The organism is Bacillus sp. FJAT-49736, from assembly GCF_018343615.1.
GTDB lineage: Bacteria > Bacillota > Bacilli > Bacillales > Bacillaceae_C > Margalitia.
Window position 1 is genome coordinate 285,759 of sequence record NZ_JAGYPI010000001.1, and the last position, 115,343, is coordinate 401,101.

The 115,343-nt window shown below is 36.6% G+C and carries 114 protein-coding genes and 1 pseudogene (2 of these 115 cut by a window edge); 83 read left to right on the plus strand and 32 right to left on the minus strand.

The features are described from left to right. On the minus strand, positions 1 to 28 hold the beginning of the coding sequence (locus tag KHA87_RS01605) for a helix-turn-helix transcriptional regulator (protein WP_213092368.1). 179 nt of this gene lie to the left of the window's left edge; only the first 28 of its 207 coding nucleotides appear in the window; the start codon lies at positions 26 to 28; its stop codon lies off the left edge, out of view. A 262-nt stretch (positions 29 to 290) separates the two neighbouring features. Here KHA87_RS01605 and KHA87_RS01610 point away from each other — a divergent pair, with 262 nt between their 5' ends. Genes KHA87_RS01610 through KHA87_RS01620 form a run of 3 tightly spaced genes read left to right on the plus strand, consistent with a single transcriptional unit; the run spans position 291 to position 2,620 of the window. Next, positions 291 to 1,655 carry an FtsK/SpoIIIE domain-containing protein gene (locus KHA87_RS01610; protein WP_249310278.1) on the plus strand — a complete coding sequence of 455 codons (1,365 nt, stop codon included), beginning with the start codon at positions 291 to 293 and terminating at the stop codon, positions 1,653 to 1,655. Then, complete coding sequence (locus tag KHA87_RS01615; RefSeq protein ID WP_249310279.1) at positions 1,588 to 2,115, plus strand: replication-relaxation family protein; 528 nt, start codon at positions 1,588 to 1,590, stop codon at positions 2,113 to 2,115. Before KHA87_RS01610 ends, KHA87_RS01615 begins: the two co-directional genes overlap by 68 nt. Before the next feature lie 13 nt (positions 2,116 to 2,128). After that, positions 2,129 to 2,620 (plus strand): hypothetical protein, encoded by a 492-nt coding sequence (locus KHA87_RS01620; RefSeq protein WP_213092371.1) that lies wholly within the window; start codon positions 2,129 to 2,131, stop codon positions 2,618 to 2,620. On the opposite strand, the gene KHA87_RS01625 is transcribed toward KHA87_RS01620, so the two are convergent. Beyond that, positions 2,621 to 3,412: a helix-turn-helix domain-containing protein gene (locus KHA87_RS01625; RefSeq protein WP_213092372.1), complete on the minus strand. Its 792-nt coding sequence runs from the start codon at positions 3,410 to 3,412 to the stop codon at positions 2,621 to 2,623. 182 nt (positions 3,413 to 3,594) lie between these two features. Beyond that, the gene (locus tag KHA87_RS01630) at positions 3,595 to 4,899 is read right to left on the minus strand and encodes a hypothetical protein (RefSeq protein ID WP_213092373.1); all 1,305 of its coding nucleotides are present in this window, start codon (positions 4,897 to 4,899) and stop codon (positions 3,595 to 3,597) included. Positions 4,900 to 5,194: 295 nt separating this feature from the next. On the opposite strand from KHA87_RS01630, the gene liaF reads away from it, so the two are divergent. The 3 genes from liaF (at position 5,195) to KHA87_RS01645 (ending at position 7,791) form a co-directional block, all read left to right on the plus strand. Continuing rightward, positions 5,195 to 5,965 carry a cell wall-active antibiotics response protein LiaF gene (gene liaF, locus KHA87_RS01635; protein WP_213092374.1) on the plus strand — a complete coding sequence of 257 codons (771 nt, stop codon included), beginning with the start codon at positions 5,195 to 5,197 and terminating at the stop codon, positions 5,963 to 5,965. 12 nt (positions 5,966 to 5,977) lie between these two features. Beyond that, on the plus strand, positions 5,978 to 7,006 hold the full coding sequence (locus KHA87_RS01640; protein ID WP_349305546.1) for a sensor histidine kinase: 1,029 nt from the start codon (positions 5,978 to 5,980) through the stop codon (positions 7,004 to 7,006). Positions 7,007 to 7,146: 140 nt separating this feature from the next. Further along, positions 7,147 to 7,791 carry a response regulator transcription factor gene (locus KHA87_RS01645; RefSeq protein ID WP_213092375.1) on the plus strand — a complete coding sequence of 215 codons (645 nt, stop codon included), beginning with the start codon at positions 7,147 to 7,149 and terminating at the stop codon, positions 7,789 to 7,791. 19 nt (positions 7,792 to 7,810) lie between these two features. On the opposite strand, the gene KHA87_RS01650 is transcribed toward KHA87_RS01645, so the two are convergent. Then, a complete protein-coding gene (locus KHA87_RS01650; protein ID WP_213092376.1) occupies positions 7,811 to 8,308 on the minus strand; it encodes an antibiotic biosynthesis monooxygenase family protein in 498 nt (165 codons plus the stop codon). A 526-nt stretch (positions 8,309 to 8,834) separates the two neighbouring features. Here KHA87_RS01650 and hemE point away from each other — a divergent pair. From hemE to KHA87_RS01670, 4 genes are all read left to right on the plus strand, one after another. Next, positions 8,835 to 9,887, plus strand: coding sequence for a uroporphyrinogen decarboxylase (gene hemE, locus KHA87_RS01655; protein WP_213092377.1), 1,053 nt, complete (start codon positions 8,835 to 8,837; stop codon positions 9,885 to 9,887). 5 nt (positions 9,888 to 9,892) lie between these two features. After that, positions 9,893 to 10,825, plus strand: coding sequence for a ferrochelatase (gene hemH / locus KHA87_RS01660; protein ID WP_213092378.1), 933 nt, complete (start codon positions 9,893 to 9,895; stop codon positions 10,823 to 10,825). Positions 10,826 to 11,000: 175 nt separating this feature from the next. Further along, on the plus strand, positions 11,001 to 11,573 hold the full coding sequence (locus tag KHA87_RS01665; protein WP_213092379.1) for a TetR/AcrR family transcriptional regulator: 573 nt from the start codon (positions 11,001 to 11,003) through the stop codon (positions 11,571 to 11,573). A gap of 72 nt (positions 11,574 to 11,645) precedes the next feature. Continuing rightward, positions 11,646 to 13,853 carry a YhgE/Pip domain-containing protein gene (locus KHA87_RS01670; RefSeq protein ID WP_213092380.1) on the plus strand — a complete coding sequence of 736 codons (2,208 nt, stop codon included), beginning with the start codon at positions 11,646 to 11,648 and terminating at the stop codon, positions 13,851 to 13,853. Between the two features lie 195 nt (positions 13,854 to 14,048). On the opposite strand, the gene KHA87_RS01675 is transcribed toward KHA87_RS01670, so the two are convergent. Continuing rightward, complete coding sequence (locus tag KHA87_RS01675) at positions 14,049 to 14,630, minus strand: SCO family protein (RefSeq protein ID WP_213092381.1); 582 nt, start codon at positions 14,628 to 14,630, stop codon at positions 14,049 to 14,051. Between the two features lie 211 nt (positions 14,631 to 14,841). Between KHA87_RS01675 and KHA87_RS01680 the strand changes: the two genes are divergently transcribed. The 8 genes from KHA87_RS01680 to KHA87_RS01715 all read left to right on the plus strand — a co-directional run bounded on the left by KHA87_RS01680 (position 14,842) and on the right by KHA87_RS01715 (position 24,490). After that, positions 14,842 to 15,246, plus strand: a complete 405-nt coding sequence (locus KHA87_RS01680; RefSeq protein WP_213092382.1) for a FixH family protein — start codon at positions 14,842 to 14,844, stop codon at positions 15,244 to 15,246. A gap of 141 nt (positions 15,247 to 15,387) precedes the next feature. Beyond that, positions 15,388 to 16,122: an MBL fold metallo-hydrolase gene (locus tag KHA87_RS01685; protein WP_213092383.1), complete on the plus strand. Its 735-nt coding sequence runs from the start codon at positions 15,388 to 15,390 to the stop codon at positions 16,120 to 16,122. Between the two features lie 33 nt (positions 16,123 to 16,155). Next, a complete protein-coding gene (lplA, locus tag KHA87_RS01690) occupies positions 16,156 to 17,145 on the plus strand; it encodes a lipoate--protein ligase (protein WP_213092384.1) in 990 nt (329 codons plus the stop codon). 964 nt (positions 17,146 to 18,109) lie between these two features. After that, positions 18,110 to 18,811, plus strand: coding sequence for a response regulator transcription factor (locus tag KHA87_RS01695; RefSeq protein WP_213092385.1), 702 nt, complete (start codon positions 18,110 to 18,112; stop codon positions 18,809 to 18,811). Beyond that, positions 18,808 to 19,779, plus strand: coding sequence for a sensor histidine kinase (locus KHA87_RS01700; protein ID WP_213092386.1), 972 nt, complete (start codon positions 18,808 to 18,810; stop codon positions 19,777 to 19,779). Before KHA87_RS01695 ends, KHA87_RS01700 begins: the two co-directional genes overlap by 4 nt. Positions 19,780 to 20,157: 378 nt before the next feature. Next, positions 20,158 to 20,928 carry an ABC transporter ATP-binding protein gene (locus KHA87_RS01705; RefSeq protein WP_213094206.1) on the plus strand — a complete coding sequence of 257 codons (771 nt, stop codon included), beginning with the start codon at positions 20,158 to 20,160 and terminating at the stop codon, positions 20,926 to 20,928. Beyond that, positions 20,903 to 22,804 (plus strand): ABC transporter permease, encoded by a 1,902-nt coding sequence (locus tag KHA87_RS01710; protein WP_213092387.1) that lies wholly within the window; start codon positions 20,903 to 20,905, stop codon positions 22,802 to 22,804. Before KHA87_RS01705 ends, KHA87_RS01710 begins: the two co-directional genes overlap by 26 nt. 147 nt (positions 22,805 to 22,951) lie before the next feature. Beyond that, positions 22,952 to 24,490: a fatty acid--CoA ligase family protein gene (locus KHA87_RS01715; RefSeq protein WP_213092388.1), complete on the plus strand. Its 1,539-nt coding sequence runs from the start codon at positions 22,952 to 22,954 to the stop codon at positions 24,488 to 24,490. Positions 24,491 to 24,576: 86 nt separating this feature from the next. Here KHA87_RS01715 and KHA87_RS01720 read toward each other — a convergent pair whose 3' ends face one another. Further along, positions 24,577 to 24,876, minus strand: a complete 300-nt coding sequence (locus KHA87_RS01720; protein WP_249310056.1) for a hypothetical protein — start codon at positions 24,874 to 24,876, stop codon at positions 24,577 to 24,579. Positions 24,877 to 25,072: 196 nt separating this feature from the next. Between KHA87_RS01720 and KHA87_RS01725 the strand changes: the two genes are divergently transcribed. From KHA87_RS01725 to KHA87_RS01745, 5 genes are all read left to right on the plus strand, one after another. Next, positions 25,073 to 25,849: an enoyl-CoA hydratase-related protein gene (locus tag KHA87_RS01725; protein ID WP_213092389.1), complete on the plus strand. Its 777-nt coding sequence runs from the start codon at positions 25,073 to 25,075 to the stop codon at positions 25,847 to 25,849. Positions 25,850 to 25,988: 139 nt separating this feature from the next. Beyond that, positions 25,989 to 26,711, plus strand: a complete 723-nt coding sequence (locus KHA87_RS01730) for an AzlC family ABC transporter permease (protein ID WP_481748347.1) — start codon at positions 25,989 to 25,991, stop codon at positions 26,709 to 26,711. Then, a complete protein-coding gene (locus KHA87_RS01735) occupies positions 26,708 to 27,013 on the plus strand; it encodes an AzlD domain-containing protein (protein WP_213092391.1) in 306 nt (101 codons plus the stop codon). The genes KHA87_RS01730 and KHA87_RS01735 overlap by 4 nt, the downstream gene beginning before the upstream one ends. 69 nt (positions 27,014 to 27,082) lie before the next feature. Next, a complete protein-coding gene (locus KHA87_RS01740; RefSeq protein ID WP_213092392.1) occupies positions 27,083 to 27,745 on the plus strand; it encodes a GDSL-type esterase/lipase family protein in 663 nt (220 codons plus the stop codon). A gap of 161 nt (positions 27,746 to 27,906) precedes the next feature. After that, the gene (locus KHA87_RS01745; protein ID WP_213092393.1) at positions 27,907 to 29,178 is read left to right on the plus strand and encodes a M48 family metallopeptidase; all 1,272 of its coding nucleotides are present in this window, start codon (positions 27,907 to 27,909) and stop codon (positions 29,176 to 29,178) included. A gap of 59 nt (positions 29,179 to 29,237) precedes the next feature. Here the strand turns inward: KHA87_RS01745 and KHA87_RS01750 are convergent, their stop codons facing one another. Then, entirely contained in the window at positions 29,238 to 29,474 is a 237-nt protein-coding gene (locus KHA87_RS01750) for an IDEAL domain-containing protein (RefSeq protein ID WP_213092394.1), read from the minus strand. Between the two features lie 240 nt (positions 29,475 to 29,714). Between KHA87_RS01750 and KHA87_RS01755 the strand changes: the two genes are divergently transcribed. Then, positions 29,715 to 30,290, plus strand: coding sequence for a competence protein ComK (locus KHA87_RS01755; protein WP_249310057.1), 576 nt, complete (start codon positions 29,715 to 29,717; stop codon positions 30,288 to 30,290). A gap of 34 nt (positions 30,291 to 30,324) precedes the next feature. On the opposite strand, the gene KHA87_RS01760 is transcribed toward KHA87_RS01755, so the two are convergent. Next, positions 30,325 to 30,714 (minus strand): YhjD family protein, encoded by a 390-nt coding sequence (locus tag KHA87_RS01760; RefSeq protein WP_213092395.1) that lies wholly within the window; start codon positions 30,712 to 30,714, stop codon positions 30,325 to 30,327. Between the two features lie 388 nt (positions 30,715 to 31,102). On the opposite strand from KHA87_RS01760, the gene KHA87_RS01765 reads away from it, so the two are divergent. The 12 genes and pseudogenes from KHA87_RS01765 to fabG all read left to right on the plus strand — a co-directional run bounded on the left by KHA87_RS01765 (position 31,103) and on the right by fabG (position 46,633). Next, positions 31,103 to 33,088: a S9 family peptidase gene (locus tag KHA87_RS01765; protein WP_213092396.1), complete on the plus strand. Its 1,986-nt coding sequence runs from the start codon at positions 31,103 to 31,105 to the stop codon at positions 33,086 to 33,088. A gap of 144 nt (positions 33,089 to 33,232) precedes the next feature. Beyond that, positions 33,233 to 33,850, plus strand: a complete 618-nt coding sequence (locus tag KHA87_RS01770; protein WP_213092397.1) for a TVP38/TMEM64 family protein — start codon at positions 33,233 to 33,235, stop codon at positions 33,848 to 33,850. A 171-nt stretch (positions 33,851 to 34,021) separates the two neighbouring features. Further along, positions 34,022 to 37,171, plus strand: a complete 3,150-nt coding sequence (locus KHA87_RS01775) for an AfsR/SARP family transcriptional regulator (RefSeq protein ID WP_249310059.1) — start codon at positions 34,022 to 34,024, stop codon at positions 37,169 to 37,171. Between the two features lie 340 nt (positions 37,172 to 37,511). Next, positions 37,512 to 38,696: a substrate-binding domain-containing protein gene (locus tag KHA87_RS01780; RefSeq protein ID WP_481748348.1), complete on the plus strand. Its 1,185-nt coding sequence runs from the start codon at positions 37,512 to 37,514 to the stop codon at positions 38,694 to 38,696. 67 nt (positions 38,697 to 38,763) lie between these two features. Next, positions 38,764 to 39,531: an ABC transporter ATP-binding protein gene (locus tag KHA87_RS01785; protein ID WP_213092399.1), complete on the plus strand. Its 768-nt coding sequence runs from the start codon at positions 38,764 to 38,766 to the stop codon at positions 39,529 to 39,531. Further along, positions 39,515 to 40,222, plus strand: coding sequence for an ABC transporter ATP-binding protein (locus KHA87_RS01790; protein WP_213092400.1), 708 nt, complete (start codon positions 39,515 to 39,517; stop codon positions 40,220 to 40,222). The genes KHA87_RS01785 and KHA87_RS01790 overlap by 17 nt, the downstream gene beginning before the upstream one ends. Positions 40,223 to 40,242: 20 nt before the next feature. After that, positions 40,243 to 41,103 (plus strand): branched-chain amino acid ABC transporter permease, encoded by an 861-nt coding sequence (locus tag KHA87_RS01795; protein ID WP_213092401.1) that lies wholly within the window; start codon positions 40,243 to 40,245, stop codon positions 41,101 to 41,103. Between the two features lie 63 nt (positions 41,104 to 41,166). Further along, a pseudogene (locus tag KHA87_RS01800) lies at positions 41,167 to 41,910 on the plus strand (branched-chain amino acid ABC transporter permease); the annotation flags it as partial. Between the two features lie 111 nt (positions 41,911 to 42,021). Continuing rightward, on the plus strand, positions 42,022 to 43,317 hold the full coding sequence (locus tag KHA87_RS01805; protein WP_213092402.1) for an IS110 family RNA-guided transposase: 1,296 nt from the start codon (positions 42,022 to 42,024) through the stop codon (positions 43,315 to 43,317). Between the two features lie 644 nt (positions 43,318 to 43,961). Further along, a complete protein-coding gene (locus tag KHA87_RS01810) occupies positions 43,962 to 44,987 on the plus strand; it encodes a 3-oxoacyl-ACP synthase (protein WP_213092403.1) in 1,026 nt (341 codons plus the stop codon). Positions 44,988 to 44,990: 3 nt separating this feature from the next. Continuing rightward, entirely contained in the window at positions 44,991 to 45,881 is an 891-nt protein-coding gene (phaZ, locus tag KHA87_RS01815) for an intracellular short-chain-length polyhydroxyalkanoate depolymerase (RefSeq protein ID WP_213092404.1), read from the plus strand. Between the two features lie 11 nt (positions 45,882 to 45,892). Then, positions 45,893 to 46,633 carry a 3-oxoacyl-ACP reductase FabG gene (gene fabG / locus KHA87_RS01820; RefSeq protein ID WP_213092405.1) on the plus strand — a complete coding sequence of 247 codons (741 nt, stop codon included), beginning with the start codon at positions 45,893 to 45,895 and terminating at the stop codon, positions 46,631 to 46,633. Positions 46,634 to 46,816: 183 nt separating this feature from the next. Here the strand turns inward: fabG and KHA87_RS01825 are convergent, their stop codons facing one another. Continuing rightward, positions 46,817 to 47,281 (minus strand): NUDIX hydrolase, encoded by a 465-nt coding sequence (locus tag KHA87_RS01825; RefSeq protein WP_213092406.1) that lies wholly within the window; start codon positions 47,279 to 47,281, stop codon positions 46,817 to 46,819. Between the two features lie 116 nt (positions 47,282 to 47,397). Here KHA87_RS01825 and KHA87_RS01830 point away from each other — a divergent pair, with 116 nt between their 5' ends. The 6 genes from KHA87_RS01830 to addA all read left to right on the plus strand — a co-directional run bounded on the left by KHA87_RS01830 (position 47,398) and on the right by addA (position 60,390). After that, positions 47,398 to 48,885, plus strand: a complete 1,488-nt coding sequence (locus KHA87_RS01830; RefSeq protein WP_213092407.1) for an acyl-CoA synthetase — start codon at positions 47,398 to 47,400, stop codon at positions 48,883 to 48,885. A gap of 302 nt (positions 48,886 to 49,187) precedes the next feature. Next, a complete protein-coding gene (locus tag KHA87_RS01835) occupies positions 49,188 to 50,636 on the plus strand; it encodes a GntP family permease (RefSeq protein ID WP_213092408.1) in 1,449 nt (482 codons plus the stop codon). Positions 50,637 to 50,675: 39 nt separating this feature from the next. Further along, positions 50,676 to 51,461, plus strand: a complete 786-nt coding sequence (locus KHA87_RS01840; RefSeq protein WP_213092409.1) for a 3-hydroxybutyrate dehydrogenase — start codon at positions 50,676 to 50,678, stop codon at positions 51,459 to 51,461. A gap of 80 nt (positions 51,462 to 51,541) precedes the next feature. Then, a complete protein-coding gene (locus KHA87_RS01845; protein ID WP_213092410.1) occupies positions 51,542 to 52,960 on the plus strand; it encodes a sigma-54 interaction domain-containing protein in 1,419 nt (472 codons plus the stop codon). A gap of 211 nt (positions 52,961 to 53,171) precedes the next feature. Beyond that, positions 53,172 to 56,663 carry a helicase-exonuclease AddAB subunit AddB gene (gene addB / locus KHA87_RS01850; protein ID WP_213092411.1) on the plus strand — a complete coding sequence of 1,164 codons (3,492 nt, stop codon included), beginning with the start codon at positions 53,172 to 53,174 and terminating at the stop codon, positions 56,661 to 56,663. Beyond that, on the plus strand, positions 56,641 to 60,390 hold the full coding sequence (gene addA, locus KHA87_RS01855; protein WP_213092412.1) for a helicase-exonuclease AddAB subunit AddA: 3,750 nt from the start codon (positions 56,641 to 56,643) through the stop codon (positions 60,388 to 60,390). Before addB ends, addA begins: the two co-directional genes overlap by 23 nt. A gap of 41 nt (positions 60,391 to 60,431) precedes the next feature. On the opposite strand, the gene KHA87_RS01860 is transcribed toward addA, so the two are convergent. The 6 genes from KHA87_RS01860 to KHA87_RS01885 all read right to left on the minus strand — a co-directional run bounded on the left by KHA87_RS01860 (position 60,432) and on the right by KHA87_RS01885 (position 62,491). Beyond that, positions 60,432 to 60,650, minus strand: coding sequence for a spore germination protein (locus tag KHA87_RS01860; protein WP_213092413.1), 219 nt, complete (start codon positions 60,648 to 60,650; stop codon positions 60,432 to 60,434). Positions 60,651 to 60,731: 81 nt separating this feature from the next. Further along, positions 60,732 to 61,112: a spore germination protein GerPE gene (locus KHA87_RS01865; RefSeq protein WP_213092414.1), complete on the minus strand. Its 381-nt coding sequence runs from the start codon at positions 61,110 to 61,112 to the stop codon at positions 60,732 to 60,734. 3 nt (positions 61,113 to 61,115) lie between these two features. Continuing rightward, positions 61,116 to 61,295, minus strand: a complete 180-nt coding sequence (locus tag KHA87_RS01870; RefSeq protein WP_213092415.1) for a spore gernimation protein GerPD — start codon at positions 61,293 to 61,295, stop codon at positions 61,116 to 61,118. Further along, positions 61,285 to 61,905 (minus strand): spore germination protein GerPC, encoded by a 621-nt coding sequence (gerPC, locus tag KHA87_RS01875; RefSeq protein WP_213092416.1) that lies wholly within the window; start codon positions 61,903 to 61,905, stop codon positions 61,285 to 61,287. Before gerPC ends, KHA87_RS01870 begins: the two co-directional genes overlap by 11 nt. Positions 61,906 to 62,006: 101 nt before the next feature. Continuing rightward, positions 62,007 to 62,240, minus strand: a complete 234-nt coding sequence (locus KHA87_RS01880) for a spore germination protein GerPB (protein ID WP_213092417.1) — start codon at positions 62,238 to 62,240, stop codon at positions 62,007 to 62,009. A gap of 29 nt (positions 62,241 to 62,269) precedes the next feature. After that, entirely contained in the window at positions 62,270 to 62,491 is a 222-nt protein-coding gene (locus KHA87_RS01885) for a spore germination protein (RefSeq protein WP_213092418.1), read from the minus strand. 156 nt (positions 62,492 to 62,647) lie between these two features. On the opposite strand from KHA87_RS01885, the gene KHA87_RS01890 reads away from it, so the two are divergent. The 4 genes from KHA87_RS01890 to KHA87_RS01905 all read left to right on the plus strand — a co-directional run bounded on the left by KHA87_RS01890 (position 62,648) and on the right by KHA87_RS01905 (position 68,271). Then, positions 62,648 to 63,808, plus strand: a complete 1,161-nt coding sequence (locus KHA87_RS01890; protein ID WP_213092419.1) for a DUF418 domain-containing protein — start codon at positions 62,648 to 62,650, stop codon at positions 63,806 to 63,808. A gap of 72 nt (positions 63,809 to 63,880) precedes the next feature. After that, positions 63,881 to 64,768: a fumarylacetoacetate hydrolase family protein gene (locus KHA87_RS01895; RefSeq protein ID WP_213092420.1), complete on the plus strand. Its 888-nt coding sequence runs from the start codon at positions 63,881 to 63,883 to the stop codon at positions 64,766 to 64,768. Between the two features lie 94 nt (positions 64,769 to 64,862). After that, entirely contained in the window at positions 64,863 to 65,237 is a 375-nt protein-coding gene (locus tag KHA87_RS01900; RefSeq protein ID WP_213092421.1) for a YisL family protein, read from the plus strand. A 127-nt stretch (positions 65,238 to 65,364) separates the two neighbouring features. Further along, positions 65,365 to 68,271, plus strand: coding sequence for a bifunctional diguanylate cyclase/phosphodiesterase (locus KHA87_RS01905; protein WP_213092422.1), 2,907 nt, complete (start codon positions 65,365 to 65,367; stop codon positions 68,269 to 68,271). A 37-nt stretch (positions 68,272 to 68,308) separates the two neighbouring features. On the opposite strand, the gene KHA87_RS01910 is transcribed toward KHA87_RS01905, so the two are convergent. After that, a complete protein-coding gene (locus tag KHA87_RS01910; protein WP_213092423.1) occupies positions 68,309 to 68,875 on the minus strand; it encodes a DUF2777 domain-containing protein in 567 nt (188 codons plus the stop codon). Positions 68,876 to 69,277: 402 nt separating this feature from the next. Between KHA87_RS01910 and KHA87_RS01915 the strand changes: the two genes are divergently transcribed. After that, the gene (locus KHA87_RS01915; protein WP_213092424.1) at positions 69,278 to 70,762 is read left to right on the plus strand and encodes an alpha-amylase family glycosyl hydrolase; all 1,485 of its coding nucleotides are present in this window, start codon (positions 69,278 to 69,280) and stop codon (positions 70,760 to 70,762) included. 51 nt (positions 70,763 to 70,813) lie between these two features. Here the strand turns inward: KHA87_RS01915 and KHA87_RS01920 are convergent, their stop codons facing one another. The 4 genes from KHA87_RS01920 to KHA87_RS01935 all read right to left on the minus strand — a co-directional run bounded on the left by KHA87_RS01920 (position 70,814) and on the right by KHA87_RS01935 (position 73,575). Continuing rightward, the gene (locus tag KHA87_RS01920) at positions 70,814 to 71,686 is read right to left on the minus strand and encodes an SDR family oxidoreductase (protein WP_213094211.1); all 873 of its coding nucleotides are present in this window, start codon (positions 71,684 to 71,686) and stop codon (positions 70,814 to 70,816) included. A 102-nt stretch (positions 71,687 to 71,788) separates the two neighbouring features. Then, the gene (locus tag KHA87_RS01925) at positions 71,789 to 72,280 is read right to left on the minus strand and encodes a YajQ family cyclic di-GMP-binding protein (protein WP_213092425.1); all 492 of its coding nucleotides are present in this window, start codon (positions 72,278 to 72,280) and stop codon (positions 71,789 to 71,791) included. Positions 72,281 to 72,385: 105 nt separating this feature from the next. Next, positions 72,386 to 72,517, minus strand: a complete 132-nt coding sequence (locus KHA87_RS01930; RefSeq protein WP_075981472.1) for a DUF3941 domain-containing protein — start codon at positions 72,515 to 72,517, stop codon at positions 72,386 to 72,388. A gap of 197 nt (positions 72,518 to 72,714) precedes the next feature. After that, positions 72,715 to 73,575, minus strand: a complete 861-nt coding sequence (locus tag KHA87_RS01935) for a DegV family protein (protein ID WP_213092426.1) — start codon at positions 73,573 to 73,575, stop codon at positions 72,715 to 72,717. A gap of 120 nt (positions 73,576 to 73,695) precedes the next feature. On the opposite strand from KHA87_RS01935, the gene KHA87_RS01940 reads away from it, so the two are divergent. Both KHA87_RS01940 and KHA87_RS01945 read left to right on the plus strand, forming a co-directional pair. Continuing rightward, positions 73,696 to 74,556 carry a YitT family protein gene (locus KHA87_RS01940; protein ID WP_213092427.1) on the plus strand — a complete coding sequence of 287 codons (861 nt, stop codon included), beginning with the start codon at positions 73,696 to 73,698 and terminating at the stop codon, positions 74,554 to 74,556. Between the two features lie 128 nt (positions 74,557 to 74,684). After that, positions 74,685 to 75,326 (plus strand): BsuPI-related putative proteinase inhibitor, encoded by a 642-nt coding sequence (locus KHA87_RS01945; RefSeq protein ID WP_213092428.1) that lies wholly within the window; start codon positions 74,685 to 74,687, stop codon positions 75,324 to 75,326. Positions 75,327 to 75,341: 15 nt separating this feature from the next. Here the strand turns inward: KHA87_RS01945 and KHA87_RS01950 are convergent, their stop codons facing one another. The 3 genes from KHA87_RS01950 to KHA87_RS01960 form a co-directional block, all read right to left on the minus strand. After that, positions 75,342 to 75,521 (minus strand): DUF3813 domain-containing protein, encoded by a 180-nt coding sequence (locus KHA87_RS01950; protein WP_213092429.1) that lies wholly within the window; start codon positions 75,519 to 75,521, stop codon positions 75,342 to 75,344. Then, on the minus strand, positions 75,521 to 75,676 hold the full coding sequence (locus KHA87_RS01955) for a hypothetical protein (protein WP_213092430.1): 156 nt from the start codon (positions 75,674 to 75,676) through the stop codon (positions 75,521 to 75,523). The genes KHA87_RS01950 and KHA87_RS01955 overlap by 1 nt, the downstream gene beginning before the upstream one ends. 98 nt (positions 75,677 to 75,774) lie before the next feature. Further along, a complete protein-coding gene (locus KHA87_RS01960) occupies positions 75,775 to 76,593 on the minus strand; it encodes a Cof-type HAD-IIB family hydrolase (RefSeq protein WP_213092431.1) in 819 nt (272 codons plus the stop codon). Between the two features lie 150 nt (positions 76,594 to 76,743). On the opposite strand from KHA87_RS01960, the gene KHA87_RS01965 reads away from it, so the two are divergent. From KHA87_RS01965 to clpB, 4 genes are all read left to right on the plus strand, one after another. Next, a complete protein-coding gene (locus KHA87_RS01965; protein ID WP_213094212.1) occupies positions 76,744 to 77,511 on the plus strand; it encodes an alpha/beta fold hydrolase in 768 nt (255 codons plus the stop codon). A gap of 75 nt (positions 77,512 to 77,586) precedes the next feature. Further along, on the plus strand, positions 77,587 to 77,895 hold the full coding sequence (locus KHA87_RS01970) for a metal-sulfur cluster assembly factor (protein ID WP_213092432.1): 309 nt from the start codon (positions 77,587 to 77,589) through the stop codon (positions 77,893 to 77,895). An 80-nt stretch (positions 77,896 to 77,975) separates the two neighbouring features. Continuing rightward, positions 77,976 to 78,155, plus strand: a complete 180-nt coding sequence (locus KHA87_RS01975) for a YjzC family protein (RefSeq protein WP_213092433.1) — start codon at positions 77,976 to 77,978, stop codon at positions 78,153 to 78,155. Between the two features lie 220 nt (positions 78,156 to 78,375). Beyond that, a complete protein-coding gene (clpB, locus tag KHA87_RS01980) occupies positions 78,376 to 80,979 on the plus strand; it encodes an ATP-dependent chaperone ClpB (protein WP_349305547.1) in 2,604 nt (867 codons plus the stop codon). A gap of 23 nt (positions 80,980 to 81,002) precedes the next feature. Here the strand turns inward: clpB and KHA87_RS01985 are convergent, their stop codons facing one another. After that, positions 81,003 to 81,185, minus strand: a complete 183-nt coding sequence (locus KHA87_RS01985; RefSeq protein ID WP_213092434.1) for a YjzD family protein — start codon at positions 81,183 to 81,185, stop codon at positions 81,003 to 81,005. 268 nt (positions 81,186 to 81,453) lie between these two features. Between KHA87_RS01985 and KHA87_RS01990 the strand changes: the two genes are divergently transcribed. The 3 genes from KHA87_RS01990 (at position 81,454) to KHA87_RS02000 (ending at position 83,453) form a co-directional block, all read left to right on the plus strand. Beyond that, entirely contained in the window at positions 81,454 to 82,191 is a 738-nt protein-coding gene (locus tag KHA87_RS01990) for an alpha/beta fold hydrolase (protein ID WP_213092435.1), read from the plus strand. Positions 82,192 to 82,251: 60 nt separating this feature from the next. Further along, the gene (locus KHA87_RS01995; RefSeq protein ID WP_213092436.1) at positions 82,252 to 83,046 is read left to right on the plus strand and encodes an NAD(P)-dependent oxidoreductase; all 795 of its coding nucleotides are present in this window, start codon (positions 82,252 to 82,254) and stop codon (positions 83,044 to 83,046) included. Between the two features lie 215 nt (positions 83,047 to 83,261). After that, positions 83,262 to 83,453 (plus strand): ComZ family protein, encoded by a 192-nt coding sequence (locus KHA87_RS02000; RefSeq protein ID WP_213092437.1) that lies wholly within the window; start codon positions 83,262 to 83,264, stop codon positions 83,451 to 83,453. Positions 83,454 to 83,481: 28 nt separating this feature from the next. On the opposite strand, the gene KHA87_RS02005 is transcribed toward KHA87_RS02000, so the two are convergent. After that, the gene (locus KHA87_RS02005; protein ID WP_213092438.1) at positions 83,482 to 83,874 is read right to left on the minus strand and encodes a hypothetical protein; all 393 of its coding nucleotides are present in this window, start codon (positions 83,872 to 83,874) and stop codon (positions 83,482 to 83,484) included. 236 nt (positions 83,875 to 84,110) lie between these two features. Between KHA87_RS02005 and KHA87_RS02010 the strand changes: the two genes are divergently transcribed. The 4 genes from KHA87_RS02010 (at position 84,111) to KHA87_RS02025 (ending at position 88,272) form a co-directional block, all read left to right on the plus strand. Further along, the gene (locus KHA87_RS02010) at positions 84,111 to 85,049 is read left to right on the plus strand and encodes a beta-ketoacyl-ACP synthase III (protein WP_213092439.1); all 939 of its coding nucleotides are present in this window, start codon (positions 84,111 to 84,113) and stop codon (positions 85,047 to 85,049) included. 198 nt (positions 85,050 to 85,247) lie between these two features. Further along, positions 85,248 to 86,489 (plus strand): beta-ketoacyl-ACP synthase II, encoded by a 1,242-nt coding sequence (gene fabF / locus KHA87_RS02015; protein ID WP_213092440.1) that lies wholly within the window; start codon positions 85,248 to 85,250, stop codon positions 86,487 to 86,489. 216 nt (positions 86,490 to 86,705) lie between these two features. Next, entirely contained in the window at positions 86,706 to 87,359 is a 654-nt protein-coding gene (locus KHA87_RS02020; protein WP_283249432.1) for a DUF2268 domain-containing putative Zn-dependent protease, read from the plus strand. 160 nt (positions 87,360 to 87,519) lie between these two features. Beyond that, the gene (locus KHA87_RS02025) at positions 87,520 to 88,272 is read left to right on the plus strand and encodes a YjbA family protein (RefSeq protein WP_213092441.1); all 753 of its coding nucleotides are present in this window, start codon (positions 87,520 to 87,522) and stop codon (positions 88,270 to 88,272) included. 499 nt (positions 88,273 to 88,771) lie between these two features. On the opposite strand, the gene trpS is transcribed toward KHA87_RS02025, so the two are convergent. Beyond that, on the minus strand, positions 88,772 to 89,758 hold the full coding sequence (gene trpS / locus KHA87_RS02030; protein WP_213094215.1) for a tryptophan--tRNA ligase: 987 nt from the start codon (positions 89,756 to 89,758) through the stop codon (positions 88,772 to 88,774). A gap of 43 nt (positions 89,759 to 89,801) precedes the next feature. Beyond that, the gene (locus tag KHA87_RS02035; RefSeq protein WP_213092442.1) at positions 89,802 to 90,155 is read right to left on the minus strand and encodes a DUF3899 domain-containing protein; all 354 of its coding nucleotides are present in this window, start codon (positions 90,153 to 90,155) and stop codon (positions 89,802 to 89,804) included. Between the two features lie 275 nt (positions 90,156 to 90,430). On the opposite strand from KHA87_RS02035, the gene KHA87_RS02040 reads away from it, so the two are divergent. The 9 genes from KHA87_RS02040 (at position 90,431) to pepF (ending at position 101,338) form a co-directional block, all read left to right on the plus strand. After that, positions 90,431 to 92,119 carry a peptide ABC transporter substrate-binding protein gene (locus KHA87_RS02040; protein ID WP_213092443.1) on the plus strand — a complete coding sequence of 563 codons (1,689 nt, stop codon included), beginning with the start codon at positions 90,431 to 90,433 and terminating at the stop codon, positions 92,117 to 92,119. 127 nt (positions 92,120 to 92,246) lie between these two features. Continuing rightward, the gene (opp3b, locus tag KHA87_RS02045) at positions 92,247 to 93,176 is read left to right on the plus strand and encodes an oligopeptide ABC transporter permease (protein WP_213092444.1); all 930 of its coding nucleotides are present in this window, start codon (positions 92,247 to 92,249) and stop codon (positions 93,174 to 93,176) included. After that, positions 93,176 to 94,192, plus strand: a complete 1,017-nt coding sequence (gene opp3C, locus KHA87_RS02050) for an oligopeptide ABC transporter permease (RefSeq protein ID WP_213092445.1) — start codon at positions 93,176 to 93,178, stop codon at positions 94,190 to 94,192. The genes opp3b and opp3C overlap by 1 nt, the downstream gene beginning before the upstream one ends. A gap of 14 nt (positions 94,193 to 94,206) precedes the next feature. Further along, the gene (locus KHA87_RS02055) at positions 94,207 to 95,277 is read left to right on the plus strand and encodes an ABC transporter ATP-binding protein (protein ID WP_213092446.1); all 1,071 of its coding nucleotides are present in this window, start codon (positions 94,207 to 94,209) and stop codon (positions 95,275 to 95,277) included. Further along, positions 95,270 to 96,211, plus strand: coding sequence for an ABC transporter ATP-binding protein (locus KHA87_RS02060; protein ID WP_213092447.1), 942 nt, complete (start codon positions 95,270 to 95,272; stop codon positions 96,209 to 96,211). Before KHA87_RS02055 ends, KHA87_RS02060 begins: the two co-directional genes overlap by 8 nt. Before the next feature lie 578 nt (positions 96,212 to 96,789). Beyond that, the gene (gene spxA, locus KHA87_RS02065) at positions 96,790 to 97,185 is read left to right on the plus strand and encodes a transcriptional regulator SpxA (protein WP_213092448.1); all 396 of its coding nucleotides are present in this window, start codon (positions 96,790 to 96,792) and stop codon (positions 97,183 to 97,185) included. A 310-nt stretch (positions 97,186 to 97,495) separates the two neighbouring features. Beyond that, on the plus strand, positions 97,496 to 98,155 hold the full coding sequence (mecA, locus tag KHA87_RS02070; protein ID WP_213092449.1) for an adaptor protein MecA: 660 nt from the start codon (positions 97,496 to 97,498) through the stop codon (positions 98,153 to 98,155). A 92-nt stretch (positions 98,156 to 98,247) separates the two neighbouring features. Beyond that, positions 98,248 to 99,423, plus strand: coding sequence for a competence protein CoiA (locus KHA87_RS02075; protein ID WP_213092450.1), 1,176 nt, complete (start codon positions 98,248 to 98,250; stop codon positions 99,421 to 99,423). 97 nt (positions 99,424 to 99,520) lie between these two features. Then, a complete protein-coding gene (gene pepF / locus KHA87_RS02080; RefSeq protein ID WP_213092451.1) occupies positions 99,521 to 101,338 on the plus strand; it encodes an oligoendopeptidase F in 1,818 nt (605 codons plus the stop codon). Between the two features lie 548 nt (positions 101,339 to 101,886). Here the strand turns inward: pepF and KHA87_RS02085 are convergent. From KHA87_RS02085 to KHA87_RS02100, 4 genes are all read right to left on the minus strand, one after another. Further along, positions 101,887 to 102,723: a ClpXP adapter SpxH family protein gene (locus KHA87_RS02085; protein ID WP_213094216.1), complete on the minus strand. Its 837-nt coding sequence runs from the start codon at positions 102,721 to 102,723 to the stop codon at positions 101,887 to 101,889. A gap of 23 nt (positions 102,724 to 102,746) precedes the next feature. After that, a complete protein-coding gene (locus tag KHA87_RS02090; protein ID WP_213092452.1) occupies positions 102,747 to 103,148 on the minus strand; it encodes a globin domain-containing protein in 402 nt (133 codons plus the stop codon). Between the two features lie 161 nt (positions 103,149 to 103,309). Beyond that, positions 103,310 to 103,933 (minus strand): lytic transglycosylase domain-containing protein, encoded by a 624-nt coding sequence (locus KHA87_RS02095; RefSeq protein WP_213092453.1) that lies wholly within the window; start codon positions 103,931 to 103,933, stop codon positions 103,310 to 103,312. 31 nt (positions 103,934 to 103,964) lie between these two features. Continuing rightward, positions 103,965 to 104,546, minus strand: coding sequence for a CYTH domain-containing protein (locus KHA87_RS02100; protein WP_213092454.1), 582 nt, complete (start codon positions 104,544 to 104,546; stop codon positions 103,965 to 103,967). 213 nt (positions 104,547 to 104,759) lie between these two features. Here KHA87_RS02100 and yjbM point away from each other — a divergent pair, with 213 nt between their 5' ends. Genes yjbM through KHA87_RS02115 form a run of 3 tightly spaced genes read left to right on the plus strand, consistent with a single transcriptional unit; the run spans position 104,760 to position 107,165 of the window. Then, positions 104,760 to 105,407, plus strand: a complete 648-nt coding sequence (gene yjbM / locus KHA87_RS02105) for a GTP diphosphokinase (RefSeq protein WP_213092455.1) — start codon at positions 104,760 to 104,762, stop codon at positions 105,405 to 105,407. 36 nt (positions 105,408 to 105,443) lie between these two features. Next, a complete protein-coding gene (locus KHA87_RS02110; protein WP_213092456.1) occupies positions 105,444 to 106,238 on the plus strand; it encodes an NAD kinase in 795 nt (264 codons plus the stop codon). A 48-nt stretch (positions 106,239 to 106,286) separates the two neighbouring features. Then, complete coding sequence (locus KHA87_RS02115) at positions 106,287 to 107,165, plus strand: RluA family pseudouridine synthase (protein WP_213092457.1); 879 nt, start codon at positions 106,287 to 106,289, stop codon at positions 107,163 to 107,165. A 239-nt stretch (positions 107,166 to 107,404) separates the two neighbouring features. On the opposite strand, the gene prpE is transcribed toward KHA87_RS02115, so the two are convergent. Continuing rightward, a complete protein-coding gene (gene prpE / locus KHA87_RS02120) occupies positions 107,405 to 108,145 on the minus strand; it encodes a bis(5'-nucleosyl)-tetraphosphatase PrpE (protein WP_213092458.1) in 741 nt (246 codons plus the stop codon). A 281-nt stretch (positions 108,146 to 108,426) separates the two neighbouring features. Here prpE and KHA87_RS02125 point away from each other — a divergent pair, with 281 nt between their 5' ends. The 11 genes from KHA87_RS02125 to KHA87_RS02170 all read left to right on the plus strand — a co-directional run. Further along, a complete protein-coding gene (locus KHA87_RS02125; protein WP_213092459.1) occupies positions 108,427 to 110,289 on the plus strand; it encodes a monovalent cation:proton antiporter family protein in 1,863 nt (620 codons plus the stop codon). Positions 110,290 to 110,384: 95 nt separating this feature from the next. Further along, positions 110,385 to 111,164 carry an enoyl-ACP reductase FabI gene (gene fabI, locus KHA87_RS02130; RefSeq protein WP_213092460.1) on the plus strand — a complete coding sequence of 260 codons (780 nt, stop codon included), beginning with the start codon at positions 110,385 to 110,387 and terminating at the stop codon, positions 111,162 to 111,164. A 118-nt stretch (positions 111,165 to 111,282) separates the two neighbouring features. After that, positions 111,283 to 111,636 (plus strand): DUF1360 domain-containing protein, encoded by a 354-nt coding sequence (locus KHA87_RS02135; protein ID WP_213092461.1) that lies wholly within the window; start codon positions 111,283 to 111,285, stop codon positions 111,634 to 111,636. Between the two features lie 62 nt (positions 111,637 to 111,698). Next, complete coding sequence (locus KHA87_RS22325; protein ID WP_283249404.1) at positions 111,699 to 111,833, plus strand: hypothetical protein; 135 nt, start codon at positions 111,699 to 111,701, stop codon at positions 111,831 to 111,833. A 240-nt stretch (positions 111,834 to 112,073) separates the two neighbouring features. Beyond that, positions 112,074 to 112,547, plus strand: a complete 474-nt coding sequence (locus KHA87_RS02140) for a sporulation protein (RefSeq protein ID WP_213092462.1) — start codon at positions 112,074 to 112,076, stop codon at positions 112,545 to 112,547. Between the two features lie 15 nt (positions 112,548 to 112,562). Beyond that, entirely contained in the window at positions 112,563 to 113,039 is a 477-nt protein-coding gene (spoVAC, locus tag KHA87_RS02145; RefSeq protein WP_213092463.1) for a stage V sporulation protein AC, read from the plus strand. Continuing rightward, on the plus strand, positions 113,040 to 114,056 hold the full coding sequence (gene spoVAD / locus KHA87_RS02150; RefSeq protein WP_213092464.1) for a stage V sporulation protein AD: 1,017 nt from the start codon (positions 113,040 to 113,042) through the stop codon (positions 114,054 to 114,056). It abuts the gene before it with no gap. 23 nt (positions 114,057 to 114,079) lie between these two features. Continuing rightward, complete coding sequence (spoVAE, locus tag KHA87_RS02155) at positions 114,080 to 114,436, plus strand: stage V sporulation protein AE (RefSeq protein WP_213092465.1); 357 nt, start codon at positions 114,080 to 114,082, stop codon at positions 114,434 to 114,436. A gap of 99 nt (positions 114,437 to 114,535) precedes the next feature. Continuing rightward, positions 114,536 to 114,688: a YjcZ family sporulation protein gene (locus KHA87_RS02160; protein WP_213092466.1), complete on the plus strand. Its 153-nt coding sequence runs from the start codon at positions 114,536 to 114,538 to the stop codon at positions 114,686 to 114,688. Positions 114,689 to 114,949: 261 nt separating this feature from the next. Further along, positions 114,950 to 115,210, plus strand: coding sequence for a sporulation-specific transcription regulator SpoVIF (gene spoVIF / locus KHA87_RS02165; RefSeq protein WP_213092467.1), 261 nt, complete (start codon positions 114,950 to 114,952; stop codon positions 115,208 to 115,210). 84 nt (positions 115,211 to 115,294) lie between these two features. After that, positions 115,295 to 115,343, plus strand: the beginning of a protein-coding gene (locus KHA87_RS02170; RefSeq protein WP_213092468.1) for a hypothetical protein. The gene runs 179 nt beyond the window's last position; the window shows 49 of its 228 coding nt (coding positions 1-49); its start codon is at positions 115,295 to 115,297; its stop codon lies beyond the right edge, outside the window.

Here is a 115,343-nt window from a genome sequence, read left to right on the forward strand (position 1 = left end):
CCCAATAAGCTATTTTATTCTGAAACATATGTATTCACCTACTCCATTATTACCAATTCTACATTACTGAACATAATCCATCTTTAAAAAAATTACATTAAAAAATAAAAAAATCTTTATGGACAACTTCTAATTTTTCATTCCAGTTCGTATGCTTTATCAAATACCAAACTGGAATCGAGAAAAGAATATTCTTAATCCTATTATTCTAATGGTTCTATCTAGTCCAGGAATATTCCTTTTCACAGAAACTATTTACTTCGTAAATAACAAGGGAGGTGGGAAAATTGATGTTTACTTTAATCAGCACAGTAGCTATCGGTGGCTTGGCTGGATATGGTTATTTACAATCAAACGCATCACCTAAAAATGAATCGAAAAAAATTCTTAAAATCCTTAATAATTCAGGTATGAAAATAAAAGATAGTACTACTAAGAAAACAGAGACAGTTCGAATTTTAAAAAGACGGACAATAGAAGGAGGTACAGAGTATGTATTTCAAATTCCATTAGGTTTAGGACAGAAAGATGTGCTGGAGAGAAAACATTTATTAGAGGATGGACTGAATACACAGAGTAGAGCAACAGAATTAAGTTCCAGAGATATTTTAGGAATCAAATGGGATAAAAATGCATGGAAGCAGATAAAGGAATTATTCAAGAAAAAAACGCCAAATAAGAAGGAGATTGAAATTGATTTTGACGGCACATTAAAAATCAGAGTGTATGATGAACCATTGACCGAAAAGTTAATATGGGATAAATCAATGTTGAGCCCAGGAACATGGAAAATTTGTTTAGGTGGAGATCGGCAAGGGAGAATTTATCATGATTTTGATGAAAGAAAACATTTAATCATTGCCGGAGTCCCGGGGTCAGGAAAAAGTGTAATTATGAAATTAATCATCACTTGCTTAATGCTTCAAAATCCTAATGATGTCTCTTTTTCATTGATTGACTTAAAGGGAGGTCCTGCTTTTTCTAGATTCAAAGATTGCAAGCAAGTAAAAAAAGGACATTTAGGGATTAACATGGAGGAGTCATTGAGAATTTTAAAGGAAGTTCAAGATGATATGGAAAATGTATATCAAAACATTTTAGTGCCTAAAGGATTTGAAGATGTAACAGAAGCAGGAATTAAGAGAAGGCATTTTATTGTGATTGATGAAGCAGCTGACATTGTAGATTATCCAGAGGTAGTAGATATATTAACTGATATTGTTCGAAAGGGGAGAGGTAGTGGACATTATGTCATCTATAGCACACAATATCCTTCTGCCCAGGCAGTACCGATGCAAATTAAAAGAAATATTCCATCTCGATTATCTTATGTTCTAGATAGTGGAACAGCATCCACAACTGTTTTAGACCAAACTGGAGCTGAAAATTTACCTGAAATACCTGGTAGGGGAATTTACAAAGGGAGCGTAAATCAAAAAATATTTCAAACCGCATTCATGGATAACGAAGAAATAAAAAAACAGATAGCTCCATTTATAATCATTCGACCAAGAGAGGATGATCATCTTGATAAAAACAGCAAAGAAACAACAGAGAATAGAGGATATACTCTTATCATTGAAGAGAATGGATTATCTAACACGAGCTCAAATTCAAGCTATCCACAACTTAAAAGGAGATCGAAACGCAAATAGAATTTTGGCTGATATGCAAGAATATCTTTGTAGTTTCCGGCACGAAGTTCAAAAGGTCTATTATCTGAGCAAATCTGGTAGAGAAAGAGTTAAATGTGATGTTGTTAGAGCGAAAACAGGTAATATTCAACACTTTCTTTTAAGAAATCAACTATGGATTTACTTGAGGACACCTCGTGATTGGAAAAATGAAATAAAAGTACAAGTAAAGGATATTTCGCTAGTTGCTGACGCAATGTTTTATGTCACTAAGGAAATCATGGCTTTTGTGGAAGTTGATGTTAGCCAGCCTATGAAAACAAATAGGATTAAAATGGAGAAATATCGCAAAATTAAAGAAATGACTGGTAACGAATTTCATGTTGTATGGGTCACTGAATTAGAAAGTCGTCGGATTAAGTTAAAAGAATTAATGAAAGACTTTCCGGGTAGAGTGTACACATTAAATGAAATTAAATAATGGAGTGATCACCATGAATAAACATATGAAATCTATTAAGTTTAATGACTTTATGAATGGCTCTTATAAGATTAAAGAATCTGCACGTAAGAAAAAAGTAATTAAAAACACTATAAGTGTTGCCAGTTCTATAACTATTCCTTTGCTCCTTACAGGCGGTGTAAGTGCTATTGGATTAACCGCTGTAGGTGTAAGAGCTTTTGCATCTACAACTAATGTTGCCGTACCTGTAACAGCTCAAGTAGTTCCAGTTGGAGCAAAAGAATGGATGGGCGAACAGACACTATCAGCATTAGCTCATGTCCTAGATCCTCTTGTTGATATCATGGTTGCTCTAAGTTTTCCAATTGCATCAGTAATTATAGTTGGATCTTGTTTCTTCTTCATGTTTAATAAATCAGAAAAAGCCTGGGAAATGATAATGAAAGCTGGCTTAGGTTATGTATTAATCCAGGTATCTCCTTTGATTCTCAATGTGTTAAAACAAGTAGGAAATGCAGTTTAATTAGCCCATAAAATCATGATCAAAGAAAAGCTTGTCCATTAGATTATTCACAATCCCATTAAAATACCCGTAAACATTCTTTACTTTCTTTCCTGCCTTAATCTTCATAACAAATTCTTTAAATGCTCTTTCTCCAATAGTAATTAATTGGTTATCCGTAAATGCTCTGCAGCCATCCACATGATTGATTATAGTATTGTTCTGTTTAACCACTTTCCAAAACTCTTGAATGGTTTCAGCTTTATCGTAATAGTAATTTACTAGTTTACTAAATTGTTCTGGAACCCAATGAGCAATAAAATTGGAATGTGAAAATGACACGCTCTTACGTTTATTAATAATATTTTGTTTTAAAGAAACAGAAGTTGTTTTAATGGTAGGACACTTCCTATACTTTTTAGGAGGTGTCTTGTCGGTCACATCATTTTTAGTTTGGATTATCTGGACAGCATTAGCAGTTTGAAGCATATCTTTTTTACGTTTCATTGGTACCTGACGGATCATTCCTAGCTCCTCTAATTTTTTCATTAAACGTTGCACTGTTTTATAGGAAAAATCTAGCTTTTCAGCAATTGTGTTTTTAGACATATAGCTGACACCTATTTGTTTACAACTATGGCGCTTTAAAAGTTCAAGTAATGCAATTAGTCTAGCTTGTACATCAGAACGAGAAATAGACGATTTAATATGATCCCTGTATACACGAACCGTTTTATTCATTTCTTCAATATCAGTAAACGTTGCAAGGTTGTGGAAGGAATCTACACTTGCAATTACGTTTATTTTTTTCATAATTTATGTCTCCTTTTGGAAACAAAAAAGCAACGGCCTGTTTTATGCAAACCGTTGCGAAGAAACACCATAGTGTAATAAACTACATCTAAGGGTACAGCAAGTGTTTGCCTGGGCATTCAGGCAGGCGGTATAAGAGTGTTGGTAGCACCACTTATACACGCTGTGCTCTTTTGTTTTTTCTAATTGGTAGACACGTAAGAATTGTTTTCTGTTGGCGAAGGAGTACCACCGCCAACCCAAATTGCGGTTATTTGCCCGAGAGCAGCTAAGGTTGCCACACCAGAACCAATTGCATGACCGAATAAAGCAGCGATAGATCCATTTAGGGATAATCCGGAAAATCCAGAACCGTCCAAACCGGTTATGACACCACCAATTGTAGAAGTAATAGCACCAATCTCTTTCGATAAAGGAACGACATTTGCTAAAGCACCTCCCAAATCATTCACAATACCCTGTGAGGTTTTTGGCAAGTAATCTCCGATAATCGATTGAAATCCTGCATCCCCTAAATAGAAGAATGCAGCAATTGGAATAACCGGCCCGAATACTTTAAATCCAAATTGTAAGCCTTCAATAATATATTTAGTTGTTTTTTCTAATGCCTTCTTTTTGTGGCCAGCTGCGGTAATGAGAAGGAGAATAAGAATAGAGGTTCCTCCTACTAAGGCAGTAGCGTCACCACCTTGAAGATTAAATACAACCATAGCTGCAATATCAAGTGCAAATAGTATTGGTATTAATATCGCAAAGAAACGTCTATAGGAAACGGATAATAAATGTGGATTATACAATTCATTTTTCTTGCTAGACTCTACTGTTTTCCCAGATGGGAGTGTTCCTTTTTTCATATCTCGTTTCAAAAGGAAAAAAGCAGTACTTGTTGTTACGGCTCCCATAATAATGACTAATGGGATACTGGCATGAATAACGTCTGAAAGCGGTATGCCTGCACCATCTGCAACTAGCTTTGGAGCCCCTTGGATAATATAATCGCCAGAAAGGGCTATTCCATGTCCGAATAAATTCATGGAAACGGCGACACCAAGTGCCGGCAAGCCAGCTCTGAGAGCTACCGGTAAGAGAACAGCACCTACTAATGCGACAGCAGGGGATGGCCAGAAAAACAAGGAAATCACTAGCATGACGATCCCGATAATCCAATAGGCAAGGGTTGGAGATTTAATTAATTTCGTAAAGGGATATATCATAACATCATTTATCCCTGTTTCCATAAGGCTCTTACTCATGGAGACGATAATAGAAATAACAAGGATAATGGAGAGCAATTCGGTGATCGCATAAATGAAGCTAGTAAAAATACTGCTTATGGAAGCAGTAAGCGAACCTGTTGCTGCTAATGCAATGAGGAAAATACCGGTAATACAAATAATCGTTGTGTCGCGCTTAAAAACCATAAACAAAATAATAAGCACGATAAAGGCCAAGTAAATCCAGTGCACGGACGTTAAATCAAAATGCATATGTGACGCCTCCTTAATGGATAACTTGCAAAGATGGGCGATAGCCCTATTACTTATTAACAAGATATGATGAATAGCACATTAGGTGCAGAGGCAAAAAGAGAATATTTAATTCCAATTACTGGATTAATTCTGTGCAGTTTGTTAAATATCCGACCAGAGACGGAGTAAAAATATATCGAATGGACCTTAATAGGTATTTATAAAGAGATTATAATTTTATAAAGAGAAATAAAGGAATTTGTCTTTTTTTCTCGAAGTTTATTTAGTGAGATTGAAAAGGCGGCGAAGAATTTTGATTTTTTCAGCGATTTTACTTGTAATTGGAATAGCACTTCTTCTAATAAATATTGGTGTCATTTCCTTGGAAATGAAAGATGTTTTTGTCATGTTTTTGCCGGTTGTGTTTGGTTTTGCCGGATTATTGTATTTAATCCAAAGTATTCGGAGAAGATCCTCCGGCTCTTTTTTCCTTTTCTTACTTTTCACCTTCTACGGAACCTTATTAGAGCTGAGTCATTATGGAGTGGTCCGCTTTACATATGGGGATTGGTGGAGACTATGGCCAATTATCATTATCTATCTTGCAATCAAAAAAATCTTTTTTAAGGAAAAAGTTAAATTCTCCATAGAAGCAGACTTTGATGACAAAGATTTTGTAGATATAAAGGAGTTTAAAAGCAAGGCTAAAAGAAAGTATAAAAAAAGCTTTACCTTAATAGGGGATATGGAGTTTAAAAAGCAAAATTGGCCGTTAAAATCGATGGATTTGCATAATTTAATAGGAGATTATTATTTTGATTTTAACAAAGCCTTCATTCCAGAAGAAGAAACAAGGATTACTATCAGGTGCCGTATCGGGGATGTAAAGATGCTTATTCCGGAAGATATTCCTGTCCGGGTAATAACGAAGATCAAAATGGGAGACATTCGTCTATTTGATATGACTTCATCAGGAACGAAACCACAGCTAGTTTTTGAATCACCTAATTATGATGATTCTATTAAAAAAATTGATATTTTGGTTGAAGTAGGAATTGGCGATATAAGAATTGATCGTGTATAGGGGTGGAGAATTGTGCGAAGGTTTTTAAGCATCCGTTTTTGGTTTATCCAAAACTTTCTCACCATGGCTGTTATCTGCAGTTTACTTTATTTTGTAGGACTGCAATTTTATTTATTAATTAATCACGAAACTGTAATAGATACAAAGAAAATTCTTTTTCTTTCTCTATTTATGTTTTTCATATTTGCAACTTTTAGTGTTTATTTTGGCTTTCGAAGCGGAAGAACATTTTTGCGGAAATTAGATGATGTTCTATCATTTGTTTCGATATTACGAAGTGGAAAATACTCTGCACGTGTAGAAAATTTTGAACAGGATGAAATTGGCCTCATACTAGATGAGATGAACCAGCTTGCTGCATATATTCAAGATCAGGTACGGTCATTACAAAGATTGGCAGATGAAAAAACGGAGTTAGCCGACCAAGCGCATCAAGCAGCAGTAATGGAGGAAAGGCAGCGTTTGGCAAGAGATCTCCACGATTCCGTCAGCCAACAGTTATTCGCACTTGGAATGTTATCTTCCGCTGCTTTAAGAACGGTTACAAAAAATCCGATGGAAGCGGAAAATATGCTTAAGCAAGTAGCAGGAATATCGGCAAAGGCCCAAGGTGAGATGCGAGCTCTTTTGCTGCATTTGCGTCCTATTGATTTAAGAGGAGATTCGCTGGAAGAAGGAATCTATAAATTAGTTAGAGAATTAAAAGAAAAGACAAACCTTGATATTGAAAGCAGCATTAAAGACCTCGGTGACCTGTCAAAAGCGATTGAAGAGCATGTTTTCCGGATTGTTCAAGAGGCACTTTCAAACATATTAAGACATGCCCATGCTACAAAAGTAAGAATTACACTGGAGACAATGAAAGACCATCTGCATTTATATATTAGTGATAATGGCGATGGTTTTAGTGTGGAACGTAAATCCATAACCTCTTATGGTCTGCAGACGATGCGTGAGCGGTGTGAAGAGCTTGGAGGCGTGTTTCAAATCCGGTCAAAAGAAAATGAGGGAACATATATTAATATAAGAATACCTTTATAGTGTAGCTTTCTTAATTTGTTTTATATCCTAAATCAGACAAAGTTTCGGACATCTTATCACAAAATGATGAATATGGAAGTTTAAAGATTCTACAAGACAACAGTTTAAGAAAAGCACCTTTATAAGGGAGGGGAAAAGAGATGGAAAGGGTAAAAGTAATGATAGTGGACGACCATGAGATGGTCAGACTAGGAATCCGTTCCTACTTACTAACCGAAGATAGAATTGAATTAGTAGCGGAGGCAAGCTCTGGCCAAGAGGCTGCTCAGCTTGCCAAAAAGCATTTACCCCAGGTAATCCTAATGGATCTACTGATGGAGGATGGTACTGGGATTGATGCAACAAAGGAAATCTTATCATTTTTACCGGATTGCAAGATTATCATTCTTACAAGCTATTATGATGATGAACAAGTATTTCCTGCGATTGAAGCAGGGGCTCATAGCTATATGTTAAAAACGTCAAGGGCAGAGGAAGTAACAGCAGCCATTTATAAGGCTATACATGGAGAATCGGTAATAGAACCGAAGGTAGCACATAAAATGATGAATCGTTTTCGGGGACCTGCAAAGCAGCCTCATGATGATTTAACGGAAAGAGAAATGGAAGTGTTGAAATGCTTAGGGGACGGCATGACGAATCAAGAAATAAGCGATTATCTATTCATTGGTGTAAAAACGGTTAAAACACATGTAAGCAATATTTTAAGCAAATTAGGTGTGTCGGATCGAACACAAGCAGCAATTTATGCTAACAGAAACAATATTGTCTTAGCAAAAAAATAAGAGCCTCATGGCTCTTTTCTTATTCTTCATTTGGAATTATATATTGTGTAAAATAAGCAGGTCCGGAAAAAATGCTTTTGAACTCTGCAGCGGAGACTGCCTTTTGCGCTTCTTCATAAGAGCTGGAGTGTTTCCAATCCGAATAAGCTTTTTCGTTCTCCCATAAAGTAAATTCCACATATGTATCACCTTTTAAAGGACGGAGCAATCGGATAGCTTGAAATCCAGAAACCTTGCTTATTGACGGTATTCTTTCTTTAAAGCGATATTCATATACAGGCCTTCCCTCGTCTGTTACGGGCACATTGTTAAAAACGGCCAGACCTCTATTCACTAAATAACCCGAACTCTCCACAACTTCATATTTACGCGGTACCTCAAACACCGATTTATTTGTTGATTCATGAAATAATAGTGAATTTTGTCCATTTTGCATAAGGATCATGTTTGCATCTGCATTTTTTGCTTTGATTTTTTCTAAAAAATCATAAGTCCCTGTTGTTATGTAAACATACATTTCATCACCCCATCATTCCACAGTATTATTTATATTATATCCATTCCCTATATGAAAAAGTATAAACAATTAGCGGAGTCTCTGATATAAAATATAATAGTAATTACATAAGGCTGTTTTCGTATAGATTGTTGTTTTTCGTATATTGTTTTAATTCCAAATATAGTCTTAGCTTGGGGCATCTTTTCTTAGGATAATTATTCATACATAATCAAGGATAATGGCTTTATTAAGATTTTTATCTGAAAAAGCAACAAAGTTTAAGAAAAGAGCCTTACATAAAATCTGTTTATGAAAAAAATGTTAACTTCTTTAATAGTAAATAGGTGTAATAATTTTTTCGAGATTAAAGAGCAAAAAATTATTAGAACCAAACCTAAATAAAGAAGAATTTTTGACAATTATCATGCTTTACTATACTTTTGCATGGAAAAAGTCTATAGTGAAAACAGACTAAAAATAACAATAATTATATTAAAATGATTACAATAAGGGATAGTATGTTTGAAAGGTGGCCATTTTGCAGATGACTAAAATTATAAACGATTCTCTCATTAAAGCAGCAAGAGGTGAAAGGACAGATCATGTACCAGTTTGGTATATGCGGCAAGCAGGCCGATCACAACCGGAATACCGCGCTTTAAAAGAGAAATATTCTTTATTTGAAATTACACATCAACCAGAGCTTTGTGCATATGTTACAAGACTTCCGGTCGAAAACTATGATGTGGATGCAGCAATTTTATATAAAGATATTATGTCTCCGCTCCCAGCTATCGGAGTAGATGTGGATATTAAGTCTGGAATTGGTCCGGTTATTCATAACCCTATAAGATCCATTATGGACGTGGAAAAGCTTGGAGAAATTCATCCAGAGGAAGATGTTCCATATGTATTGGATACCATTAAGCTTTTAACGGAAGAGCAATTAACCGTTCCTCTTATTGGCTTTGCAGGAGCTCCTTTCACCGTTTCCAGCTATATGATTGAAGGTGGTCCTTCGCGTGATTATAAGAAGACGAAGGCACTAATGTATACGGAACCGAAAGCTTGGTTCATGCTAATGGACAAGCTGGCAGAGATGACTATTACATATGTACGTGCGCAAATTAAGGCGGGAGCAAGTGCAGTACAAATTTTTGATTCATGGGTAGGCGCTTTAAATGTGGAAGATTACCGAACATTTATTAAACCAGTTATGACGCGTATCTTTTCTGAGTTGAGAAAGGAAAATGTTCCGCTTATTATGTTCGGAGTGGGAGCAAGTCATTTGGCGTTGGAGTGGAATGACCTTCCGCTTGATGTTGTCGGACTTGATTGGAGACTTCCAATTAGTGAAGCACGGGAAAAAGGAGTTAACAAAGCTGTCCAAGGTAATTTAGATCCTACTGTTCTATTGGCTCCATGGGAAGTTTTAAAGGAAAGAGTGAAAAATATATTGGATCAAGGTATGCAGGTACCAGGGTATATCTTCAATCTTGGACATGGTGTATTCCCGCAGGTGGATCCAGATGTACTGAAACGATTAACTGCTTTTATTCATGAATATAGTGCTGCAAGAATTAAGGAAATGAGGTAAGGAAGATGGCAAAAAAGAAAATGGGACTTCTTGTAATGGCTTATGGTACGCCATATAAAGAAGAAGACATTGAACGCTATTATACTCATATTCGTCACGGTCGAAAGCCAACCCCAGAAATGCTGGAGGACTTAAGAAGCCGCTACGAAGCGATAGGCGGAATATCTCCATTGGCAAAAATTACAGAGGAACAAGCTTTTGGATTACAAGACCGTCTGAATGAAGTACAAGACGAAATAGAATTTAAAGCTTACATCGGCTTAAAGCATATTGAGCCTTTCATTGAAGATGCGGTTGGAAAAATGCATGAAGACGGTATAGAAGAAGCGGTATCGATTGTATTAGCTCCACATTTCTCTACCTTTAGTGTAAAGTCCTATAATGAAAGGGCGAAGGAAACAGCGGAAAAACTAGGTGGTCTGCAAATTACTTCTGTTGAAAGCTGGTATACAGAACCGAAGTTTATTCAGTATTGGGTAGACAAGGTAAGGGATACATATAAAAGCATGAGTGAAGAGGAACGTAGATCTGCTTGTTTAATTGTGTCAGCACATAGTTTGCCAGAAAAAATTCTACAATATGGAGACCCATATCCACAACAGCTTAAAGAAACGGCAGAGCTTATCACAGAGCAAGCTGGTATTACAGAATATGCTATTGGCTGGCAAAGCGCCGGAAATACTCCGGATCCATGGCTTGGACCTGACGTTCAAGATTTAACGAGAGATCTCTGCAAGGAGAAGGGTTATAAAGCATTTGTCTATATTCCTGTAGGATTTGTCGCAGAACATTTAGAAGTACTGTATGATAATGATTATGAGTGCAAAACGGTAACAGAGGAAATAGGCGCCGGCTACTACCGCCCGCCAATGCCAAACGCACGCCCTGAATTCATTGATGCTTTGACTACCGTTATTTTAAAACATATTAGCAAATAGAAAAATCTGCTCTTCCTGAGCAGATTTTTTTCATGTCTGGAAATAGGAGCAAGTCTAGAGGAAAAAAATATTAATTCGCTTGCTTGATAAAACTGAATATGATATATTATTTTACGTAAAAAACTAAATGACCATTTTGGTATTTTGGTCATTTCTTCGAAAAGTGGTGAATAAAATGGTAATTGATCGCAGAAAGTTAATCCTCGAAGCTGCACACAAATCCTTTTCGCTATTTGGCTATAAAGCAACTACGATGGATCAGGTTGCAAAGCTAGCGAATGTAGGAAAAGGGACGATCTACACATTTTTCAAAAACAAGGAAGAATTATTTGCTGAAATCATTTCCTCCTTATTAAAGGAAATGAAGGCTGCAGCAGAAATTAATTTGCATACGGAATTGCCCTTTCATGAAAAGGTTAATCGGACCCTTTTCCAGCTATTAGAATTTCGTAAGGAGCATCAATTAACGATTAAGCTTTTTCAAGAGGAAAGAGATATTGGAACTCCGGCTGTTCAAGAAGTGATGCAACGAATTGAGGAATCAATTTTAAATTATATTCAAAACATCATTTTGGAAGCTATCCAAAAAGGTGAAATTAAACAATGTAAACCGGATATTACAGCCTTTATTATCTTAAAATTGTATATAGCATTAATTTTCGACTGGGAAAAGCACCATAAGCCACTTAACAAAGAAGAAATTTCCGAGTTATTTAAACTGTATTTATTTCAAGGATTATCAATTTGATAATCCCGAAATTTTATCTTACTTTGACCAAATGAATGAAATGGTCAAAAATTTTCATGGAGGTTATGCCTAATGTTTATTGCTGAATTGAAAAAAATCCTCCGTCATCCAATGTTACTGATTTCGACTCTTGCTATCACATTTGTACCAATTATGTATGCAGGTATGTTTATTTGGTCTTTTTGGGATCCATATGGACATTTGGACCGATTACCTGTGGCGGTTGTAAATAATGATAATGGTGCTGTATTGGACGGAGAGCATTTAAAGCTAGGGAAAGAGCTGGCAGATAAATTAAAGGACAGTAAAGACTTTGATTTCCAAATAGTCGAGAGTAAAAAGGGTTTTAAGGAGCTCAAGAATCAGGATTATTATATGCTAATTGAGATTCCGGATAATTTTTCTGAAAATGCAACTACCTTGATGGATGATCAGCCGAAAAAATTAGAACTAAAATATATTCCGAACGAAGGAGCAAACTATCTTTCTTCCAAGATTGGCGACTCAGCGTTGAAGGAAATAAAGGCCTCTGTATCAAAAGAAGTAACTGCTACCTATGCAGAGCAGATTTTTGATAAATTGAAAGAGATGGGCAAAGGCTATGCGCAAGCAAGCAAGGGAGCATCTTCGATATACGATGGTGCTAAAAAGCTTAATAATGGTTCTAAAACAATGAAAGAAAACTTGGAAACACTTGCATCCAAATCTATTGAATTTGATAATGGATTGAAATCAGCTGCAGACGGTACAACAGACGTTGCCAAAGGAGCGTCCGATCTTTCCGAGGGACTTGGTCAGCTTGAGGAAGGGCACAAACAGCTCTTGCAGGGTGTTCAAGCAGCAAGTAAAGGAACGAATGATTTGGCGAATGGAACCGAGAAGGTAACGAAAGGCTTGAAATCTGCTGAAAAAGGTATTCAGGATGTAATGACTAATACCAATAAAATTCACGATGGTGCAAATAATTTAGCTGATTTGCTAGGTCCAGATGAAAGGTTCCAAAAGGGAGCAGACGCTACAGCTAAAGGTGCTTCAGACCTACACTTAGGTATTGTAGAACTACAGCAGCAAATACAGCCTCTTATCGCTTCATTACCGGATGGTCAACAAAAAAGTCAGCTGCAGGAATTATTGAAACAGCTTGAAACAGGCAGCAATAGTGTAGCAGGAGGCGCTGAGTCCATAAGCAATTCCATTGGAGATTTTCGTAATGGAGCATCTGACTTAGCAAACTCCATTGATAGGCTAAATAAAGAAGGAAACCAAACCTTAAAAGCAGGGTTGGACAGTATATTGACTGGTTCTTCTCAAGTGAATGATGGTGCAAACCAATTAAAGCTCGGATCTGGCCAATTGCTTCAGGGAATGACTATTTTCAATGATAAATTATCTGAGGCAGGAAATGGAGCGGCTAAGCTTGCTACGGGCAGTAGTCAATTAAAATCAGGTATGTCTCAATTGACAGATGGAGCTTCAAAGCTTACAAATGGTACATCGAAGCTCGCAGATGGTTCAAAGGATTTAAACAGCGGAACAAATAAGTTAACAGATGGCTCAAAAGAGCTGAAGGATAAATTAGGCGATGCTGCAAATAAATCCGATTCTATTCATGCAGATCAGAAAACATATAATATGATGGGAAATCCAGTGAAGGTTGATAAAACGGAAATGAATAAAGTTCCAAACTATGGTACAGGATTAGCGCCATATTTCCTATCACTTGGATTATTTGTCGGTGCCTTATTGTTAACAATCGTCTTTAATGTTAAAAATCCTGTTATCACACCAAAAAATGGGCTTTCCATGTTTGTAAGTAAATTCGGCGTGATGGCGTTAGTAGGAGTAATTCAATCATTAATCGCCGCTGCTATTGCTATTGGCGGGATTGGATTAGTGGTAAAAAGCATTCCGCTATTTATCTTCACAGAAATGATCACAAGCCTAACTTACATGGCACTGATTCTATGCTTAACAGCATTGCTTGGAGATCCAGGACGATTTTTAGCTATAATTATATTAATCCTACAATTAACAAGTAGCGCTGGAACATTCCCGTTAGAATTATTGCCGCCAGCATTACATCCAGTACATGAGGTATTGCCGATGACTTTCTCCTTAAATGCATTTAAGGCAGTAATTTCAACCGGGAACTTTAGTACCGTGTGGCACAATCTAGGATTACTTGCAGTGTATATGGTTGTTTTCATGGCTATTACAGTTGTATATTTTACAGCGAAATATAAAAGATCACATACGAATACAATAGAACAAGCAATGTAAAAAAAGTTAGGGCTCTTGCCCTAACTTTTTTAATCCAGGATATATCCGTATATTGCTGTTTTTCATATATTATTCTAAATCCTATTACAGTCTTAGCTAGGGCACTTTTCTTAAGAGGAGTAGGCTCCTATAACCAAAGGTTTCCCGTTACAAGGATTTTCGACTGAAAAAGCAACGAAGTTTTAGAAAAGAGCATTAATCCAATAATTTTAAATCCTTAATAATCTCCTCAGGCTGAAAGTCTTTCCCACCTGAGTAATCATTTATAATTTCCCCTTTTTTATTGATTAGATAAAAACTAGTACCGTGAACCACTTGCGTATCATTCTCCGGCTTTTTAACAAATTCTTTGAATTTATCTAAGGCAAGCTTTTCGATTTCTTTCTGAGAATATCCTGTTAAAAGATGCCATGTAGTAAAATCTGGTTCGAAATGAGAGGCATAATCTTTTAACCTTTTGGGAGTATCTACCTCAGGGTCAACGCTGAAAGAGACAAAATGAACATCTTTAAGTCCTTCCGCTTTCGCCTTTTTTTGAAGTTCGCTCATTTGATAAGTTAATTGCGGGCATATAGTAGTACAGCTTGTGAAAATGAAATTAGATACCCATACCTTTCCCTTAAGATCCTTCATGCCGAAAGGCTTTCCATTTTCATCGGTATAATTAAAGTTTCCAACCGGCTCACCCTTTTTTTGACTTAAGGTATTACTGCATGCACCTAGGCTTATTAAGGAAAGTATTAATAATAGCAATAGAGGTATTCGTAAATGTTTCAAAATGGTATCCTCCAGTATGTAAATATATTATTTGACTACATTATAGACGAAAAACAAGGTAAAAATGGTCTACTGCTGAAATATTCATGAAATGCTCAAAATTAAAGAAGTGTTTTTATTTATAAAATTGTCAACACTTATTAACAATACTTACGTATTCTGGTTCAAGAGTAATGTTACCATATAATATATCAAGGTAGGAGGGGACTTTATGTCACGTAAAATATTTATAGGGTTTTTTATATGCCTTACGGTAATAGTATTATCAGCATGCGGGAGCAATCAATCCAATACATACGATAAAAAAGTGCCGGTTGAGTTAACGGTTGCCTTAAAAGTTCCAGATAAAGCCAATGTAAATGATAAGGTATCTTTGCAGGCCTTAGTAACTCAAGGAAAAGAGAAAGTAAAAGATGCGGATGAAGTGAAATATCAAATTTGGGAAGGAGACAATATTAACAACAGTAAATATATTAATGCAAAAAACGATAAGAACGGGAATTATACGGCTGAAGCGATGTTTGACCACTCCGGAACATATCAGATTCAAGTTCATGTAACGGCAAGAGGTCAGCATGTAATGCCGAAAGCGAAAATAATCATTAATACTAAATAAACGATTTGTTTTCTGCCCGTGAGCCATCACGGGTTTTTGTATGGTTTATCACACTGTTTTTCTTGATGGAATTTGGGTAAAATGGAGTGAGTAAATTGCTATAGGGAGTCTATTGGACTATAATTTTAGGAGGGAAAGAGTATGAAGGTAACGGTTATAGGGCAGTGGGGCGGATATCCGAAAGTAAATGAGGCAAGCTCCGGATATTTGCTTGAGCATGATCAGTATAAATTATTGATAGACTGTGGCAGCGCTGTATTATCGAAGCTACAAAACTTTGTTCAGCCTGAGGATCTGGATGCTGCAATTATTTCTCATTACCATCCGGACCATATTGCGGATGTCGGCGTACTTCAGCATGCGCTATTAATAGGAAAATACATGGATAAAAACATTCAAACATTACCTATATATGGTCACGAGGAAGATATGAATGGATTTCATGCCTTAACGTTTCAAGATGTAACGAAAGGGATCGGCTATAATCCTGAAGAGAAGCTTCAACTTGGACCTTTTACCATTAGCTTTTTAAAGACGAAGCATCCTGTTCCATGCTATGCAATGAGGATTGAAGCAGATGGTAAGGTTTTCGTCTATACAGCTGATACATCTTATCTTGACGCATTCCCGGCATTTTCAAAGGATGCAGACGTATTGCTTTGCGAATGTAATTTTTATGGAAATATGGATGGATCCGCGGCAGGTCATATGACAAGCTATGATGCTGGTAACCTTGCTAGCCTTTCGGGTGCAAAGCGCTTAGTTTTGACACACTTGCCCCAATATGGTGATTTAGAGCAGTTGAAAACAGAAGCAAATGAGAAGTATTCTGGTGAGGTGTTATTGGCTTACTACGGATTAACAATCCAATTATAAATAGAAACATATTTAAATAATGGGGTGTTACATATGTTGTTTATCGACAATCAAGGAATTACGGATCCGCAAATTAATCTTGCAATAGAAGAATATGCATTAAAAAATTTAGATCCGAATGAGACATATCTTTTGTTTTATATCAATCGTCCATCTATTATCATTGGAAAAAATCAAAATACAATAGAAGAAATTAATACGGAATATGTAGACAAAAATGGTATTATTGTTGTTCGCCGTTTATCTGGTGGTGGTGCTGTATATCATGATCTCGGTAACTTAAATTTCAGCTTCATTACGAAGGATGATGGGGAGAGCTTTCATAACTTCTTAAAATTCACTGAGCCAGTAATTAAAGCACTGCAAAAATTAGGAGTTAATGCGGAGTTAAGCGGTCGGAACGATATTCAAGTTGGGGAGCGAAAAATTTCGGGAAATGCTCAATTTGCTACAAAAGGACGCATGTTCAGCCATGGTACATTGATGTTAAATTCTGAGATTGAAAATGTAGTTTCTGCGCTAAAGGTGAAGAAGGACAAGATTGAATCCAAAGGAATTAAATCGGTTCGTAGTAGAGTTGCTAACATATCCGAATTTTTGAATGAAGAAATTACGATTGAAGAGTTTCGTCAATTGTTGTTAGAATCGATCTTTGAAGGACAAAATCCAATACCTGAATATAAATTAACGGATGAGGATTGGGAAAAAATTCATCAGTTATCCAAAGAAAGATATCAAAACTGGGATTGGAATTATGGAAAATCACCTAAATTCAATTTACAGCATTCTCATCGTTTCCCAGTTGGAGGTATTGATGTCCGATTAGAAGTAAACAAAGGTGCAATTGAAAATTGTAAAATATATGGCGATTTCTTTGGTGTTGGTGATGTAGCGGATATTGAACAAAAGCTTGCAGGTGTTCGTTATGAACGCAACGAAATTGAAAAGGCACTGGAAGATATTGACGTTAAACACTATTTCGGTAACATTACAAAGGATGAACTTGTGAATTTGATTTATTAAGGATATGACCCTCTCACTTGGTGAAATTTGAAGTGCCAATTTCACTTGATGAGAGGGTTTTTCTTTTGGGCTATGAGTTGATGATAATATACAGCTCAAGAATTATTAAGACAAAATATACTGATTTCCGTTTGGGCTTGTCGTTGGTCATATGAAGGACAAGTTAGCGGTCTTGCAGAAGTAAAATGTCCTTCATAAGCCGGATGAAGGACAAAATAGAGAGAAAAGTGAAGTAAAATGTCCTTCATAAGCGGGATGAAGGACAAAATAGAGAGAAAAGTGAAGTAAAATGTCCTTCATAAGCCGGATGAAGGACAAAATAGAGAGAAAAGAGAAGTAAAATGTCCTTCATAAGCCGGATGAAGGACAAAATAGAGAGAAAAGTGAAGTAAAATGTCCTTCATAAGCCGGATGAAGGACAAAATAGAGAGAAAAGAGAAGTAAAATGTCCTTCATAAGCCGGATGAAGGACAAAATAGAGAGAAAAGAGAAGTAAAATGTCCTTCATAAGCCGGATGAAGGACAAAATAGAGAGAAAAGAGAAGTAAAATGTCCTTCATAAGCCGGATGAAGGACAAAATAGAGAGAAAAGAGAAGTAAAATGTCCTTCATAAGCCAGATGAAGGACAAAATAGAGAGAAAAGAGAAGTAAAATGTCCTTCATAAGCCAGATGAAGGACAAATTAGAGAGAAAGTGAAGTTAAAATGTCCTTCATAAGCCGGATGAAGGACAAAATAGAGAGAAAAGAGAAGTAAAATGTCCTTCATAAGCCAGATGAAGGACAAAATAGAGAGAAAAGAGAAGTAAAATGTCCTTCATAGCCTCACAGGACAAGTAAGCATATGATCTAAGGGGAAATGCCTTTTATAATACTAAAGGATTTTAGCAAGACAAGTTAAGTTATTAAAATATATAAATATTTGTTAAAATCAATGGAGGAAAATAGGCAAAGGGGAAAAAAGAATGTTTAAGATATTCATTATTGAAGACGATAGACGGTTAGTAACTCTTCTTCAGGAACATTTACATAAATTTGGCTTTGTAACAAAGTCGGTTGCAGATTTTGCTACTATTCGCACACAGTTTGAACAGTATTCGCCGCATCTCGTTTTATTAGATGTGAATCTTCCTAAATTTGACGGCTATTATTGGTGCAGGCAGATTCGGAATATATCGACTTGTCCTATCTTATTTATCTCAGCTCGAGAAGGAAAGATGGATCAAGTAATGGCCTTAGAAAATGGCGGAGATGATTATATAACAAAACCATTTGATTATGAAATAGTCATTGCCAAGATTAATAGCCAGCTTCGCCGGGCATATGGAAGTTATGCTGGTTCTCAAAATGATCGTTCCCATATTGTGAATGGATTAAAGCTCGATGTGGAGCGGTTGACCTTAACCATCGCTGATAACATTGTTGAACTAAGTCATACGGAAGCGAAAATATTAGATGAATTAATGAAAAAGGCAGAACGTGTTGTCAGCCGGGATCGATTATTGGAAAAAATATGGGATGATCAAGCATTCGTGGATGACAATACATTAAATGTTTACATCACCCGGGTAAGAAAAAAATTGGCCACCTTACATATAGAGAATGCGATTGAAACAATCCGTGGACAAGGGTATCGACTTAACCCGAATTGGGGGAAGGATGAATGAAGCTTTTCTTGCGCGAACAGCTGCCGTTAATAGTTTTCTATATTGTACAGCTTTTTCTTATTACTCTTATATACTGGTTAGATGGGTATAGGCATATATATATATCTTTATATGCAGCTTTACTAAGCGGCTGTTTACTGCTAGGTTATCTTGCATATCGCTATATTACAAATCGTGCATTTTATAAGCGTTTGGAAAAGCCACTTTCTACAATGGATGAATTTTTGAATATAGAGCATCAAACACCATTATCTGTAAGCTTGCACGTTCTACTTACTAGCCAATTTCGGTCTTTTAAAACTGAGTTGTATAATTATCAAAGAAAACTTGAAGGCCATATTCAATTTATTAACCAATGGGTGCATCAAATGAAAACCCCTGTTTCTGTTATTCATCTGATGATTCAGGATGAGGATGATCCACGTTTCACTGCGATTGGCGATGAACTCGATAGACTGCAAAAAGGATTGGAAATGGTGCTGTACACATCTCGGCTCGATACATTTGAACGTGATTTTTATGTAGAATCCTTGTCATTGGAGCATGTTGTTCGGTCTGTGACATCAACTCACAAGCGTTTATTTATTCGTAAGCATGTGTTCCCGGTAATAGAAATAAATAAGGAGCTCCAGATTGCATCTGATGAAAAGTGGTTATCCTTTTTACTGACACAACTAATTACGAATGCTTTACGCTATACGGTACAGGAAAATAAGAAGATTTATTTCCGTGGCTTCATACGGGGGATACATACGATTCTTGAAATACAAGATGAAGGGGTAGGAATTCCCAAAAGTGATTTGCCGCGTGTATTTGACCCATATTTTACAGGAGAAAATGGCCGCAGCTTTCAGGAATCCACGGGGATGGGACTATATTTAGTGAAACAAATTTGCGAAAAGCTTGGACATCGTGTTGAAATAGAATCTACTGTAAACAAAGGCACCATCGTTCGTCTGATCTTCTAAAAGGATGCCAGGCACCATGTGTTCACATGGTGCCTGGCACTTTGTGTACGTATAGTAAAATAAAGATTAATTGTCATATAAATTACTTAACGAGTTATCCTATGCCCAGCTCCAGCGCCTATCAGCTAGCGGATTTCTACGTCTCCTCCCTGAGATAAGTCAACATCGACTCGTCCCTCGTTGTGATTCCTATATCTCAGTCGAAGACTACGAAGGTGAAATTACACTTCAAATCTCACTCATCCGTACACTGATGAGCAAGGCACCTACGCTTTTCTTAACCTTACAACTTTGTAAGCTAACTGTAAGTTAATGAAATGGTTGTAAAAATGGAAGGCGTATAAAATGAAGATACAGATGAAACAGGGAGTGATGAAAATGTCTATATTAGAGGTTAAACATTTAGAAAAGATTTATGAGGGTAAAGTTGCTCATAAAGCATTAAATGACATTAATTTCTCTATTGATCAAGGAGAGTTCGTCGGAATTATGGGTCCATCCGGAAGCGGAAAGACAACCCTATTAAACTTAATTGCGACAATTGACCGCCCCACATCAGGAGAGGTTAAGATAAACGAAAAAAATCCGCATGTATTAAATCGTAAAGAAACAGCACTGTTCAGAAGACATGAGCTTGGATTTGTCTTCCAACACTTTAATTTGCTTGATACATTGACAGTGGAAGAAAACATTATATTACCGTTAACTCTTGATGGAGAAAGTGTTCGTGAAATGAATAAAAAGCTACAAAATGTTTCAAAAAAGCTTGGAATTGACCAAATTCTTAAGAAAAGAACATATGAAATCTCCGGTGGACAGATGCAAAGAACGGCAATCGCACGGGCTATTATTCATAATCCATCTCTTATTTTAGCGGACGAGCCAACTGGGAATTTGGATTCCAAATCGGCAAAGGATGTAATGGAAACTTTAACAACGATAAATAAAGAGGATGGTGCTACAGCCTTAATGGTAACACATGATGCTGTTGCGGCAAGCTATTGCCATCGTGTCATCTTTATTAAAGACGGCAAATTATATAACGAAATTTTTCGCGGGGATAACCGCCAAGCATTCTTTCAAAAGATCATTGATATGCTTGCTTTGCTAGGGGGAGACAGCAGTGACCTTTCCACAGTTCGTGTATAGAAATGTCGTCCGTAATAAACGGACATATGCCGCTTATTTCCTAAGCAGTGCATTTTCCGTCTTAATTTTCTTTGTGTACGCACTCTTTATCTTTCATCCAGATATTAAACATGGAATGATTTCAGCAGTTGCTGTCCAGCTAATGACTGCGGCAGAAGTAATTATGTACGTTTTTTCCTTTTTATTCGTACTGTATTCTGTTAGCACATTCCTTAAATCACGAAAGCGTGAATTTGGAATTTTAATGATGCATGGTATGACAAAGGGCCAATTAAACCGCATGGTCTTCTTGGAAAATATGCTAATAGGTATTGGGGCTATTATTGTCGGTATTATAGCGGGGATTATCACAGGGAAATTGTTTTTAATGATTGGATCAAGGATGATTGGAATCGATTCACTTTCCTTTTATCTATCCTTAAAAGCATTGGCACTGACGATTTGTGCGTTTACAATTCTATTTTTCTGTATTTCTTTATTTACCACTATTTTAGTTAGAGTAAATAAATTGATAGATTTATTTCAAGCGGGGGAAAAACCGAAAAAGGAACCGAAAGCGTCCGTGTTGTTATCGCTTCTTGCTGCCATTCTGCTAATTGCAAGCTATTACCTAGCAGCAACCACAACTATGCAGACGATTTTAGTTCGAATTCTGCCGGTAATTGGAATGACAGTTGTAGGAACATATTTTTTCTATACCCAGTTATCTGTCTTTGTTATAAAATTACTGCAGAAAAATCATTTTGTCTTTTGGAAAAAAACGAATATCATTACGATCTCAAGCCTAGCTTATCGTCTAAAGGATAACGCACGCATGTTCTTTATGGTTACGATCGTTTCTACTGTTGCGTTTTGTGCGGTAGGAACACTCGCTTCGATGAATGTAATGAATAAGCAATTTAAGGAGGACTATCCTGCTGCAATCAGTTACACAGCAATGGATAATCATCCAATTCAGCAAAAAAACTTGAAGCAAATCAAAACAGAATTAAATAAAAAGGGCATTAATTATACGATACAAAGTGCAGTGATTAAAAATGTGGAGGTTGCATCGGATCGTTCAAGCACACGATATCCAATTACGGATATTGATATTATTTCATTCTCTGATTATAAAAGAATCTCGAAAAGCGCGGGATTTGATGTCCCAGAGAAAAAATTAACCGGAAATGAATCACTGGCAATGTTATTTTCCCATTTTCAAATAGATTTTAAACCTGCTACTTATGTATTAAAACAAGGTAATATAAAGCTACAACCGAAGAAACAATCAAAAAATGTTACGATTCCATTTCGCTCAGGGCTAATTGTCAGTGATGAGCTTTATCAAAAATTAAAAGCGGGAAAGACAAATACCTTTACAGGATTTTTCACTAAAGACTTTGAAAAAACAGCTGGAATAGCAAAAAATCTTGCTCCAGAGGGAAGCTCTTATTCCTCTGAAAATCATCATTATGAAATGCAAGTCAGCGGTACAATGTATGAAATTCAAATGAATATGTTTAGGATGATGCTATTCATCGCATTATTAATTGGAGCTGTCTTCTTTATTGCGGCTGGAAGCTTTCTATATTTCCGCCTGTATGCCGACCTTGACTATGACAGGCGTCAATATTTAACGATTAAAAAGGTAGGATTAACAGATCAAGAATTAAACAAAATTGTAACCCGTCAGCTTGCGTTGTTATTTTTTGTCCCGATTATTGTTGCATTTGTTCACAGTGCTTTTGCGTTCATGGCTCTGCAAAGCTACTATACATTATCTATCGCATCTGAGATGATCATTGTTCTGGCAAGCTTCTTAATAGCACAGTTGATTTATTTCTTCTTCATTCGTTATCGATATTTGCGGAACTTGAAGAAAACATTAATTTAATAGAATAATTTCTAGAGTAGGAGTCTTTATGGACTCCTATTTTTTTATTACATTTCACACACATATCTTGTATACCTAAAATTCTTTCTATATAATATATTTAGAAAATTAAAATGAATGATTATTCATTCAGAAAGGGGAGGGAATATGGATTTAACTACACGACTTCACAACACTTCTAAAGAAAGCGCTGACAAAACTGCTTACTATTTTATGAATCAACCAACTACATATGCCGAGTTGGATGCAGCTGTTACTAAGTTTGCAAGTGGGCTAGAACAGCTAGGGGTTAAAAAAGGGGACCATATTGCACTTCTTCTCGGCAATTCGCCGCATTTTATTATGGCTCTTTATGGAGCTATGCGGCTTGGGGCAACTGTTATTCCTATTAATCCGATTTATACTCCGGAGGAAATTGGGTACATATTAATGAATGGGGATGTTAAGGCAGTAGTATCACTTGATTTGTTGCTGCCACTTGCCGAAAAAATGGGTCCGCTGCTACCGGGAGTTAAGCATTTTATTTTTTGCGAGTCTGATCCTTCTAAAAAACTGGAGCTACCTGCAAACGACAAATTGAAATCGTTTACAGAAGTGATAGGATCGGGAGATTTGTCCTTTAAAGGACCCGAGCTATTGGAAGATGATGTTGCTGTTATTCTATATACATCTGGGACAACTGGAAAACCAAAAGGGGCAATGCTTACTCATAAAAATTTATATTCCAATGCCAGTGACACTGGAATGTACTTGAAAATGAGCAGTGAAGATCGTGTGATCACAACCTTGCCGATGTTTCATGTATTTAGTCTTACTGTTGTTGTAAATGCTCCGCTCATTAGCGGTGCAACTTTACTCATTGCTCCTAAATTTAGTCCTAAAGATATTTTTAGGATGGCTAAAGAATATAAGGCTACCATTTTTGCAGGTGTTCCTACGATGTATAATTTCCTATATCAATTTCCAGAAGGGGATCCTCATGATTTCTCAACGCTGCGATTATGTATCTCTGGTGGTGCCTCAATTCCAGTGGCGTTATTGAAAAACTTTGAAAAGAAATTTAATGTGTTAATTTCCGAGGGCTATGGACTTTCCGAAGCATCGCCAGTGACATGCTTTAATCCGCTTGATCGTCCAAGAAAACCGGGTTCAATTGGTACATCTATCTTAAATGTCCAAAATAAAGTAGTAGACGTGTTGGGAGAGGAAGTTCCAGTTGGTGAGGTAGGAGAACTTATTGTTCAAGGGCCAAATGTTATGAAGGGCTATTACAAAATGCCGGAGGATACGGCTGCTACGATTCGGGATGGATGGTTATATACAGGTGACCTAGCCAAAATGGATGAGGAAGGCTATTTTTACATTGTGGACCGCAAAAAGGATATGGTAATCGTCGGGGGATTTAATGTGTATCCTCGGGAGGTGGAAGAGGTTCTTTACGATCATCCCGAAGTAGTAGAGGCAGCTGTAATAGGAATTCCAGATCCGGAGCAAGGGGAAGCGATTAAGTGCTTTGTTGTTCCGAAAAATAGTGATTTGACGGTTGAGGCATTAATCGATTATTGTAAGGAGCGGCTTGCAAAATATAAGCTGCCAAAAGCAATTGAATTTCTGGAAGAGCTCCCGAAAAACTCTACAGGGAAAATTCTAAGAAGAGCTTTAAAAGATCAGGTTATATCAAAATAACGGAAATATGCTTTTGCAATGGAATGCTGCATTTAATCCTTGCATAACATGTTTAAATGGAGAGCCTAAAAAGCTCTCCATTTCGTTTATTGATATGTATCACTGTCAAAGGATAGCGGAGATCCGGTGGATGTGTGCTGGTTGATCCAACCAAGAGACACTTTTGAAACAGCCTCCCAATTTGGAATTTGGGCTTGATGCTGTTCCACCCAGCTCATGCAATATTGCGGATCAATACTTTCTTCCTGACATTTCGCCAAGAATTGTTGAATGGTGGTTTCTGAACAATTCGTCCATGCACCGCAAATATCAACCCATATTTTCTCCATTTTAGATTGAACGGTCGGGTCATTTGCAAACGCACCAAATTGATTTTGATAAGCCAAGATGAATACCTCCCTTCAAAAGAATAACGAAACACTATTTTTAAGTATGTCCAAGGTTTCGTAAATCAAACGATGGATTAACTTTCTATGCAATGGCTGATTTTTTCGTGTTACTTTTCAAATATTGTCTTTAAAAAGGATTTTTCAAAGAAATGTGGAAATAAAATCATAGGTACAAAAAAAGGGGTGTAAATTCATGAGTAATATTATATTAGAAGTAAATAATTATATCGGGTACGTAACCTTGAACAGGGCGGAAGCAATGAATGCCTTTAATTATGATACGTTGTGCGAGCTTGCAAATGTTGTAGAGTCTATTAGAACTAATTCTGAAATACGTGTTGTTGTTTTTCAAGGGTCAGGAGAAAAGGCATTTAGTGTTGGAGCTGATTTGAAGGAAAGAAAAACGCTTTCGGAACAAGAGGTACGCCGGAATGTACATAAGATTGGCGAGGTTTTTTCCTCCGTAGAAAAACTGCCTCAACCTACCATAGCGGCCATGAATGGTTATGCTTTTGGCGGCGGGATGGAGCTTGCACTTGCCTGCGATTTTCGAATTGCAGTAAAAGAAGCAGTAATGGGGCTGACAGAAACAAGTTTGGCTATTATCCCCGGTGCTGGAGGAACCCAAAGACTGCCGCGCTTAATTGGTGAGGCGAAGGCGATGGAGTTAATCTTAACTGCAAAAAGATTGACGGCAGATGAAGCTTTAGATTATGGTGTTATAACAAAAACAGTGGGCAGGGAGGAATTTCATCAGGAGGTAAAGGCTTTCGCTGATAGGATCTTAGCTAATGGACCCATTGCTATTCAACAAGCGAAATTTTCCATAAAAAATGGAATGAATACAGATCTGAATACTGGTTTAGAGATTGAAAGAAAAGCATATGAGATTACGATTCCAACTGAGGACAGGGTGGAAGCCTTACAGGCATTCGCAGAAAAAAGGAAACCGAATTTCAAAGGTAAATAATTATTAATGCGATACTGTAGCTGCAGTATCGCATTTTCTATATAAGTTTCGCCTTGTACATATGATTATGTGTCTATATAATAGAAATATTATTTAGAAAATTCTATACCGTGTTAAGACATTTTGAAACGAGGTGATAATATTGGAAGCTTCTATCGAAAAAACATCAGAGTTTAAAAGAGGCGTTCAATCAGGGCTCAGCATCGCAATTGGGTATTTTCCGATTGCGTTAGCATTTGGACTATTATCCAAAACAACCGGTTTAACATTATTTGAAACGGTACTTATGAGTTTGGCAGTTTTTGCAGGAGCAAGCCAATATATGTCATTAAGCTTATTTGCTTCCGGTGCTGGAGCATTTGTTATTATTTTTACTACTTTCGTAGTCAATATCCGCCATTTTTTAATGTCTGCCTCCTTAAATGAAAAGGTAGAGAAAGAAAATCCTATTATTAAAAGCCTTTATGCTTTCGGAATCACAGACGAGACATTTTCGGTAATGGCTACGAAAGACGGAAAGGTAAGCACAGGATTTGCGTTTGGAGTAATTGGTATTTCTTATGCGAGCTGGGTGGTTAATTCGGGAATTGGCTATGTGATTGGTGCAAGTCTTCCACAGGTTTTACAGGAAAGCATGACGGTTGCTCTATATGCCATGTTTATTGGATTATTAGTTCCATCGCTAAAAAAGAGCATGAAGGTTGTCTATCTAGCTGTACTGGCAGCTGCTTTTAATAGTATTTTCATATTTTCCAAGCTTTTGGAGGATGGATGGGCCATTGTTATTTCTACGATTTTGTCCGCTATCATAGTAGAGCTGGCGGAGTCGATAAAGCGTCGAAAAAGGGGGAATGAATCATGAGCAGCTCTGTTATTTGGATCATAATTGGAATGGCGATTGTTACATACGTGCCAAGAATGCTTCCGCTTGCATTATTCCAAGGAAAATCCATGCCGCCGTTTTTGGAGGGGATATTACGAAATGTTCCCTTTGCGATACTAGGAGCACTCATTTTTCCAAAGATTTTTCTGATTCAAGAGGATATTTGGTTCGGAATTACTGGTGCAGTTGCTGCTTTAATTTTAGCTTTTTTGGGTGCAAATGTGATTGTGGTTGTTTTGGGGTCCATCGGAGTTTTAAGCCTCTATTCATTAATATTTTAAAATTGAGTCTCAGATAGGGAACGTTTGAATAAATATAATAGTACGACTACCTATCTTGAGGGTGAACAAATGAATTCATCAAATTTTATTTATCCAAATGACTTGTTGAGGTTCTGTGCTATCGGGGACTCTTTGACACTTGGAGTTGGCTCCTCCTATTTTGTTAAGGGATTTATTACTAAATACTTATGGTTATTGCGGAGGTCATTACAAGTGCCCATCGTTCCGTATATATTTGGGAGAAATGGTGCAACAACTGCCAATATTTTAAGAAGCTTAGACCACCCATTCGTTAAAGAGGGCATTATCCGTTCAAAAGTGATAACGATAACCGCAGGCGGAAATGACTTGATTGATGCTGCGGAGTCCTTTTTAAGAACGAAAAATGAAAAGGAATTTTTCAATGCAGTGGATCATGGAAAAAAGAATTTAGCCGCCATCATAGACACTATTCAAGGTATGAAGAAGAATGGAAGTCCTTATATTATTCGAATGATGAATTTATATGATCCCTTTGAAAATATTCCTGGGACGGATAAATGGGTAGAGGCTTTTAACCAGGGTATTGAACGGTTATCCTCACCACCGAACATAAAGGTTGCTAATATTCATGACCGATTCAAAGGAAGGACGAAGGAATTATTAGCAAGAGACCATGTCCATCCTAATGATAAGGGGTATGGTATTATTGCAGATGCCATATTTGAGCTTGGGGTTGATCCGTTATATTAAGTGGCATTGGGGCAGGATGTTTCTTGCCCTATTTATTATGAGGGCTAGCTAACGTATTTGTAGGGTATATTTTAATTATGATGAAAAACTTCTTAATTCCTGTTCTATTTCTTGTGATTTTTTCTACATTTAATAAAGAGGACAAGAAGGGAGGAATATAATTGTTAAGAAAATGGGCATTTCGGGCAGTAATAGCATATTTGCTATTTGGTCTAGCCATTTACATGTATTTATTCTATATTGCAAATTCCGCTATTCCTGACGGGCTAAAAGGTACAAGCGCTGACCCATCCACTTTTTTAAATGGTAGAGAACTAATGCTAAGTCAGGAATATTCGAAGATTAAAAATCTGTTATTTTTTATTTCCACTCCATATGAATGGCTTTTTTATTTTCTTGTACTTATTTTTGGAGTTTCAAGAGGGTTTGAAAGATGGGCGAAGAATACATCAAGGTTTCATATCATACAATCCGCTGTTTATCTTTTTTGGCTCTCCCTTTTATCGTTTATTGCAACCTTTCCGTTAAGCTATATTTCTTATCAGTTTTCAAAAATATACCATATATCTACTCAAACCTTTAGTAGTTGGATGAAGGATGAAGTGATAGACTTTTGGGTGAATATAGCGATAATGTTTATTATTGTTACCGTTCTATATGCCTTAATGAGAAAATTTAAGAAAAGATGGTGGCTGCCGGCATGGCTTCTCTCGGTACCATTTACAATTTTCTTGATGTTCATACAGCCTGTTGTGATTGACCCGCTTTATAATGATTTTTATCCGCTTAAAGATAAGGCGCTTGAAACAAAAATTCTGGCACTGGCAGATAAAGCGCAAATTCCGGCACAACATGTATATGAAGTGAATATGTCTGAAAAAACAAGTGCGCTTAATGCATATGTTGCGGGAATTGGCTCCAATGCTCGCATCGTTTTATGGGATACGACCCTTAACAAATTAAATGATAAGGAAATTTTATTCATCATGGCACATGAAATGGGACATTATGTTGAAAAGCATATATACTTCGGTATTGCCGGATATTTGCTGTTGTCACTTGTTGGTTTATGGCTTACCTCCATCCTGATGAATAAAATAGTGAGCAGAAAAGGGGAGCAATTGAAGATTAATAGTGTTTCCTCTTTAAGCTCATTGCCGCTATTTTTACTTATTGTTTCAATTTTGCTTTTTGCAGTAAGTCCATTAACAAATTGGGCTTCACGGTATGAGGAAATGCGCGCCGACCGTTACGGAATTGAAATGACCCATAATCAAAAAGCGGCTGTCCAGGCATTTCAGGATTTAACGAAGTCCGGATTAAGTGAAGTGAATCCTCCTTTAATAGTGAAAATTTTCCGCTATGATCATCCGACTATGTTAGAAAGAATTCAAATGATAGAAAACTTCCAGTTTACAAAATCGAAACCATAAATAACAAAGAAATCCCTTTGAGCTTAATGTCAAAGGGATTTTTAATATTTGCTTTAATGTTAAGAGCCAAAACGTTCCTGAAGTACTTTTAGATCAGAAGTGAGTTTCATGAAGTTTTTTTTGTCTTTTCTATCCAATGCCTCGTCAATTTTGTACAGGAGTAGTTCCTTTTGTCTTTTTAAAACTAATTCGTTTAAGACCATATCTGAATAAATTTGCATCATCAATTTTTCATTTTGTAGCTGTGTCATCGCATAATCCTTCATCAATTCTGTGTAAGATTTCTTTCTTTCCATCGATGATCACCTCTTTTGCTTTTAAATATTATAGCAAAAAAGAAATGGATAATCAACAGAACAGTTGTAATTTTCTGATAAAATAAACTAAAACTATCGATGCAACCTTTGACATTTTTCTATATATTTCAGCATCTTTCTTTTAAAAGTTCTGATTTTTTTGAAAAAATAAATGACAAAATTGGAAGTACATGCTATTATAGGTTTATATATGGAAAATATTGTAGAAAGGAAGCGGAAATGATGCGAGAAAAAAGTCCATTAATTGAAGAATATGAAATTACTCCATATACGATGGCAATTATTCCAATCCAGTATGGATCACGAATGTATACGGAGGTATTGGAAACCCAGGAACGTTTTATTTCACCGTTCAGGCCATTAGAGATTGTGAAAAAAAGTTGTGAATATTTTGGTTCATCCCTAATAGGTAGGAAAGAAGGAACAAAGCGCCTCATAGGCATTACACATAAAGCACCCATCATAGTAGATCCCCACACATCCATTTATCTATTTCCTACGACATCACCGACAAATCCACAATGTATATGGATTTCACACGACCATGTTTTCCATCAAGAAAAGGCAAGCTCCAATTCTACATTAGTTACATTCAGAAACAAGGAAACTTTAACAGTGCCTGTTTCTATCAGTTCATTTGAAAATCAAATGTATCGGACTTCCCTCCTGCGTATTAGATTTACACAGCATATCCAGCATATGGAGAAACGGGGCGGAAAACCGAAGGGCTTTATTATGCAATTAGAAGCGTCCGAACGGAAAAGGAATTATAAGTTAAATAATGATCATTTATGATAAGCCCTGGGAGCAATGAAAATAGTATTGCTCCTTAAGCTTCTTTCGGTGCATTAATTGGATTATGCAAAAATCGTTGATACAAATAATATCTTAAGAGCTCCTCTGTGCGATTTCGCAGTCTTGGATTAAAATAATTATGATGCTCTTCATATCCTTTGTACAAAAACATATACATAGTAAAGGTATCATCAGATTGGATGCGTTCTACCTTTATTTGGTGCTTTCTCATGTATCGCTTCACTTCGGCCAATTCTTTCTGAATGAACCTCATGGTTTCATCAATCCATTCAAGGTACGGCTTCTTTAATTTAAAAGGGCTTCTGTCAATAATGGCAAGATCACGATTCAAAACGCTCAAAACCATTGGTAGGTAAATGGCTTGCTCGATAATATCTCGATCCTGATCGGGTATTTTTGTCATGCAATAATCCCTCTTTTCTAATTATAGAACACCTGTTCGATAATTTATTTTACATAAGAACAATACAAAATTCAAGTGATACTTTTCGATGAATGGTTGCCTTTTTAAGTAAGTGCTCATAGTTTCGCGGCAACTTATCTTAAAGAATGTATTCATTGAAGAATGGTAATAAGATTTTGGGTCATCCAAAGCAGCAAGATTTAGATAATAGCCTTTCGTTATTTTCTCTATTCGTTTTATAACCATTCAAGAAATGACTGTAATAAAAAAATTTGAAATATTTTAACTTTATGAAAGGGAAAAAGTTTTGAGTGTCGAAATAAATAATATAGTAATATCTTTTGCCGACTAGTTTTTTGGCGTATTTTAAAATGAAAGGTGATATGGCATGGAAAATAGACAAGGTATACAAGCAGAGGATTTGTATGAACTAAAATCAGTGACGGATCCCCAAGTTTCTTCGAATGGAAAAGATGTTGTATATACACAAACCCATATTGATCGGGAAAAAAATGAGTATGTTTCTAATTTATTTTATGTACATGTAGAGGAAAAACAATCAGTCCAATGGACGTACGGAAATCATCGTACCCATTCCCCGCGCTGGTCTCCGGATGGCACACAGCTCGCTTTTGTTTCGAACCGTGAAGGAAAGCCGCAAATATATGTATTGCCAAAGAATGGCGGAGAAGCTAGACAATTAACTTTTTGCAAAAATGGTGTCAGAAATCCTATTTGGTCTCCATGTGGTGAAAAAATAGCTTTTGCTATTACACTTGGAAAGGATGAAACGATTCATGACACTCCAAGTGAAGAAAAGGAAAAGAAAGAAATAAAGCCATTGATCGTTGAAAAAATGAAATATAAATCAGATGCAAGCGGATTTTTAGACCTGGATGAGCATTCACATATTGGAATTGTCAATGTGAAAACTGGAGAGGTAGTGCAATTAACAACGGGAGAGCAGGACTATCACTTAAGTTCCTGGTCACCAGATGGAAAATATATTACATATACAGCAGATTTAGCGGAGGACACCGATTTTTCCTTTAACTCGGATGTCTTTCTATATAATCTGGAAAGCAAAGAGACAAAGCAGGTGACTAATGGAACAGGAGGGTTTTGGCAAAGCTCCTGGTCGCCAAACAGTCGTTATTTATCCTTCTTAGGAAGTGAACAGGAGTTTAAAAATGCAACTCAAACGAAAGTATATATTTATGATTTAGAAGAAAAAAGCTTGCAATGCTTTACAAGTGATCTTGATGCACCGGTGGGAGATTATGTAGTGGGTGATTTTCAGCAAGGAGCAAGCATTCCCGGCGTTCAATGGACAAATGATAATGAAAGCTTCTATTTCATCGTTTCCGACCATGGAAATACCCATGTATATTTCGGAAATCTCTCAGGTGAAATTTATCCTGCCCTGCACGAAAAACAGTATGTATATGGATTCAGCCTCAACAAACAAGCACATCAAGCTGTTGTGGCAATCAGCAGGCCAACACTTCCAGGTGAGCTTTTCCTAGCCAATCTTGAAACAGGTGACCTTGAACAGCTTACCCATGTAAACGAAGAATTTTTACAAGGTAGGGCATTATCAGATCCGGAAGAAATAGAATATGAGAGTGCGGGAGGCTGGAAGGTGCATGGCTGGTTAATGAAGCCAGTCGGATATGAAGAAGGGAAAAAGTATCCTTTAGTCTTAGAAATTCATGGCGGACCGCATGCGATGTATGCTAATACGTTTTTTAATGAATTTCAAATCTTAGCAGCACAAGGATTTGCTGTATTATATGTTAATCCACGAGGAAGCCATGGCTATGGGCAAAAATTCGTAGATGCTGTCCGCGGTGATTATGGCGGAAATGATTATAATGATTTAATGGCGGCGGTGGACTGTGCATTAGAGCATTATGATTTTATCGATAAAGATAGACTAGGTGTAACGGGCGGTAGCTACGGTGGATTCATGACAAACTGGATTGTCGGACATACGGACCGCTTTAAAGCAGGTGTTACCCAGCGTTCCATTTCCAACTGGATCAGCTTCTATGGTGTAAGTGATATCGGCTATTATTTCTCCGAATGGCAGATTTTAGCGGATTTAAATGATATAGAAACACTTTGGAAGCATTCACCATTAGCATACGCAAAGGATATTCATACACCGCTTCTCATTCTCCATAGTGAAAAGGATTATCGCTGTCCGATCGAACAAGCGGAGCAATTATTTATTTCCTTAAAGCGTGATAAGAAAACAGCGAAATTTATCCGTTTTCCAGAAGCTAATCACGAGCTGTCCAGAAGCGGGAAACCCGAATTAAGAATCAAACGTTTAGAATATATCAGAGATTGGTTCCTACAATACGTTTAAGCTAGTACAAATATACCTATCCTAAAAGTAACCCCATTTATCCGGGGTTGCTTTTTTCTTCTGTAAAATTCCACCTGAACTATGGTAAAAATATGCTATACTTCACATAGGAATATTTCTGATAAATAGGATAGGGGAAAGTAGATGGATTTTCATTCATTCAAAGATTGGTTTACAGTAGAAAATATTATGCATTTAATGGTGCAATATCGTACACTTGGTCCGTTACCAGGCATATTTCTGCTAATATTAGAAGCGTTCCTTCCTTTTTTGCCCCTATTTTTAATCGTAATGGCGAATGCAAATGCATTCGGCCTTTGGATCGGTTTTCTTATATCATGGATAGGCGCAAGTTTAGGTGCTATTCTTGTTTTTTTAGTTATACGCAGGTTTGGCAAGTCAAAAGCACTAGCTTTTCTATATAAAAATCGACAGGTGCAAAAAATTATGAGCTGGGTTGAGAGGCATGGATTTGGTCCCATTTTTTTATTGATTTGCTTTCCTTTTACTCCATCAGCAGTTGTGAATATTGTGGCGGGTTTATCAAAAATACGCATTTTTCAATATGTGCTTGCAGTGTTGGCAGGAAAAATGGTTATGATATTTTGCGTTAGTTATGTCGGCCATGATATTTTTTCATTGGTAGAAAAGCCTTTAAGAACAGCGGTAGTCTTAACTGTTATTTTTTTATTATGGCTTGCAGGGAAAAGCATCGAAAAAAAACTGGCGAAGAAGCACGAGAAGGAACAAAATCAAGGTTAATATTCATGCTAACACTTCTCCCTAATCTTATTTTTGTATGGTAAAATATTTTAAAAAGTCTAGCAATTTTTACCTGAGGAGAGGGGAGAACAATTGAATAAATTTACCGTTGTAGATACTAAATTGATGCCCCCACTTATAAAATATACACATATTAGAAGGGCAAGCCTTATGAAAAAGCTTAAACAAGCAGTAGGGTATCCATTGACTCTTGTCCATTCCGGGGCTGGCTACGGAAAAAGCTCTGCTTTAAGCTTATATGTCCACGATGTTAGAAAGAACTTTTGCTGGTATACGATTTCCAGTAATGATGATGATATTATTCCTTTTGTTTCCTATATCGTTTTTTCTTTAAGAAAGCGCTATCCTTTTTTTGGTGCAGAGTTAATGGAGTATATGGAGACAATGGATAAGTATATTCGTGACGAAGAAATCTATACCTTATGTGCGTTGTTTATTAATGAAATTTCCCGTATTCAAGAGGAAACAATATTGGTGTTAGATGATTTTCATTTAGTAGATCATTCTTTCACTATTAACCAATGGCTGGAAAGAGTCATCGAGCATTTGCCGGGAATCTTTCATATTGTCATTTCGACACGTAATAAACCAAAGTGGAGTCTGTTAACAAAATGGAAGGTGTCCGGTAGGATATTAGAGATTTCAGAGAAAGATTTAACCTTAGATTTTGAAGAGGTAAAGTTACTTTTTCAAGAATTTTATGGAGTAATCATAGAACCTCATCAATTGGAATCCGTTTTTCGACTAACAGAGGGTTGGGCAATTGCACTAAGTATGATTGCAGAACAATTGGATAAAGGTACATCCATACTGGCTATATTAAATTACCATCATTCCTCAATGGAGGAATTGTTTCACTATCTGGCAATAGAAGTGTTCTCAAAACAATCACCCATTATTCAAAGCTTCCTTGAACAGACCTCCATCTTCGAAGATATTACACCTCAAGCTTGTGATGAAATCCTAGGAATCCAGGGCTCTGAGCTAATGCTGGAGCAATTAGCAGAGCGAAATGCATTTTTGCACAAAATATGGGGCAGTAAGCAATATCGTTTCCATGCCCTTTTTCGTGCATCCTTACAGAAGAAATTAAAAGAAGAACAAGAAGAATTATTTCGGCAGCTTCATGAACGCTGCGCCAGATATTATGAAAATACACACCACTGGGAACAAGCGGTTCATCACTATGAACAAATCCAAGCATATGGGGCGATTGCCAACTTGTTGGAAAAAAATGCTTACATTATGCTGCAAAGCGGCAGATTAGAAGGCTTGCACGATAAATTGAAAAAAGTCCCTAAGGAGCTGAAGAATAGATATAGAATATTATGGTTTTACGAAGGGGAAGTCCTTAGATATCAATCCTATTACGAGCGAGCGGAAAGATGCTATAAGCAATTAATCCATCAAACAGACAAGAAGGACCCTTTAATTGGAAAGGCATATGAGGGAATAGCACGAATATATTTGGATACCATACAGCCTGGAAAAGCGGAAAGATTTTTGTACTTAGCTATTGAGGCTACAGAAAATCAATCCTTTGCTACAGAATCGGAAAAACAAGTACTTTACCTTCTTATGGCTGAAAACCTTGTTAATTCCGGCCAAGCTGTAAAAGCCGAAAGATGGTATGAAAAAGGGAAAATGCAAAATGTTCATTTAAATGATGGCAATTTAGATGCACGTTTATTTTTGCGGACAGGTAAGCTAGAAATGGCGAAGCGAACGCTTTTGCAGAGATTAAGCACAGAAATAAATACCCTGCCTCAATCACATAGAGAAACCGATATATTACTTTCTTTTATTGAGGCGTGTATGGGAAATGGAGAACAGGCAAAAGAGCTGGCCCAAAAAGGAATAGAGAGAGGGGTTCGTTATAAAAGCTCTTTTGTGGAAGCGTGCGGATGGATGAGGATGGGGCATGCTGTCCAATTACTTGACCATTATGATAACAAGCTGGCGGAAGAGTGCTATATGACGGCATTAAATATGATGGAGGAAATGAAAATTTCCCGTGGAAAAGCCGAGCCGTATATGGGGCTATGTATTTTATACGGCCGAACAGGAGATTTTGAAAAGGCAAAGGAATTTGGCAAAATGGCGCTGGAAGAAACGGAAAAGGTGTACGATTTGTGGCTATCTTCCCTCATTCAGCTTTGCATGGGTATAACGTACTTTTTAAACAATGAGCTTGGAGATGCCCTCACTATTCTAGAAGAAGCAAAGGGGAATTTTCAGCAATGCGGAGATTCCTATGGACTTATGATGTGTGATCTTTGGAATTCCTTTCTTTTTTATGAAATAAATGATGATGAGCAATTTATGATTGCAATCTCTTCTTTTCTCAAAGAAATACAACTAGGAAGCTATGAATTTATTTTTCAAAGAAAAACTCCTTTTAGCCCGAAAGACCTACAATCCATCATGCCTTTACTTATTAAAGCGAAAGAGTTAGAAGTACATTCTGCCTTTACCTATAGAATATTAAAGGAAATGGGATATGAAGAGTTGGATTCACATCCAGGCTATACGCTTAAAGTAGAAACATTAGGTGAATTCAGAGTATGGCTTGGAGAGAGAATCATAGAGGAAAGGGATTGGCATCGCGGAAAGGCGAAGGAGTTATTTCAATTCTTCCTCTCTCATCGCCAAAAATGGTGGGGAAAAGAAGAAATTTACCAAATCCTCTGGCCAGATGCAGAGGAAAAAAGCATGGATCAGGAATTTAAGGTTTTAATAAATTCATTGAATCGAACATTAGAACCGAATCGAAAAGCTAGAGCTACTCCTTTTTTTATACAGCGCCAAAATAATGCTTATAGTTTAAATCGAAAAGCAGTGATGGATGTAGACTCCATTCAATTTGAAGAATGGGTAATTACAGGCATGGAGGAAAAGAATCCTGTAAAAGCAAGGAATATATTGAAAAAAGGATTGGAGTTATATAAAGGAGATTTTTTGCCAGAGAGAAACGATGTTTGGTCTGTTGGGGAAAGAGAAAGACTATTAACGATATTTTTGCGCGGAGCTGAAAAATTAGCTCAATTGTACGTCCAAATGAATCTTCCGAACGAAGCTATTGTCTGGTGTGAGAAAATAGTAAAAATCGATTCAGCCTGGGAAGAGGCTTACCGCCTAATTATGTATTGTTATTATCAAAAAAACAATCGGCCACAAGCGATCAAATGGTACAAAAAGTGTGAGCTGGCATTGAAGAAGGAATTAGGTGTGGAACCAATGGAACCAACGAAAAATATGTACGAAATGATCCTGTCAGGAGCAGAAATCCGGTCATTTTAGGGGAGAAACCAGCCGTTTAGAAAATGAGCTGGTTTCTTTTTTTTTGAAGTATAGATATGTGAGAGATTGTTTTAAAAACAATTACTGAATTTAGAAATTATCTAGCTACTACGCCCATCCCCAGGGTTCTCCTTCTCTTCCCTAAGGGCATTTACTCGTCCCTCACTGTGTTTCTCTAAATCTTGCGTCAAAGACTACGAAATCCTTTCATCGATATACATGCTTGCGCTTTTCTGTTGTAACTGTGTTGTAACTCATTCCCTATACGATGGTTTCAAGCAATTACCTACAAAAAAACGGGGGGAGAAAATTGAAGAGAACAAAGCGTTTCACCATATTAATTGGAATTATTATAACAGCTTTATTATGGACAACTGCGTGTAGCTCGAATAAGGCAGGCGGGGGTAAGGAAGACAAAGGGACTATTAAGATTGGGGTTCTTGCTTCTTTAACTGGAGCACTTGAATCGTATGGGAAACAAACAAAAAATGGATTTGAAATGGGTCTTGATTACGCTACGGATGGAAAACGAGAAATTAATGGCAAAAAGATCAAGGTAGTATATGAGGACACTGAGACAAAACCTGAAGTAGCGGTAAAGAAAGCGACCAAATTATTAGAAGAGGATAATGTGGACTTTCTTGTGGGGTCATCCAGCTCGGCGGATACCTTAGCTGTCTTACCATTAGCAGAAGAATATAAAAAAATTATGGTTGTTGAACCAGCGGTAGCGGACAGCATTACCGGTGCAGATTTTAATAAGTATATTTTCCGAACAGCAAGAAACTCCTCTCAGGATGCAGTTGCTGGTGCAGCAGCAATTGCAAAAGAAGGGGTGAAAATTGCAACGCTAGCACCTGATTATGCTTTTGGACGTGATGGAGTAGCCGCTTTTAAAGAAGCGGCAGAGAAGCTCGGTGCAAAAATCACCCATGAAGAATACGCAGATCCGGCTGCAACGGACTTTACATCAAATATTCAAAAAATCATCAATGCCAAACCGGATTACTTATTTGTCATTTGGTCTGGAGCAAATTCTCCTTGGAAGCAAATAGCTGATATGAAGGTCCAAGATAAGGGAATCAAGATTTCTACAGGTGCACCTGACATTGCGGCTTTATCGACAATGGAACCATTAGTAGGAATGGAAGGCTTCTCTGTCTATTACTACAACCTGCCGAATAATAAAATAAATGATTGGCTCGTTACTGAAAATAAGAAACGCTTTAACGGTGAAGTGCCGGATTTATTTACACCGGGTGGAATGAGTGCTGCCATTTCGATTGTGGAAGCATTAAAGAAAACAGACGGAAAAACAGACTCTGACCAACTTATTAAAACGATGGAAGGCATGAGCTTTGATACTCCAAAAGGAAAAATGACCTTTCGTAAAGAGGACCATCAAGCATTACAAAGTATGTACGCAATCAAGCTTACGAAGAAGGATGGGATACCATATCCGGTACCAGTCTTAATCCGGGAGCTGTCTCCTGATGAAACTGCACCTCCTATTCGGGTGAAATAATAAGGAATTATTGGAACTTCGGGTGAGAGTCTTCCGAAGTTCCTCTTTTAGAGAGGTGATGACCAAAGTGACGAATATTTTGGAAACAAAGCAGTTATCCATTCAATTTGGCGGGCATGTTGCTGTAAACGAGGTCGATTTTTTCGTTGCGGAAAAGGAGTTTAAATCGATTATTGGGCCAAATGGTGCAGGAAAAACAACTTTTTTTAATTTATTAAGTGGCCAACTAACACCAACAAAGGGGAAAATTTTCCTAAAAGGCGAGGATATTACTTCACTCTCCTCTCCAATTAGAACAAGAAAAGGGATTGGCAGGTCCTTTCAAATTACGAATGTGTTTCCTAATTTAACAGTGTTAGAGAATGTTAGATTAGCGGTTCAATCACAAATGGGAATTCGCTATCAAATGCTATTTCATTTTAAAAAGTATAAAAATGTTTTAGAAAAATCACATGAATTGCTAAGGCTTGTTCTTTTGGAGGAAAAAGTAAATGCTTTGGCAAAAAATTTAGCCCATGGAGAGAAAAGAAAACTAGAGATTGCTATGCTGTTAGCGCTTGAGACGGAAATATTGCTCCTTGATGAGCCAACTGCAGGCATGTCATTAGAGGAAGTCCCTGCCATTTTGGAGGTCATTCGCAAAATTAAAGAAGAAGGAAAGAAGACCATTATCCTAATTGAGCACAAAATGGATATGATTCTTGATCTATCTGATTCAGTGACTGTGCTATTTAATGGGACGCTGCTTGCAGACGGCACTCCGCAGGAAATAATGGAAAATGAGACCGTCCAAACGGCATATTTAGGAGGCTTACACAATGGACACTCTGCTTAAAGTAGAAAATCTTCAAACCTATATTGGGCAGTATCATATTCTGCAGGGGATATCCTTTGAAGTGAAAAAAGGGGGAGTAACCGTTTTACTCGGCAGAAATGGTGCCGGAAAAACCACCACCTTGCGAAGTATTATGGGCTTGAATCTCCCGTCACAAGGAGCAATCTATTATAAAGACAGGGAAATACAAGGACTGCCAACCTATAAAATTGCAAATCTAGGAATTGGTTATGTTCCTGAGGATCAAGGGATATTTAAGGATTTAACTGTAGAGGAAAATATGAGAGTCGCTATGAAAAAGCAAGATGAGGAAACATTGGAAAGAATGGAATGGATCCTGCAGCTATTTCCTGACTTGAAAAAGTTTTGGAAAAAACTCGGGGGATTATTAAGCGGCGGACAAAAGCAGATGCTATCGATCGCAAGGGCGTACTTAAATAATAACGAGCTGCTGCTAATAGACGAACCAAGCAAGGGACTGGCACCGATTATGGTGGAAAAGGTGATGGAATCTATCATCGAAATGAAGAAGCAAACAACGATTGTATTAGTCGAACAAAATTTCATGATGGCGAGTACTATTGGGAATGAATTCTATATTATCGATGATGGCAGGACTGTATATTCGGGAAGTATGTCGTCCTTAAAAGAGAATGAGCAATTAAAAAGACAATACTTAGGCATAGCGTAACTAGGAGGTGAGTCATTAAAATGGGATTATTTTTAAATTTAATAATTAATGGTCTTGCTACCGGTATGCTTGTGTTTTTGCTCGCTGCAGGGTTGACGCTGATCTTTGGATTAATGGATGTACTGAACTTTGCTCATGGTGGCTTATTCGCTTGGGGTGCATTCAGTGCTGTTTGGTTTTACTCCTTATCCGGCAGTTTTCTTGTAGCTATAATTGGAGCTCTTGCAACAGGAGTTATATTAGGAATTATTACGGAAAAAGTGATTATTAAGCCTGTCTATGGAAACCATGTTCAGCAAATTTTAATTACATTAGGATTTATGCTTGTACTTACAGAATTCATTAAGGTAGTCTGGGGACCAAATCAAATGGTTGCGAGAACACCTACGTTTTTATCAGGCAGCTGGGAGATTGGTAGTGTCATTCTTATTAAATATCGTGTTTTCATTATTATTGTTGCGTTAATTGTTTATGCACTCGTTCAATTGGGATTAAAGAAAACGAAGATTGGATTAATCGTGCGTGCAGGGGTTATGGATAAAGAAATGGTGCAAGCACTAGGCATCAATATTAAAAAAGTTTTTTTAGTTGTATTTATCATTGGCTCCTCCCTGGCTGCGCTTGGAGGTGCTTTAATGGCACCATATTCCGGAGTGGTATATGCAGAAATGGGAATGGAGTTTGCTATTTTAGCCTTTATTGTTGTAGTTATTGGTGGAATGGGAAGCTTTTCAGGTTCTTTGTTCGCGGCAATATTAGTAGGATTATCCGGCTCGTTCATGGCTTATTTTGTGCCGGACCTATCGCTTGCCGTTAATATGCTACTAATGGCCGTTGTCCTAATCTTTAGACCACAAGGGTTGTTCGTTTCAAAGGGGTGAAAAAGATTGAAGAGATTAGGAAATATCTCACAAATATCACTCATCATTATTGCTATTCTTTTGATGGTGATTCCATTTGTTTATGAATCGAGAAGTACCTTGATAATATTAACCCAAATCTTTATTTTTGCTATTTTTGCGATGAGCTATGATATATTGCTTGGGTTTACCGGAATTGTTTCGTTCGGTCATGCTATGTTTTTTGGAATTGGAGCTTACACAACCGGAATTTTACTGCAGCGAAACGAACCGACAATGGGCTATTTTATCCTTTCGCTCATTGTTGGAATAGCGGTCTCGATATTCGTCAGCTACATTGTCGGATTAATGACGCTCCGACTCAAAAGCCATTTTTATGCGATGCTCACATTGGCTTTTGCCAGCCTATTTCAGGTGGCTTCTGAAAAATGGAGATCTCTTACATTTGGGAATGATGGCTTTACATTTCGGATTCCGGAAATGCTGATTGATCGAACCACTTTTTATCTTATTTGTCTATTGCTAATGATCTCTATTTACTGTATACTGCGACGTTTTACTAATTCACCGCTTGGGGCGGTTTTACAGGCGATTAGGGAAAATGAGCAACGTGCAGAATCATTGGGGTACAAAGTACTTCCTTATAAAATCATGGCCAGTATCATTTCCGGCGTGATGGCTTGTCTTGCAGGTTCATTATATGCAACTTCCTTGCGCTTTGTTAACACAAGTGTATTTGCGATGGATACTACTTTGGATGCATTATTAATGACCATTATTGGCGGGGTTGGCACCTTGCTTGGACCAATTGTTGGGGCAGCATTCCTGTAATGAAAGAAAATGGAGTTTGAACATAAAAATAACCTCTTGGTAGAATGAGAGAGTCCTGACGCTGGCCAGCAAATAGGACAAATCTCTCAAAAACCAGGAGGCTTTAAAATGAATTATAACCAGAATAAGAAGATAGCTCAAATAACTTCTCAAACTCTTATTATAGGAGTTGATATTGCGAAATTCAAGCATGTGGCACGTGCCCAGGACTATAGGGGATTAGAGTTTGGTTCACCTTGTTATTTTGAAAATGCACATGAAGGATTTGAGCATTTTCTTCAGTGGATTTCCGCTATTAAAAAAGAACAAAGTATGGATAAAGTGATAGTTGGCATGGAGCCAACAGGCCACTATTGGTTCAACCTAGCACATATTTTAAAAGAAAACGGGATTAAGTTTGTCGCAGTAAACCCCTTGCACGTCAAGAAAAGTAAGGAGCTGGATGATAACTCACCTACCAAGAATGATGTGAAAGATGCCAAAGTCATAGCTCAGTTGGTCAAGGACGGAAGATACGCCGAACCTACGATACCGCAAGGTGTTTATGCGGAACTCCGTGTGGCAAAGAAAATACGCGATCTTTTAACTGAAGACCTTCAAACAGTTCAAGGTCAAGTGCACAACTGGATTGACCGGTACTTTCCTGAATTCCTAAAAGTGTTTAAAAAGTGGGAAGGCAAGGCAGCATTACAATTCTTAAAGCTTTATGCCTTTCCCCACGAGATAGCTGAATTCACCGAAGAAGAATTGCTCGTCCATTTAAGACTCTCGGTAACTCGGAGTGTAGGACTAAACAAGATCAGGGAGTTAAAACAGGCAGCAAGTAAGTCCATCGGACTTCGACAAGGTGCTGAAATGGCCAGGCTAGAGCTGAAAACCATTCTGGCTAAGTATGAATTAATCCAGTTACAATTCGAAGAATTAGATACAAAAATAGACGGCCTACTTGATGAAATACCAGGTGTTCAACAAATGTTAGCGATAAAAGGTGTGGGCAGGGATACAATTGCCGGCTTCTTCGCGGAAGTGGGGGATTTAGGCGAATACAATCATCCCCGGCAAATTATCAAGCTGGCCGGCTTAAGCTTAAAAGAAAATACATCCGGTAAGCACAAAGGAAAAACGACCATCACAAAAAGAGGGCGGAAGAAACTTAGGGCCTTGTTATTCAGGGTTTGTATGATTCTCGTCGCCAAGAATTCCGCATTTAAGGCATTGCATGCGTACTATACTCAACGTCAGGAAAATCCATTAAAGAAGATGCAGTCCTTGATCGCTTTGTGTAATAAACTGATTCGTATCTTCTTTAGCATTGGTAAAAAGCAATTTGAATTTAGTGAAGAAAAGATGTTAATAGACATCCCTCATATGGCAGTAATAGAGAAGACGGAAATAGCAGCCTAACTTTGGTTTAGTTTAGATAAGTAGTAGTTCTGTTTTTATAGATTTGGAGACATATGAAGCACGGATTAGTCGGCAAAGCAACTAAATTACGGGCTTGGACCCTGTGGGGCAGCATGGCTGACATCCACCTCATGGAAAGGTTGGACGAAGGAATTTGAGAGCGAAGACTCTGTGAGGCATGGGAGGGTTGACCTCCATGAGTAAATGTGGACATCCACCAGTGCGGCTATATTTTTACTCATCTACCATTTTCTGCTAGGAACTGGTTAGTGGGTTATAGCTCTTTTTTCTTACTCAGTCCAAAAATATCCTTTCAAGTGAAGATTCTCCAGCTATAAAGGCATTTACCGATAGGTAAACAACTATGAAATTCTAAGAAAACATGAGTAAATCGGTGTTTTCGCTTCTTTTATTGAGGGAGGGTTAATTGAATTTGCCCATCATTGGCTAAGTGGATTAGCTGAAAAATATCCGTTATTTGAAAGGTGGATTATTTTCTTTGGAATTGTCTATATTCTAGTTGTCATGTTTTTTCCAAAGGGCATTGTTGGAAGTATAAAAGGCTGGAATGCCGAAAGAAGCCTGAAAAAGAATACTAGAGTAAAAGAAAAAAGGAAAATGGCCGGATAAAAGAGGTGATGGTAATGGATATTGGTATATTAAGTACAGGAATATATTTACCAGATCAGTATATGACAGGAGAAGAAATAGCAGAAAAAGCGGGAATTCCAATAGATGTGGTAGAAAATAAAATGGGAATAAAGCGAAAGCCAATCCCCGGCAGTGAAGATCATACATGTCAAATGGGGATTCATGCTGCTATGCAGGCAATAGAAAAAGCTAATTTGGACCCTAAAGAAATTGATCTTGTTATCTATATTGGCGAAGAACATAAGGAGTATCCCTTATGGACAGCAGCCATAAAAATGCAGGAAACGATTGGAGCCTGTCATGCTTGGGCTTTTGATGTTTCCCTACGCTGCGGAACTACGATTATGGCTATGAAGGTTGCAAAAAGCATGATGATGGCGGATCCAGCTATTCATACAGTGCTATTAGCTGGAGGCTATCGCAATGGCGATTTTATTGATTATCGAAATGAACGAACTAGATTTATGTTTAACCTAGGTGCCGGCGGAGGGGCAATCCTTTTACAAAAAGGATTAAAGAAGAATAGATTATTAGAATCAGAGATAATGACGGATGGTTCTTTTTCAGAGGATGTAGTTGTAACAGCGGGTGGAACAAAGCAGCCAATAACCCATGAAGCATTAGAAAAGGGGTTATACAGACTGGATGTTCTTGACCCAGAAGGAATGAAAATCAGGCTTGAGCAAAAGTCGATGGATAATTTCTTAAAGGTGATTCGTTCAAGTCTTTATAAAAGTGGTTACACAGAAAAGGATATTCAATATGTAGGGATGCTCCATATGAAAAAATCTGCTCATCAATATGTACTAAGAGAACTGGGCTTGTCGGAGGAGCAATCTATTTATCTTGAAAATTATGGACATATTGGGCAGTTCGATCAAATATTATCTTTAGAGTTAGCAGATAAGGAAGGAAAACTTCGGGATGGGGATATTGTTGTTTTAGTAAGTGCAGGGATTGGATATGCATGGGGAGCAACGGTAATAAAATGGGGAAATAGTTTCAATAAGGGGGAATAAGGTATGACAGTTGTGAGGAAAAAAGTAGAATTGCCAAATGGAGAGACTTTAAGTTACCGGGAACGCGAAGGTGGCAATCAGGTTGTTTTACTTATACATGGGAATATGACCTCTTCAAAGCATTGGGATGTTTTAATGGAAAAAATGGATCCTTCCTATAAGCTTATTGCTGTTGACCTTAGGGGATTTGGCGATTCGACCTATCAAAAACGAATAACTGGTATTAAGGATTTTTCCGATGATGTGAAGCTATTTGTCGATACACTGGGATTTCGAAATTTTACGATAATGGGGTGGTCTACAGGAGGAGCGGTTGGGATGCAATATGTTGCAGATCATCCAGATGATTGTCAAAAGCTTGTCCTTCTAGCTTCCGCTTCCACTCGTGGTTTCCCATTTTACGCAAAAAAGCAAGATGGAAGCCCAGACTTAGAGAGACGGTTAACCACCATTGAAGATGTCGAACAAGATCCAGCGACTATAGCCGTTCAAGGAGCATATGACCATAATAATCGTGAATTTTTAAAAACACTATGGAACACATTGATTTACACGCATAACCAACCAGAGCCGGCGTTGTATGAAGAGTATGTAGATGATATGAGAACGCAGCGAAACCTGGCGGATGTCTATCAGGCATTGAATACATTCAATATAAGTTCCGTTCACAACGGTATTGTCGAAGGAACAGGACAGGCTAAGAATATCAGCATTCCGATTCTTATTTTAAGAGGGGAGCGGGATTATGTTGTAAGCGCTCTAATGACAGAAGAAATCATCGAGGACATAGGAGAAAATGGCAGGTTTGTCGAATTAAAGGATTGTGGGCATTCACCTTTATTGGATAATTTAGGTTTATTGATCGGTATTGTAGAGGAGTTTTTACAAGAGTAGGAGGAAGTAGCATGCGTTTGAAGGGAAAAGTCGCCATTATTACCGGTGCCGCGGGTGGAATTGGTTTTGCCGCAGCGAGTAAATTCGCAGAAGAGGGTGCAAAAGTCGTCATTGCTGATTTTGATGCTTCTATAGGTAATGCAAAAGCGGATGAATTGACTTCCAAGGGCTATGAAGCAAAATTTGTTCAAGTTGATGTTTCTAGTCGCGACAGTGTGGACCAAATGGTGGGTGAAGTGTTGGATACCTATGGAAAAGTCGATATTCTAATCAATAATGCGGGGATTACAAGGGATGCGATGCTTGTTAAAATGAAGCAGGAGGATTTTCAAAAGGTACTGGATGTTAATTTAACGGGAGTATTTCATTGTACTCAGGCGGTTGTCCCATCCATGATTGAGCTAGGCAAAGGGAAAGTTATCAGCACCTCCTCTGTAAGCGGAGTATACGGGAACATTGGACAAACGAATTATGCCGCAGCAAAAGCGGCTATCATTGGTATGACTAAGTCTTGGGCGAAGGAGCTTGGGCGAAAGGGAATCAATGTGAATGCAGTTGCACCGGGCTTTACAGAGACAAATATGGTAGCATCCGTTCCGGAAAAGGTGATTGATACCATGAAAGCAATGGTTCCATTACAGCGTCTAGGAAAACCAGAAGATATTGCAAATGCTTACCTATTTTTAGCTTCGGATGAATCTGACTATGTTCATGGTACTGTTCTTCATGTAGATGGCGGGATTATGATGTAGAGTAGGATATGGAAGAGACCCACATCTTAGGGGGGCCTCTTCTTTTTTATTGTGGTACTTTTTGGTTATTGTATAGGTCTAAAGGTATGATTCACGAGAATAACCCCCAATTCTCAATAAAAATAATAAATTAAACGACATTATTATCTATAAGCAAGGATCTGATAGTTAGTATTATATTTTTTATAATGAACGGTAGATTTTACTAAGAAAATCCTCTAGCATTTTTCTATGACTACCAACCATTTTGTCAGGAAATTGATCGGGAGCAAAGTATTTTAATTGGATGGATTCTGTTTCATCTGCTCTAATATTTCCTTCTGTATTCTTTGTATAATAAGCAACAGTGACGACGTAAAATTCGTCTCCATTTTGGGCAACAGCAAAATGGTCTGGTCCTGAATAGACATTGATCAATTGCAAATCATTCACAGTTAATCCTGTTTCCTCCAAAACTTCTCTTCGCGCTGTGTCTTCCGTGGATTCAGCAAGCTCCATTAGTCCCCCGGGAAGGCCCCATACTCCATTTGGATAGGTTCGCTGTTGTAAAAGAATGTGATTCTCCTCGTCCAAAATAATCACAACTGCTCCCACAAATATAACCGGTCTATGTCCAATTAACGCTCGTAAATCTTCAATATATCCCATTTGAAATTCTCCTTTTTTGATCTTGCTTAAGTATCTCACGAATTAAGTCCACATTGTAACTGCATTGTAACTTCTTTTTTTACAATATTGGTAATGAGTAGAAGGGAGAGACATAAGTGGAGTTAAATTGGATTACAAGTAGAGCACGCTTGACGCCAAACAAAACAGCAATAATCGATGTAACCAATGATACAAGCTTAGCATATTGCGATATAGATAATCGATCTGATAGATGGTTAACGTTCTTTGAGGAGAGAAATATCGGAAGAGGAGATAGAGTTGCAATATTGGCAAAGAATCAAATAGAAGTATTTGAAATCATGTTTGCCTGTGGGAAAATGGGAGCCATTTTTGTCCCACTCAATTGGAGATTATCCCATGAAGAATTAAATTATATTATAGAGGATTGTAATCCGAAAATTCTTCTTTACAATCAACGGTTTTCCGATACCGTAAATCATTTGAAAAAAGTTAGTGATGCCATACCGTTAGATTATCCTATCCTAATAAAACCGAAGAAACAAGATATCACATGTATATCAGAATCGGATCCATGGCTGATTATTTATACAGGAGGGACAACTGGGAAACCAAAAGGGGTAGTATTAACACACCGAGCAATTATGTGGAATGCGATAAATACGATTATAAGCTGGGGATTGACAGATGATGAGGTGACACTGAATTATTTGCCATTATTTCATACCGGGGGAATTAATGCTCTTTCTATTCCGATATTAATGAGCGGGGGGACTGTAGTACTTGGCGATCAGTTCGATGCTAAAGAGGCTGTTCATTTTTTAAATAAATATAAATGTACCATAGCCTTATTTGTTCCAACAATGTATCACTTAATGGTTGGGACAAAGGAATTTAAAGCCTCTTTATTCCCAAGTATGAGAACATTTCTTTCCGGCGCCGCACCATGTCCATTATCAATATATGAAAGTTTTCAAGAGAAAGGCATCCCATTTAAGGAGGGGTATGGGTTAACAGAAGCAGGGCCGAATAATTTTTACATTTCTCCGCAAGATGCTATATGGAAAAAAGGCTCTGTCGGAAAACCAATGATGTTTAATCAAATTAAGTTGCTAAAAATGGATGGAACGGAAGCAGAGGTAGATGAGGTCGGTGAAATCCTTATCAAAGGCAAACATTCGTTTCAGGAATATTGGAATGATCAGCAGGAGACGAAATCCGTATGGAAAGATGGATGGCTGTATTCAGGAGACTTAGGAAGGAAAGATCAGGACGGCTATTACTACATAGTTGGCCGCAAGAAGGATATGATTATCACAGGAGGAGAAAATGTATATCCCCTCGAAATCGAACATTGGCTATGTCAGTATCCTGAAGTAGAGGAAGCTTGTGTAATTGGCTTAGAAGATGAAAAGTGGGGAGAGCAAGTGACAGCTTTTATTGTCTTAAAATCTGGTGATTCCGGCATTGTCGAGGAGCTTAAAAAGCATTGCACTTATAAGCTGGCAAAATATAAAATTCCAAAGCAGTTTGTGTTCCTTAAGGAATTGCCTAAAACTCATGTAGGAAAGATTGATAAGAAGTTATTGAAAAAGCAATATGAAAGTAATTTGGAGAACGCTTAAATTGGCGTTCCTTCTTTTTGCAGAATTCTTTCCGAATATCCGGATAGATTCCGGATATTCGGAAATGAAATGAAATATTTTTTCCATAATCCCGGAAATAAGGACGTGGGATTTTATTCTATATTCCCTAGAGTGTGAATTTTTTGTGTCTTTAAAAGAATAAATATTTTTGGCATGAAAATTGCGATGTATTTTGGATGAAAAAAAAGGAGGGGGATCTTCTGAGGTGTAAACGCTTTCGTGAATGATGTAGTGTATTGAAGTAGAGCATGGGAAAATTTAAACACAAAAAGGGGATATGTATGGAAATAATTATTATTCTTTTGGCATTAGGCCTTTTAATGTTTGTCGCATATCGAGGCTTCTCCGTAATCTTATTTGCACCAATATGTGCTTTGTTTGCTGTCTTGTTAACCGATCCAGGTCATGTATTGCCTTTCTTTTCGAATGTCTTTATGGAAAAAATGGTTGGATTTATTAAAAATTATTTTCCTGTTTTCTTGCTTGGAGCAATTTTTGGAAAAGTAGTCGAAATGTCTGGGTTAGCTGAATCCATTGCAAAAACGATTGTCAGGATAGTGGGAGCTAAAAGAGCTATTTTTGCGATTGTTCTTTTAGGCGCCATTTTAACCTTCAGTGGAGTTAGTCTATTCGTTGCTGTTTTTGCTATTTTTCCATTTGCGGCACATTTATTTCGTGAAGCCAATATTCCAAAACGCTTAATACCAGGAACGATTGCACTCGGTTCGTTTGCCTTTACAATGGATGCTTTACCGGGGACACCGCAAATACAAAATGTTATTCCTACCTCCTTCTTTAAAACTGATATTTATGCTGCACCGACCCTTGGAATAATAGGCTCTATTTTTGTTATCGTACTAGGTCTTTTATATTTGGAATCAAGAAGAAAGAAGGCGGAAAAAGCAGGGGAGGGATGCTTAGGCTTTAAAAATGATGAATTGGCTGCTGCACATGATTCAGGTTCTTCCTTAGCAACAGAACCTAATTCCGTTCCCGATTTAAACTCACGTACATCTGTTGGTCGTCAAATATTAGCATTCATTCCACTAGTACTAGTAGGAGTTATGAATAAAGTATTTACTATTTTTATACCGAAGTGGTATCCGAATGGCTTCGACTTTTCTACTATCGGTTTAAAGGCATTTGGAACAGTTGATATTTCAGCTGTTACAGCTATTTGGGCAGTAGAGATGGCGTTGATCGTCGGGATTATTTCTACTATCCTTTACGATTGGAACAGAGTAAAAACCAATTTTAAAGAAGGTCTTAACACAAGTATTGGGGGAGCATTACTAGCGACTATGAATACTGGTGCAGAGTATGGATTTGGCGGGATCATCGCCGCATTGCCAGGGTTCACATTAATCAGCAACGGAATTTCCCATACCTTTACAAATCCATTAGTAAATGGTGCTGTAACAACTACAACATTAGCAGGTATTACAGGTTCTGCGTCAGGCGGGATGGGAATTGCACTAAGCGCGATGGCGGATAAATACAATGCAGCTATTGCCCATTTTAATATTCCACCAGAAGTTATGCATCGTGTCATTGCAATGGCATCAGGAGGGATGGACACTCTTCCTCATAATGGTGCAGTAATAACATTGCTGGCTGTAACGGGGTTAACACATAAACAATCGTACAAAGATATTTTTGCCATAACTATTATTAAGACACTAGCTGTATTTTTCATTATTGCACTTTATAGTATTACTGGTCTTGTATAAGATAAAATCCCTAAAAATTCATCTTAAGGAGGGCTAACTATGGGAAATACTTTATCTAATAAAATTGCTTTTATTACTGGTTCTGGTAGTGGAATTGGTTTGGAAATTGCCGAAGCCTTTGCACGGGAAGGAGCAAAAGTTGTTATATCAGATGTAAACAAAGAAAAAAGTGAGTTAGCTGCAAACAAATTGAACGAGCAAGGGTACACAGCTGTCTCCATTCCATGTGATGTAACCAATGAACAGAAGTTAACAGAAGCTCTTAATCTGGCAGTTAAGGAATTCGACAGGATTGATATACTTGTCAATAATGCCGGATTGCAGCATGTTTCGCCGATAGAGGATTTTCCGACCGAAAAATTTGAATTAATGATCAAGATTATGTTGACTGCTCCATTTACAGCTATTAAACAAGTGTTTCCAATCATGAAGAAGCAAAAATTTGGACGTATTCTGAATATGGCTTCTATTAACGGACTAATTGGGTTTGCTGGTAAAGCGGCTTATAATAGTGCGAAGCATGGGGTAATTGGTCTTACGAAGGTAGCTGCATTAGAAGGAGCAGAGCATGGTATTACAGTAAATGCCTTATGTCCTGGTTATGTCGATACCCCACTAGTTCGCAACCAGCTGCAGGATTTAGCGAAAACAAGAAATGTTCCTTTTGAAAAAGTAATCGAAGAGGTAATATATCCGTTAGTTCCGCAGAAAAGATTACTAGATGTATCTGAAATTGCTGATTACGCAGTATTTTTGGCAAGTGATAAAGCTAGAGGGGTCACAGGTCAAGCGGTTGTACTAGATGGAGGATATACAACACAGTAACTAGTTTGAAAAATGAAAAAGTTCCCCTTACTTTGCTATAATAGATGATATAGTATCTTGAACGGATGGGGAGAAATACGATGAATTTAGGAATTGGCCGCCTTCCTTTTAAATGGCTCGATGAAATCATTAATCTTGCAGCAGAACGCATAGTTGTTGTAGACCGAGATGGAATCATTCGGTATATTAATTCGGCTTATTGTGAATTTCTAGGAACCACGGTAGAGGATGCTACTGACAAGCCTGTACAAGACATTATTGAAAACTCAAGAATGCATATTGTAGCAAGAACAGGTCAAGCCGAACTTGCAGCTGTTCAGCCTATAAATGATAGTGAAATGATTGCCAATCGATATCCTTTATATATTGAGGAAGAACTAGTAGGAGCAGTTGGAACTGTCATGTTTAAAAATCCTCAGGAATGGTGGGAGTATTCAAAAAAGATACAGCCCATTCTAGAGGAATTAAACTATTATAAAAATAACTTTGAAAAAGGATTGGCAAGTAAATATACATTTGAAGATTTGATCGGATCCAGTACAGAATTTATAAAATCTAAAATGCTTGCGGAAAAGATTTCCGTCAATCATTCCGCCGTGTTATTACTAGGGGAATCGGGAACCGGAAAGGAATTATTTGCACATGCCATTCACCATAATAGTCCGAGGCAGCATTTTCCATTGGTAAGGATCAATTGTGCATCCATTCCGGAGCATTTATTAGAATCTGAATTATTCGGATATGAAGACGGCGCATTTACTGGTGCAAAGAGGGGCGGAAAAAAAGGGAAATTTGAATTGGCGAATTACGGAACGATTTTTTTAGATGAGATAGGTGACATGCCTTTGCCGATGCAAAGTAAGCTCTTGCGCGTTCTACAGGAAAAAGAAATTGAACGTGTAGGTGGGCAGAAACCAATATTTATTGATGTTCGAATTATAGCAGCAACTCATCGGAACTTAGAAAAAATGGTAGAAGAGGGAACCTTCCGGCAAGATTTATATTATCGATTAAATGTTATAAAAATTGAAATACCCCCTTTAAGAAATCGGAAGGAAGATATACCAGCCATTGCTTTCAATCTTTTAAAGAAGCTTGAAAGAAAATTTCATCGGAATGGTATTGTCCTGTCGGAAGAGGTATTACTTAAATTGATGAATCATAAGTGGCCAGGCAATATTCGCGAATTAGAAAATGTTTTAGAGCGGGCTATAAATGTTTTGGATGGAACGAATACCGTAAAAATGAAACATCTACCTTTATATTTACAAGATGATGATATATATATTAGCGGTTATCCATCCTTTTCGTTAGATTCGATGCCTCCAAATAATCGGGAAGAGTCTGTTGCTCCATTAAAGGATATTCTCTCTTTTGTAGAAAAAAATGCGATAATCCAAGCATTAAAAAAAACAAATGGAAACAGATTAGAGGCTGCAAAGCTTTTAGGAATCAGCAAAACATCATTATATGATAAATGCAAATCCTATCAAATTTAGTAGCATGACATTTTCGTGTCATGCGTATTTTTTTTGTTTTTTTTGAGGTGAGCATCATTCGTTGCTAATTAAATGGACTAATAGTATTCTAAAAATAGGAATATACGTTCTTGTTGATAGTAAATCCAATATTTTTCTGAAAAGCAATGAAGTCAATTATATTATAATAGATACATATAAGTGAGCAGATGTAGTGAAAGGAGCAGGATAAATGACTGTTCGTTTTGTAATTGGACGTACGGGAACCGGAAAGTCAAAGCTTTTTATGGATGAAATAACAGAAAACCTTAAAGAGTCTCCAAGCGGATATCCATTGATATATTTGGTTCCCGATCAAATGACCTTTTTATCGGAATATCGCCTGATTAATGCCCCTGGTTTAAAAGGGATGATACGTGCGCAAGTATTCAGTTTAACGAGATTAGCGTGGAGAATTTTACAAGAAACTGGTGGAATTAGCAGAAAACATATTTCTAGCGCCGGCCTTAATATGCTAATCCGCAAAATTATTGAAGATAAGAAAGATAGCCTAAGGCTATTTGGAAAAGCAGCAGATAAGACAGGCTTCATTGAACACGTGGAAAACATGATAGCGGAGTTCAAACGTTATTGCATTAATCCGGAAGAATTAGAAATGTCCAACCAGGATACTTCTACATCATTAAAGGATAAATTGTATGATTTGGAATTGATTTATCGTGATTTTGAAGAAGCCATTCAAGGGAAATATTTAGATACGGATGACTACATGAAATTACTTGCTGAATCTATTGAAAAATCTGCCTATCTGCAGAATGCAGAAATCTTTATTGATGGCTTTCACAGCTTCACCCCACAAGAGTATATGGTAATTGGACAATTGATGAAGTCATGCAAACGTGTATCCATAGCTTTAACACTTGACCAGCCATTTCGTTCAAGTATTCCGGATGCATTACACTTATTCCGAATGTCAGGAGAGACATATAACATCCTTTATGAAATGGCATTGAGTGCTGGAGTAACAATGGAGGAAGATGTAATTCTTACAGATTCTTATCGCTATAAAAATTCCGATCTTCAGTATTTGGAATCTACGTTTGAGAGAAGACCAGCTTTACCTTTTAAGGAGGAGACTTCCATTTGTCTTCTTCATTCTGCAAATCGCCGAGCTGAAATGGAAGGAATTGCTCGAGAAATTCGCAAACTTGTAAGAACAAAATCCTATCGATATATGGATATTGCTATTTTGGTAAGGAATGGCCAAGATTATCAGGATATGATGGAAACGGTTTTCTATGATTATGAAATTCCTTATTTTATTGATCAAAAGAGGCCGATGTTCCATCACCCATTAATCGAACTTATTCGGTCTTCCCTTGAAATAATCAACAGCAATTGGCGCTACGAGTCCGTGTTCCGTGCGGTAAAAACGGATTTGCTTTTTCCACTGGAAGGAAATCACCGAGAGCTTCGTGAAAAAATGGACCGCCTAGAAAACTATGTACTAGCCTATGGAATTAAGGGAAGCCAATGGATTAGCAAAGACAGATGGATATACAGAAGATTTAGAGGATTGGAATTGGAAAATCTACCTCAAACAGATTCGGAAAAAGAAATGGAGCACGAACTTAATGAAATGCGATTATTTATTACAGCCCCTCTTAATAGATTATCGCGGCGCTTGAAAAAAGCTCAAAGTGGCCAAGAGCTATGTGAAGCACTATTTCTCTATTTAGAAGAGCTTGATATTCCCGCTAAGCTGGAAAAATTCCGGATTTCTGCAGAGGAAAAAGGCAATCTTGTTTCAGCTAGAGAGCATGACCAGGCATGGAATGCAGTAATAGACTTATTGGATCAATTTGTTGATATTTTTGGGCTGGAGAGCATATCCCTGAAGGAGTTTGCTTTAATAATCGATTCCGGCTTGGAAGCAATGAGGTTTTCCCTCGTTCCGCCAGCAATTGACCAAGTTCTGGTTGCGAATTTGGAATTATCGAGACTGTCAGACATAAAAGCAGCTTTTGTTATCGGATTAAATGATGGAGTTATGCCTGCAAGATTGAATGAAGAGGGTATTCTAACGGATTCGGATCGTGATGCCTTGCTTCAAAATGGGATGAAAATTGCCCCAAGTAGCAAAACAAGGCTTCTTGATGAAGAGTTTATTGCTTATAAAGCATTAACAACTCCTTCTCACTATTTATACTTATCGTGTCCATTAGCAAATGAGGAAGGGAAGGCATTATTGCCATCGCCTTATTTAAAAAGAATAAAGGATGTCTTTCCAAATGTAATAGAAAAAGTTGTGGTTAACGATCCTTCCGAAATAAGCGTTCATGAGCAGCTGGAATACATTTCACATGCCAATACGTCAATTGCGTATTTAACTTCACAGCTTCAGCAAAAGAAACGCGGGGTTAAAGTTCCGGATTTTTGGTGGGATGTCTATAACTATTTTATAGGAAATTACAAATGGAAAAATCAAACAGTTCATATATTATCTAGTCTTTTTTATCAAAACAAAGCAAAGCAATTATCTGAACAAACAAGTAAAGACTTATTTGGCGACAAAATTTTGGCAAGTGTGTCAAGGATGGAGCTGTTTCACGGCTGTCCGTTTTCCCACTTTGCATCACATGGCTTAAAATTAAGAGAAAGACAAATTTTTAAATTGGAGGCACCTGATATTGGTGATCTATTTCATGGAGCATTGAAATGGATTTCTGATGAAATAGAAAAGAAAGGATTGTCATGGTCTTCATTATCTAGTGCAGAGTGCTATGCAATGGCGAAAGAAGCAGTTGCATTTCTTGCTCCGAAGCTGCAACATCAGATCCTGCTTAGCTCTAATCGCCATCACTATATAAAGAGAAAGCTTGAGCAGGTAATTGGACGTGCTTCCCAAGTATTAAGCCAGCAATCAAAAGCGAGTGGATTCTCTCCAATCGGGATGGAGTTGGATTTTGGCGCAAAGTCTACATTACCACCTTTAACGTTTACATTAAAGAATGGTACAAAAATGGAATTGCAGGGACGTATTGACCGAGTTGATAAGGCAGAAGATGAAAATGGTGTCTATCTAAGAGTAATAGATTATAAATCAAGTGCAAGGAATCTTGATATAACAGAAGTGTATTATGGATTAGCGTTACAAATGCTCACCTATTTGGATATTGTCGTCACTAATTCCAGTAGGTTAATAGGTGCAGATAGTGTTCCTGCCGGAGTTTTATACTTCCATCTTCATAACCCCATCGTAAAGAGTAATAAAATCTTAACGATCGAGGAAATTGAAGAAGAGATTTTTAAGAGCTTTAAAATGAAAGGACTAATGCTGGACGACGTAAATGTGGTTAAATTAATGGACCAATCCATAGAAAATGGGACATCCAAAATTGTCTCCGCGGAAATAAAAAAAGATGGAACCTTGTCAAAGCGTTCGCAGGTTGCAGGGAAGGATGACTTTAAAATACTTAACCGTTACGTCCGAAAGCTTTATGAAAAATCGGGGAATGCTATTGCAACCGGTATGGTAGATATAAATCCTTATCAATTGAAAAAGCGTACTCCGTGTGAGTATTGCTCCTATAAATCTGTTTGTCAATTTGATCAATCTTTGGAGGATAATCAATATAGACTATTAACTCCAGGAAAACCGGACGATTTATTAAGCATTATTAGAGAGGAGGTATCCATGGATGAAAACAGCCATTCCCATTAAGCCGATTGATTCCACATGGACGGATGATCAGTGGAAAGCAATTATGGCAAAGGATCAAAATATATTAGTTGCTGCGGCAGCGGGATCTGGTAAAACAGCGGTATTGGTGGAACGAATTATTCAAAAAATCATTGCGAAAGAGGATCCGATTGATGTTGACCAATTATTGGTGGCAACATTTACGAACGCCTCCGCTGCTGAAATGCGCCACCGTATAGGGGAGGCACTTGAAAAGGAAATCGAAATGCAGCCGGCTTCTGCGAGGTTAAGAAGGCAGCTTTCTTTATTAAATCGTGCCTCCATTTCTACTTTGCATTCGTTTTGCCTAGATGTTATCCGCAAATATTACTATTTAATAGATATTGATCCTGGTTTTCGAATCGCGGATGAAACAGAAAGGGATTTACTTCGTGATGAAGTGTTGGATGATTTATTCGAATTGGAATACGGTAAAGAAAATAATGATTCGTTTTACCGGCTAGTAGATACCTTCACTAATGATCGAAGTGATGCAGCATTACAAGACTTAGTTTCTAAACTATATGATTTTTCGAGATCTCATCCTCAGCCTAATAGATGGTTAGACGAGCTGGTGGAAATGTACAATGTCACGGAGGATATGGACATTGATGGGCTTCCATTTATGGAGACGCTTCGATTTGATATTCATTTACAATTAGAAAGTGCCAAAAGCTTACTGGAGGACGCATATGAGGTGACGAAGCTCCCAGGAGGTCCGGCACCTAGGGCGGAAAATTATTTAGACTATATAGAAGTTGTCAATAAATTATTAAAGGCAGCTGCCGGTCCTTGGAATGAATTATTTGAAGCGATGAATAATTGGTCCTTTTCAAAGGCGAAAATTTGTAAAGGTGATGAATATAATAAGGATTTATTGAAAGAAGCCGATGATTACAAGAAAAAAGCTAAGGATATCCTGGACAAGCTTCGAGAGGAACTTTTTTCCCGCAAACCAGCATTCTTTTTAAGAGATATGAGGGAAATGAAGGATGTAATTTCTACGCTGGTTTCAGTTGTAAAAGAGTTTGCGATAAAATTTGAGCAAATGAAAATGGAAAAAGGATTAGTGGATTTTACGGATATAGAACATTATTGCCTTGACATTCTAGGAACAGTGAGTGCAGATGGCAGTTCATTAATACCCTCCGAAGCAGCTCTAGACTACAGAAAGCAATTCAAAGAAGTGCTAGTCGACGAGTATCAGGATACCAATATGGTGCAAGAAACCATATTGCAGCTAGTCACACATGATAGCGATGAGAATGGCAATCTATTCATGGTCGGTGATGTAAAACAATCAATATATCGATTTAGGCTAGCGGAGCCTAATCTCTTTTTAGCAAAATATAATCGCTTTACTCCAAATGGTGATGGTACGGGACTTCGAATTGATTTATCGAAAAACTTCCGAAGCAGACAAGAAGTATTGACAGGAACCAACTACATTTTCAAACAAATCATGGGCGAAAATGTTGGGGAAATTAGCTATGACCAGGAAGCAGAGCTTGTAAAAGGCGCTTCATATCCTGAAGAGATTTCATATCCTATCGAAGTGGCTTTCATTGACCAAGAGGATGCTACTGATGATGAGTCAACGGATGAATCTGCCGAAGAAAATGAAACTATTGATAAGATGGATTTGGAAAAATCTCAACTCGAGGCACGTTACATTGCACAAGAAATAAAAAAACTAATAAACGAACAGAAGGAAATATTTAATCCGAAAACGGGAAGTTATCGACCGATTCAATATAAGGATATTGTTATTTTACTGCGATCCATGTCATGGGCTCCTGAAATTATGGAGGAATTTAAATTTGCCGGAATACCAATCTATGCGAGTCTTTCAACGGGTTATTTTGAGGCAACGGAGGTTAACATCGTCATGTCCTTGCTTAAGGTTATCGATAACCCGTATCAGGATATTCCGCTTGCTGGGGTGCTAAGGTCTCCAATCGTCGGATTAAATGAGGAACAGTTGGCAATCATTCGAATTCATTCCAAAAATGGGGCTTTTTATGAGGCACTATCATTATTTTTGAAGGAAAATCCAACGGAAAAAACAGAGGTACTACATGAGAAGCTTCATATTTTTATCGAAAAATTAAATAGGTGGAGAGAAGGCGCACGAACTCTCGCCCTCTCAGATTTAATTTGGCAAATTTTCCGAGATACACACTTTTATGACTTTGTTGGGGGCTTACCTGGCGGAAAGCAAAGACAAGCAAATCTAAGAGCATTATATGATAGGGCTCGTCAGTATGAGGCAACTTCGTTTAGAGGTTTATTCCGGTTTCTGCGGTTTATAGAAAGGATGCAAGAAAAAGGGAATGACCTTGGTGCAGCAAGGGCCTTGAGTGAACAGGAGGATGTCGTTCGGATGATGACAATCCACTCTAGTAAAGGTCTTGAATTCCCAGTTGTGTTTGTTGCGGGTCTATCGCGCAAATTTAATATGATGGATATTCAACATTCCTATTTATTTGATAAAGAGTTCGGTTTTGCGTGCCGATATACGAATGTTGATAAAAGAATTACGTATCCATCCTTGCCTCAGCTTGCCTTTAAACGGAAGAAAAAGCTTGAAACACTATCAGAAGAAATGCGTGTATTATATGTAGCGTTAACGAGAGCAAAGGAAAAATTATATTTAATAAGCACTTTAAAAAATGTCCAGAAATCGATGATGAAATGGAATAAAAATAACTCATCGATGGATTGGCTATTAAGTGATAATGTTCGCGCCAGAGCAACATCTTATATTGATTGGATTGGCCCCGCATTGGTTCGGCACCATGATTTTCCATCTGTGGAAAACAAAGAATTTGTCGGGGAAGATATTCAGAATCATCCTTCTAAATGGGAAATTTCCATTCATTCTAAAGAAGAGTTTATGCAATCCGAAAAAACAGAGCTGGGTACGCAGAATTGGAAAGAAGCGGTGAAGTCCGGGAGCCTGTTGGACATACAAACAGATCAAAAAGAAGATATTTCCAACGTTCTCGATTGGAAATACCCGCATATGTCTGCCGCAGGAAGACGTTCTAAGCAGTCAGTATCCGAAGTGAAACGTATGTTTGAAATCCGTGATGAGGCTTCTGGAACTGAAATTGTACAAAAATTTGAAAAGCCTATTTTCAATCGTCCTCGGTTCATGAGAGAGAAGAAGCTGACACCTGCTGAAAAGGGAACCGCATTGCATATGGTGATGCAGCATGTCCCATTACACGAAATGCCAACGGTTAATTCTGTGAATGAATTGCTGGAAAGCATGGTACAAAAAGAGCTTTTAACAAACGAGCAACAAAGTGTTATCCAGCCAGAGCATATCATTCAATTTTTTGAAACAGATTTAGGACAACGGATTCTAGGTTCGGAAAAGGTAAGAAGAGAGGTTCCTTTCAGCCTGGCAATTTCTGCTTCTGAAATGTATCGGGATCATAGCCTAGAGGACGAATCTATTCTTATTCAAGGGGTTATTGATTGTTTAATTGAAAATGATGATCATATTATCTTGCTTGATTATAAATCAGATAGTATTTATGATCGGTTTAAGGGGGGCTTCGAAGAAGCAAAGCCAACTCTTGAAAAACGATATAAAACCCAGATTGATTTTTATGAAAAAGCTCTTCAGGATATTTTACAAAAACCAGTGAAGGAAAAATTTCTTTATTTCTTTGATGGTGGACATCTGTTAAAGATATAAGAAAAATGAAAAGGCATTGACCAAATTTGGCTCAATGCCTCTTAATTATTTCCAATAGTCGGTTGATCAAACACTGAATAATTGATGGTATTATTTATGCTGAATAAGTTATAGTTTAGTACAAATCCTCCCGTTGTTAATGCGCCAGATCCAGATGAGATTTTTGTACTTGTCTTTGGCGATGTAAAGAGAGTATCTCCGAATTGCATAACTCCCCCGCCCATATTCAAAATTTGCAATGGTCCAATAACTGCAGGCATGTAAAACATCCTTTTACAAAATTTATTTTCCTACTTGATTATTTGTTATTTCACATAATATGTGGAAAACTTTCTGAACGTTCAACTTTCAGGCTTTTCTTTAAGTTGGCGAACATGATGCACTCTTGACTCAAGATATGCATCCTTAATACTGCCAATTTGAAAAATTGAAGCGGCCGATATACCTATGATATTAATATGATCGACTCTTATAACAGGATCCAGATTAATACGGTGAAAATGGATATCCTCTGTAATTGGAGGAATCGGGATAACCTCGCTAAAAATAGGGTAATCTTCGAAGTCAACTTCGAATCCAAAATATAGTTCTTCTTCGCGCTGAACTGCAAAGGCACGTGAATTTGCCTTTATATAAGTTGTATCGCCAACATGAACATTTGAACTAAAAACAACGTCATTAATGCTGATGTCCTGAACAACAGAATTTCTTATTCCATCCATTCCCTATCCTCTTGGAACAAATGGTACAAAAGGTCCAATAATAAGTGATTCGGCAGGAGTATCAAAGGTTGCCGCCTGTTGAATGTGTTCCGCATCACCTATAAGAAATAAGGAAGAGCTTGCAATACCAATAACTTCAATGTTCCCTACATGTAATTCACGGTTAATTACATTAAGTTCCATTTGTATTTCCTCCATTCATATTATTAGGAAGCTTAGAAATAAAAAGGAAGATAGCCTGATCAATGTCGGCTTTCATTTTTTGATAAACTTGGTCCAATAAATCTTCTTTTGATAATGTACCGAGGTTTTGCCCTGCTAAAATATTAAGATAGTGGTCAACTCTTTGTGGAATTTGTTTGTGTAGGTCATTCACAATAAAATCATGGTAGTGCTGTTCAAGGTTCATTCCTAATTGCTGTTCCGTATCGTTGATAACCGTGTGTATTTCGTTTCCTACATAATGATTTAATCTATTTATTATTTCCTGTTTGAAGTTAGGATCTGCAACTATACTGGGGCCTTGAGTGTTTGGCGGAGGAATCTCCATGTCTTCTATCTTTTCACTTAAATCTGAAGGGTTTAATCCAATATTTAAGGTTCCGTCCAATCTTTCAATTTTTAATTGGTCAAATTTATATTCTAGTCGCTCTACACTAATCGGGGGCTTTTCTTTTAAAGCTTGAACTTCCGTTTTTAATTCCTTCATCGCTTTTTCAAACCTGGAAATTCTTTTTTCTTGATGCTGGATATATTGATAAAGTTGTTGAATATATGCTTGAATATCTACCATTAACAAAACCTCACTTTTTATCAATAGTGATCCCTTAATAAAATATAAAATGGGGCAATCAAGCTCTGCTTCTAATAAAAGCAAGCTTAATCGTTTACAATCTATCTTGGTCCACCTGATGTTTGAAAAGGCACAACCGCATGAGCTCCAAATGTCCCTTCTGATGGTGTCGGTTGCCCAACTTTTGGAGCAGGTCTAATAAATCCTCCTGTATTATATAAATAGGAAGCTGGTTTAATAATTCCTGCACTTCCTATTTGAAATACAGATGAATTGGAAATACCGCCAATTTTTATCATGTGAATTTGAATTGTCTGCTGTAAATATATTTTCATGGATATCCCCTTTTTCCATAAGGTCCAGATTAAAAATTTAAATAATTTCCTTGATCCAAACCATCTATATCGAATGTATTGGTAGCTGACTGTTGATTTTGAATGGTTAACGTTTCACCGGTATTAAATGAGCCTGCACCGGCAAAGGTTTTAACAGAAGCATTTGGAATCACTTGAAATACATCTCCAATATTAAAAACACCGCTCGAACCAATATTCATAATTTGAACGGCACCAACAAATCCAGGCATAACCGTTCACTTCCTTTAATTCTTAATTAAATGCATATGGGCATTTCACTTATAGACATATCATATGAATGATTTCTTTAAAGGTGATTCATTAGCCTAAATGAAGATGACGTTGTAAAATGGTATGGTGAATATAATTACTAATGAGGTATTAAAATGGAGCTGCAAATGAAGTCGTTACAAAAGAATGAAAGAATTTTCACATTGGATGTTTTAAGAGGCTTTAGTTTATTGGGAATATTAATCATTAATATGATCTCATTCAACGCACCTGTTCTTTACTATAATCCGTATGAATGGTGGCAGAATGGGGATGCAACCCTTTATAAGTGGATTGAAATCCTGATAGAATCAAGCTTTTACCCCATCTTTGCAATGATGTTTGGATATGGAAGTGTTATTCTACGCAACCGAATAAAGCAAAAAGGACTAGCCTTTTCGAATGTATATTTGCGAAGACTGTTATTTTTGCTTGTTATTGGGTTACTCCATGCATTTTTTATTTGGTCCGGAGACATATTAGTGAACTATGCGATCTATGGAATGATTTTAATGGTATTGCTTGAGTTGTCGGGAGAGGTTCTGATTATTAGCGGAGTAATGCTATTCCTTGTCCCGAACCTATTGTTTATTTTATACATAATGGTAAATGCTCTTTTTGACCCAAATACGACTCTTATGTATGCGGATATTACGAATGTTAATAAATCTGTCAATGCCTATTCCACGGGGAGTTACTGGGAAATTACTCAACAAAGATTTGCAGATTGGTCCGCTGTGAATGGTTCTGCCAATCTCTTTTTCTCGGTTTTCTCTATTTTGCCACTGATGCTAATTGGGGCAGGGGCTTCCAAATTAAAGTGGTTGCAAAGGGCAAAGGAACAAAAGAAAAAATGGATGGTCATTTTTATTGTTTCATTGGTGATTGGGATTCTATTGAAGTCTTTGCCGGCACTTGTTGATTCAAATCTTGCATTCAAGCTAATTCAGCAGTCCCTTGGAGGAACCATTTTTAGCTTTGCCATTGTCGCATTAATCGTTCTCTTAATGATTAATAAGGTATCTGAAAAGTTATTTAGGCCAATTGCAACAGCAGGAAGAATGTCCCTTACCATTTACTTAATTCAATCGATTGTTGGAACATTAATTTTTTATCACTATGGAATGGATTTTTACGGTAAGTTAACATTGTCTTCTTGCATTTTAATGGCTCTATTAATTTACTTTATTCAAGTAATCTTGGCGGAGATATGGTTTATGAAATTTCAAAATGGCCCGTTAGAAAAAATCTGGCGCATAGTGACATATTGGAAATAAGAAAGGGAAAAGGGAATTTAGTGCAAAAAGCAGAATAAGTATTTATTAAGTAGAATAAGAGGTGGAAATAAATTGAAGCTATTAACTTTTAAAAAGGATAATAAAGAACAATTAGGGGCACTGGATGAGAGTAAGGGTATTATCTTTAATGTATCTGAGGCTGCAATGAAAGATTATCCGTACTTGCCTACATCGATGCTTGCTGCAATTGAAAAAGGCAATGAATTTATTATGGATATAAAAAGCTTAATGGCAAGTGAAGATTTAAACCACTTCTATGAAAATACAGATACCATTGAGGTGCTTTCACCAATAACAAAGCCTCAAAAAAATATTTTGTGTGTAGGGAAAAATTATCGTGACCACGCAATTGAAATGGGAAGCGAAGCAGATATACCAAAGGATATCATTATTTTTACGAAAGCTCCTACTACCGTCACAGGACATTTAAACGTTATTGAATCACACTCGGAAATAACGAATCAATTAGATTATGAAGGTGAACTGGCCATCATTATAGGAAAAAGAGGAAGAAGTATAAGTAAGAACGAAGCACTTGACTATGTATTCGGCTACACGATTATCAACGATGTAACAGCACGTGATATTCAAAAGCGTCATAACCAGTATTTCTTAGGTAAAAGCTTAGATAGTTCCTGTCCGATGGGACCGTGGATTGTTCATCGTTCTGCGATAGAGAATCCGAATCAATTAAATATTGTTACAAAGGTAAATGATGAAATTCGCCAAAATTCCAATACAAAGCACTTCATTTTTTCCGTTGAAGAAATTATTTCAACCCTTTCCAAAGGAATGACGCTTGAGCCAGGAGATATCATTGCTACTGGAACTCCGGCGGGAGTAGGAAATGGAATGAAGCCACCGAAGTTCTTGGCTCCTGGTGACAAAATTGAAATAACGGTTGAGGGAATCGGAACTTTGACAAATATGGTAAAATAATCTTCAAATCATATCTATCAATGGAATCAATATGATATGATATCAATAATGTTTAAGAATAAAGCCATATTAAAAGAAGCTGGGAGGAAATGAAATGCTACATCGAACTGATGCCCATATTACAACTTGGGTAATTGCGATTATACTATTTATCGTGGCATTACTATTACATAAGGCGGGAAAAGAGAGAGGCGCTAGGATTGTCCAGATGATTGTACGTCTTTTCTATATCCTAGTGATTGTTACAGGAGCCTTATTGTTCTTTAATAATCAATCTGTAGATCCTGCATTATACGGAGTAAAATTACTGGTTGGATTAATCGTTATTGTATTGATGGAAATGATTTTGGTGAGAACCATGAAGAAAAAAGGGACAGGAATCTTATGGCTGTTGTTTGTCATTTTATTTCTAGCTGCACTTTACTTAGGATTAAAGCTTCCATTAGGCCCTTGGCATCCATTTAGTTGAAAATTAGAGTCGCTCATCTGAGCGGCTTCTTTTTTTTTTCTGATATATCGACAATATATTACAATTATATTACAATGAATAATAGTATGAATATTTTTATTATAAGCACGACAAGGTGGTGACCAGCTTGGTAAAATCATTTCAAACACTTTTTCAAGATGAATCGCAGTTAAAACGATTTGTCGAGGAAAAGGAGCTTTTTCAATATCCTGTTATATCCATTCATGTATCTGTTATCAATATGGAGTTAAAGGAAATAGAGAAACTATTAAAATTATTAAAGAATCAACTCCCACAAGCAGTAATAACAGGAAACAGTTCAACGGCGAAAATGACAAAAGGTTATATTACCTCTTGTCTGCCTGTAATCACGTTCACCACCTTTGAGAAAACAAATGTACGTTCAGGTTCAATAGAAATTGGAAGAGAAGTAGATTTAGTGAATATTGGACAAAGAATTGCTAAAGAAAATACTACTTTAGAAACAAAATTAGTAATACTATTTTCCAATTTGAAATTAGGGGAATTAGATAAAATACTGGATGGCTTTTATAGCATAAATTCGGATGTTACTGTAATAGGCGGTAATAGTTCTGAACACAAACTGTCATTTGTTTTTACGGAGAATGGCATATTAGAATCGGGTATTGTCTTTCTTTCAATAGAAAATCAAGACTTGATTGTAGAAACAATAGAAAATGGAGAATGGCAAGAGATTGGATTGCCTTTTACGATAACAAAAGGAAGAGAAAATATAATACATGAAATAAGTGGAAGGAAGCCGTTGAATGTACTAAAACAGTATTTGGGTAATAACTTTGTTCAACGGTTGCCACATTCCAGTTGTGAAATACCATTTTTAATTGAATGCAATGGAGAAAAACAAGTTGCTTTCATTCGAAATATTCTAGAAGGCGGATTACTTGAAGTATCAACTAATATTAAAAACGGAGATATCATATCATTTGCATATGAAAATACGGAGGAGCTAATATCCCAAACTCAAAAAAGTTTAAAAAGGTTAAGAAAAAAACCTGTTCAAACTATACTCGCTTTTCATAGCGCAAATAGAATAAGGAATTTAGAGCAGCTCACCCAAAATCATATTAAATCATTAGAGAGTTATGCTTCCGTAACGGAGTGTTATTGCTTCGGTGATATTGGCCAGCGAACCAAAAATCAGCCGAAGTTATCAGCTCCGGCATCCATTTATTTAACTATTTCGGAATCAAGTGAACAAAATAAAAATGATATAAGCATTCCATTTACGGTACCTTCTGAAACAAATTCTATTATTACATTGACTAATTTAATCAAAGAAACTGCCAAACAAGTCGATGCAATTAAGGAAGGCACGAAGGTTTCGGAAGCCTATCATCAAACGTTATATGAGAACAACATGGATATTGTTTATACCTTGGATATAAAAGGGAATTTCACGAGTGTAAATACAGCCTTTGAAAAAGCGATTGGTTATTCTTTCAATGAAATTAAAGGGAAAAGCTCATTAAGACTTGTAGTGGATAGTGATGTACAAAAGGCTCAACGTCATTTCCGAAGATCGTTAAATGGGAAGATACAGTACTATAATGTTAATATAAAAACGAAAAATGGAGACGTGGAATCCTTTCATATAAAGAATATTCCGGTTATGGTAGATAATAAGTGCGTCGGAATTTGCGGAATTGGAAGGGATATTAGCGAAAATATAAAGTTTGAACAGAAAATAACCCAATTGGCAAATTATGATGAAAGTACGGGGCTTCCTAATCGGACAAAGTTTAATGAAATCCTTGATGAAATGCTGAATCGTGCAAAGAAAAAGCGCCGCTCGCTTGCTGTTTTATTATTGGATATAGATCGTTTTAAGATAATAAATGACACTTTGGGACACTATGCAGGTGATTTAACATTAAAAGAATTGGCAAATAGGCTAAAAAGCAGTCTATCCAATGGAGCTTACATAGGAAGATTTACAAATGATAAATTTAGTATTTTATTAACGAAGGAAACAAATCCGGAAAGCGTTATCCAAATTGCGAAGCAATTATTAAAAAAGATTGAAATGCCTTTTTCCTATCAAAAGAAGGAGTTTTTCCTTAGCGCTAGCGTGGGTATAAGCATGTATCCTTATGATGGAGATCAAAGTGAGGAATTATTAAAGAATGCTGATATCGCATTAGGAAGAGCAAAATCTCTTGGCGGAAACAGTTTGGTCTTCTTTTCGGATGATATGAATGTAGAAACCTTAAATCGTGTGGAACTGGAAAGTGATTTAAGAAAAGCGATAAAAAACAATGAATTATTCTTAACATATCAACCGATTATTGAAAGCTCGAGCCAAAAGATGAAATCTTGTGAAGCGTTAATTCGATGGAAGCACCCTGAACGAGGAATTGTCCCACCCCTCGAATTCATTCCGCTTGCCGAAGAAACAGGACTCATTCATTCAATCGGAAAATGGGTACTTAAAACAGCCTGCAAGCAAATGAAACACTGGCATGATGTAGGCTTGACAGACGCAAGTATTTCCATCAATGTATCAGCATATCAATTTCAAAATAGATGGTTTATAGAGGATGTGAAAAATGCTCTGGCATATTCCGATCTTGATCCCAAATATCTACATTTGGAGCTAACAGAATCCGTTATGGTAAATGACTCCATAAAGACCATTGACACGATGAATGCGCTTCGAAATATTGGGGTGAAAATATCCATCGACGATTTTGGTACTGGTTATTCATCTTTAAGCTATTTGCGTCATTTACCAATCCATATTTTAAAAATTGATAAATCCTTTATTCAAAATTTGGATATTCAAACACCCGACTACGCCATTGTTAATTCCATTATGACAATGGGACATGGCTTAGGGCTACAGGTAATTGCAGAGGGTGTGGAGACGGATATGCAATTTGAAATCCTCAAAAATATGAAATGTCATTATATCCAAGGTTATTTAATCGAGAAGCCAATGCAATCGAGTCAGATGGAGGAATGGCTGCAAGATAATAATTTTATATGCTCCTAATAATCAAAAACGTCTTTCAAGGAAGACGTTTTATATTTTACATATTGGATACCTTTTCCACGATCGTCCGTTTTCCTGTACTTAATGTAAATTCAAAACGATCTTGGCTGTCCTGTTCATATTTAAAATGGTGCTGAATCGAGCAAATATTTTCCCCGTTATCAAAAATTAAGAAATTGACGCCATTCTGTTTTTCTTCTTGGGCAAGATAGGATAATTGATTATGACAATATATACAGTCATACACGGAGAATTCCAACTGATTCAGATTATGTATGAAATAAAGTAATGCATCATCCTTTAGCTCATTCAATAATATTTCGAAGGCAAATGTTAATTGTTTTCGTATTCTGATTTTCAATTGATCATGCAGGAAAAAGGTTGAGTTTGGCATGGTAATTTTTCCATCCCCCTCTAATACTCCTTTTATCCATTGTTGTCTATGGAATATTTCGACTTCCTGCGCGAAATATTCTTCTAACATAAATGCCTCATCAGTTTCATCGTCAAAAAAGACCCATTGATCATTAATGTTCTCAATACTCCCAGTAATAAACGCACGATCTTGGTTTCTGATTAGCTGCTCTCTATGTTGATGGTCCATCGGTTATCCTCCATTCATCAACGTGCTCTAATTAGGATTGAGTCGTTTTAAAAGATTGCACTATAGTTCTTTTTTGACAAAGAAAAGAAATTTCATACCTTGATTCGAAGAGCTTTCATAGACAAACAAAAGACATATATTGTTGAGAGATTTGTGAATTGGCTTTGGAATTGTTTGACTATCCGCACTAATAAAGGATAATCTTATTTCATGAGGCTGTTTGCATTTGAATAGTGCTTTTTGTATTTTGTTATAAACCTAGTGACTTAGATTTGGGAAATCTTTTTGTAAAAAATTATTTATTTATCCCAAATAAAGATATTTATAATATTTTTTTGTCTAAAAAAGCAACAAGTTTATGAAGAGAGCCTTTCAAGAGTTCATTTTTAGGAGGAACGGATAATGTTTAAGAAGGTTTTTACATTTTGCCTTATTCCGTTGCTCATTTTTTGTGCAGTACCTGCGAATGCTGCAGGAAAAGAGCAACGCAATTGGCAAAGTGAAATAGTTTATTATTTAATCGTCGATCGTTTCAATAATGGCGATGATGCAAATGATATTAATACGAATACGAAAAATGCTTTGAGCTTTCAAGGTGGAGACTTTCAAGGAATAATTAATCGACTGGATTATTTGAAGGATTTGGGATTTACAGCCATTTTATTAAACCCTATTTTTGATAATGATGAAAAAGGCTATGCTGGAGATCGAATAATTAATTTTTATAAACCAGATGAACATTATGGATCCTTGAAAAAATTCCAAGAACTAGTGAAGGAAGCACACAAACGTGATATGAAGATCATGTTGTCCTTTGAAACAAATCAAGTTAGTCCGGAACATCCATGGGTAACCGACCAAACAAGAGCAGATTGGTTAAAAGGGAAAACGGATGATGGTTTAATTTCCTTAAATCAAAAGAATCCCGCAGTCAATCAATATTTTATAAAAGCCGGCAAATGGTGGGTTCAAAAAACAAATATAGACGGCTATTATTTAAATAATGCTGATAAAGCTCCAATCGAATTTTGGAAGGATTTTAATGGTGCGGTGAGGTCCGTTAAGAAAAACTTCTTCCTGCTTGGAGATGTTCATTCCAATGATATAAATACGATAAAAAAGTTTGAACAGGCAGGCTTTGATGGATTTTATGATTATCCTCAAAATAAGCCATTGAGAAGTGCTTTCTCAGATATCGATCAATCTACAAAGCCTTTGTTAGATATAGTCAAAACGAATGAAAGTACATACCAAGGATCAACCCAAAATGCCATCTTTTTTGATAATCCATATATGACGCGATTTACAAGGGATATGGTAAATGCAAATAAATATCCAGGAACAAGATGGAAGCTGGCATTAACCTACCTCTATACTCAGCCTGAAATTCCGATTGTCTATTACGGTTCGGAAATTGCCATTGATGGTGGAAATGCACCGGAAAATCGTCCAATGATGAATTTCCGAGCAGACAAAGATCTAATGGATTACATGACACAAATATCGGAACTTAGAATAAAAAATCCGTCTTTAATCAAAGGATCGTTCACACCTCTTTATGATAAAAATGGGATGACAGTGTATAAAAGAGAGTATAAGGGTGATGTCAATATCGTTGCCATCAATAATACCAGCGCTACACACGGTGTATCCATTGATACTTCCCAATTTAAAGATGATAAAGAGCTACGTGGTTTGTTGGATGGTGGGATTGTTCGTGCGGACAATGGTAAATATAAGATTGTATTAGAACGGGAAACCTCAGAAATATACAAAGTTGTTGATAAAACCGGAATTAATTATGGTTTTATAGCTATATTAGTTATCGTTTGGATTCTATTTTTTGCTTTTATATATGCTGCGAAAAAAAAGGCGAAGAAAAATTAAATTAAGAGTTAAAACAATACCTGCATTTTTGAAATGCAGGTATTGTTTTACTTATCCATTAATAATAGAGCCACCGTTCACGTGAATCATTTGTCCAGATACATAGCTGGAATCCTCTGATGCTAAATATACATATGCACCTGCTAGCTCATATGGTTGCCCAGGACGACCAAGAGGTACATTTCCGCCGAATGTTTCTACTTGTTCCTCTGGGAAGGTAGATGGTATAAGTGGTGTCCAAATTGGTCCTGGAGCAACTCCGTTTACGCGTATTCCTTTTTGGGCTAATGACAAGGCTAGAGAACGAGTGAACGAAACAACTGCACCTTTAGTAGCGGAATAATCAATCAGTTGTTCATTCCCTTTATATGCGGTTATTGAAGCGGTATTAATGATGACACTTCCTTTTTGAAAATGGGGAAGGACAGCCTTTGTCATGTAAAAGAAAGAAAAAATATTCGTTTGAAAAGTCTTCTGTAGCTGATCATCTGTAATATTTAAAATGCTTTGCTGCGGATGTTGTTCTGCAGCATTGTTTACTAATATATCTATTTTTCCAAATTGGTCTATTACTTTCTTAACTGCATCCTTGCAATGCTGTTCTACACCTATATTACCGGAGATAAGAAGGCAATCGACGTTTTCTTTTTGAATTAGAGATTGTGTCTCTTTTGCGTCCTCATGTTCATTTAGATAACAAATAGCAATGTTTGCTCCTTCTTTCGCAAAATAGAGTGCAACTGCTTTTCCAATACCGCTGTCACCGCCTGTTATAAGCGCTATTTTTCCAGCTAGTTTTTCACTTCCCTTATAGGCTGGATTCATGGATTTTGGCAATGGATTCATAACGGATTCTATACCTGGCTGATTATTTTGATGTTGCTTTGGCAATGTTTTTTTCGGTTGATTTTGCTGGGTACTCATCATTTCACTCCATCCTAGATGTAATCCTCCATTATTCTTTACATCTCAAGGATAGTTATGAGTATTTTCCAACAATAAAAAAACAGGTGAATTCACCTGTTTTTAGCGATAATTTACGAATTGTACATCGACGGTTAAGTCTGCATCCCGAATCGCAGAAATAATTTGTTGTAATTCATCACGGCTTTTTCCAGTAACGCGGATTTGATCATCCTGCACTTGGCTTTTTACCTTTACACCGCTATTTTTAATGATAGTATTGATTTTCTTAGCATTGTCCTTATCAATTCCTTGAATAAGTTTAGCACGTTGTCTAACTGTACCGCCGGAGGCGTTTTCCACTTTACCATAATCTAAATTTTTCACGGGTACGCCACGTTTAATTAATTTGCTAAGTAGAACATCCTTAACTTGCCCCAATTTATACTCATCATCAGAAATAATTACAAGCTCTTCTTTATCAAGCTTTATATCACTCTTACTTCCTTTAAAATCATAACGAGTTTGAATTTCCTTCATGGCCTGCGTAATCGCATTTGTTACTTCAGAAAAATCTACTTTCGAAACAATATCAAATGAACTTTCTTTTGACATATTGAACCTCCAACGTTATGTAATTACCAATAATTATAGACAAACAGCTAGAGGTAAACAACTATTTTGAAATGAATGAAATAGACAAGGTGTAAACCCTGTCTATTATAAATGGTCTGTTTTCTTAGAATATTGATGTTTCCCGGCCTTACGATTTTTTTCACGCATCATATTTTTTTCATGTCTAAGAGCATTGTTGTCTTTAGCCTTTTTATCATTATCTGATGTATGCGGCATGAATGAAAATCCCCTTTCCAATTGATCTTTTTTAATATGACCAAGGAAAGGGGAATTTATGAAGGCACTTTTTTATCTTTTTTGTCATGGTTGAACAACTTTATAAATATCCATAATTAAATCTTTTTAGGAAAAGGCGTCCCAATACTAAGTCACATAAATGCAATAAAAGATTTACGATAGGAACAATTTATGAATTAAGAAAGCTTATTTAAAAAGAACACAGCTAATGTTCCCGGTCCGGCATGCGATCCGACAGCAGAACCGATAATATTGATATAGAAATCCTTTACTCCAAAACGATCTTCAATCATTTTCTTAAGATTTAAAGCAGCTTCTTCGTCGTCTCCATGACAAATGCCGATGCATTGATTTTGTAAGGTGTCTCCTCTTTCCGCCATTACATCGAGCATACGTTGGATTAATTTTTTCTTACCGCGAATTTTTTCCATTGGTATTAGCTTTCCGTCCTCTACATGGAGAAGGGGTTTAATGTTTAAAAGTCCGCCCAAAAATGCCGATGCTTTTGAGAGTCTACCGCCTTTTGCTAAATAATCTAAATCCTCAACTGTAAATAAATGCTCCATATGCTGACTGTTAAAAATGGCAGCCTGCACAATTTCTTCTTTTGATGCACCTGCTTTAAGCTTTTCCACTGTTTTTTGCACAACTAGTCCGTATCCAATAGAAGCGCATTTGGAATCGATAATTGTAAGATCTAAATTCGGGTATTCCTCTAATACTTGCTTCTTCACCATTTCAGCTGTTTGGTATGTGCCCGATAATTGGGAGGAAAAAGCAATATATATACCTGCATCCCCCGAAATGGCCAGTTCGCTAAAAACTTTTTCGAAAGCTTGGGGTGTAGGCTGTGACGTTTTTGGCATCTTGCCGGCGCGAATTCCGTCAAAAACCTGCTTGGATGGAATGGTAACAATATCTTCAAATTCTTGATCATCTATGTATACTTTAAGAGGTATTAGCGTTACATTATTCTCTTCAAAAAATTCTAAAGGCAAATCACATGCACTATCCGCAAACAACTTTATCGTTGTCATATTATTCACCCGTTTCCATATGTATTTCCTTTTATTCTATCTATTTTCCTTGAAATTCACAATCATTTTAGTATGAACTTCTGCTATTTCGGTTATAGAGAATAATATGAATGAGGGGTGATGTTTTTGAAAAGGGAATTAATCATAGAGCATGGAAAAAAAATTATTGTGGTTCTTGTCGGAGCGTTACTGAATGCATTTGCTATGAATTATTTTTTGAAACCAGCGAATGTGTATGCAAGCGGTTTTACTGGTGCTGCACAGCTTTTGTCTAATATTTTTACACAGTTTACACCTGTACATGTTTCAACTGGTTTATTGTTGTTAGTATTAAACATCCCGGTAGCAATCTTAGGCTGGATGAAGGTAGGAAAATTATTTACGTTGTACAGTTTTATTTCCGTTGTATTGATGTCATTTTTTCTAGAGATTATTCCAGTTCACAAGGCTTCCGGTGATATCCTTTTATATGCTGTATTTGGCGGAGTTCTATCGGCAGTGGGTGTAGGGTTAACGTTAAAGTTTGGAGCATCAACTGGAGGTTTGGATATTATTGCTATGGTACTTTCCCGGATGAAAGATAAGCCGGTCGGAATTTATTATTTTTCCTTGAATGCTGTCATAATCGTTACTGCCGGCTATTTATATGGTTGGGATAAGGCGCTTTATACGCTTGTATCCTTATATGCATCGACAAGAGTAATTGATGCTATTCATACCCGTCATCAAAAGTTAACTGTCATGATTATAACTAAAATGCCGAACGAAATGAAGAAGGCCATTCACGCTAAGCTTGTGCGAGGTATTACCTTGGTTCCTGCAAAGGGTGCATTTTCTAATGAGGATAGGGAAATGTTAATGATTGTCATTACGAGATATGAATTATATGAAATGGAGCATATCATTAAAGAGGTAGATCCTAATGCTTTTACAAATGTTGTCCAAACGGCTGCGGTATACGGTTTTTTCAGGAAGGATTAGTCTCTAAGTCGGTCGAATCTATATAGGAATGGGTGAAAAGCAAAATGAAAAAATGTTTTAGTATACTATTATTAATGATGCTTATTTTTCCTACATTTGCTTTTGCCACGGGGGAGGAGGATGCTTCTGTGATATCTTGGGATGTGAAGCTTAGACCATATGCCGATCATTTAGAAATTAATTTAATTGTTCGTAATACTTCTGATCAACCTATACAGCTGGAATTTCCAACAAGCAAATTTTATGATTTTTCCATAATGGATGATAAAAAAGAGGTATATCGATTTAGTAAAGGAAGATATTTTTTGCAAGCATTTCAATATATAAATCTTGGGAGCGGTGAAGAAAAGAAATGGACTATGAATTGGGACTATAAAAATAAAGGGGAAAGAGTGGCAGCAGGAAATTACACTCTTATCGCAACACTTTTACCATCTAAAATAGATAATATGCAGGGGAAAAATCAGTTGGTTGCCAAACAAGCGTTTACTATTCCTGCCATTCACGATATACAAATTGAAGGCAGTACTGGAAATTATACGATTACCGGAATCGTGGAGCAGCCTCTAAATGAAAGGTTTTACTATACTGTCGATGATGGACATCGACTAATTGTTGCCAAAAGGATAATGCCAATTTCGAAGGATTCCAATTCCTTTGAACTATCCCTTCAGCTTCCTTTGGAAATAATGTCACAAAATGAATCGCTCATTTTTTCTATTTACACAGAAAAAGATGAACCGGCTTTTATTGAACGCCTAAAAAAATAGCTGCCAAACCGGCAGCTATTTCAATTGCTCCAATTCATTTTGAAGCTCTCTTAATTGATTTTGTTCGGCAATAGTGGAATTGGCGAAAGCAGAGGACAGGGCATTCTTGGCCTTATATACTGCTTGTTCATCGTTAGGTGAGCCTTTTGCCCTTTCAACAAAAAACTTAGCTTGTTGAAATAATTTATTCGTCATTATTCTATTCCTCCTAATGAGGAATCCTTCATAAATTCTAGCTGACGTTCTTCTGCTTCAGCATAAGTGGAACGATATGGAAAGCGCTCATCATGTTTGGATACTGCATCTTTTCCTTGCTGAACAAAACGTTTCGATTTGTTTCTTTTACCCAAACGAAACACCGTCCTTTGGCTAGAATGAAACGGATGTAAATCCGTTCTTTCAATAGTATGAACTACTCGGTGCTTTCCAGTCAGGTAAAAAATGAAAATTATCGATGCTTGAGCTTAAAGAATTCCTCTAAAAATACGGAGACACCATCTTCTGTGTTGCTTAAAGTTATATGGTTTGCCATATTTTTTAGTGGATTAATTGCATTCCCCATTGCAACGCCAATTCCTGCGTAATCAATCATTTCAAAATCATTATCTTCATCCCCGAAAGCAATAATGTTCTGTCGAGGAATATTATAATATTTTGCCACTCTTTCAATTCCAGTAGCTTTACTTAAACCATATTTTACAATTTCAATAATATGCCAAGGAGCCCCCCAGCGTCTGTGATCAATTACTTCGGCATGGACATCTGACAAATGCTGACGAATTTTGGGCACATCCTTCTCTTCTGCATGTATAAGGATGGAGGTTGGATTATCTTGTAGGAAGTTTAACAAATTACCAGTTGTGACTTTCGGACTTTCATGGTGGAATATGTCCAGCAACTTTTCATCATGATAGTGAAAATAGACATTATCAAGTACTTCTGCAATTATGTTATGGATATCATATTGATGACATGTATCTACAATATCCTTTGCCACCTCAAGGCTGATTGGCTGATGATGCATACCCCAGTTAGCATTCAACGGATGGTGCACAAACGCACCATTAAAATTTACGATTGGGGAGTTTAAATTTAATTCTTGATAGTATCTTTTACTTGATCTAAATGGTCTACCAGTGGAAATCATGACGATATGACCTTGCTGCCTTAGCTGATGAATCGTGTTTGCCGTTCTTGCGGAAATGTTTTTTTCATCTGTTAATAAGGTTCCATCTAAATCTAATGCAATTAAATATGGTTGCGCCATTTCATTTCTCCTTTGCTGAATCTAATTCGTGGGAAAAGACAAGTAAATTTGCTACACTGTCAGTATGAAAGCATAAGCATAGATGTGGTAGTTTCAATATACTAAATAATATTAATAATTTGAAGGAATATGTGTCAGGAGGACATAATGGTGATTCAAATACATAAAGAGATGCTAAATGATATTCCTGTTCTGCATGTTGTTAAGGAACATCTGGAAAGGGAAAAAACACCACTTATCCTTTTTATTCATGGATTTGAGTCAGCAAAGGAGCATAATCTTCATTATGCATATCTTTTAGCGGATAAAGGCTTTCGGGTAGTATTACCGGAAATTATGAATCATGGAGAAAGAGAAGCAGAAGTATCAAAAATGGAAATGATGTTCCAATTTTGGGAGATGATTATACATACTATTGATGAAATAGAGCAAGTAAAAAACTATTATGTAGAATGTGGTTTGGTTGATGTGGAAAGAATTGGAGTAGCGGGTACATCCATGGGTGGGATCATTACATGCGGAGCATTAACAAGATTTGAATGGATCAAAGCAGCTGTTGTATTAATGGGGAGTCCAAATTATGAGGAATTTGCACTTAGCCAGATTGAGCAATTAAAAAATAATGGTGTACAAATACCACTTTCAAATGAAGAGCTGCAAAAACAAATTTCTGCCTTGTATGAATATGATTTAAGTAAACAACCACAAATATTAAATATGCGTCCGATATTATTTTGGCACGGTGTAAAAGATAGCATGGTTCCATACCAGCCAACATATGATTTTTATAATAGAGTGAAAACGTTCTACCAGCAAGCGCCAGAACGTTTAGATTTTATAACGGATAGGAAAGCAGGTCATAAGGTTTCCCGAAAAGGGCTTCTTCAAGCAGTTATGTGGTTTGAAAGATGGCTGTAATGTGGTTTATTTCTTTTTTAGAGAAGTATTTGATATGATAAAATTAACTAAATAGAAGAAGGAGTTGTATGATAAATGGATGAGGAACTTAGAGAAAGTATTCTAGGTGCTTTAGAGCAAGTAATCGATCCGGAATTAGGAATTGATATTGTGAACCTTGGATTAGTTTACGATGTAGATATAGATGATGCAGGAAAAGTAACAGTCACCATGACATTAACGGCAATGGGATGTCCGTTAGCCGGAGTTATTGTAGATCAAGTTCAGACAGCATTGCGCGATCTGCCAGAGGTGAAGGAAACAGAGGTCAATATTGTATGGAATCCTCCATGGTCGAAGGATCGTCTATCCCGCTATGCAAAAATTGCTTTGGGGATAAGCTAAATTGGAAAAATGATACGCTTATGTTCTTCCTGTAATAACGCAAAATAGTATGGACGCTAACTCGAACAGGAGGAATAACAATGGGACAAAGTCGCAGGTTTCATTCCGGAGATAAAGCTCCAAATAATGGTGTGTATGTAGAAGTTGGAGAAAATGGAAGTAATGTGATCAACCCCAAAAGTATTAAGTTAAAAGCGGGGGATCATTTCCCTGAAACCTCTAATGATGAGCGTCACTGGACATATAAGCGTAAGCCTTAAGCCATCCTGACAAGGGTGGCTTTTTATATTACATTTTGTTGAATTGCCTGAAATAATGGAAGAAGTGCCTGAAATAAAATGAATAAAATTATTTTTGATGCCCCTTCCCCATGTTTTTTAAAATCGTAAAAACCGCTATATTCCTTCTTCTTCTTCTTTGCGCTTTGGTAATATATAGCATAAAATAATCTTAATATTATTCACACTTGGGGTGATAGAAGTGGATATTAATAAAATGACCTTTTCTGTCCAAGAAGGATTGGCTGAGGCACAGCAAATAACAAACGAGTGGCAGCATCCGGAGGTCGATATTCCTCAGTTATGGAAAGTACTAATGGATAAGCCTGATAGCCTTATGAGCAGCATTTATGAAAGAGCTGGCATCCAAAAGAAAGATTTGGAACAGCACCTCAATGAAATTTTAAAAAAGAAACCTCAGGTGTCAGGCACCAACTCCGGAGGTCAATATTTATCGGCTAATTTGCAGAAGCTTTTTTTTGATGCGGAAAAAGAGGCAAAACGACTAGAAGATGAATACCTCTCCGTAGAGCATTTGATTCTGGCTTTGACAAATCAAAAGCACAATGAGATATCTAGTTTTTTACTAAATAAAAACATAACAAAAGATATATTATTAAGGGAAATCATGCTAATAAGGGGGAATCAAAAGGTGACATCACAAAATCCGGAAGCAACATATGAAACATTAAAAAAATATGGAAGGGATTTAGTGGCGGCAGTTAAGGAAGGCAAAATCGATCCGGTTATTGGAAGGGATAGTGAAATTCGGAATGTGATTCGAATTTTATCTAGAAAGACAAAAAATAACCCCGTTCTTATCGGAGAACCAGGTGTAGGAAAAACCGCCATTGTGGAAGGGTTAGCGCAGCGAATCGTTCGAAAGGATGTGCCCGAAGGATTAAAGGATAAAACAATTTTTGCTTTAGATATGGGATCCCTTATTGCCGGTGCAAAATTTCGCGGAGAATTTGAAGAACGACTGAAAGCAGTTCTTCAGGAAATTAAGAAAAGTGAAGGTCAGATTCTTCTATTTATTGATGAAATACATACCATTGTTGGTGCCGGAAAAACGGAAGGGGCAATGGATGCGGGCAATATGTTGAAGCCAATGCTAGCAAGAGGAGAACTACATTGTATCGGTGCAACTACCCTTGATGAATACCGTAAATATATCGAAAAGGACCCTGCGCTGGAACGGAGATTCCAACAGGTTCTTGTACAAGAACCAACGGTTGAAGATACCGTTTCTATTTTACGAGGATTAAAGGAACGATTTGAAATCCATCATGGTGTAAATATTCATGACAGAGCATTAGTAGCTGCGGCTACCTTGTCTAACCGTTATATTACGGAACGGTTCTTGCCAGATAAAGCAATTGACCTGGTAGATGAGGCTTGCGCAACGATTCGGGTAGAAATTGACTCCATGCCGAGTGAATTGGACGAGGTTACAAGACGCGTCATGCAGCTGGAAATTGAAGAAGCCGCACTGAAGAAAGAAATGGATGATGCTAGTAAGGAACGTTTGGAAATATTGCAAAAGGAACTGGCGGATTATAAGGAAAAGTCTAATACGATGAAGGCTAAATGGCAGGCTGAAAAAAATGAATTACAAGTAATTCAAGAAAAGCGGGAACACCTGGAGAAATTGCGAAGGCAGCTAGAAGAGGCAGAAAATGAATATGATTTGAATAAAGCAGCGGAATTGCGCCATGGAAAAATCCCCGAACTAGAGAAAGAACTAAAAGATTTAGAAGGCACACTTGCGGAGCATAAAGGCGAAAATAAGCTAATCCGCGAGGAAGTGACAGAGGATGAGATTGCTGATATTGTTTCGCGCTGGACAGGCATTCCTGTTTCTAAATTAGTCGAAGGGGAAAGAGAGAAGCTGTTAAAGCTGGAAAGCATTTTACATGAGCGGGTAATTGGACAGGACGAGGCGGTTCGTGCTGTCAGTGATGCCGTTTTAAGGGCGAGAGCCGGGATTAAAGATCCGAATCGTCCCATTGGTTCCTTTATTTTCTTAGGTCCTACTGGAGTAGGGAAAACCGAGCTTGCAAAGTCATTAGCACAGGTGTTGTTTGATAGCGAAGAACAAATGATCCGAATAGATATGTCTGAATATATGGAGAAGCATGCAGTATCAAGGCTAATTGGAGCACCTCCAGGGTATGTTGGATATGAAGAAGGCGGACAATTAACCGAGGCTGTTAGAAGGAAGCCATATTCTGTCGTATTACTGGATGAAATAGAAAAGGCTCACCCAGAAGTTTTTAATATATTATTACAGGCGCTTGATGACGGGCGAATTACTGATTCACAAGGCAGAACAGTAGATTTTAAAAATACCGTTATTATTATGACATCTAATATCGGCTCTTCTTTCTTGTTAGAAAGGGAAAACATGGAGACTGATATCGATGAGTCTACTAAGAAAAAAGTATTAAAACAGCTAAGAACATCTTTTCGTCCAGAATTTCTAAATAGAATAGATGATATTATTCTCTTTAAACCGTTATCAATGGCAGATATAAAGGGAATAGTGACAAAATTAATAGTGGACCTTCAAAAGAGGCTAAATGAACAATATATCAACTTAGAAATGACAGATGATGCAAAAGGCTGGATTGCGTCCTCAGCTTATGACCCTATATATGGGGCACGACCGCTAAAACGCTTCATTCAACATCATATTGAAACAAAATTAGCCAGAGAAATAATTGCTGGAAACATTCATCCTTATAACACAGTTAGCATCGGGTTGGAAAACGATCAAATAACAGTTACAACCACAAAAAAATAACCTCGCTATTTGCGAGGTTATTTTTATTCTTCCGTAGCAGGAGAATTTGGAATAATAGCGGAAACGACCAAAATCAAAATCGTTACGACTACACTAATTATTGAAATATCTTTTAATGAATAGTTAGTATCTGTCATGGCACTTCCAACGTAACCTAACATATGGACAAGCAGGAACGTCCAGAATAAAGTCCAGAAGTATTTCATTATATACACCCCAAATCTGCAAATATTATGTATTTAATTAGTTATTTATATATCCGGTTACATCTTATCATAGCTTAATCCATTTAGAAAGTGAAAATTCTAGGAAGTTTTTATTAACCTCACTTATAACGCCCAATTAAAGAAAATATAGGCTTTTCTCCTTACATTTTTTTGGCGCAAGAATACATTGTATTGAAATAAGACAAATGCCCTTTAAGAAAGAGGCGAGGCATATTTATCCGTATTTATCTAATAAGGAGAAGTCTTTATGATGAACGAATTATTTCAATTTGAACAACAGTGGTGTATGATCCATTATCCGGAGAAGCCAAATGGCTTTGCTATTTTTATTCTTGGTGATGAACAGCATTTTGTGAATGAAGAAACAAGCTTTTGGATGGAGAACAAGGGTAGGGAATTGATGATAAGCGACTTTACAAAAGAAGGATATCTAGTTTATTATTCTAATTTATTTGGGCGGAATTGGGGTAATGATGCTGCGGTAAAGCATGCATATCGCTTATATCAATTTATAATACGCCAAGAAATATTAAATAATAAGATCCATGTGCTTGCGGAAGGAATGGGAGCATTAGTATCCGTCAAATTAATGCCTTTATTAAAAGAGAATATCCGCTCGCTCATATTAATCTCGCCTTGTTTATCATTGGAGGCACATATTAATCAGGAAAAAAGTAGAAAATTCTTTTTCAAGAAATTACTCAAAGAAATACAAACTGCATTCGATCAGCAGGATGATGCTTGGTTAGATGAGATAAAAAAAGATAATATTTCCGAATGGAAAGAACTGAATAAAGGCTTATGTATATTTCAACGAATTGATAATAACAGCTATAAAAGTCAGACAGAAATATTAAAAGATATACTGGAGTATCGACAGGATAAGAATTATCCTACAAAATTCCACTATGTATATTCTGACAATCAAAGGAACATGACATTAAAATTAATAACTTTTTTAAAGGATCAGGAAATTGAATTGTAAATATTCATTAATAAGTTCTGGGAGCATACCATACAATTAATGGGGGAAAGGGGGAAAACGATGGAATATGCGATTGTTTATGGTGCAAAACAATTTATAGGCTTTGAGTTATGTAAGGAACTATTAAATTGTGGATGCACGGTTGTTGCTATTGAACATGATAATTATTTGGAAAGCTATGATGCCGAAAAGTGGCTGGAAATAGGAAGAAACGCTAATTTATTATCATTACCTATGAACGAATTAGGGGATGAGATAGACTCTGAAAAAGTTTGTTTTATCCCTTTCATCGATTTTTTGGATCATCCTTCCGAGGATGAAATAAACAATTTTCTTTTGAAGGCGACAGAACTTTTTTCTTTAGAAAAAATAAGTGAACATATCATCATTTATCCGAGCCGTTATTATTATTCCCATTCAGATCAGGCTAGACGAAGGTTTCACGATATATTGCAAATGCACAATAAAAATATAAAAAAAATGGTGGAATTTTATGTGCCTACATTATACGGCCCATGGCAGCCTAATAGCTATTTGTTTCAGCAATTAATTGAAAACAAGCAAACAAAGAAATATGCAGACGACGAAAATGATGCGATTTTTGCGGAAGACGCTGTTAAAACAATCATTTCGGAAACAAAAAAGTCCGTCAATGGACAAAAAATCCTGTTAAAAAACTCAAAGGAGAATAGTTGGAGAAATTGTATTCAATTTTTGAATGAATCGGTTCCTATATCCAATGTGAAGAATGAGATAGACGATCCTGATATTCAAATTAGGACAGTTCAAGAAACCTATTCCTATCAGGAAGGATTAACAATGCAAATAGAGTGCTATAAACGTTCCAAACAATAACCCTTCCCAAGCTGTCTTTTGAAAGGTAGAATATAGTAGGTATCAACATTATCCGCTATCCTCATAAAAAGCTTTAACCTATTGTTCGTTTATAGGATAGGTTACTCCCGCATTATCAAGTATTCATTTTGTTAGTTATTATGAGGATGTTAACAAAAGTAATACTGTAAGTAAACAGGACGTTTCAAAAAGGTTTCCAGGAGGTAATGTAAAAAATGAATCAAGATAAATCGATGGAATTTATGCAAATTGCGATGAAATATTTACCAGATGTTAAAGCAAAGTTAGATGAAGCGGGAATTGAATTATCCTTTGAAATGCTTACTCCGTTTATGGAATTATTCACTAATGTTATGAATGAGGCATATGAATTAGGCAAAAAGGATGCATTAATGGAATCAAAGTAGAAAAAATCAGCAGAAATGCTGATTTTTTCTATTTTGATTCCTCTTTATCTTTTTGAATAAAACGTTCAATCAACGGAGAGACTTTTTGAAACATTGGCTTTAATTCATTTAAAGAAATGATTAATTGATCAACATGCTTCATTAATTCATCTAAATTGACATTACTTAAATGTTTATTATTTAGGAGACCATCTAACCATCCATCGGTCGATGGTGTTTCATTTTGTCCGGTCGGGTTTTGAGTTCGTCTATTATTTCTCATAGGACGATTTTGATGTCTAGTTCCAAAAAACATTGTATCAAATGGATGCACTGGACGATTATTAGCCTCTTGATTTTGATCCTGTTGAGGCTGTTGTCCTAGCTGTTCCTGTGTCTGCTCTACTTTTTCTCCGTTTAGATCCAGTTCTTCTTCACTCATTAATAGAACACCTCCTTGTCATGATACGATATGCATCTTTGGGATGCAGAGAATAGACGATTATCATGAAATTTTGGGTAAAATCTATTTGAGTGACAAAAATAGGGTCTCCTGTTATAATTAGTAGCAGGTCATAATAATTGATACTTAGTTTTTGAATGTTTTTCTGAAATGCAATAATAATATAATTTTATTTAATCTTGCTAATTTATTTCTTGGAAAGAAGGGAAGGCAGCATGAATGCTGGAATTATTGGGATTGGTAAATATAATCCAGAAAAGGTAATAACAAATTTTGATTTAGAAAAAATGATGGATACTTCAGATGAATGGATTCGTACACGAACAGGAATTGAAGAGCGCAGGATTGCTCCAGATGACATCAATACCTCTGATATGGCATATGAAGCGGCGAAAAAGGCATTGAATAATGCTGGACTGACTGCTGAGGATATTGATTTAATATTAGTTGCAACTGTTACGCCGGATATGCCGTTCCCATCTGTTGCATGTCTTCTCCAAGACCGTCTTGGCGCAACAAATGCTGCGGCAATGGATATAAGTGCAGCATGCTCTGGTTTTATGTATGGGGTTGTGACTGCAAAGCAATTTATTGAAACGAATACTTATAAATATGTATTAGTTATTGGTGTAGAAAAGCTTTCAAAAATTACAAACTGGGAAGATCGAAACACTGCGGTTCTATTTGGAGATGGAGCTGGTGCAGCTGTAATAGGTCCTGTTTCAGAAGGAAGAGGAATACTTTCATTTGATCTGGGTGCAGCAGGTGTTGGTGCAAAGCACCTATTTGAAGACGAACATGGGCATATTAACATGAATGGCCGTGAAGTATTTAAATTTGCTGTCCGTCAAATGGGAGAATCTAGTATTAAAGTGATTGAAAAGGCTGGATTAAAGAAGGAGGATGTTGATTTCCTCATTCCGCATCAAGCTAACATTAGAATCATGGAAGCATCGAGACAGCGGCTTGATCTTCCTATTGAAAAAATGTCTAAAACAGTAAATAAATATGGAAACACATCTTCAGCATCTATACCTATTTCTCTTGTAGAGGACGTTGAGGCCGGTAGAATAAAAGATGGTGATGTTGTAGTTCTTGTTGGTTTTGGTGGAGGCCTTACTTGGGGCTCGATTGCTATTAGATGGGGAAAATAATAAGAAGATTAAAATAGGATTTTACAAAGGCTCTTATTTAAAATCTTTGTTGCTTTTACCGTAAAAATTTTATAGGGATATCCTTTTTTAGAAAAGATGCTATAATCTAAGCGGGTATAAAAAGCAACAAAAGGTATGAAATCAGCCTTTACGAAAAATAAAACAATCTTCTAGGTTTTTAAAAGGAGATGGATTAAAATGACGAATCGTCGTGTAGTTGTTACAGGATTAGGTGCTGTTACACCTGTAGGAAATGATGTAGAAACAGCTTGGGCAAATATTCTTGCTGGAAAATCAGGAGTTGGACCTTTAACAAGAGTAAATCCAGATGATTATCCGGCAAAGGTTGCAGCAGAAGTTAAGGATTTTGACATCGAAAAATATATTGAGAAAAAAGAAGCTAGAAAAATGGACCGCTTTACCCACTACGCACTTGCAGCATCTATGATGGCTGTAAAAGATGCGGATCTAACGATTAATGACGATAATGCTTCACGTGTTGGAGTATGGATTGGATCTGGTATTGGTGGAATGGAAACATTCGAACAGCAATTTGAGAATTTCCAAAAAAGAGGCTATCGCCGTGTAAGCCCATTTTTCGTGCCAATGATGATTCCAGATATGGCTGCTGGACAAGTATCCATCTTTCTTGGTGCAAAAGGAATCAATACTTGTACGGTAACTGCATGTGCAACTGGTACAAATTCTATTGGTGATGCATTCAAGGTAATAGAACGCGGAGATGCAGATGTAATGATTACTGGAGGTGCCGAAGCACCTATTACAAGAATGGCTGTGGCTGGATTCTGTGCAAATACTGCGCTTTCCAATAATCCGGATCCAAAAACTGCGAGCCGTCCTTTTGATCTAAATCGTGATGGATTTGTTATTGGAGAAGGAGCAGGTATTATCATCTTGGAAGAATTGGAACATGCTTTAGCTCGTGGTGCGAAAATTTATGCCGAAATAGTTGGATATGGTGCAACAGGTGATGCGCATCATATTACAGCACCTGCACCTGGTGGTGAAGGCGGAGTACGTGCTATGAAAATGGCTATCCAGGATGCAGAAATAAAGCCAGAAGAAATTGACTATATTAATGCTCATGGTACAAGTACCGATTACAACGATAAGTTCGAAACAATGGCCGTAAAAACAGTTTTTGGTGATCATGCCTATAAATTGGCAATTAGTTCTACAAAATCTATGACAGGTCATTTATTGGGAGCCGCAGGCGGTGTGGAGGCTATTTTCTCCATTTTAGCTATTAAAGATGGAATTCTTCCTCCTACTATCAATATTGAAACACCGGACCCGGAATGTGATTTGGATTATGTACCGGATGAAGCAAGAAAGCAAGATGTTTCATATGCAATGAGCAATTCACTTGGTTTCGGTGGACACAACGCAACCATTATATTTAAAAAATACGAAAAATAATAGTGACTCAAGTTAAAAGAGATAGGTTCTGCCTATCTCTTTTTTTGTGCTTAAACATATACTGTAGAGGATAAGTGAGGTGTTTCCAATGGGGTAATAAGAACGGATAAATGGTTGGATGATTCCTTTTATGACCCGGAAGAGCTATGTAGCAAATCACGAGGTGTCTCCTCCGGTAAGGGGAATGGCTTTTACAAATATTTGAAAAACTTTGGTATGTACCAGCCTTCGTTTGTTAATAAGAATATTTTTGAAGAGCTAAAAAAGGCTCTATATTGGCAAAAGGTGGAGAAATTGTATCAAAAATATAAGAAGTTATGGAATGGGCCGGAGGTAAATATTTATATATTTCCAATAAACGGTGCTAATCGTTCGTTAATGCGCGAAACACATGGAAAATCAGGTTTAACATTTGAAAAAAATCTCTATTTATTTCTTTCTCCACTGCAAGATCAGAAGGAGTTAGAAGCTCTTTTTATTCATGAATATCATCATGCTACAAGAATGCATAACCTTAGTAAACAGCCTTTAGACTATACATTATTGGATTCATTAATTCTCGAAGGATTAGCAGAGCATGCGGTGGAAGAGTATTGTGGGGAGAAATATCTTGCTGAATGGACGAGAGGCTATTCAGATAAGCAGCTGAAGCGCTTTTGGCATAGCGATTTTAAAGAGCGCTTAAGTATTGACAGAAGAAATTGGATGCATGATGATCTTCTATTTGGCAGAAAGTTTGTTCCAAGAATGATGGGATATGCCATAGGGTATAAAATTATATCAGAGTATAAAAAACATCACCCATTTACCATTCAAAAAACATTATCTGAATCATCGAAGTCACTTCTAATTGATAATTTTCTTGAATAACTAGACGAACACAGTGCTTACTGTGTTTTTTTTCTAAATTAAAAGTAGTTACATTCAAAAAGTTTTGGGAGGGGGATGTAATAATTCCTATGAAGGAATAATTTAACTAATGGCTGCCTATACTGTTTGATAAATAGTTGAGAAGCAAGGGGGTAAAAAAATGCTATATCTTCATGATGTATGGGTAAATTGGTTTGAGGGGGAGGAGAATGGGTATAATGTTTGCCACTTTCATGAATGGCGTAGGGATGATGTAATTGAATTACTGGATCAAGTCCCATTACTCTTGGTAGAGTCTGTATTATTTGACTACATAGAAAATGATTTGGGAGAGCTCCCACAAGGTCTTCTTAATGATATTTACCAGAAAGCATATTTACGAAAAAATCATGAACGAATTCAAGTTGATTATTGTTTTGTTGTAACAGATGGGATTGGTATATTAGCGGTAGATACTATCGGATACCAAATCCCAATTCGAAAAAGTAGATTAATTCCTAGGCAAGAACAGCTAGTATATGACATGATTCAGGATCATGAACCGATATCTTATAAGTTTGAAATAAAAGAAAGTGAAAAAGGATATCATATTTTATCTCCTGAGCCATATTTGATGAATGGGCTAACGAGAAAAGAACGGCAATTAAAGCAGTTGCTATTTATGGCATTAGATCAGCTCTATTCTTCGAAAAACACTGCGGAAATACGTTATTGGTACACTGAGTGGGCACCGGAATGCTATAAAGAAATTCAAGAAATGAAATTTGATATGATATGGGAAAGGCTCTTTTCAGAAGTAAAGGTAGGGTGGACGGAAAAGCATGCAACCCTTTGTGAGAATCTTATAAAGGGACAACCCTTCTTTGAAAAGCTTTGGGAAATGGAGAACGGATCCAAAAGTGAATTATTATAAAGGGCTCTTTTCATCAAATATGTCATTTGTTAAACGAAAATTTTATGATACCCTAAATAAGTAAAGAATCAATAATCCTTTTCAGAAAAGCTGCTCCGAAATTAAACTTACGATGGATTTATAATAATTTACGAAAAGCAACATTTTATAGGAAAGCGTGATAGAAAAAAAGAACTGGAAAAAATATCCCAGTTCTTTTTTTGTCTAGTGCAATCGTCTATCGGCTAGAAGATTTCTACGTCTCCTTCCTACGATAAGACAACATCAGTTGAAAATACACTACTATTTTCACTTGGTAAAAATACACTACTATTTTCACTTGGTAAAAATACACTGCTATTTTCACTTGGTAAAAATACACTGCTATTTTCAATAGCTCTTGAGCGGCCTCACTGTGTTTCCTGTGTTTCCTTTATCTCAGTCGAAGACTAAGAAGTAGAAATTTAAAGGGCTAATTTCACTCATCTGTACGCCAATGAGCAAGTCGCTTCCGCTATTCTTATTTACGCCCCAATCCCATAGCATTTTCCATTTTTTTAAGCATTTTATTTGCTGTGGCATTAGCTTTTTCTGCCCCCAAATCCAAAATATCATCCAATTCCTGAGAATCAACAAGGGAATAATATTTTTCCTGAATAGGTGCAAGAGCTTGAATTACAACATTAGCTAAATCTGATTTGAAATCTCCATATCCTTTACCGGCATATTTTTCCTCAATCTCGTTAATCGAAAGTCCTCCAAGAATAGAGTAAATAGATAGTAGATTTGAAATACCTGGTTTATTTTCCTTGTCATATCTTACGATCCCATCTGAATCAGTAACAGAGCTTTTAATCTTCTTTTCAATCGTTTTGGCATCATCAAGAATGGAGATAAATGCCTTAGAATTTGGATCTGACTTGCTCATTTTCTTCATAGGATCCTGCAACGACATGATTCTGGCACCAACCTTTGGAATGCTTACCTCAGGCATTGTGAATATGTCATTATACTTTTTATTAAATCTATCTGCTAAATCCCTTGTTAACTCCAAATGTTGCTTCTGATCTTCTCCTACTGGTACTAAATCTGCTCCATATAGTAAAATATCTGCTGCCATTAATGGAGGATAGGTTAGCAATCCTGCAGAAACAGCATCCTTACCGGAAGATTTCTCCTTAAATTGTGTCATTCTCTCTAGTTCCCCAATGTAAGCAACACATTGGAGCATCCAACCGGCCTGAGCATGGGCAGGAACCTCTGATTGGATAAAAAGGGTAGCTTTATTAGGATCAATTCCAACAGCTAAATACAAAGCTGCAAGACTTCTTATATTTTTTCTCAATTGCAAGCGGTCTTGAGGGACAGTTATAGCGTGCTCATCTACAATACAGAAATAGCAATTATATTCGTCCTGTAATTCAACAAATTGTTTTAACGCTCCGATATAATTGCCGAGAGTAATAGTTCCACTCGGCTGAATACCCGAAAATATTGTTTTCATTATCTTCTTTCCTCCAAATTAATAAATTATTGTTGTAAAAAAGTTCTTAAACATAATAGTAAAATAATAAAGCTATAGCCATGATGATCAGCATGATTAGAGCATTAACGAGCATTGGAATATAGTTAAAAGTAATTAGCTCGGACATCGGCCTCATCTCATCTAGTTCTTCCTTTTTTAATTTGTTTCTATTAAAAACACGTCGGAAACCTTCAGTCGTCACATCAAAAAAACCGGTATTAAGTAGATAGACTGAAATGGATATAAATAACAGGATTCCCCCTATAATGAAGGAAATATTTATATATTGTAGTAATCCAACAGTATGGTATTTAATAAATGATAACAGAAACACTAATATTTGCGAGGGGAAGAACCACCATATTATTTTTTTAATCAAATAAATCACCTCTATAAAAAGAATAAATAGTATGAAACAAATAATCAACTAGAGAGGTGAAAAGATTATAGACTGATTATTTTAATTATATTAGAATAATTTAAAAAATTAAATAATGGATATATTTCTATATATAATGGGCAAAATAAGGGTTGAAATATTTTGAATTTTATTTTTTTATGATAATTAAATAAAAAAATATGTACAAATTTAAAAAAAAATATATAATAGACAATGTAGAAAGTTTTCAGAAAATAGAAAAAGGGAGGTCCACCATGAGAAAGTCAAAAGGTAAATTAGGATTACTTCTTGCTTTATCATTAGTTCTAAGTATGATTCTTGGAGCTTGTGGAGGCAAGAGTAATAATAACGGTAATGCAAGCAGTTCATCATCAAAGGGGAATGGTAAGCAAGTTCTAAACATTATGGAAACTGCCGAAATTCCAACAATGAATACTTATATGGCACAAGATGCTGCATCATATAATGTGATGAACCAGGTATTCGAAGGACTAATGAGATTAGATCAAGATAACAATCCTACACTAGGTATGGCTGCAGAAGAACCAAAAACTAATGCAGATCAGACAGTATGGACATTTAAACTTCGTGATGCAAAATGGTCAAACGGAGATGCTGTAACAGCTAACGACTTCGTTTATTCTTGGAGACAAGCTATCGACCCTAAAAATGCTTCTCCATATGGAGCATTTATGATGGGTGGCGTTATCAAAAACGCTGCACAGATTGCTGCTAAAAAGATGAAACCAGATCAATTAGGAGTTAAAGCGATTGATGATAAAACTTTAGAGGTAACTTTAGAGCATCCAATCAACTACTTTAAGTCATTAATGACATTCCCATTATTCTACCCATTGGATCAAAAATATGTTGAATCTAAAGGGAAAGATTATGCGTCAAACAGCGATAACATGGTATACAATGGTCCGTTTGTTTTAACAAAATGGAACGGAACTGGTGAATCATGGACATATGAAAAGAATCCAAATTATTGGGACAAAGATTCTGTAAAACTTTCTGAAATTAATGTTAACGTTGTAAAAGATCCAGGTACAGTTGTTAACCTTTATGATACTAACAAGCTTGACTGGGGTATTTTGAGTGGTGAGTATGCAGCTCAATATAAAAACAATCCAGACTACAAGACTTTACCAGAACCAACAGTATTCTATTTGAAATTTAACCAAGAACGCTTAAAGCAAAAAACAGTTTTAGCGAATGCAAATATTCGTAAAGCAATTGCAAAAGCATTTGATAAAGAAGCAATGGCTACTACAATCCTTGCTAACGGATCTATTGCATCATACGGATTATATCCAAAAGATTTCTTGAAAGATCCATCAAATGGGGAAGATGTTCGTAAAGAAAACGGAGATTTCCTAAAATATGATCCAAAAGAAGCAAAAAATCTATGGACTCAAGGCTTAAAAGAAATTGGAAAGTCTAATGTAACATTAGAATTATTAAGTGGTGACACTGAACTTTCTAAGAAAATGGACGAGTATTTGAAAGGTCAATTAGAACAAAATCTTCCTGGCCTTACAATTAAATTGAAAGAACCACCATTTAAAGTACGCTTGCAACTTGATAACCAACAAGATTATGATATCCAGTTTGCTGGTTGGGGTCCTGACTATCAAGATATGTACACATTCTCTAGCTTATTCGTAACTGGCGGAGACCAAAACAAAATGAGTTATTCCAATTCAGAATATGATAAGTTAGTAAATGAAGCATATACAAAACTTGGTAAAGGAGTTACTCCTGAACAATATACTAAGATGCAATTAGATGCAGAAAAAATTCTTCTTGATAAAGATGCAGCGATTGCTCCTGTATACCAAAGAGCACTTGCAGTTTTACAAAAACCATATGTAAAAGGTATTGTGAAACATCCATTCGGTCCTGATTACAGCTACAAATGGGCATCTATTGAAAAATAAATGTAACTTATCAACAAGTACAGGTGGAAAAGAGAGTATATAAACATGTACTCTCTTTTTCCCTGCTATGAAATTGTCGAACTTTGACGAATTTTCTATTTAATTAATGTTATTAGGAGGTGCAGCAATGGCGAAATATTTCTTGCAACGTGTTGTATACATGGTAATCACAATATTTGTCATCGCTTCTATTACTTTTTTCCTCATGAAGCTTATGCCGGGAACTCCTTTTAGTGCTGAAGCGAAGCTTTCGCAAGAACAGATTCACATCATGAATGAGAAATACGGATTGAATGATCCTGTGCCTGTGCAATATGCTCATTACATGCTGAACCTGTTAAAAGGAGACTTAGGTACTTCTTTCCAATTTGATAACCGCGATGTTTCCACTCTTATTGCCGAGCGCATCGGACCATCCGCTACCCTAGGTGTTGAGGCATTAATCTTTGGTACTATTGTCGGAATACTATTAGGTGTATTAGCGGCATTGAAACAGAATACATGGTTGGATTACGGTTCAACTTTCATTGCAGTACTTGGAAAGTCGATACCATCTTTCGTGTTTGCAGCGGTATTGCAATACTTCATTGCTGCTAAGCTGCAATTGTTGCCGGTTGCATACTGGAATGGGTTTTCTTATACGATTCTTCCAACGATTGCGTTATCGATGTTTCCAATCGCAATCGCTGCGAGATTTATGAGAACGGAAATGATTGATGTATTAAACTCAGATTATATTGTATTAGCAAGAGCAAAAGGCGCCAATGCATTTGAAATTGCATTCAAGCATGGCTTTAGAAATGCATTAATTCCATTAATTACAGTTATGGGCCCACTTGCGGTAGGTTTGATGACGGGTTCACTTGTAATTGAAAATATTTTTGCTATTCCAGGAATCGGGAATCAGTTCGTCCAATCTATAGTAGTAAATGACTACGGAATTATTATGGGTACAACTTTACTGTTTGCAATAATGTTAGTTGTTATCATTTTAATAGTCGATTTACTTTACGGAGTAATTGATCCACGTATTCGCTTATCGGGAGGGAAAAAATAATGATAGTCGAAGAAAAAATATCACCAGAGAAATTTCAACCCGCCCATATTGATGCATCAAAAGGAGAAGTCATTGAAAAGCCTAGCTTAACGTTTTGGCAAGATGCATGGCTTCGTGTTCGTAAAAATAAAGGTGCCATTGTAAGTATGGTTCTGTTAATTTTATTAATAATTATGGCTTTAATTGGTCCACACATTAATGATTATGGCTTCAATAAACAGGATCTAGCAAAATCCAATCTTCCTCCAAGAATTCCGGGACTTGAAAAGCTTGGGATTTTTGATGGAACACAAACCGTAGGCGGTGTAAAGGTAAACTCATATGAACAAAAACATGTTAAAGAGTACTATTGGTTTGGAACAGATTCACTAGGCCGTGACCTTTTCACTCGTGTATGGAAAGGAACTCGTATTTCCTTATATATAGCATTTTTAGCTGCAGCTATTAACATGATAATTGGTGTCGCATATGGTGCTATTTCAGGATATTATGGTGGTAGAGTTGATAATATTATGCAAAGGATTATCGAGGTTCTATCTGGAATTCCTGATCTAGTAGTCGTAATTCTAATGATATTAGTTTTACAGCCGGGGATATTATCCATTACACTCGCATTGACCATAACGGGCTGGGTTGGAATGGCCAGGGTTGTACGCGGTCAGATCTTAAAATTAAAATCACAGGAATATGTGTTGGCTGCCAAAACATTGGGAGCGAAAAACGGTACAATTATCTTTAAACATTTGATTCCGAATATGGCAAGTGTAATTATCATTAATACAATGTTTATTATTCCAAATGCGATATTTTTTGAATCATTCTTAAGCTTTATAGGACTTGGGCTACAAGCACCAACAGCTTCACTAGGTACGTTAATTGAAGATGGCTACAAAGTTCTAAGATTTTTACCATATCAAATGCTGTTCCCGGGTGCTATCTTAAGTATTATTATGATTGCATTCAACTTATTAGCAGATGGTCTTCGTGATGCACTTGATCCGAAGATGCGTGATTAAGAGAGGTGAAAAAAATGGGAAAAGTATTAGAAGTAAAAGATCTTCATATCTCATTCCATACATTCGCTGGGGAAGTACAAGCCATTCGCGGTGTAAACTTTGAACTAAATGAGGGTGAGACTCTCGCTATTGTAGGAGAATCAGGATCAGGTAAATCAGTTACAACAAAAACAATAATGCGACTATTACCTGAACATAATTCCGAAATTAAATCAGGTGAAATATTATTTGATGGTAAGGATATTGCGAAGCTATCTGAAAAAGAAATGCAGAAAATAAGAGGGAAAGAAATATCCATGATATTTCAAGATCCAATGACATCGCTAAATCCTACAATGACAGTGGGTAAGCAAATTATGGAGCCCCTTTTAAAGCATCAAAATCTAAGTAAACCAGAAGCGAAGAAACGTGCCATTGAACTTTTGAAAATGGTAGGGATACCAAAGGCGGAGATCCGCTATAAGCAATATCCGCATCAATTTTCCGGAGGTATGAGACAACGTGTTGTTATTGCGATTGCGTTAGCTTGTAATCCGAAAGTATTAATTGCAGATGAGCCTACTACTGCACTTGACGTAACTATACAAGCGCAAATTTTGGAACTTATGAAGGATTTGCAGAACAAAATAAATACTTCTATAATCTTTATTACTCATGATTTAGGAGTTGTGGCTAATGTTGCTGATCGTGTTGCAGTAATGTATGGTGGAAAGATTGTAGAAGTTGGTACTGTAGATGAAATTTTCTACAATCCACAACATCCATATACATGGGGATTGATCAGCTCAATGCCTAGTTTAGATACGGCAGATGAAGAGCTGTATGCAATACCTGGAACACCTCCAGACTTATTGCATCCGCCAGTAGGTGATGCTTTTGCACCTCGAAATGCTTATGCCATGCAGATTGATTTGGAGAAGCAACCGCCAATGTTTAAGGTTTCGGATACACATTATGCTGCAACCTGGTTATTGCATCCTGATGCTCCAAAGGTAGAACCGCCTGAAGCCGTTAAAAAGCGTATGCGTAAATTCGCAAATCAGGCTGATACCACTCCGCATAAGGAGGAAGTAAAGAATGTCTAGTACAGAAAAATTATTAGAAATAAAAAATTTAAAGCAGTATTTTAATAAAGGAAAAGCAAATGAAGTAAAAGCAATTGATGATATCTCTTTTGATATATATAAAGGAGAAACTCTCGGACTTGTAGGTGAATCCGGATGTGGGAAATCAACTACGGGAAGAACCATCATTCGCTTATATAATGCAACAGATGGAGAAGTATTATTTAATGGTGAAAATGTTCACGCCAAAAAATCTCGTGCTGAGCTAAAGAAATTTAATCAAAAAATGCAAATGATCTTTCAGGATCCTCAAGCTTCATTAAATCCAAGAATGAAAGTTGCCGATATTATTGCAGAAGGCATTGATATTCACGGTTTAGCTTCATCTAGCAAGGAAAGAATGGATAAGGTGTACAAGCTGCTTGAAACTGTTGGTCTAAATCGCGAGCATGCCAACCGTTATCCCCATGAATTTTCAGGCGGTCAAAGACAGCGTATTGGAATTGCACGTGCACTAGCCGTTGAACCTGAATTTATTATTGCAGATGAGCCAATTTCTGCACTTGATGTATCCATCCAGGCTCAGGTTGTTAATTTGCTGAAAAGATTACAAAAGGAAAAAGGGCTCACCTATTTATTTATAGCGCATGATTTATCGATGGTGAAGTATATTAGTGACCGCATTGGAGTAATGTATTTTGGTAAATTAGTCGAATTGGCTCCTGCTGAGGATTTATATAATAATCCATTACATCCATACACTCAATCTTTACTATCAGCAATACCACTTCCTGATCCGGATTATGAACGTTCTCGCATTCGCAAAACTTATGATCCACAAATGCATCAATATGCACAGGGTGAAGAAGTAAAAATGCGTGAAGTTGTGCCAGGTCATTATGTTTATTGCTCAGAGAAAGAGCTCAAACAATATCAATCATTATATAAAAAATAATCGATCCTATGGGTCGATTTTTTTTTTGTAAGCTAACCGTTAAGCAGTTAGAATCACTTTTCTTATGTCTAGCTCCAACTCCTTTCGATTTGCAAACTTCCGGTCTTTTCCCTACGTTATGTTACATCAGGTTAAATTTGAAGATTTAATTTAACTCGGTGAAAATGGTAGTGCCTTTTTCAATAGCTCGTGAACTACCTCAGTACTGTTTCCATTATCTCAGTCGAAGCCCTACAGTTTATACTTCGATGAACAGGCGGTTTAAGCTTTTCTTATTCCCCAGGAAATTCGACAATTTTCAAATATTAAATGAGACTGAGAATCAGTTTAAGGATTTTTTAATATTAACGCTGTATAATATGTTTTAACAATGGAAAAAAGGGGGAAAACAATGTAAAGCAATTCACAAAAAAGTCATGTTTATAAGATGGTTGCATCAATTTTTGAAAAAATATATTCATGTAAGTCCAAATGGTGTATAATACTTAATATAGGTTTTTTGTTAAAAGTTATTTTAATTTAGAATAGAGACCAAATTAATGGGGATCTTTAAATAATAGAAGGAGTGTGAATGATAAATGGTAACATTATACACTTCACCAAGTTGTACATCATGCAGGAAAGCACGTAATTGGCTAGAAGAAAATAATATTTCATATAAAGAGCGTAATATTTTCTCTGAACCACTCTCTCTTGAAGAAATTAAAGAAATTCTTAGGATGACGGAAGATGGAACAGATGAAATCATTTCGACTCGTTCCAAAACGTTTCAAAAATTAAATGTGGACTTAGAGACATTGCCATTGCCAAACTTATTTAACCTTATCCAAAAGAATCCAGGCTTGCTAAGGAGACCTATTATTTTGGATGAAAAGAGACTTCAAGTTGGTTATAATGAAGACGAAATACGAAGATTTCTACCTAGAAAGGTTCGCACGTTCCAACTGCGTGAAGCCCAAAAGCTAGTTAATTAAAAAATTTTATTGATAATAAATAATTATGACGCCTTCCATTCATTTTGAATGAAGGCGTTTTACATGACATTTTATAGGTTTCTTATCTTGAAAATTTTCTGAAAATCGGTTAAAATAAGCAGAATAATATCACAATAATCAATGGGTGAACATGGATTTTTGAAATTTGGCATTTATTTTATTTCCATTTACCGCACTTTTATCATAGAATAAGAGTACAAGGTGTAAACATTTTTATCTCTTGTCATACTCAAGTCTTTATCAGGTTAGATGTCCGTTCAACACTTTTAAAAGAAGGGAGAGTTGATGTATGGATATCGAAAGAATAAATGAAAATACCGTTAAGTTTTATATATCATATTTGGATATTGAGGAAAGAGGCTTTGACCGCGAAGAAATCTGGTATAATCGCGAGAGAAGCGAGGAATTATTCTGGGAAATGATGGACGAAATTCATCATGAAGAGGAGTTTGTTCCGGAAGGTCCGTTATGGATACAAGTACAAGCAATGGAAAAAGGGTTAGAAGTACTTGTAACAAAGGCACAACTATCAAAAGATGGTCAAAGATTTGAACTTCCAATTCCAGAGGATAAATTAAAAGATTTTCCGATAAACGAACAAATTGAAGAATTTTTGGATGAACATTTCCAAACAAGACCTCTCCAGGATAATGATGATGATTTATTAGAATTTATGGTTTCATTTAAGGATTTCGAGGATATCATTTCTTTATCTAAAAGAAATGGTCTTGATAACTTAAAAACTAAGCTATTTTCATACAATAATAAGTATTATTTATATGTTGAATTTACGGATGAATTATTCGAGGAAGAGGATATTGATAATATTTTAAGCATATTACTCGAGTATGGCGAAGAGTCAACTTATACAGTTCATCGTTTAGAGGAATATGGAAATACTGTGATGGAACGCAACGTGTTTGCTACAATAAATGAATATTTCAAATAAAATCCGATAAATCAATATCGGATTTTATTTTTTTATTTAATAAAGGAAAATATGAACTTATATGGAATATAAAAGGATAAAGGAGGGATATAATGTTAACTGCATTAACTAAGGAAGGGAAGATATATAATGTGGCAGGGGTTAAAAATATTCGTTATTTGCAATATCTAAAAATGAATAGACTGTTTTTTTGCCCCGTTTGCAGGGAACGCGTTATACTAAAGGTTGGGAGCTACAAAATACCGCATTTTGCACATCAAAGATCCGCTAGTTGTCTTTCCGTATCGGAACCAGAAACCTTGCAGCATATGCAGGGAAAGCAGGATCTATTTTTTTGGCTAATAAATCAAGGATATGTTGTACATTTAGAAAAATACTTGCCAAAAATAAAACAACGGCCAGATATACTGTTAAGTAGGAATGGCAAGTGGTTTGCGATTGAATATCAATGCTCCTCTATTTCCGTAAAGTTATTAGAAGAGAGATCAAATGGATACAGATCACAGAATATTACTCCGATATGGATTATTGGTGGATACCCATTTCAAAAAGGGGGGAATGGATTTTATTGGTTAAATGAATTTCATTGGTCATTCATCCAAGCGACTGAAAAAAATGGTTTTATTATTAACAGCTATACTCCAGAAAATAAATGTTTCCACTTTTTAAGCAATATTTCTCCAATATCCTCAAGAAAAGTTCAAGCAAATTATCAAATTAAACTTCTTTCCAAAATGATATTTCCTATTCACCATTTTCCAAAACTAGAGAAAATAGAACGAACAGATGATTATTGGTTCTACAACAAAAGACAGTGGCTTAACAAAAAAATAATGTATGGCAAAGCATTTCAAGATCCGTTTCTACTATCTTTATATGAGAGTAATTGTCATCCGCAATTGCTTCCGCCAATTTTAGGTATTCGAGTGGATTTTATGGGTATATGTCAAACACATCCCGCTGTTTGGCAATTTTATATATGGCTTGACTGTTTACGAGCATTGAAAATTGGAGAAAGATTTACATTTAATCAGGTGCTATCAGCTATTAAAAAGCGGACAAGCAATAATCATATTCAGTTTCGAATACTACCGTTTGTTCCTAATTATTATCAAAATAGAATGGTATATCAGTACTTACTTGCATTAGTAGAGTATTCGTATTTAAGTGAGATTCGGAAAGGGATATTTGTATTGCATAAAACGATTGCCTTTCCAAAGACTATGGAGGAAGTATTCTCAATGGAAAAGGAATTTGTTCGCAAATAATGTGATAGTTAGTCCTAATAGGCAGGATTTTTTTAAAATAAAGCGAACTATTAATGGAACGATTTTTTTCGTATATCGAAAGAATGGAGGAAAGAACATGAGTGAAACGGCTACAGTAAAATCATTACCAATCCGAAATGATGTACCAAAAGAATTAACGTGGAGATTGGAAGATATTTTTGCAACAGATGAAGCTTGGGAACAAGAATATCAAGAAGTAAAGGAATTAACGAAGGAAGCACCAAAATTTAAAGGAAAATTAGGTGAAAGTGCAAAAGATTTATACGATGCACTACAATTTCAAGATATTGTGTTTGAGAGATTAAGCAAATTATATACATATGCTCATATGCGTTATGATCAAGATACGACAAATTCTTTTTACCAAGGGCTGGATAGCCGCATGAAGAGTTTATATGCGGAAGCTGGCAGTTTATTTGCATATGTAGTTCCAGAAATTCTTTCGATTGATGAGAATAAGTTGAAGGATTTTCTTAAGGAAAATAAAGATTTGCAGCTATATGAACATTCTTTAGAAGAAATTAATCTTCAGCGTCCACATGTATTATCAGCAGATCAAGAAGCACTGCTTGCAAGTGCTTCGGAAGTCATGAATGCTTCTAGCAATACATTTGGCATGTTAAATAATGCTGATTTGGAATTCCCGACCATCAAAGACGAAAATGGCGAGGAAGTTCAAGTGACTCATGGAAGGTATTCTCGTTTCCTTGAAAGCCCTGACCAAAGAGTTAGACATGACGCGTTTAAAGCAGTATACGAAACATATGGAAAATTCCAAAATACTTTTGCAAGTACTTTAAGCGGACAAGTGAAAAAGGATAATTTCATTTCCAAGGTTCGTAACTATGATTCAGCAAGACATGCAGCTCTATCAAATAATAATATTCCGGAGAGCGTATATGATAATCTTGTGAATACGGTCAATAATAATCTTCATCTGCTTCATAAATACGTGAAGCTTCGTAAAAAGGTATTAGGTGTTGATGAATTGCATATGTATGATCTTTATACACCTTTGGTAAAAGAAGTCGAAATGAAAATCCCTTATCAAGAAGCAAAAGAATTGGTTTTGAAGGGGTTAACGCCACTTGGCGAGGATTACTTAAAGGTTCTTCGCGAAGGATTTGATAATCGATGGGTGGACGTGGTAGAAAACAAGGGTAAGCGAAGCGGTGCTTATTCCTCCGGTACGTATGGGACTAACCCATATATTCTAATGAATTGGCAGGATAATGTAAATAATTTATTTACTCTTGCACATGAATTTGGTCATAGTGTGCATAGTTACTATACTAGAAAGACTCAGCCTTTCCCATATGGCGATTATTCCATTTTTGTAGCTGAAGTTGCTTCCACCTGCAATGAGAACCTATTAAATGATTATCTGTTAAAAACGATAGATGATGAAAAGAAAAGAATTTATTTATTAAATCATTATTTGGAAGGATTCCGAGGAACTGTATTCCGTCAAACAATGTTTGCTGAATTCGAGCATTTAATTCATCAAAAAGAGCAAAACGGAGAGGCATTAACGGCGGAAGTTTTCACGAAGGAATATTATGAATTAAATAAACGTTATTTTGGTGAAGATGACATCGTTATTGATGAGGAAATTGGCTTAGAATGGTCTCGTATTCCTCATTTCTACTACAATTACTATGTATATCAATATGCAACAGGATTTAGTGCTGCAACCGCATTAAGCTCACAAATCTTAAGCGAGGGTGAGCCCGCAGTAGAACGTTATCTTGGATTCCTGAGAGCAGGAAGCTCCGATTATCCAATTGAAGTGTTGAAAAAAGCGGGTGTAGATATGACATCTGCAGAGCCTATTGAAGCAGCTCTTAAGGTCTTTGAAGAAAAACTGAATGAATTGGAAGAGTTACTATCGTAATAAATAGACAAAAGCCAGGCATAGTTTTACTTGTCTGGCTAATTTTTATTAGTGAAAGCCTTTAAAGGTATTTCGGTCATTAAGATACACCAAGAGTAAAAATAAAGAGAGAAATAAAATCGGTGAGGTAATAATTATTGGTATTAGCTTCATTAAACCTAGAATATTAAGGAAAAAGCTTATGATAATAAAAGAAATAAGTAGAAAAAGGGTAGGCTTTTTCATTTTTGTTTCACCTTCCTATTACGAACATGAATAGTAGAAAAAACATGCCTTCTAATGGAAATATATTCGAGAATTCCTTATATATAACAGGATTTTGACAATATTGTGAAACAATTAACAAAGCCTTGCATGTACACGCTTTAACGTGGTATAGTTTAGAAGTGAAGTTGATCACAAGCAAACATATACCCCTTTGTTTGACCGTGAAAAATTTCTCCCATCCCCTTTGTTCGTGTTGAAAAAGGTCTTGCATTTGCAAGGCCTTTTTCTTTTATTTCTCAAAAAAAGGAACTTGGCACGATACCAAATTCCTTCTATGGTCATTACATATTATATTGCCAAAATGCTCCGTACTTTCCAGATATTTTTTGTACTTTTTGCTGTAAAACTAATTTTTTTAACTCTTTTTCTACTTCCGCAACGGACATATTATAGACCACAGCAATTTCTTTAGATGCTACAAGTCCATAATGCTTTAAAAATGTTTCCATTGGAGGGAGGGGGGCTGGCAGTGGTTTTTCTCCCAATAGCTCATAAATGATTTGCACATAAACCTCATATGGATACAGTCCAGTTATTTTTAAACCCTCATCCTCAATATTTTCATTAAAAAACACAAGGGAAGGAATCTCCGATACTTCCATCTCAGAAACAATTTTAAGATCACATTGAAATGCTTTTGCAGCGCTCGAAGAATTGATATCATTTAAGAATTCTTCTATATCAAGATTAATGCTCTTCGCACATTCTGTAAGAACATCAAGATTCGAAACGTTCTGTTTTTGTAAAAAAATTAACTCCTGTATTTTCCTCAAAAACAGCATTCCAGCTCTTTTTCCCTGCAATTCGGCTGCTTTAATAGCAATTGATGCGATATAAGGAGAGGAAATAGGATTTTCAAACCAAAGACTGCCATCACATGACATACCTGTTCGGCTAGCTGTTTTCTCCCAAAGCTGTGCAATAGATTCATGTTTTTTGACACTGAGATTTAATGTTGATAGCTTACCGCTTAAAACGTGTTTTAACCTGAAGTAAGTGCCATATTCTATATAAAGCTTTTTTACAATCGGTTCCAGTGCCCAGCATTCCGGACATAGTGGATCGACAAATATATATATTTCCAATGGCTTCTTATCTTGACTACACGCATGAAGCATATGAAATTCTGTATTATAATCTTTCAATTTTCTTCACCTAAAGTTGTATCAGGTGTATTGACCATATGCTGTGCCGTAAGAACTAATCGTGAGAAAAATTGTTCCCGAATTGGTCCATCTAAGTTTACCTCGTCCATAGCAGAACTCATACAGGATAACCATGCCTTTGCACGTTTAGGAGTAATCTCATGAGGTAAATGTCTGGCACGCATCATTGGATGTCCATGTTCATCTGAATAGAGAGTTGGTCCACCTAAAAATTGTGTTAAAAACTGCTTCTGCTTTCTGGCTACTTCCGATAAATCCTTTGGAAATATAGGAATTAAATCAGGATGTCTCGCGACTCTATAATAAAATGCATCAACCAGCTTACTTAATGTTTCTTCTCCGATAACGTCATACGGTACTATTCGCTTTTCTACCATATGATTACTCCTTTAACAGTTGAATTATGTATACTTATTTTAGCAATGACCTATTAATAACACAAACAAATAGCCTTATGATCGTTTATTTTTTGTATTTAGACTATGATTATTCCCTAAAAAAAAGCCGTTGCTCTTCTATTGGCAACGGAAAATAGGATTTATACTAATTGACTTGTTATTTTCTGTACGTAATTTTGTGTTTCTTTAAAAGGGGGAATTCCGTTATATCGTTGAACGTTCCCAGGGCCGGCATTATAAGCTGCTAAAGCTAATTCGATATTTCCATCATAGCGATCCAGCATATTTCGTAAATATTTTGAGCCAGCGTCAATATTTTCAGCAGGATCAAATATATTTGTTACGCCAAGGCCTCTTGCTGTAGCCGGCATTAATTGCATTAATCCGGACGCTCCGCTACGGCTCAAGGCATTAGGATTAAAATTGGATTCTTGTTTGATGACTGCTTTTATTAATTTCTCTGGAAGATTATATTTCACTGCTGCATTTTTAATCAATTCATCCAAATCTTTAGGAACCGTAAATTCTTTTGTATTTGAGTTCATGAAAGCCAATGAATTTAACCCAATAGGTGATGAGATTAAACCATCAAGCGAAGTAGTGCTCATGGAACTATTAGTATTCATACTATCCAACACACTAGCTAATATTTCTTGAAACAGGGAGCTACTGTCGGAAGTATCTTGTACGGAAGATGAATTAGTACCTGTAAGATTTTGCAATGCTTGTAATTCCATCATTGTTTTAAGCTGGTTTACATTCATGATTAAATTGCCTCTCCTATAAAACATTCTATTATTGTAGTTTTTTATATTCTCTATAAAAGCGGATAATTTTATTATCGGTAGAACGAATGGGAATTTGAAGGCGATCCATTAATCTTAAAAAATGTTGTTCCCCCATTTTTTTATCCTTCACTTCATATTCTATCTCAAAATCCTCTTTATTTAAATAGAAACTATTATCAAAAACTAATAAGCCATCCTGATATGGAATCTCTACTCGTTTTGTGGTTAAACTACCGAAGCAAATGATATTTTCCACACTGATATTACTCATTTTTAAGCTGGTTTTTATTTCTCCTTCAGGTATTAATCCAGTTTTGATCATGCTAAGGGCTGCCTTTTCTTCCATTTTTTCATTTGTTTCCCAATTACCATCTTTAGCCGGCTGTTTAAGTGTCAGCTCATACTTATCATTTTTCCTTCGGATTCTTAGTGCGCTATGATGCCCCTTAATATCAAATTCAGGAGTATCAAAATAATAATTTTGTTGTTCGATAAAATCTCTCGATAGAATATTAAATTCCTTCATCATTCTGTAAAACTCTTCTTTTGTTACCATATTTTTAAATTCTATTTCTAATTCTTTACTCATAATTAGAAGACTCCTTTATCCAATGCAATACTTGTATTTTAACAACGGTAATATTTCATTCGCAATATCCATCTAATTTAAGATATAATAAATGTTGAAAAAATAGGGATAAAAACATACATTAGCACGTCTTTTTATGATAAGAGCCTGCAATGTTCTTATTTAGGATCAACTCTGGAAAAATGATAAATGAAACAAAGGGGGTTATGCCTAATGAATCATTGGGATCAATTTCTAGCTCCGTATAAGCAGGCAGTGGATGAATTAAAGGTAAAGCTAAAAGGCATGAGAACGCTTTTTGAACAGGAACATATTCATTCACCTATTGAATTTGTGACCGGAAGAGTTAAACCAGTCTCCAGTATTTTAGATAAGGCAACACAGAAGGGAATACCTCTCGATCGATTAGAGCAGGAAATGCAAGATATCGCTGGCCTTCGAATGATGTGCCAATTTGTGGATGATATAAAAAAAGTCGTTACATTATTAAGACTGAGAAATGATTTTAATATTATCGAAGAACGAGATTATATTACACATAAAAAATTTAGTGGATATCGATCTTATCATGTCGTCATTGAGTACCCAGTTCAAACCATTCATGGAGAGAAAAAAATACTTGCGGAGATTCAAATTAGAACGTTGGCTATGAATTTTTGGGCTACTATTGAACATTCACTTAATTATAAATATCGAGGTCAATTTCCGGAGGATATAAAAATGCGGTTACAAAGAGCTGCGGAGGCAGCCTTTCTTTTAGATGAAGAAATGTCCGAAATCCGGGAAGAAATTCAAGAGGCTCAAGCTTTTTTTACAAAAAATAAAGAAAAAATTAAATCAAATAAGGATAACAATGATTAAGTATTGGGCGTGTTGTGTGAAAGGAAGGTGTCATATTTGAAATTTTCGATAACATCAAAAGGAAATGCGCAATCGAATGCATTAATGCATAAAATTCGTACATATTTGCAGGATTTTGGTTTAACTTATGATGAGTCCCAGCCTGATATCGTCATTTCAGTTGGCGGAGATGGTACTTTGTTGTATGCTTTTCATCGGTATAGCTCCAGACTGGATAAAACGGCATTTGTGGGTGTTCATACAGGACATCTAGGTTTCTATGCGGATTGGGTTCCAGAAGAAATCGAAAAGCTTGTTATTGCCATCGCAAAAACTCGTTATCAGGTTGTTGAATATCCAACATTAGAGGTTATTATTCGTTACCAGCATGGTGGAAAGGAAACTAGATATTTAGCATTAAATGAATCCACCGTAAAGTGTGTGGAAGGTACACTAGTAATGGATATAGAGATCAAGGGCCAACATTTTGAACGCTTTAGGGGAGATGGCCTATGCCTCTCCACTCCAACAGGGAGTACAGCTTATAATAAGGCGCTTGGTGGCGCCATTATTCACCCATCATTACAAGCAATTCAATTAGCGGAAATGGCATCAATTAATAATAAGGTGTTTCGTACTATTGGTTCACCTCTAATTTTACCGTCTCACCATACATGTACATTAAAGCCTGTTCGGGAACAGGACTTTATGATTACCATTGATCATTTAACATTGTTGCATAAGGATGTGAAATCCATCCAATTTCGTGTAGCAAATGAAAAAATTCGTTTTGCAAGATTTAGGCCGTTTCCTTTTTGGAAGAGGGTTCATGACTCGTTCATTTCCGATTAGGATATTTCCGTTAACGCTTCTAAAAAGTATTTATTGTGGAGGGGTTATGTGACACCATTTAGCCTTCACTGGGTAATTGAAAAAAAAGATGATGAAAAATTCATTAAGCATTTTTTATCAGAACATGATATTTCCCGGAGAGCATTAACAGATATTAAATTTAATGGCGGTTTCATCAAAGTAAATGGTAAGGAGGAAAATGTCCGATACAGGCTCACATGCGGCGATTCATTAGAAGTCATATTTCCAGCCGAAGAACGAAGTGAGTCCTTGATCACCGAAGATATTCCCTTACAAATCATTTATGAGGATCCATATATCTTGGTAATAAATAAACCTCCTTACATGAGCACGATTCCTTCCAGGGAACATCCGAGCGGAAGCTTAGCAAATGCGTTAATGGGCTACTATCGGAGGAATTCCGTTGAATCATCAGCTCATATTGTCACAAGGCTGGATAGAAATACATCCGGTCTCGTGCTGATTGCAAAGCATCGCCATATCCATCACCTTTGCGGTCTAATGCAACAGGGTAAAAAAATAAAGCGTGTATATCAGGCTTTAGTAGAAGGTGTATTTTTTGAAAAAAGTGGAACGATTGAGGAGCCGATCGGTAGAAAAGAGACGAGCATTATTGAAAGAGAAGTCAGGCAAGATGGACAGTATGCTTGCACCCACTTTGAGGTACTAAAGCAGTTTGAAGATTTTTGCCATATAAAATTGTGGCTAGAGACAGGCAGAACACACCAGATTCGGGTACATATGTCTTTTATTGGCCATCCATTGTTGGGAGACGAACTATATGGTGGTCGAACAGACCGATTTCGCAGACAAGCGCTTCATTGCAGTAATTTACAATTTATCCATCCAGTGACGAAGGAAGAAATGCATTTTCATAGCGAGATTCCAGAGGATATAAGGTTATAGAAGCAGCATCGTATAATGACGGTTGCTGCTTTTGTATTTTAATAGGAGAGTTTTTTTATGTTTGGAAAAGGGGAGGAAGCTGTTTAAAATAAACATGTCTATATAGCATTTTTCTTAGATAAGGTAGTTAAATGTCTATTAACGCTTGCTTGAAAATAAGAAATTTTTCTTAGATTAGAATAGGGAAATTCCCAATAGCACCTGTTGTCAATAAGACATTTGATATCCTTTGCCTTTTATTAAGAATCAAAAGTATTAAATTTTTCCGGTACGAACGGCATGGAAGAAGGGACTGATACTATTTCCATTTCCGGATACCTTAAAGCAGTAAGCTTTCCGCCAAAGACAGCTCCGGTATCGATATTAACTGTGTTCCCAACAAATCTAGGCTCTGATACAGGTGTATGGCCGTAAACAATGGTCGCTTTACCATGATACTTTTTTGCCCAATCTCTTCTCACCGGTGACCCATCCTCATGTTTTTCTCCAGTGATATCGCCATAAAGGACAAAGGTTTTTACCTTACTGTTTATTTTTCCGATATAATCCTCGCGAATTCCTGCATGAGCAATAACAAGCTTGTTTTGATTCAACTGCAAATAAAGCGGAGAGTTTTCGTACAATTCGAGGAAAATATCTCGAAAATAATTTCTTTCTTCCTCCGTACAAACGGATAGTTCCGCTACCGTTGTTTCAAGACCATGAGTAATTTGTACCTTGTTCCCTAAAAAATAGCGGTATAATTTATTGCAATGATTGCCCGGTACATAGTAGGCGAGCTGCTTTTTCCAAAGCTGATATACGGTTTCCATAACTTTCAAAGAATCGGAACCACGATCCGTTAAATCTCCAACAAATCCAAGCTTCCGCTTCGAAGGATGAACAGGTATCCCCTCATCCCACACATAACCTAGCTTTAATGTCAATTGTTGAAATTCACTAAAGCATCCATGGATATCTCCTATAATATCAATTTTCATATATTTCTCCTTTTTGTGTAAAATTATAATATTAGTCGCCTATTTGGTAGCTGTTGGCGTCACTTAGTATTTGAAATATTCCATTTGAATAAGGTTATTATTAGCCAAAAGAGCAGAATCTTGTTAGGATAGAACAAAACAATTTTTTGTTATGATATAAGATTTGCCGAAATACCGAAATGATTCAACGGGGTATTCGCATATGTACCCTGTATTCACGAACCAGAATGGCACTTGCTTAATTCTATATTTTAATAAAAATTCAAGAAGGGAGAGGAACAATGGTACACACGTCTGTTGCTTCGTTATTAATTGTAATTGTCGCCGCTTTCCTGACCCCTATTTTATTACATCGTTTTAAATTGCATTTCATACCAGTTGTTATTGGTGAAATTATTGTAGGGTTAATCATTGGAAAAAGTGGATTTGATTTAATTGAAAAGGATACCTGGCTTAACACGCTTTCTACATTAGGATTTATTTTCTTAATGTTTTTAAGTGGGCTTGAAATAGATTTTTCGGCATTTGTAAGTAGTAAAAAGCGGGCTTCTTTGCCGAATGGCAAGCCAGAGCCTCATCGGTTAAAGACAGCTACTCTTATTTTTATCGGGATATTTATTGTTTCTGTATTACTATCTTATGTATTTGTTTTAATTGGCTTTGTTCATAATGTTTTCCTAATGACATTAATAATATCAACGATCTCTCTTGGTGTGGTAGTCCCTACATTGAAGGATGCACATATCATGAAGACTGCTATCGGGCAAATCATCTTATTGATTGCGGTTATTGCAGATTTAGTTACAATGATACTATTAGCAGTCTTTGTTTCCCTTTCAGGAAAAGGGGAGGGGAATATGTGGCTTTTATTAATTTTGTTTGCGGGTGGAGTGCTGTTATATTTTATCGCCAGGAGATTTAAGAAGAGGTCTTTATTTAAAAAGCTTTCCACTAGCACCGTGCAAATAGGTACAAGGGCTATTTTTACATTGATTATTGTTTTAGTTGCTTTATCGGAATCTGTTGGAGCTGAAAATATACTAGGAGCATTCTTAGCCGGGACACTTGTGTCTTTGTTAGCGCCAAATCAGGAAATGGTTCGCCAGCTTGATTCCTTTGGGTACGGGTTTTTAATTCCGATATTCTTTGTAATGGTAGGAGTGGAGTTAAATATTCGCTCAATGTTAAGCGATCCGAAGCTGCTGTTATTCATTCCGCTGTTAATGATAGCATTCTTTATTTCAAAGATTATCCCAGTTTTTCTTTTGAAAAGGTGGTACGACAATAAGACGGTTGTTTCATCTGCATTTTTACTTACATCAACGCTTTCATTAGTTATCGCAGCATCGAAAATAGCGGAGCGAATCGGTGTTATTTCGTCCAGTATGAGCGGAACGCTAATATTAGTAGCAGTTATCACCTGCATTATAACACCAATTATTTTCAGAAAGTTATTCCCGAAAGAAAACACACAGGTAAGGAAGTTGAAGGTTTCGCTTGTGGGAGCCAATCAGCTCACAATGTCTGTAACAAGGGAATTAAAATCCTCCCTATATGCTCCAACCCTGTATCACACAACTTTAGACAAAGCAGAAAACCAAATTGCCGATTCCCTTTTTGATATTAAGGAAATTGAAGATTATGAAATCCACACGTTCGAACAAGAAGGAATATTCACATCCGATATTGTGGTTATTATGACAGGAAATGAAGAGTTAAATGCAAGACTTGCCATAATGACGAAAGAAAAAGGTGTGGAACGGGTCATTGCACGAATTGAAACCCCTAGTCTAGAAGAATCAATGAAAGACGATAATGTAGAGGTATTCTCCACATTACTTTCTACACAGGCATTATTAAGGGCATTTATCGAATCCCCTCACATAATAAACTTGTTAATGAATAAGGAAACCTCCTTGTTTGAAGTGACCATGTTAAATCAGGATTTTGAAGGAATGACATTAAGAAGATTTCCATTCACAGGTGATATTATTTTCGTACGTATTTTTAGGGGGAATGATTCCATTGTTCCACACGGGGATACAGAGCTTCATTTGCATGATCGTTTAATAATAACCGGTTCCAAAGAATATGTAGATGAACTAAAACGTGAGCTGGAATTTTGTGAGATTCATCCCGGATAATAGGCAAAATGAAAAAGATTGTTTCAAATATAGTATCAGATGCTAAAACCAGGTATAATAAAAATTAGAAACTACTAAAATTATTGGAGGAAACAATGGAAGATTTATTAAAGCTAAAAGATAAGAACATAGTTGTTATGGGTGTTGCCAACGAACGCAGTATCGCTTGGGGAGTAGCCCAGTCTTTACACAAGGCAGGTGCGAACTTAATTTTTACATACAGATTAGAGCGTTCCCTCGGGAAATTAACACAGCTGCTTGAAAAGTATAATTATCCATCATGTATGGTAGTGCAATGTGATGTAAATGATGATGAAAGCGTCCAAAAGGCTTTTAATGAGATTGGTGAAAAAGCAGGAGTCATCCACGGAATCGTTCACTCAGTAGCGTTTGCGCATGCAGAGGATTTAAAAGGCGACTTCATTGATACTAGCAGAGAAGGATATGCGTTTGCACAGGATACTAGTGCTTATTCCTTAGTAGCAGTTTCAAAAGCAGCAAGACCGTTTATGACAGAAGGCGGCTCCGTTGTAACAATGAGCTACCTTGGAGCAGCACGTGCAATTCCTGGATATAATGTAATGGGGATTGCAAAAGCAGCACTTGAAGCATGTATGAGATATTTAACATTTGATTTAGGAAAAGATAATATCCGCGTAAATGCGATCTCTGCAGGTCCTATTCGTACATTAGCTGCAAAGGGCGTGCCTGGATTTAATGAAATTATGAAGACGATTGAAGAGAAAGCACCATTGAAGAAAAATGTAACACAGGAAGAAGTAGGAGATATGACGCTTGCACTTTTAAGTCATTTATCAAGAGGGGTAACAGGCGAAGTTATCTATGTGGATTCCGGTTATAATATTGTAGGATAAATATTTGTTTGTAAAAAGCTGTATTCTTTTGAATACAGCTTTTCATTTTTTTAGATAGGATTAAAACAAAAGCCCTTCGCATATTCATGTAAAGAGATGAAAAAAAGAGGGGAAGAAAGTGATACATTCATGGTTATTATTAATATTATTTTCCTTAGCCGCTTTTCGGCTTACAAGACTTATTGTATATGACAGAATTACTGATTTTATCCGTCGACCTTTCCACGAGGAAATGGAAGAGACGGATGAGGATGGAACAACAGTCACATATATTAAAATGAAGGGAAGTGGATTAAGGGCTTGGATCGGTGAATTATTAAGCTGCTACTGGTGCACTGGAATTTGGTGCTCTGCATTTATATATCTCCTTTGGTTTATTTCTCCTTCAATAGCGGAGCCTCTTATCATTTTATTAGCTATTGCCGGACTTGCCGGGATATTGGAAACAGTTGTTTCAAAATGGATTAACTGACACTCACACCGCTTGTTTTAACATATTATAGTTAAGCGATTACCCAGCAAGAGAGGATGAGAATGATGAATATGAAAAAACCTATGGTGAAGGCGCCTGTATATTATCCTTCCTACGCAAAACCAATGATGAATATTCCTAATGGGAAAATGGTGAAAAAGAAGAACTGTGGTTGTGGAAATAAGAAAAGAAAGTGAACAGGCAAAAATAGGATTGCCTGTTTTTTTTTTTTCTATAGGTATAGAGCAAATAATTTCATTATCTTAAAAACAATAATTTTAATGAGTCTTCCGTATATAAAACGTATCCTCAGTGTGCTGATCGTTTTTGCCCTTCTGTTTATCTCCTTTAATTTCCATTCCAACTTCTCTCATAAAATGCTATTTTCAGCTAAAAATATACTTTAGACAATTGATTATATAAGAGAGGAATAATGTATGAGAAAAGGGTACAAATACATTTTCATAAGCATTTCCATCCTGTTGCTTCTGTACGGCTGCAGCAATCAAAACGACAATAAAAAAAGTGGTATGGCATTAATTAAAACAACGCAGCCAAAACCGATGAAACTGAGTAACACCGATAACGTAACCTTGCCCACCAAAGTGAAAAGAGAGGTATCTGCAATAAAAGAAATATACGATGTTGCGGTTATTGAAGGGAACAAAACAATATTAGTAGCATATAAAGTCAAACACTTATATCGGTTTCGAATGAAGGGTATTGAAAAAAGGCTAACGGAACGTTTGGATAAGGAATATCCTGATGAAAAATTTGTTGTTTCAAGCGATTATAAAATTTTTCTGGAAGCAGTACGGCTTAAAGAAGCTCTTGATTCTAGGAACATTTCCAAAAAAGAAGCGAAAAAACGATTTGATAATATTGTGAAATTAAAAGAAGAATTAACCTAGAAGGTGTGAGTGTAAATGGCAAATAAAAACAAAACAAAAACACCAGAACAAATTCAATATGATCAATTACAAAAAAAGCATGAAATAAGACGACCTGTCTTAAAAAATTGTATCCGTGCATTTTTTATTGGAGGCTTAATTTGTTTAATAGGACAAGCGGTTACATATTTTTATATTTATTTCTTCAACTTCACAGAGCAGACCGCCGGTAACCCAACGGTAGCAACAATGGTCTTTTTTGCGATGGTGTTAACAGGGTTTGGGGTATATGACCGAATCGGGCAGTTTGGAGGAGCGGGGAGTGCGGTTCCTGTAACCGGATTTGGAAATGCAGTAATTTCTGCAGCGATTGAACATCGAACAGAGGGCTATGTGCTTGGAGTTGGTGGGAATATGTTCAAATTAGCTGGGTCTGTAATATTATTTGGTGTCTTTTCGGCATTTATTGTTGCTCTAATAAAAACAATCCTCATGACATGGGGGGGATTTTAAATGTTAACAGGCTCTCAGTCATGGATTTTTAACAGCAAACCGGCAATTTTATCAACCGGTGTTGTAGGGGGGCCATTTGAGAAAAATGGAAATCTTGCAAATGATTTTGATAAATTTCATGAGGATCTTTGGATGGGACAGGATTCTTATGAAAAGGCGCAGCGCATTCTTATTGAGGATGCAGTTGATATTATTTTAAAGAAGCAAGGAATAAAAGAAGAAAAAATTCAGTTTTTTATCACAGGGGACTTAATAAATCAAATTACACCATCCAGCTTTGCAGCGAGAACGAATCAAATTCCTAATCTAGGCTTATTTAGTGCCTGTGCTACTTCGATGCAGGGATTGGCACTTGCCGCCTTCATTATTAATTATCAAGGCGCTGACAAAATAATCACTGGTGCATCCAGTCATAATGCATCAGCAGAAAAACAATTTCGCTACCCTACAGAATATGGAAGCCAAAAGCCTCCGACAGCACAATGGACTGTAACAGGTGCAGGATTCGCATTAGTTGGCTCGGGCAATGAGGCAGCGACACCACAACCGCGAATTATCTCGGCGACGGTAGGGAAAGTAATTGATTTAGGAATTTCTGATCCGTTTAATATGGGGGGAGCAATGGCACCTGCAGCAGTTGATACAATTGAGAGACATTTACAGGACCTGCAAGTTGATCCATCCTATTATGACTTAATCATTACAGGGGATTTAGCTACGATTGGACGAAATGTTGCATTAGAGCTGTTTCAACAAAAAGGTATTCCTATAAGCGAGGAAAAATTCCAGGACTGCGGTTTACTCATATATAAAAAAGATCAGCCGGTGCAATCCGGTGCTAGCGGTCCGGGCTGTTCTGCAACTGTCCTATACGGGCATCTTCTAAATCAAATGAAAAGTGGAAAATTAAAAAGAATATTAGTCGTGGCAACAGGTGCATTATTATCACCTCTATCCTTTCAGCAGAAGGATACGATTCCATGTATTGCTCACGCCGTTGCTATTGAGTATATATAATTTCAAGCGAAAGGATGAGCTAGATGCTGGCAATGTTTTTTTGGGCATTTGTGATAGGCGGAATAATATGCGTGATTGGTCAATTATTATTTGATGTGGCGAAACTAACACCCGCCCACACATTAACTTTATTGGTTTCTATAGGTGCTGTACTGGCAGGTTTGGGTTTATATGAGCCATTGATAGATTTTGCCGGAGCGGGGGCAACGATTCCAATCACGAGCTTTGGTAATTCCCTTGTGGAGGGGGCGATGAATGAGGCTCAGAAGCATGGTCTGGTAGGAGTATTAACTGGAATGTTTGAAGTAACCTCCTCTGGTATCTCAGCCGCAATTATTTTTGGCTTTATAGGTGCATTATTGTTTAAGCCAAAAGGCTAGGTTCATGTGATAAATATAATGGGATTTTCCCATTTGCCCATACACATTTATACCACCTTACATACTCTATATTGTATAAAAAAAGTGAGGTGAGTATGAATGTTTGGCTATGGCGGATATGGATACGGATATGGCGGTGGCTGCTGCGGTTATGGCGGATATGGATATGCAGGTTGCGGCGGCGGCAACACATTCGTGTTAATTGTTGTGTTGTTCATTTTATTAATTATTGTTGGAACATGCTTTTTATAATCGGAATTCAACATGAGAAATGGAGTAAACATTGTGTTTTTACTCCATTTTTTTTGTTGGCAGAATTAATCATGAAGACAAGACATACTGAGCGAAAAACAAAAAGGAAATGTTCTTAATAACGATTTTCCTTTTTAAAGATTTTCCTCATAGATCAAGTCTTTAAACCAATCCTTTGCCACCAATACTGTCCGCCTTTTTCTTTCACCATTTATGAATGTGTTACATAACATAATGTAGTTGAAAGGGAGGGCGAGACGAATGGATAATCCATTATTTAAGAATATCGAAAAGAAAACTGGCGTGAATATGAAGGAAATCCTGGAATTAGCCAATTCATTACAAAATGCCAATTTTAAAGATGAGAGAACCGTTCGCGGAATCATTAAAAGAGTTTCCGAAATTGCAAATAAGAAGGTGCCGAAGGAACTAGAGGATAAGCTAGTAAAATCAATTATTCAAGATGGAAAGAATTTAGATTTTAACACATTATCTAAAATGATGAATAATCCTAAAAAATAAAAATGGTTAAGGCTTGCATAGAGCAAGTCTTTTTCTATGCACAAAAACATAAAATATCATATCAGGTAGGATGGGGGGATAAAAATGGGATATATTTTACCGCTTTCATTTAATCACAATAATTGGAAGATAA

What these genes read in the sequence shown, in the direction of transcription:
- KHA87_RS01610 (WP_249310278.1), top strand. Translation starts at nt 291, where the DNA reads ATGTTTACTTTAATCAGCACAGTAGCTATCGGTGGCTTGGCTGGATAT.
- KHA87_RS01615 (WP_249310279.1), top strand. Translation starts at nt 1,588, where the DNA reads ATGGATTATCTAACACGAGCTCAAATTCAAGCTATCCACAACTTAAAA.
- KHA87_RS01620 (WP_213092371.1), top strand. Translation starts at nt 2,129, where the DNA reads ATGAATAAACATATGAAATCTATTAAGTTTAATGACTTTATGAATGGC.
- KHA87_RS01625 (WP_213092372.1), bottom strand. Translation starts at nt 3,412, where the DNA reads ATGAAAAAAATAAACGTAATTGCAAGTGTAGATTCCTTCCACAACCTT.
- KHA87_RS01630 (WP_213092373.1), bottom strand. Translation starts at nt 4,899, where the DNA reads ATGCATTTTGATTTAACGTCCGTGCACTGGATTTACTTGGCCTTTATC.
- KHA87_RS01645 (WP_213092375.1), top strand. Translation starts at nt 7,147, where the DNA reads ATGGAAAGGGTAAAAGTAATGATAGTGGACGACCATGAGATGGTCAGA.
- KHA87_RS01650 (WP_213092376.1), bottom strand. Translation starts at nt 8,308, where the DNA reads ATGTATGTTTACATAACAACAGGGACTTATGATTTTTTAGAAAAAATC.
- hemE (WP_213092377.1), top strand. Translation starts at nt 8,835, where the DNA reads ATGACTAAAATTATAAACGATTCTCTCATTAAAGCAGCAAGAGGTGAA.
- hemH (WP_213092378.1), top strand. Translation starts at nt 9,893, where the DNA reads ATGGCAAAAAAGAAAATGGGACTTCTTGTAATGGCTTATGGTACGCCA.
- KHA87_RS01665 (WP_213092379.1), top strand. Translation starts at nt 11,001, where the DNA reads ATGGTAATTGATCGCAGAAAGTTAATCCTCGAAGCTGCACACAAATCC.
- KHA87_RS01670 (WP_213092380.1), top strand. Translation starts at nt 11,646, where the DNA reads ATGTTTATTGCTGAATTGAAAAAAATCCTCCGTCATCCAATGTTACTG.
- KHA87_RS01680 (WP_213092382.1), top strand. Translation starts at nt 14,842, where the DNA reads ATGTCACGTAAAATATTTATAGGGTTTTTTATATGCCTTACGGTAATA.
- KHA87_RS01685 (WP_213092383.1), top strand. Translation starts at nt 15,388, where the DNA reads ATGAAGGTAACGGTTATAGGGCAGTGGGGCGGATATCCGAAAGTAAAT.
- lplA (WP_213092384.1), top strand. Translation starts at nt 16,156, where the DNA reads ATGTTGTTTATCGACAATCAAGGAATTACGGATCCGCAAATTAATCTT.
- KHA87_RS01695 (WP_213092385.1), top strand. Translation starts at nt 18,110, where the DNA reads ATGTTTAAGATATTCATTATTGAAGACGATAGACGGTTAGTAACTCTT.
- KHA87_RS01700 (WP_213092386.1), top strand. Translation starts at nt 18,808, where the DNA reads ATGAAGCTTTTCTTGCGCGAACAGCTGCCGTTAATAGTTTTCTATATT.
- KHA87_RS01705 (WP_213094206.1), top strand. Translation starts at nt 20,158, where the DNA reads ATGTCTATATTAGAGGTTAAACATTTAGAAAAGATTTATGAGGGTAAA.
- KHA87_RS01715 (WP_213092388.1), top strand. Translation starts at nt 22,952, where the DNA reads ATGGATTTAACTACACGACTTCACAACACTTCTAAAGAAAGCGCTGAC.
- KHA87_RS01725 (WP_213092389.1), top strand. Translation starts at nt 25,073, where the DNA reads ATGAGTAATATTATATTAGAAGTAAATAATTATATCGGGTACGTAACC.
- KHA87_RS01735 (WP_213092391.1), top strand. Translation starts at nt 26,708, where the DNA reads ATGAGCAGCTCTGTTATTTGGATCATAATTGGAATGGCGATTGTTACA.
- KHA87_RS01740 (WP_213092392.1), top strand. Translation starts at nt 27,083, where the DNA reads ATGAATTCATCAAATTTTATTTATCCAAATGACTTGTTGAGGTTCTGT.
- KHA87_RS01750 (WP_213092394.1), bottom strand. Translation starts at nt 29,474, where the DNA reads ATGGAAAGAAAGAAATCTTACACAGAATTGATGAAGGATTATGCGATG.
- KHA87_RS01755 (WP_249310057.1), top strand. Translation starts at nt 29,715, where the DNA reads ATGATGCGAGAAAAAAGTCCATTAATTGAAGAATATGAAATTACTCCA.
- KHA87_RS01760 (WP_213092395.1), bottom strand. Translation starts at nt 30,714, where the DNA reads ATGACAAAAATACCCGATCAGGATCGAGATATTATCGAGCAAGCCATT.
- KHA87_RS01765 (WP_213092396.1), top strand. Translation starts at nt 31,103, where the DNA reads ATGGAAAATAGACAAGGTATACAAGCAGAGGATTTGTATGAACTAAAA.
- KHA87_RS01770 (WP_213092397.1), top strand. Translation starts at nt 33,233, where the DNA reads ATGGATTTTCATTCATTCAAAGATTGGTTTACAGTAGAAAATATTATG.
- KHA87_RS01775 (WP_249310059.1), top strand. Translation starts at nt 34,022, where the DNA reads ATGAAAAAGCTTAAACAAGCAGTAGGGTATCCATTGACTCTTGTCCAT.
- KHA87_RS01790 (WP_213092400.1), top strand. Translation starts at nt 39,515, where the DNA reads ATGGACACTCTGCTTAAAGTAGAAAATCTTCAAACCTATATTGGGCAG.
- KHA87_RS01795 (WP_213092401.1), top strand. Translation starts at nt 40,243, where the DNA reads ATGGGATTATTTTTAAATTTAATAATTAATGGTCTTGCTACCGGTATG.
- KHA87_RS01805 (WP_213092402.1), top strand. Translation starts at nt 42,022, where the DNA reads ATGAATTATAACCAGAATAAGAAGATAGCTCAAATAACTTCTCAAACT.
- KHA87_RS01810 (WP_213092403.1), top strand. Translation starts at nt 43,962, where the DNA reads ATGGATATTGGTATATTAAGTACAGGAATATATTTACCAGATCAGTAT.
- phaZ (WP_213092404.1), top strand. Translation starts at nt 44,991, where the DNA reads ATGACAGTTGTGAGGAAAAAAGTAGAATTGCCAAATGGAGAGACTTTA.
- fabG (WP_213092405.1), top strand. Translation starts at nt 45,893, where the DNA reads ATGCGTTTGAAGGGAAAAGTCGCCATTATTACCGGTGCCGCGGGTGGA.
- KHA87_RS01825 (WP_213092406.1), bottom strand. Translation starts at nt 47,281, where the DNA reads ATGGGATATATTGAAGATTTACGAGCGTTAATTGGACATAGACCGGTT.
- KHA87_RS01835 (WP_213092408.1), top strand. Translation starts at nt 49,188, where the DNA reads ATGGAAATAATTATTATTCTTTTGGCATTAGGCCTTTTAATGTTTGTC.
- KHA87_RS01840 (WP_213092409.1), top strand. Translation starts at nt 50,676, where the DNA reads ATGGGAAATACTTTATCTAATAAAATTGCTTTTATTACTGGTTCTGGT.
- KHA87_RS01845 (WP_213092410.1), top strand. Translation starts at nt 51,542, where the DNA reads ATGAATTTAGGAATTGGCCGCCTTCCTTTTAAATGGCTCGATGAAATC.
- addB (WP_213092411.1), top strand. Translation starts at nt 53,172, where the DNA reads ATGACTGTTCGTTTTGTAATTGGACGTACGGGAACCGGAAAGTCAAAG.
- addA (WP_213092412.1), top strand. Translation starts at nt 56,641, where the DNA reads ATGAAAACAGCCATTCCCATTAAGCCGATTGATTCCACATGGACGGAT.
- KHA87_RS01860 (WP_213092413.1), bottom strand. Translation starts at nt 60,650, where the DNA reads ATGCCTGCAGTTATTGGACCATTGCAAATTTTGAATATGGGCGGGGGA.
- KHA87_RS01865 (WP_213092414.1), bottom strand. Translation starts at nt 61,112, where the DNA reads ATGGATGGAATAAGAAATTCTGTTGTTCAGGACATCAGCATTAATGAC.
- KHA87_RS01870 (WP_213092415.1), bottom strand. Translation starts at nt 61,295, where the DNA reads ATGGAACTTAATGTAATTAACCGTGAATTACATGTAGGGAACATTGAA.
- gerPC (WP_213092416.1), bottom strand. Translation starts at nt 61,905, where the DNA reads ATGGTAGATATTCAAGCATATATTCAACAACTTTATCAATATATCCAG.
- KHA87_RS01880 (WP_213092417.1), bottom strand. Translation starts at nt 62,240, where the DNA reads ATGAAAATATATTTACAGCAGACAATTCAAATTCACATGATAAAAATT.
- KHA87_RS01885 (WP_213092418.1), bottom strand. Translation starts at nt 62,491, where the DNA reads ATGCCTGGATTTGTTGGTGCCGTTCAAATTATGAATATTGGTTCGAGC.
- KHA87_RS01890 (WP_213092419.1), top strand. Translation starts at nt 62,648, where the DNA reads ATGGAGCTGCAAATGAAGTCGTTACAAAAGAATGAAAGAATTTTCACA.
- KHA87_RS01900 (WP_213092421.1), top strand. Translation starts at nt 64,863, where the DNA reads ATGCTACATCGAACTGATGCCCATATTACAACTTGGGTAATTGCGATT.
- KHA87_RS01910 (WP_213092423.1), bottom strand. Translation starts at nt 68,875, where the DNA reads ATGGACCATCAACATAGAGAGCAGCTAATCAGAAACCAAGATCGTGCG.
- KHA87_RS01915 (WP_213092424.1), top strand. Translation starts at nt 69,278, where the DNA reads ATGTTTAAGAAGGTTTTTACATTTTGCCTTATTCCGTTGCTCATTTTT.
- KHA87_RS01920 (WP_213094211.1), bottom strand. Translation starts at nt 71,686, where the DNA reads ATGAGTACCCAGCAAAATCAACCGAAAAAAACATTGCCAAAGCAACAT.
- KHA87_RS01925 (WP_213092425.1), bottom strand. Translation starts at nt 72,280, where the DNA reads ATGTCAAAAGAAAGTTCATTTGATATTGTTTCGAAAGTAGATTTTTCT.
- KHA87_RS01930 (WP_075981472.1), bottom strand. Translation starts at nt 72,517, where the DNA reads ATGCCGCATACATCAGATAATGATAAAAAGGCTAAAGACAACAATGCT.
- KHA87_RS01935 (WP_213092426.1), bottom strand. Translation starts at nt 73,575, where the DNA reads ATGACAACGATAAAGTTGTTTGCGGATAGTGCATGTGATTTGCCTTTA.
- KHA87_RS01940 (WP_213092427.1), top strand. Translation starts at nt 73,696, where the DNA reads ATGTTTTTGAAAAGGGAATTAATCATAGAGCATGGAAAAAAAATTATT.
- KHA87_RS01950 (WP_213092429.1), bottom strand. Translation starts at nt 75,521, where the DNA reads ATGACGAATAAATTATTTCAACAAGCTAAGTTTTTTGTTGAAAGGGCA.
- KHA87_RS01960 (WP_213092431.1), bottom strand. Translation starts at nt 76,593, where the DNA reads ATGGCGCAACCATATTTAATTGCATTAGATTTAGATGGAACCTTATTA.
- KHA87_RS01970 (WP_213092432.1), top strand. Translation starts at nt 77,587, where the DNA reads ATGGATGAGGAACTTAGAGAAAGTATTCTAGGTGCTTTAGAGCAAGTA.
- KHA87_RS01975 (WP_213092433.1), top strand. Translation starts at nt 77,976, where the DNA reads ATGGGACAAAGTCGCAGGTTTCATTCCGGAGATAAAGCTCCAAATAAT.
- KHA87_RS01985 (WP_213092434.1), bottom strand. Translation starts at nt 81,185, where the DNA reads ATGAAATACTTCTGGACTTTATTCTGGACGTTCCTGCTTGTCCATATG.
- KHA87_RS01990 (WP_213092435.1), top strand. Translation starts at nt 81,454, where the DNA reads ATGATGAACGAATTATTTCAATTTGAACAACAGTGGTGTATGATCCAT.
- KHA87_RS01995 (WP_213092436.1), top strand. Translation starts at nt 82,252, where the DNA reads ATGGAATATGCGATTGTTTATGGTGCAAAACAATTTATAGGCTTTGAG.
- KHA87_RS02000 (WP_213092437.1), top strand. Translation starts at nt 83,262, where the DNA reads ATGAATCAAGATAAATCGATGGAATTTATGCAAATTGCGATGAAATAT.
- KHA87_RS02005 (WP_213092438.1), bottom strand. Translation starts at nt 83,874, where the DNA reads ATGAGTGAAGAAGAACTGGATCTAAACGGAGAAAAAGTAGAGCAGACA.
- KHA87_RS02010 (WP_213092439.1), top strand. Translation starts at nt 84,111, where the DNA reads ATGAATGCTGGAATTATTGGGATTGGTAAATATAATCCAGAAAAGGTA.
- fabF (WP_213092440.1), top strand. Translation starts at nt 85,248, where the DNA reads ATGACGAATCGTCGTGTAGTTGTTACAGGATTAGGTGCTGTTACACCT.
- KHA87_RS02020 (WP_283249432.1), top strand. Translation starts at nt 86,706, where the DNA reads ATGTACCAGCCTTCGTTTGTTAATAAGAATATTTTTGAAGAGCTAAAA.
- KHA87_RS02025 (WP_213092441.1), top strand. Translation starts at nt 87,520, where the DNA reads ATGCTATATCTTCATGATGTATGGGTAAATTGGTTTGAGGGGGAGGAG.
- KHA87_RS02040 (WP_213092443.1), top strand. Translation starts at nt 90,431, where the DNA reads ATGAGAAAGTCAAAAGGTAAATTAGGATTACTTCTTGCTTTATCATTA.
- opp3b (WP_213092444.1), top strand. Translation starts at nt 92,247, where the DNA reads ATGGCGAAATATTTCTTGCAACGTGTTGTATACATGGTAATCACAATA.
- opp3C (WP_213092445.1), top strand. Translation starts at nt 93,176, where the DNA reads ATGATAGTCGAAGAAAAAATATCACCAGAGAAATTTCAACCCGCCCAT.
- KHA87_RS02055 (WP_213092446.1), top strand. Translation starts at nt 94,207, where the DNA reads ATGGGAAAAGTATTAGAAGTAAAAGATCTTCATATCTCATTCCATACA.
- KHA87_RS02060 (WP_213092447.1), top strand. Translation starts at nt 95,270, where the DNA reads ATGTCTAGTACAGAAAAATTATTAGAAATAAAAAATTTAAAGCAGTAT.
- spxA (WP_213092448.1), top strand. Translation starts at nt 96,790, where the DNA reads ATGGTAACATTATACACTTCACCAAGTTGTACATCATGCAGGAAAGCA.
- mecA (WP_213092449.1), top strand. Translation starts at nt 97,496, where the DNA reads ATGGATATCGAAAGAATAAATGAAAATACCGTTAAGTTTTATATATCA.
- KHA87_RS02075 (WP_213092450.1), top strand. Translation starts at nt 98,248, where the DNA reads ATGTTAACTGCATTAACTAAGGAAGGGAAGATATATAATGTGGCAGGG.
- pepF (WP_213092451.1), top strand. Translation starts at nt 99,521, where the DNA reads ATGAGTGAAACGGCTACAGTAAAATCATTACCAATCCGAAATGATGTA.
- KHA87_RS02085 (WP_213094216.1), bottom strand. Translation starts at nt 102,723, where the DNA reads ATGCTTCATGCGTGTAGTCAAGATAAGAAGCCATTGGAAATATATATA.
- KHA87_RS02090 (WP_213092452.1), bottom strand. Translation starts at nt 103,148, where the DNA reads ATGGTAGAAAAGCGAATAGTACCGTATGACGTTATCGGAGAAGAAACA.
- KHA87_RS02095 (WP_213092453.1), bottom strand. Translation starts at nt 103,933, where the DNA reads ATGAATGTAAACCAGCTTAAAACAATGATGGAATTACAAGCATTGCAA.
- KHA87_RS02100 (WP_213092454.1), bottom strand. Translation starts at nt 104,546, where the DNA reads ATGAGTAAAGAATTAGAAATAGAATTTAAAAATATGGTAACAAAAGAA.
- yjbM (WP_213092455.1), top strand. Translation starts at nt 104,760, where the DNA reads ATGAATCATTGGGATCAATTTCTAGCTCCGTATAAGCAGGCAGTGGAT.
- prpE (WP_213092458.1), bottom strand. Translation starts at nt 108,145, where the DNA reads ATGAAAATTGATATTATAGGAGATATCCATGGATGCTTTAGTGAATTT.
- KHA87_RS02125 (WP_213092459.1), top strand. Translation starts at nt 108,427, where the DNA reads ATGGTACACACGTCTGTTGCTTCGTTATTAATTGTAATTGTCGCCGCT.
- fabI (WP_213092460.1), top strand. Translation starts at nt 110,385, where the DNA reads ATGGAAGATTTATTAAAGCTAAAAGATAAGAACATAGTTGTTATGGGT.
- KHA87_RS22325 (WP_283249404.1), top strand. Translation starts at nt 111,699, where the DNA reads ATGATGAATATGAAAAAACCTATGGTGAAGGCGCCTGTATATTATCCT.
- KHA87_RS02140 (WP_213092462.1), top strand. Translation starts at nt 112,074, where the DNA reads ATGAGAAAAGGGTACAAATACATTTTCATAAGCATTTCCATCCTGTTG.
- spoVAC (WP_213092463.1), top strand. Translation starts at nt 112,563, where the DNA reads ATGGCAAATAAAAACAAAACAAAAACACCAGAACAAATTCAATATGAT.
- spoVAD (WP_213092464.1), top strand. Translation starts at nt 113,040, where the DNA reads ATGTTAACAGGCTCTCAGTCATGGATTTTTAACAGCAAACCGGCAATT.
- spoVAE (WP_213092465.1), top strand. Translation starts at nt 114,080, where the DNA reads ATGCTGGCAATGTTTTTTTGGGCATTTGTGATAGGCGGAATAATATGC.
- KHA87_RS02160 (WP_213092466.1), top strand. Translation starts at nt 114,536, where the DNA reads ATGTTTGGCTATGGCGGATATGGATACGGATATGGCGGTGGCTGCTGC.
- spoVIF (WP_213092467.1), top strand. Translation starts at nt 114,950, where the DNA reads ATGGATAATCCATTATTTAAGAATATCGAAAAGAAAACTGGCGTGAAT.